The sequence below is a fragment of the Acidithiobacillus sp. HP-2 genome (assembly GCF_015100155.1).
Lineage (GTDB): Bacteria > Pseudomonadota > Gammaproteobacteria > Acidithiobacillales > Acidithiobacillaceae > Acidithiobacillus.
The window spans coordinates 1-115343 of sequence record NZ_JACKZA010000002.1; the positions used below are offsets into that span (position 1 = coordinate 1).

106 protein-coding genes, 3 tRNA genes and 4 pseudogenes (1 of these 113 running past the window's edge) are annotated in these 115343 nt (G+C 54.1%); 51 read left to right on the plus strand and 62 right to left on the minus strand.

Going from position 1 to position 115343, the window contains the following annotated elements; translation table 11 throughout:
* Positions 1–188 (plus strand): annotated as a pseudogene (locus H7F11_RS16620) (hypothetical protein); the annotation flags it as partial.
* 84 nt (positions 189–272) lie between these two features.
* Positions 273–764 (plus strand): annotated as a pseudogene (locus H7F11_RS01435) (transposase); the annotation flags it as partial.
* Between the two features lie 179 nt (positions 765–943).
* On the opposite strand, the gene H7F11_RS01440 reads toward H7F11_RS01435, so the two are convergent.
* Positions 944–1219, minus strand: a complete 276-nt coding sequence (locus H7F11_RS01440) for a glycine zipper domain-containing protein (protein ID WP_227485168.1) — start codon at positions 1217–1219, stop codon at positions 944–946.
* A gap of 601 nt (positions 1220–1820) precedes the next feature.
* On the opposite strand from H7F11_RS01440, the gene H7F11_RS01445 reads away from it, so the two are divergent.
* Both H7F11_RS01445 and H7F11_RS01450 read left to right on the plus strand, forming a co-directional pair.
* A complete protein-coding gene (locus tag H7F11_RS01445) occupies positions 1821–2030 on the plus strand; it encodes a hypothetical protein (protein WP_193650444.1) in 210 nt (69 codons plus the stop codon).
* A 591-nt stretch (positions 2031–2621) separates the two neighbouring features.
* A complete protein-coding gene (locus tag H7F11_RS01450) occupies positions 2622–3029 on the plus strand; it encodes a hypothetical protein (protein WP_193657986.1) in 408 nt (135 codons plus the stop codon).
* A 20-nt stretch (positions 3030–3049) separates the two neighbouring features.
* On the opposite strand, the gene H7F11_RS01455 is transcribed toward H7F11_RS01450, so the two are convergent.
* From H7F11_RS01455 to H7F11_RS01495, 9 genes are all read right to left on the minus strand, one after another.
* Positions 3050–6115, minus strand: a complete 3066-nt coding sequence (locus H7F11_RS01455) for an efflux RND transporter permease subunit (protein ID WP_193650446.1) — start codon at positions 6113–6115, stop codon at positions 3050–3052.
* Positions 6112–7113, minus strand: a complete 1002-nt coding sequence (locus H7F11_RS01460) for an efflux RND transporter periplasmic adaptor subunit (protein ID WP_193650447.1) — start codon at positions 7111–7113, stop codon at positions 6112–6114. The genes H7F11_RS01455 and H7F11_RS01460 overlap by 4 nt, the downstream gene beginning before the upstream one ends.
* Positions 7110–8369, minus strand: coding sequence for a TolC family protein (locus tag H7F11_RS01465; RefSeq protein WP_227485169.1), 1260 nt, complete (start codon positions 8367–8369; stop codon positions 7110–7112). Before H7F11_RS01465 ends, H7F11_RS01460 begins: the two co-directional genes overlap by 4 nt.
* 164 nt (positions 8370–8533) lie before the next feature.
* On the minus strand, positions 8534–8884 hold the full coding sequence (locus tag H7F11_RS01470; protein ID WP_193650577.1) for a YnfA family protein: 351 nt from the start codon (positions 8882–8884) through the stop codon (positions 8534–8536).
* Positions 8885–8950: 66 nt separating this feature from the next.
* Complete coding sequence (locus tag H7F11_RS01475; RefSeq protein WP_193650449.1) at positions 8951–9235, minus strand: hypothetical protein; 285 nt, start codon at positions 9233–9235, stop codon at positions 8951–8953.
* A 170-nt stretch (positions 9236–9405) separates the two neighbouring features.
* Positions 9406–9789 carry a hypothetical protein gene (locus H7F11_RS01480; protein WP_193650450.1) on the minus strand — a complete coding sequence of 128 codons (384 nt, stop codon included), beginning with the start codon at positions 9787–9789 and terminating at the stop codon, positions 9406–9408.
* A complete protein-coding gene (locus tag H7F11_RS01485) occupies positions 9782–10171 on the minus strand; it encodes a carboxymuconolactone decarboxylase family protein (RefSeq protein ID WP_193650451.1) in 390 nt (129 codons plus the stop codon). The genes H7F11_RS01480 and H7F11_RS01485 overlap by 8 nt, the downstream gene beginning before the upstream one ends.
* Positions 10168–10548, minus strand: coding sequence for a PadR family transcriptional regulator (locus tag H7F11_RS01490; RefSeq protein WP_031572420.1), 381 nt, complete (start codon positions 10546–10548; stop codon positions 10168–10170). The genes H7F11_RS01485 and H7F11_RS01490 overlap by 4 nt, the downstream gene beginning before the upstream one ends.
* Positions 10545–11207, minus strand: coding sequence for a class II aldolase/adducin family protein (locus tag H7F11_RS01495; protein ID WP_075323942.1), 663 nt, complete (start codon positions 11205–11207; stop codon positions 10545–10547). Before H7F11_RS01495 ends, H7F11_RS01490 begins: the two co-directional genes overlap by 4 nt.
* 254 nt (positions 11208–11461) lie before the next feature.
* Here H7F11_RS01495 and H7F11_RS16625 point away from each other — a divergent pair.
* The 6 genes and pseudogenes from H7F11_RS16625 to H7F11_RS01520 form a co-directional block, all read left to right on the plus strand.
* Positions 11462–11533, plus strand: a pseudogene (locus H7F11_RS16625) (ATP-binding protein); the annotation flags it as partial.
* A gap of 345 nt (positions 11534–11878) precedes the next feature.
* Positions 11879–14998, plus strand: coding sequence for an ankyrin repeat domain-containing protein (locus H7F11_RS01500; protein ID WP_193651290.1), 3120 nt, complete (start codon positions 11879–11881; stop codon positions 14996–14998).
* 250 nt (positions 14999–15248) lie between these two features.
* Positions 15249–15581 (plus strand): IS66 family insertion sequence element accessory protein TnpA, encoded by a 333-nt coding sequence (gene tnpA / locus H7F11_RS01505; protein WP_193650166.1) that lies wholly within the window; start codon positions 15249–15251, stop codon positions 15579–15581.
* Positions 15572–15919, plus strand: a complete 348-nt coding sequence (tnpB, locus tag H7F11_RS01510; RefSeq protein ID WP_193650165.1) for an IS66 family insertion sequence element accessory protein TnpB — start codon at positions 15572–15574, stop codon at positions 15917–15919. The genes tnpA and tnpB overlap by 10 nt, the downstream gene beginning before the upstream one ends.
* A gap of 49 nt (positions 15920–15968) precedes the next feature.
* Positions 15969–17606, plus strand: a complete 1638-nt coding sequence (gene tnpC, locus H7F11_RS01515; RefSeq protein ID WP_193650164.1) for an IS66 family transposase — start codon at positions 15969–15971, stop codon at positions 17604–17606.
* A 56-nt stretch (positions 17607–17662) separates the two neighbouring features.
* Entirely contained in the window at positions 17663–18097 is a 435-nt protein-coding gene (locus H7F11_RS01520; protein WP_227485171.1) for a hypothetical protein, read from the plus strand.
* 124 nt (positions 18098–18221) lie between these two features.
* Here H7F11_RS01520 and H7F11_RS01525 read toward each other — a convergent pair whose 3' ends face one another.
* Positions 18222–18359, minus strand: coding sequence for a hypothetical protein (locus tag H7F11_RS01525; protein WP_193650173.1), 138 nt, complete (start codon positions 18357–18359; stop codon positions 18222–18224).
* A 90-nt stretch (positions 18360–18449) separates the two neighbouring features.
* Positions 18450–19508 (minus strand): IS630 family transposase, encoded by a 1059-nt coding sequence (locus H7F11_RS01530; protein ID WP_193657988.1) that lies wholly within the window; start codon positions 19506–19508, stop codon positions 18450–18452.
* A gap of 611 nt (positions 19509–20119) precedes the next feature.
* Here H7F11_RS01530 and H7F11_RS01535 point away from each other — a divergent pair.
* The 4 genes from H7F11_RS01535 to H7F11_RS17170 all read left to right on the plus strand — a co-directional run bounded on the left by H7F11_RS01535 (position 20120) and on the right by H7F11_RS17170 (position 22711).
* A complete protein-coding gene (locus H7F11_RS01535; protein ID WP_193649684.1) occupies positions 20120–20686 on the plus strand; it encodes a hypothetical protein in 567 nt (188 codons plus the stop codon).
* A gap of 175 nt (positions 20687–20861) precedes the next feature.
* On the plus strand, positions 20862–21275 hold the full coding sequence (locus tag H7F11_RS01540) for a tetratricopeptide repeat protein (protein WP_193649683.1): 414 nt from the start codon (positions 20862–20864) through the stop codon (positions 21273–21275).
* A gap of 628 nt (positions 21276–21903) precedes the next feature.
* Entirely contained in the window at positions 21904–22350 is a 447-nt protein-coding gene (locus H7F11_RS01545) for an Hsp20/alpha crystallin family protein (RefSeq protein ID WP_024894748.1), read from the plus strand.
* Positions 22351–22618: 268 nt separating this feature from the next.
* A complete protein-coding gene (locus H7F11_RS17170; RefSeq protein ID WP_405055097.1) occupies positions 22619–22711 on the plus strand; it encodes a hypothetical protein in 93 nt (30 codons plus the stop codon).
* 224 nt (positions 22712–22935) lie between these two features.
* Here H7F11_RS17170 and H7F11_RS01555 read toward each other — a convergent pair whose 3' ends face one another.
* Both H7F11_RS01555 and H7F11_RS01560 read right to left on the minus strand, forming a co-directional pair.
* Positions 22936–23943: a phospholipase D-like domain-containing protein gene (locus tag H7F11_RS01555; protein ID WP_193649682.1), complete on the minus strand. Its 1008-nt coding sequence runs from the start codon at positions 23941–23943 to the stop codon at positions 22936–22938.
* Complete coding sequence (locus H7F11_RS01560; RefSeq protein ID WP_193649681.1) at positions 23943–24365, minus strand: PLDc N-terminal domain-containing protein; 423 nt, start codon at positions 24363–24365, stop codon at positions 23943–23945. Before H7F11_RS01560 ends, H7F11_RS01555 begins: the two co-directional genes overlap by 1 nt.
* An 843-nt stretch (positions 24366–25208) precedes the next feature.
* Between H7F11_RS01560 and H7F11_RS01570 the strand changes: the two are divergent.
* Positions 25209–25448 (plus strand): annotated as a pseudogene (locus H7F11_RS01570) (transposase); the annotation flags it as partial.
* Between the two features lie 377 nt (positions 25449–25825).
* Here H7F11_RS01570 and H7F11_RS01580 read toward each other — a convergent pair.
* From H7F11_RS01580 to H7F11_RS01680, 21 genes are all read right to left on the minus strand, one after another.
* A tRNA-Ser gene (locus H7F11_RS01580) sits at positions 25826–25917 on the minus strand.
* A 90-nt stretch (positions 25918–26007) separates the two neighbouring features.
* Positions 26008–26958, minus strand: coding sequence for a protein translocase subunit SecF (gene secF / locus H7F11_RS01585; RefSeq protein ID WP_010642068.1), 951 nt, complete (start codon positions 26956–26958; stop codon positions 26008–26010).
* Between the two features lie 9 nt (positions 26959–26967).
* Positions 26968–28752 carry a protein translocase subunit SecD gene (gene secD, locus H7F11_RS01590; protein ID WP_193649680.1) on the minus strand — a complete coding sequence of 595 codons (1785 nt, stop codon included), beginning with the start codon at positions 28750–28752 and terminating at the stop codon, positions 26968–26970.
* 9 nt (positions 28753–28761) lie between these two features.
* Entirely contained in the window at positions 28762–29097 is a 336-nt protein-coding gene (gene yajC / locus H7F11_RS01595) for a preprotein translocase subunit YajC (protein ID WP_193649679.1), read from the minus strand.
* Between the two features lie 41 nt (positions 29098–29138).
* A complete protein-coding gene (gene tgt / locus H7F11_RS01600; protein ID WP_193649678.1) occupies positions 29139–30254 on the minus strand; it encodes a tRNA guanosine(34) transglycosylase Tgt in 1116 nt (371 codons plus the stop codon).
* Complete coding sequence (queA, locus tag H7F11_RS01605) at positions 30254–31297, minus strand: tRNA preQ1(34) S-adenosylmethionine ribosyltransferase-isomerase QueA (RefSeq protein ID WP_193649677.1); 1044 nt, start codon at positions 31295–31297, stop codon at positions 30254–30256. Before queA ends, tgt begins: the two co-directional genes overlap by 1 nt.
* Positions 31298–31309: 12 nt before the next feature.
* A complete protein-coding gene (locus H7F11_RS01610; RefSeq protein ID WP_193649676.1) occupies positions 31310–32635 on the minus strand; it encodes a hemolysin family protein in 1326 nt (441 codons plus the stop codon).
* A 41-nt stretch (positions 32636–32676) separates the two neighbouring features.
* Positions 32677–33270, minus strand: coding sequence for a CBS domain-containing protein (locus H7F11_RS01615; RefSeq protein ID WP_193649675.1), 594 nt, complete (start codon positions 33268–33270; stop codon positions 32677–32679).
* Between the two features lie 63 nt (positions 33271–33333).
* Positions 33334–34551, minus strand: a complete 1218-nt coding sequence (locus H7F11_RS01620) for an O-succinylhomoserine sulfhydrylase (RefSeq protein ID WP_193649674.1) — start codon at positions 34549–34551, stop codon at positions 33334–33336.
* Complete coding sequence (purF, locus tag H7F11_RS01625) at positions 34548–35993, minus strand: amidophosphoribosyltransferase (RefSeq protein WP_193649673.1); 1446 nt, start codon at positions 35991–35993, stop codon at positions 34548–34550. The genes H7F11_RS01620 and purF overlap by 4 nt, the downstream gene beginning before the upstream one ends.
* Positions 35983–36501 (minus strand): CvpA family protein, encoded by a 519-nt coding sequence (locus H7F11_RS01630; RefSeq protein WP_193649672.1) that lies wholly within the window; start codon positions 36499–36501, stop codon positions 35983–35985. Before H7F11_RS01630 ends, purF begins: the two co-directional genes overlap by 11 nt.
* Entirely contained in the window at positions 36477–37769 is a 1293-nt protein-coding gene (locus H7F11_RS01635) for a bifunctional folylpolyglutamate synthase/dihydrofolate synthase (protein ID WP_193649671.1), read from the minus strand. The genes H7F11_RS01630 and H7F11_RS01635 overlap by 25 nt, the downstream gene beginning before the upstream one ends.
* 9 nt (positions 37770–37778) lie before the next feature.
* Complete coding sequence (accD, locus tag H7F11_RS01640) at positions 37779–38663, minus strand: acetyl-CoA carboxylase, carboxyltransferase subunit beta (RefSeq protein WP_193649670.1); 885 nt, start codon at positions 38661–38663, stop codon at positions 37779–37781.
* Complete coding sequence (gene trpA, locus H7F11_RS01645; protein ID WP_193649669.1) at positions 38660–39475, minus strand: tryptophan synthase subunit alpha; 816 nt, start codon at positions 39473–39475, stop codon at positions 38660–38662. Before trpA ends, accD begins: the two co-directional genes overlap by 4 nt.
* On the minus strand, positions 39472–40671 hold the full coding sequence (gene trpB, locus H7F11_RS01650; protein WP_193649668.1) for a tryptophan synthase subunit beta: 1200 nt from the start codon (positions 40669–40671) through the stop codon (positions 39472–39474). The genes trpA and trpB overlap by 4 nt, the downstream gene beginning before the upstream one ends.
* Positions 40672–40680: 9 nt before the next feature.
* The gene (locus H7F11_RS01655) at positions 40681–41292 is read right to left on the minus strand and encodes a phosphoribosylanthranilate isomerase (RefSeq protein WP_193649667.1); all 612 of its coding nucleotides are present in this window, start codon (positions 41290–41292) and stop codon (positions 40681–40683) included.
* A gap of 71 nt (positions 41293–41363) precedes the next feature.
* Positions 41364–42191: a tRNA pseudouridine(38-40) synthase TruA gene (truA, locus tag H7F11_RS01660; protein ID WP_193649666.1), complete on the minus strand. Its 828-nt coding sequence runs from the start codon at positions 42189–42191 to the stop codon at positions 41364–41366.
* 1 nt (position 42192) lies between these two features.
* The gene (locus H7F11_RS01665) at positions 42193–44547 is read right to left on the minus strand and encodes a FimV/HubP family polar landmark protein (protein ID WP_193649665.1); all 2355 of its coding nucleotides are present in this window, start codon (positions 44545–44547) and stop codon (positions 42193–42195) included.
* Between the two features lie 65 nt (positions 44548–44612).
* The gene (locus tag H7F11_RS01670) at positions 44613–45635 is read right to left on the minus strand and encodes an aspartate-semialdehyde dehydrogenase (protein ID WP_193649664.1); all 1023 of its coding nucleotides are present in this window, start codon (positions 45633–45635) and stop codon (positions 44613–44615) included.
* A gap of 13 nt (positions 45636–45648) precedes the next feature.
* Positions 45649–46719, minus strand: coding sequence for a 3-isopropylmalate dehydrogenase (gene leuB, locus H7F11_RS01675; RefSeq protein WP_193649663.1), 1071 nt, complete (start codon positions 46717–46719; stop codon positions 45649–45651).
* The gene (locus H7F11_RS01680) at positions 46716–47273 is read right to left on the minus strand and encodes a hypothetical protein (protein WP_193649662.1); all 558 of its coding nucleotides are present in this window, start codon (positions 47271–47273) and stop codon (positions 46716–46718) included. Before H7F11_RS01680 ends, leuB begins: the two co-directional genes overlap by 4 nt.
* Positions 47274–47351: 78 nt before the next feature.
* Between H7F11_RS01680 and mobA the strand changes: the two genes are divergently transcribed.
* The 3 genes from mobA to glp are packed head-to-tail and all read left to right on the plus strand — an operon-like array spanning position 47352 to position 49672.
* Positions 47352–47942: a molybdenum cofactor guanylyltransferase MobA gene (gene mobA / locus H7F11_RS01685; RefSeq protein WP_193649661.1), complete on the plus strand. Its 591-nt coding sequence runs from the start codon at positions 47352–47354 to the stop codon at positions 47940–47942.
* Complete coding sequence (mobB, locus tag H7F11_RS01690) at positions 47939–48433, plus strand: molybdopterin-guanine dinucleotide biosynthesis protein B (RefSeq protein WP_193649660.1); 495 nt, start codon at positions 47939–47941, stop codon at positions 48431–48433. The genes mobA and mobB overlap by 4 nt, the downstream gene beginning before the upstream one ends.
* On the plus strand, positions 48434–49672 hold the full coding sequence (gene glp / locus H7F11_RS01695) for a gephyrin-like molybdotransferase Glp (RefSeq protein ID WP_193649659.1): 1239 nt from the start codon (positions 48434–48436) through the stop codon (positions 49670–49672). It begins immediately after the preceding gene.
* A 20-nt stretch (positions 49673–49692) separates the two neighbouring features.
* Here the strand turns inward: glp and H7F11_RS01700 are convergent, their stop codons facing one another.
* Entirely contained in the window at positions 49693–50334 is a 642-nt protein-coding gene (locus H7F11_RS01700; protein WP_193649658.1) for a phospholipase D family protein, read from the minus strand.
* Positions 50335–50472: 138 nt separating this feature from the next.
* On the opposite strand from H7F11_RS01700, the gene H7F11_RS01705 reads away from it, so the two are divergent.
* Both H7F11_RS01705 and H7F11_RS01710 read left to right on the plus strand, forming a co-directional pair.
* Entirely contained in the window at positions 50473–51213 is a 741-nt protein-coding gene (locus H7F11_RS01705) for a HugZ family protein (protein ID WP_193649657.1), read from the plus strand.
* The gene (locus tag H7F11_RS01710; protein ID WP_193649656.1) at positions 51210–51875 is read left to right on the plus strand and encodes a thiopurine S-methyltransferase; all 666 of its coding nucleotides are present in this window, start codon (positions 51210–51212) and stop codon (positions 51873–51875) included. The genes H7F11_RS01705 and H7F11_RS01710 overlap by 4 nt, the downstream gene beginning before the upstream one ends.
* 34 nt (positions 51876–51909) lie before the next feature.
* On the opposite strand, the gene H7F11_RS01715 is transcribed toward H7F11_RS01710, so the two are convergent.
* Positions 51910–52854, minus strand: a complete 945-nt coding sequence (locus H7F11_RS01715; RefSeq protein WP_193649655.1) for a LysR family transcriptional regulator — start codon at positions 52852–52854, stop codon at positions 51910–51912.
* A gap of 109 nt (positions 52855–52963) precedes the next feature.
* Here H7F11_RS01715 and H7F11_RS01720 point away from each other — a divergent pair, with 109 nt between their 5' ends.
* From H7F11_RS01720 to H7F11_RS01765, 10 genes are all read left to right on the plus strand, one after another.
* On the plus strand, positions 52964–54505 hold the full coding sequence (locus H7F11_RS01720; RefSeq protein WP_193649654.1) for a DHA2 family efflux MFS transporter permease subunit: 1542 nt from the start codon (positions 52964–52966) through the stop codon (positions 54503–54505).
* Positions 54505–55935 (plus strand): efflux transporter outer membrane subunit, encoded by a 1431-nt coding sequence (locus H7F11_RS01725; RefSeq protein WP_193649653.1) that lies wholly within the window; start codon positions 54505–54507, stop codon positions 55933–55935. Before H7F11_RS01720 ends, H7F11_RS01725 begins: the two co-directional genes overlap by 1 nt.
* On the plus strand, positions 55932–57104 hold the full coding sequence (locus H7F11_RS01730; RefSeq protein WP_193649652.1) for an HlyD family secretion protein: 1173 nt from the start codon (positions 55932–55934) through the stop codon (positions 57102–57104). Before H7F11_RS01725 ends, H7F11_RS01730 begins: the two co-directional genes overlap by 4 nt.
* Positions 57105–57225: 121 nt before the next feature.
* Positions 57226–57687 (plus strand): globin domain-containing protein, encoded by a 462-nt coding sequence (locus H7F11_RS01735; RefSeq protein ID WP_024895366.1) that lies wholly within the window; start codon positions 57226–57228, stop codon positions 57685–57687.
* Between the two features lie 59 nt (positions 57688–57746).
* Complete coding sequence (locus tag H7F11_RS01740) at positions 57747–58727, plus strand: FAD-binding oxidoreductase (protein ID WP_193649651.1); 981 nt, start codon at positions 57747–57749, stop codon at positions 58725–58727.
* 20 nt (positions 58728–58747) lie between these two features.
* Positions 58748–58993 (plus strand): thioredoxin family protein, encoded by a 246-nt coding sequence (locus tag H7F11_RS01745; RefSeq protein WP_193649650.1) that lies wholly within the window; start codon positions 58748–58750, stop codon positions 58991–58993.
* Positions 58994–59078: 85 nt separating this feature from the next.
* Entirely contained in the window at positions 59079–59537 is a 459-nt protein-coding gene (locus H7F11_RS01750; protein ID WP_193649649.1) for a hemerythrin domain-containing protein, read from the plus strand.
* Positions 59534–59980 carry a glycine cleavage system protein H gene (locus H7F11_RS01755; protein WP_193649648.1) on the plus strand — a complete coding sequence of 149 codons (447 nt, stop codon included), beginning with the start codon at positions 59534–59536 and terminating at the stop codon, positions 59978–59980. Before H7F11_RS01750 ends, H7F11_RS01755 begins: the two co-directional genes overlap by 4 nt.
* Before the next feature lie 3 nt (positions 59981–59983).
* Positions 59984–60910: a DNA-3-methyladenine glycosylase family protein gene (locus H7F11_RS01760; protein ID WP_193649647.1), complete on the plus strand. Its 927-nt coding sequence runs from the start codon at positions 59984–59986 to the stop codon at positions 60908–60910.
* Positions 60907–61290, plus strand: coding sequence for a DUF488 domain-containing protein (locus H7F11_RS01765; protein WP_153940561.1), 384 nt, complete (start codon positions 60907–60909; stop codon positions 61288–61290). The genes H7F11_RS01760 and H7F11_RS01765 overlap by 4 nt, the downstream gene beginning before the upstream one ends.
* A gap of 33 nt (positions 61291–61323) precedes the next feature.
* Here the strand turns inward: H7F11_RS01765 and H7F11_RS01770 are convergent, their stop codons facing one another.
* A complete protein-coding gene (locus H7F11_RS01770; RefSeq protein WP_193649646.1) occupies positions 61324–62019 on the minus strand; it encodes a Crp/Fnr family transcriptional regulator in 696 nt (231 codons plus the stop codon).
* Between the two features lie 215 nt (positions 62020–62234).
* On the opposite strand from H7F11_RS01770, the gene H7F11_RS01775 reads away from it, so the two are divergent.
* The 13 genes from H7F11_RS01775 (at position 62235) to H7F11_RS01835 (ending at position 77282) form a co-directional block, all read left to right on the plus strand.
* Complete coding sequence (locus tag H7F11_RS01775) at positions 62235–63395, plus strand: CmpA/NrtA family ABC transporter substrate-binding protein (protein WP_193649645.1); 1161 nt, start codon at positions 62235–62237, stop codon at positions 63393–63395.
* Between the two features lie 136 nt (positions 63396–63531).
* A complete protein-coding gene (locus tag H7F11_RS01780; RefSeq protein WP_227485172.1) occupies positions 63532–65067 on the plus strand; it encodes an MFS transporter in 1536 nt (511 codons plus the stop codon).
* A gap of 120 nt (positions 65068–65187) precedes the next feature.
* Positions 65188–66432, plus strand: a complete 1245-nt coding sequence (locus tag H7F11_RS01785) for an alginate export family protein (protein ID WP_193649644.1) — start codon at positions 65188–65190, stop codon at positions 66430–66432.
* A 240-nt stretch (positions 66433–66672) separates the two neighbouring features.
* Positions 66673–69117, plus strand: a complete 2445-nt coding sequence (gene nirB / locus H7F11_RS01790) for a nitrite reductase large subunit NirB (RefSeq protein WP_193649643.1) — start codon at positions 66673–66675, stop codon at positions 69115–69117.
* Positions 69118–69127: 10 nt separating this feature from the next.
* Entirely contained in the window at positions 69128–69448 is a 321-nt protein-coding gene (gene nirD / locus H7F11_RS01795) for a nitrite reductase small subunit NirD (protein ID WP_193649642.1), read from the plus strand.
* Positions 69445–72231: a nitrate reductase gene (locus tag H7F11_RS01800; RefSeq protein WP_193649641.1), complete on the plus strand. Its 2787-nt coding sequence runs from the start codon at positions 69445–69447 to the stop codon at positions 72229–72231. Before nirD ends, H7F11_RS01800 begins: the two co-directional genes overlap by 4 nt.
* The gene (gene ybiB, locus H7F11_RS01805; protein WP_193649640.1) at positions 72228–73256 is read left to right on the plus strand and encodes a DNA-binding protein YbiB; all 1029 of its coding nucleotides are present in this window, start codon (positions 72228–72230) and stop codon (positions 73254–73256) included. Before H7F11_RS01800 ends, ybiB begins: the two co-directional genes overlap by 4 nt.
* Positions 73257–73270: 14 nt before the next feature.
* Positions 73271–74059 carry a uroporphyrinogen-III C-methyltransferase gene (cobA, locus tag H7F11_RS01810; RefSeq protein WP_193649639.1) on the plus strand — a complete coding sequence of 263 codons (789 nt, stop codon included), beginning with the start codon at positions 73271–73273 and terminating at the stop codon, positions 74057–74059.
* Positions 74060–74069: 10 nt separating this feature from the next.
* Complete coding sequence (locus tag H7F11_RS01815) at positions 74070–74426, plus strand: sirohydrochlorin chelatase (protein WP_193649638.1); 357 nt, start codon at positions 74070–74072, stop codon at positions 74424–74426.
* A gap of 4 nt (positions 74427–74430) precedes the next feature.
* Complete coding sequence (locus H7F11_RS01820; RefSeq protein WP_193649637.1) at positions 74431–75009, plus strand: ANTAR domain-containing response regulator; 579 nt, start codon at positions 74431–74433, stop codon at positions 75007–75009.
* Between the two features lie 143 nt (positions 75010–75152).
* Positions 75153–76217 (plus strand): DMT family transporter, encoded by a 1065-nt coding sequence (locus H7F11_RS01825; protein WP_193649636.1) that lies wholly within the window; start codon positions 75153–75155, stop codon positions 76215–76217.
* 197 nt (positions 76218–76414) lie between these two features.
* The gene (locus H7F11_RS01830; protein WP_319803331.1) at positions 76415–77005 is read left to right on the plus strand and encodes a Crp/Fnr family transcriptional regulator; all 591 of its coding nucleotides are present in this window, start codon (positions 76415–76417) and stop codon (positions 77003–77005) included.
* Between the two features lie 70 nt (positions 77006–77075).
* Positions 77076–77282 (plus strand): DUF2892 domain-containing protein, encoded by a 207-nt coding sequence (locus H7F11_RS01835; RefSeq protein WP_193649635.1) that lies wholly within the window; start codon positions 77076–77078, stop codon positions 77280–77282.
* A gap of 16 nt (positions 77283–77298) precedes the next feature.
* Here the strand turns inward: H7F11_RS01835 and H7F11_RS01840 are convergent, their stop codons facing one another.
* The 9 genes from H7F11_RS01840 to H7F11_RS01880 form a co-directional block, all read right to left on the minus strand.
* Entirely contained in the window at positions 77299–80343 is a 3045-nt protein-coding gene (locus H7F11_RS01840; RefSeq protein WP_193649634.1) for an efflux RND transporter permease subunit, read from the minus strand.
* The gene (locus tag H7F11_RS01845; RefSeq protein ID WP_193649633.1) at positions 80343–81383 is read right to left on the minus strand and encodes an efflux RND transporter periplasmic adaptor subunit; all 1041 of its coding nucleotides are present in this window, start codon (positions 81381–81383) and stop codon (positions 80343–80345) included. The genes H7F11_RS01840 and H7F11_RS01845 overlap by 1 nt, the downstream gene beginning before the upstream one ends.
* The gene (locus H7F11_RS01850) at positions 81380–82729 is read right to left on the minus strand and encodes a TolC family protein (protein WP_193649632.1); all 1350 of its coding nucleotides are present in this window, start codon (positions 82727–82729) and stop codon (positions 81380–81382) included. The genes H7F11_RS01845 and H7F11_RS01850 overlap by 4 nt, the downstream gene beginning before the upstream one ends.
* Positions 82730–82821: 92 nt before the next feature.
* Positions 82822–84129, minus strand: a complete 1308-nt coding sequence (locus H7F11_RS01855; RefSeq protein ID WP_193649631.1) for an ATP-binding protein — start codon at positions 84127–84129, stop codon at positions 82822–82824.
* A complete protein-coding gene (locus H7F11_RS01860; RefSeq protein ID WP_081576944.1) occupies positions 84126–84788 on the minus strand; it encodes a response regulator transcription factor in 663 nt (220 codons plus the stop codon). Before H7F11_RS01860 ends, H7F11_RS01855 begins: the two co-directional genes overlap by 4 nt.
* A 78-nt stretch (positions 84789–84866) precedes the next feature.
* Complete coding sequence (locus H7F11_RS01865; protein WP_065958093.1) at positions 84867–85178, minus strand: PepSY domain-containing protein; 312 nt, start codon at positions 85176–85178, stop codon at positions 84867–84869.
* Positions 85179–85269: 91 nt separating this feature from the next.
* Complete coding sequence (locus H7F11_RS01870) at positions 85270–85851, minus strand: cytochrome b/b6 domain-containing protein (protein ID WP_075323074.1); 582 nt, start codon at positions 85849–85851, stop codon at positions 85270–85272.
* Between the two features lie 104 nt (positions 85852–85955).
* Complete coding sequence (locus H7F11_RS01875) at positions 85956–87032, minus strand: YncE family protein (protein ID WP_193649630.1); 1077 nt, start codon at positions 87030–87032, stop codon at positions 85956–85958.
* Between the two features lie 81 nt (positions 87033–87113).
* The gene (locus H7F11_RS01880) at positions 87114–89456 is read right to left on the minus strand and encodes a TonB-dependent receptor (RefSeq protein ID WP_193649629.1); all 2343 of its coding nucleotides are present in this window, start codon (positions 89454–89456) and stop codon (positions 87114–87116) included.
* A gap of 315 nt (positions 89457–89771) precedes the next feature.
* On the opposite strand from H7F11_RS01880, the gene H7F11_RS01890 reads away from it, so the two are divergent.
* Entirely contained in the window at positions 89772–90596 is an 825-nt protein-coding gene (locus H7F11_RS01890; protein WP_193649628.1) for a winged helix-turn-helix domain-containing protein, read from the plus strand.
* Positions 90597–90679: 83 nt separating this feature from the next.
* The gene (locus H7F11_RS01895; RefSeq protein WP_227485173.1) at positions 90680–92305 is read left to right on the plus strand and encodes a multicopper oxidase family protein; all 1626 of its coding nucleotides are present in this window, start codon (positions 90680–90682) and stop codon (positions 92303–92305) included.
* A 10-nt stretch (positions 92306–92315) separates the two neighbouring features.
* On the opposite strand, the gene H7F11_RS01900 is transcribed toward H7F11_RS01895, so the two are convergent.
* Positions 92316–93257: a hypothetical protein gene (locus tag H7F11_RS01900; RefSeq protein WP_227485174.1), complete on the minus strand. Its 942-nt coding sequence runs from the start codon at positions 93255–93257 to the stop codon at positions 92316–92318.
* 190 nt (positions 93258–93447) lie between these two features.
* On the opposite strand from H7F11_RS01900, the gene H7F11_RS01905 reads away from it, so the two are divergent.
* The 5 genes from H7F11_RS01905 to H7F11_RS01925 all read left to right on the plus strand — a co-directional run bounded on the left by H7F11_RS01905 (position 93448) and on the right by H7F11_RS01925 (position 101094).
* Positions 93448–94122, plus strand: a complete 675-nt coding sequence (locus H7F11_RS01905) for a heavy metal response regulator transcription factor (protein ID WP_193649626.1) — start codon at positions 93448–93450, stop codon at positions 94120–94122.
* Entirely contained in the window at positions 94100–95542 is a 1443-nt protein-coding gene (locus H7F11_RS01910; protein WP_193649625.1) for a heavy metal sensor histidine kinase, read from the plus strand. Before H7F11_RS01905 ends, H7F11_RS01910 begins: the two co-directional genes overlap by 23 nt.
* 100 nt (positions 95543–95642) lie before the next feature.
* Positions 95643–96959: a TolC family protein gene (locus H7F11_RS01915; protein ID WP_193649624.1), complete on the plus strand. Its 1317-nt coding sequence runs from the start codon at positions 95643–95645 to the stop codon at positions 96957–96959.
* Positions 96960–96985: 26 nt separating this feature from the next.
* Positions 96986–98002: an efflux RND transporter periplasmic adaptor subunit gene (locus H7F11_RS01920; RefSeq protein ID WP_227485175.1), complete on the plus strand. Its 1017-nt coding sequence runs from the start codon at positions 96986–96988 to the stop codon at positions 98000–98002.
* On the plus strand, positions 97999–101094 hold the full coding sequence (locus tag H7F11_RS01925; protein WP_193649622.1) for an efflux RND transporter permease subunit: 3096 nt from the start codon (positions 97999–98001) through the stop codon (positions 101092–101094). The genes H7F11_RS01920 and H7F11_RS01925 overlap by 4 nt, the downstream gene beginning before the upstream one ends.
* Here H7F11_RS01925 and H7F11_RS01930 read toward each other — a convergent pair.
* The 7 genes from H7F11_RS01930 to H7F11_RS01960 all read right to left on the minus strand — a co-directional run bounded on the left by H7F11_RS01930 (position 101056) and on the right by H7F11_RS01960 (position 107250).
* Entirely contained in the window at positions 101056–101655 is a 600-nt protein-coding gene (locus H7F11_RS01930; RefSeq protein WP_227485176.1) for a YidH family protein, read from the minus strand. The genes H7F11_RS01925 and H7F11_RS01930 overlap by 39 nt on opposite strands.
* A 99-nt stretch (positions 101656–101754) precedes the next feature.
* Positions 101755–103383: an APC family permease gene (locus tag H7F11_RS01935; RefSeq protein WP_193649620.1), complete on the minus strand. Its 1629-nt coding sequence runs from the start codon at positions 103381–103383 to the stop codon at positions 101755–101757.
* A gap of 862 nt (positions 103384–104245) precedes the next feature.
* Positions 104246–104319, minus strand: a tRNA-Cys gene (locus H7F11_RS01940).
* A 39-nt stretch (positions 104320–104358) separates the two neighbouring features.
* Positions 104359–104433, minus strand: a tRNA-Gly gene (locus H7F11_RS01945).
* A gap of 21 nt (positions 104434–104454) precedes the next feature.
* The gene (gene pgsA / locus H7F11_RS01950; RefSeq protein ID WP_193649619.1) at positions 104455–105042 is read right to left on the minus strand and encodes a CDP-diacylglycerol--glycerol-3-phosphate 3-phosphatidyltransferase; all 588 of its coding nucleotides are present in this window, start codon (positions 105040–105042) and stop codon (positions 104455–104457) included.
* Positions 105043–105057: 15 nt separating this feature from the next.
* Positions 105058–106917 (minus strand): excinuclease ABC subunit UvrC, encoded by a 1860-nt coding sequence (gene uvrC, locus H7F11_RS01955; protein ID WP_193649618.1) that lies wholly within the window; start codon positions 106915–106917, stop codon positions 105058–105060.
* Positions 106918–106932: 15 nt separating this feature from the next.
* On the minus strand, positions 106933–107250 hold the full coding sequence (locus H7F11_RS01960; RefSeq protein WP_193649617.1) for a gamma-butyrobetaine hydroxylase-like domain-containing protein: 318 nt from the start codon (positions 107248–107250) through the stop codon (positions 106933–106935).
* Between the two features lie 91 nt (positions 107251–107341).
* On the opposite strand from H7F11_RS01960, the gene efp reads away from it, so the two are divergent.
* Positions 107342–107902 carry an elongation factor P gene (gene efp, locus H7F11_RS01965; protein WP_010642195.1) on the plus strand — a complete coding sequence of 187 codons (561 nt, stop codon included), beginning with the start codon at positions 107342–107344 and terminating at the stop codon, positions 107900–107902.
* Between the two features lie 40 nt (positions 107903–107942).
* Here efp and H7F11_RS01970 read toward each other — a convergent pair whose 3' ends face one another.
* The 7 genes from H7F11_RS01970 to H7F11_RS02000 all read right to left on the minus strand — a co-directional run.
* Positions 107943–108278: an FtsB family cell division protein gene (locus tag H7F11_RS01970; protein ID WP_193649616.1), complete on the minus strand. Its 336-nt coding sequence runs from the start codon at positions 108276–108278 to the stop codon at positions 107943–107945.
* 58 nt (positions 108279–108336) lie between these two features.
* Positions 108337–109617, minus strand: a complete 1281-nt coding sequence (gene eno, locus H7F11_RS01975; protein WP_024893882.1) for a phosphopyruvate hydratase — start codon at positions 109615–109617, stop codon at positions 108337–108339.
* Entirely contained in the window at positions 109614–110459 is an 846-nt protein-coding gene (gene kdsA / locus H7F11_RS01980) for a 3-deoxy-8-phosphooctulonate synthase (RefSeq protein ID WP_193649615.1), read from the minus strand. Before kdsA ends, eno begins: the two co-directional genes overlap by 4 nt.
* The gene (locus tag H7F11_RS01985) at positions 110456–112087 is read right to left on the minus strand and encodes a CTP synthase (RefSeq protein ID WP_193649614.1); all 1632 of its coding nucleotides are present in this window, start codon (positions 112085–112087) and stop codon (positions 110456–110458) included. Before H7F11_RS01985 ends, kdsA begins: the two co-directional genes overlap by 4 nt.
* A 152-nt stretch (positions 112088–112239) precedes the next feature.
* Positions 112240–113280, minus strand: coding sequence for an NAD(P)-dependent alcohol dehydrogenase (locus H7F11_RS01990; protein ID WP_227485177.1), 1041 nt, complete (start codon positions 113278–113280; stop codon positions 112240–112242).
* 31 nt (positions 113281–113311) lie between these two features.
* Entirely contained in the window at positions 113312–113983 is a 672-nt protein-coding gene (locus tag H7F11_RS01995; protein ID WP_193649613.1) for a cupin domain-containing protein, read from the minus strand.
* Between the two features lie 79 nt (positions 113984–114062).
* Positions 114063–115343, minus strand: partial view of an arsenic transporter gene (locus H7F11_RS02000; RefSeq protein WP_193649612.1) — the 3' portion only. It continues 27 nt past the right edge of the window; only the last 1281 of its 1308 coding nucleotides appear in the window; the start codon falls outside the window, past its right edge — the gene reads right to left on this strand; the stop codon is at positions 114063–114065.

A 115343-nucleotide genomic window follows, 5' to 3' on the forward strand; every position in this document is an offset into this window, starting at 1 on the left:
GGGTGATGCAGGGCCAGAATAGTCGGGGATGGTATGGGGTGGTGGCGCTTCGGCGCCTTGTCACTAGTCGAAAAGGTCGCTTTACATGGCGTAATCCCTCGGAAAATCCGTACATCATGCGCGACGAAATATGCCGTACCATCGAGTCGAGATATAAGGATGTCGCCTTTGCTATGAGCAACACTTGAACGGAGAGCCGGATGCGCTGAGAGGTGCAAGTCCGGTTCGGGGAGGAGAGGCGGGGAAATAGTTTCGACTACGCCCCGTCTCTTACTCTACTCCGGCTCCGCCATGGATTTGTCTATCTGGTGGCTATTATGGACTGGTACAGTCGTAAGGTGTTGAGCTGGAGGATCAGTAATACCATGGAGGCAGAGTTCTGTGTGGCCTGTCTGGAAGAGGCGCCACAACGCTATGGTGCGCCGGAGATCTTCAATACGGACCAAGGCAGCCAATTCACCGCTGAGGCGTTTACAGGCTTACTTCAGGCGCATGGTGTACAGTTCAGCATGGACGGTCGTGGCCGCGCCCTGGATAACATCTTCGTGGAGCGGCTTTGGCACAGTGTGAAGTACGAGGATATTTACCTGCGGGGCTATGGCCATGTACCGGAACTGATGGTTGGGCTGACTGCCTACTTTGAGTTTTACAATAGTCGCCGCCCGCATCAGTCTCTCGGCTATCTGACACCAGATCAGGTATACCTGACAGGACAAGGGGGCGGCGCCTGCATTGTGGACCGCTATCCAAAAGTCGCAGCATGACCATTACTCAGGGACGATTTGGGGCAGCGCCATTCTGCTGTAGGGGTAGAAACCAGACTAGCTTAAACTCTCGCTCTTTTTGTCTTGACTCATGGGTCCACCATACCTCATGCAACCTCCCTGGAAATAAGCGTGGTGCACTAAGACTCTAAGACTCTAAGACTCAGTGCAGTAACGGGTTAATTACCGTTCAGGCTGTTTTCTATTTGGGGGAGAGCAGCACCTACACCCGCTCCCACCGCACCACCCACTGCAGCACCGACGGCAGGATTGCCCGCAGCGACCGTTCCCAAAACCGCGCCACCAGCAGCGCCAATAGCACCGCCACTCAGAGCACGCTGGCCCGTTGGGCTCATGTTGGCACAACCGGCTAAAGCCACCACCACTGTCAAAAGTAAGATTGTCCGGACCCACGAAGCGGCAGGATTTGCAGTTTTTATATCCGTTCCAGACATCGTAACCTCCTGTTCAAGGATTTCTCTATCAGACAATAGTCCGTAGAAATTTGCTCATTCGAGATTATAGCCAACATCTAAGGCTTTCATCTGGCTATGATTCTCGTAGATCCAGGCTGTAAAAACCAAAGATGATGCGGACTGGTAGGCCATAAGGCGTCAACTGTACAGTCTTCCATAGTTTTCCATCCGCAAAATTGATCGTATCTGTCAGGCTTATGGATTGCGTTTGCGGTTCAAGAACCGCATCCCCGAAGTATCTGAACAGGCGTAACTCCCATGAGCCAAGCATTAGTCATTCTGCATGCAAGCCCTGATGAGGAAAATCCTCGCGCCGATACGGCCGTTCGTCCAACCGGTGCCATGTTGGCAGATAACAAAGACGTTCGCTTGTTTCTTGCCGGAAGAGATAATCCCCTTAACGACAGGAAGAATTGTTATTCCTCACTCTTGACCGCCACAAAGCGCATATCGGGCTGCTGTAGCGTTTCCCTGATATAGAAAACCCCGCCTTTAGTCGGTGTCTGGTCTGGAATATTTGTTGATAACTTCCTCATGACGCCCCATATTCATGGATGGTAAAAACACGGGAGAATAAGCTATGCCTATTTCAACTAGAAAAATCGCTGCAGTTACCTTGGGTATTTTGGCGCTCTCAGGCTGTGCTTATGGCCCTTACGGCCGATATGGACATTCAGGGTATAACCAGCCACCTCCACCCGGTCAGTACAACAACGGCTACGGCCATCCACCGCCACCGCCTCCTCCCGGCCAGGGGCCTGGTCAGTACAACAATGGTTACGGCAGGTAATCCACCGCCGTCCCTTCCATAAGCAAAATTCTGGGAACAAGTTCGGCTTCATCCAGTAAACCAACAAAAGAGGATTTGCTATGCCGCGTAAACCCATTGTACTCAGTATCGCCATAGGCCTTGCCGGATTAGGGGTTTTATCCCTCTCTACACCGGCGTCTGCTGCGCCGTTTGATCTCAGTGTCATGCTGGGCGATCTCGGGATCAATCTCGGTAACACGGGCTGGCCCCAGCAATACGGCTATTTTGAGCCGCCCTCAGCGTATACCAGCTATTACAGTCAGCCACTCTATGCGCAGTACATGATGTGGTACTACTACCCGCAGACATACTACCAGTATTATCCGACACCACCACCGCCCCTGCCGGCAGGAGCGCCCCCGCCTCCGCCTCCGCCGGCAGGAGCACCGCCGCCACCACTACCTGGCACTTATTTTAATTATCTGGGGGTGCAACCACCGCCACCGGCTCCGCCTGGCGCACCACAACCGCCTCCGCCTGGGCCTCCTCCCGGTGGACCGGGCTTTGGGCCTCCGGGGAGGCCACAACCAGGTCCACCACCCGGAAGACCAGGCCCTGGAGGACCTCAATTTGGTCCGAGAGGGGGGCCACCACAGGGTGGACCTGGAGGGCCTGGACCTCACCAAAGACCTATGGGTGGGCCAGGTTTCGGCCCACAACCAGGTCCTGACCATGGAGGGCCTCGGTTCCAGCCAGGACCAGCAGGAGGACCCCCGCAAGGGCCTCAATCTGGCCCGAGAGGAGGGCCGCCACAAGGGGGGCCTGGAGGACCTGGACCTCAACAGCCACCCCACCAAGGACCTATGGGTGGACCGCCTCCACCGGGTGGGCCAGGCGGACCGCCCCCTGGAGGGCCTGGCGCACCTTAACGGCCAAACAAAACGAGCCGCTTGTCATGGGGCTCGTTGTTTGGAACTGTTATTAATGCCCTCTATTAACAAGACAACAGATCCACGAGACATGGTGAATCTTTCTTAATAATCTTGCTGTTAGAATTGCTAATTGCTAATTTTTGGTCTTTTTGTCGTCCATGCGACATATAACACCGGGGCCAACCATAAGGTCATCACTGTTCCTAGTGCCAGTCCGCCCATGACCGAAATAGCCAGGGGTTGCAGTAGATCGGTTCCGCGCCCGATACCAATGGCGAGGGGCAGAAAGCCAAAGACATCGGCCAGCATCGTCATCAGGATGGGCCGCAGGCGCTGATGTGCAGCGAAGACCACGCTTGCTGGACGGGGATGATTCCCGTCCAGCTGCCGGGCACGGGCAAAGACCAAAATGACATTGTTTACGGCGATGGCAAAGACCAGCAAAATACCCAGAAATGCGGTGCTGTCCAGTGCTGTATGGGTAATCATCAACAAGATCAATGCGCCTGGTGCCGCCAGCGCTATGGAAAAAATAGCCACCGTCGCCGCTTTCTGGCTACCAAACTGAAAACCCAAAAGAATCAGCAGAATTAGCAATGCACCGATCAGAATGACCGTCATTTGCTGAAAACTTTTTTGTTGCTCGTGATAATAACCGCCGATATGGCTGGTTACTCCCGGCGGTAAGTGCGCATCAGCAATGATCTGGTTGGCTCTTGCTGCCGCTTGAGACAAACCTTCACCCGCTTTGGGACTGAGTTTGATGGCGGCATAGGGCACGAGATTTTGGTGGGTCACATAGGGTACCATGCCCAGCGGTTGCACGTGAGCAACTTGCGAGAGCGGAGCGAGTGTGCCATTGGGTAGGCGCAGTAACATCCCGCCAAAATTGGCTAGATTTCTACTTTTAGACCCCTCCACTTCCACCCGGATGGGTAAAATCTGCTCCCCGTGTAACAGAAATCCAGCTCGTCGACCCCAGTAGCGGGTCTTGATCTCGCTGGAAAGGGTTTGTGGTGTAAATTCCTCCATGTTGGCCAGCGCACTCGGATGGATAGCGAGTTCCGGTCCTGCGGATGGGGACTTGAGGACGATGGACTGGAAGTCATGACTGGCCTCCAGCGCATTGGTCAGATGCAGGCCGACTTTATGGAGGATAGCAGAACTGCTGCCAAAGAGTTTAATAACCAGTGGCGCGTGCGAACCAGACAAATTACCTAGCCGATTGATCATTACCTGCATAGTCTCTAAGGTTGTCAGATCTGGTGCGGCTTTTCGCAGTTTGTGACGCAGACTGCGCATCACCACTTCGGTGCTCTGTGTACGATGAGCTTTCAGTAATATGGTCAATGCCCCCTTATTCGGCGTCGCATACGCATTACCCAGGCCACGGCCCGCGACCAGATCAACCCGCTCCACATTCGGATTTTCCAGGGCGATGCGCATAAAGTCTCGACCAACGCGCATGGTTTCCCCAATGCCACTGCCCACCGGCGTACGATAAGGCACCACAAAGATTCCTTCATCCCAGTGGGGCAAGAAAGCCGTAGGCAACTGGGTGGCGCCGATCCCGGCTACGAGCGCCATCACCAGAACTACCGGTACCGCCAACCAGGGACGGCGCATGCCAGCCACGAGCAACCGTCCGTAATGACGGCGCAGCCAGCGTTCTCCAGGCAGGCGATGAAAATGTTTTGCACGCGTGGCAATCCACATGGCAAAAATGGGCGTAACGACAACGGCAATGATTTGTGAGGTCACGAGGGCTATGACAATCGCCATCGCCATCGACCGGAACAGCAAACCAATCGTGCCAGAAAGGAAAATCAACGGTAGGAAGATAATACAGGAGGTCAGGGTTGCCATGGTCATCAATGGCAGAATATCGCGTATGCGACGCAGAGCCTGTTCGCGACGCGTCTCGGCATCCCCTTCGAGCCCATGAATACCGCGCTCGACGATTACGATGGCATGATCAACCAGCGCCCCAATCGCTGCGGTGATCCCACCAAGCGTCATGATATTGATACCAAAACCCAAGGCGTGCAGGGCCAGCATAGTGGCCGCCACGGCCAGAGGTACTACGGCCAGGGTGGCAACAGCTCCGTCCCAGCGCCCCAGGAAAAGGAATACGATCAAGAAAGCAATGCCCGTCCCCAGACCAAGTGCGATCCAGACATCGCTCAAACTGGACTGGATGAGATGGCTCATTTTATAAATAGGAACGATATGCATATGTGCTGGCAACTGCGCCTCCAGCAACTGCATTCGTTTTTGCACGGCATTCGAGACATTCACCTGATTCGCGCCCTGTTGCGCCGAGATGTCCATGAGTAGCGCGTGGCGGTACCCAGCGACGGCGGCCTGTCGAATCAGTGGCGGTGGTCCGGTCTGAATGCTGCCGAGTGCCCCCAAGGCGATGGGTGCGTGCACCCCTGCGGCATTGGCGCGGCCTAATGGAAGGGTCACGTTGGCAAGATGGGCGGCGTCACTGGGGCGCGGCGTAGTCGCAAGAATAAATTGCTCATGAAACGCATTGAGTACCCCGGAGAAAAAGGGCCCCTGTTGAGCGCGCAGGGCGCTGACCACTTGAGCAGCGCTGAGATGATATTGCGCCAATTTTTGTGGATTCAGACGGATATGGACTTCGGGCCAGCCGCGCCCTGTGTCGTCCACATGGTAAACCCCCTGCACCGACAGAATTGCTGGACGAATGGAAAAGGCGAAAGTCGCCATCATGGCGGAGCTATCCAGGTGATTGGAGACCAGTGCATACTCAGACAGGGGGTAGATATTGGGCGTCATCAGCCGCACGCTCATTTTTGCTCCGACTGGGAGAACAATATGTGACAGTCGGGCCTGTAGCATCAGATAGGCAAGATCCGGATTGGTGTGGGGGCCAAAGTAGACATGCAGCTTGGTCAGGCCATTTCCTGTTTGAGAGCGCACCAACGTAACCCCTGGTTCGCCCTTGGCGGCTTCCTCCAAGGGCCGAGTCACTTGCAGCAGCATGAATTTGACCGGAAGATCGTTGGTATGTACCAGCACCGACACCTTGGGGAAGTCCACTGCTGGAAAGATGCTCTCTGGCATTTCCTGGAAGGCGATCCAACCGGCGGCCAAGAGCAAACCAATCAGGAGAAACACTGTATAACGCGTTTCCCACAAAAACCGTAGATAGCCCCGGATCATTTCTGAATCTCCAGCGGAGCGTGGCTATTCAGGCGGGTATTACCAGACATGACGACCCGTTCACCGACCTTGAGATCGCCGACTATTCGCGCAACACCATGTTCTGTATCCAATACCCTAATGGATACAGGCTGGGCATAACCGTGATGATCTACATAGACCACGGCATGAACACCGTGCATCACCACAGCAGCGACCGGTACAGCCACGGCCCGCTTTTTTGGGACTTGGAGATGTACGGAAATCCATTCTCCGGGTAGCAACCGTGCATTCGCAGGCAAATTGATCACAACAGAGACGAGGCCAGACTGGCGCGCGCTGCTTCCAATGCTGCGAATTCGCCCAATTCCCTGCCAGGGGCCTGCCTGCAGATGAACGGGTGACCCAACCGTCAGGTGAAAGGCAGTCTGCGGTGGGACGAGTGATTCTACCCAGGGCTGCCCACGACCGCTCAGTCTAGCGATGGGGGCTCCCGCTGTGACCACAGCCCCGGGGGCCACGAGATAATCAATGCTCCCTGCAAAAGGGGCCACGAGTGACTGATCCGATTGTTCAGCTTGAAGCGCGCGTGAGGTGGCGATGGCTTGTTGCAAGGCAACCCGACTGGAATCCACCGTAGCAACGGCAACAACGCCATCCCGCAGCAGGCGTTGGTTGCGCTGCAGAGCAATCCGGGCGTTGTCCGTCTGGGCCTTTGCAGCCTGAATGCGTGCCTGTAGACCTGGGGGATCAATGCGTGCAATCACCGTACCGGGCTGAAGCATCCCAGTAGGCTGAAATGGTCCTATGACTCGACCGGTCATAGGGGCTGTCAGGGTGACCTGTCCGACACTTTTGACCTGTCCCATGGCGGATATCTTTTGCGTCCATGTTGAGGCCTTCACAATCGCCACGGTAACCGGCACAGCCCAGGCCGAAGATATCGATAAAAAGGAAAGCAGCATCACCAGGTATCGCGCAGCATGGTGTGGTCGAATGCTTCGGGAGGATAGCGTCATGTGTGGGAAGTTTCCTTTTTTTCTGTAGGGTAGCGCCCCATATCAAGTTCCAATTGAGCGCGCGTCATTTGCACGGCAATTTGGGCACTGGCGAGGCGCAAGCGCGCTCGTACCCAACTGCCCTCTGCCTGGGCGAGATTCAGTGCATTAAAGGCACCCGCGAAATAGCCTTTTCGGGTCATGGTGTAGACGCTGAATGCTTCATGGGCTGTCGTGCGGGCATTATTCAATGTTTTTTCAGCCGCCTGGGCAGCGCCATAATCATGGGCAATTTGGCTGTCAATCTGCAGAATCAGCGCCTGGCGCGCGGAACGTAAGGCGGCTAACTGTTCTTGAGCAGCAGCGATTCGATCTTGATGTGCGCCAAATCCGAATATCGGCATACTGAGTGTCAATGCTCCCTGCCAGCCGAGATCTCCAGTCCGTGGTGCGGTGGCTGTGTCCACGCCATAAGCAGCACTGGCGTTGATAGTCGGTAATGTGGCACCACGCTGCACTTGAATCTGCGCGCGTGCTAAAGCGATTTGTCGATCCGCAACCTGTACCAACGGTTGCCTTTGCTTTGCCTGGGTATCCAGGTGAGATGGACTGGGCAATAGGCTCGCAAACTCTGGTCTATTGGACAACATGATCTTCCCATCTGCTGCGCGCCCTAACTGCAGATTCAGCAACCTTGTCGCAGCACGGGTCTCCGCTGCAGTCTGTTCTAATCCGGCGCGTGCTTTGTTACGCAGTATGGCAGATTGGGTCAGATCCAATTGTGATACGGCTCCGGCTTTATACGCTTTATGCGTATCCAGATAGAGTTTTTGGGCGACATTCAACGTGCTGCGCCATATGGTTGTCTGAGTTTGCAGCAAATTGAGCTGATAATAGGCATTGACGACCTGAGCCGCCACCCGCAGAAGGGTTGCCGTTTCTTGAGACCGGTTAATAGCGGATTGATCTTTTGCGGCCTTCGCTAGTGCATGCAGTTGCGGAGCATAAAGCGGGACTGAGACATGGATTTGTCCAATCACCTCGCGCGGAGCGTTGCCTGAAATGAATAGGGAGTGGCCATTCCGGCTATCGGACCAGATGCTACCTGCTGCAAGAGAAACCTGCGGCAAAAGCACGGCATGCGCCGCTTGGGAGAGATCTCGACCTGCTGCCGCAGTGTGTGCAGATTGAAAAACTTGCGGTTGCGTGCGCAGGGCTTCGGTAATCGCTGCGGGCAGCGTGAGGGAAACCCCATCTGCAAGTGCAATGCTTGGCAAAATACAAACTATGAGAGCCGTTAAATATAAGCGAACATGAAACATCGGCGAATGTTACTCCCAATCAGCTAGGCTGGTCCATTTGAGGCATATCGTTACGGTAATGAACAAGCGCGAATGGTCACGCGATCTCAAAACCCGTCTTGCAGGGCAGAAAAACGGTGCTAGCCTCTGGGCGCGAACATAATAACGGCCATCCCCGTCAGGGCAAGGAAACTGCCGATAACATCCCAGAAACTTGGGCGTATTCCCTCAACCACCCAAAGCCAGCCGATGGCCACTGCGATGTACACGCCGCCATACGCGGCGTAGGTACGCCCGGCGGCGGTCGGATGCAGGGTCAACAACCAGGCGAAGGCACCGAGCGAGATGGCTGCGGGCAACAGCAGCCAGAGCGGTTTGCCCTGTTTGATCACGAGCCAAGGTAGGTAACAGCCGACAATCTCAGCGAGCGCCGTAACAACAAACAGGAATAATATTCGCAGCAGCTTGAGCGCCACGCCCACATTTGTCATATTCGGTTCAGTTGCGAGCATGTTCAATCCTCTGCTTGGGCTCAAGATCGTATGTTTGGCCCATCTTTAGGCCGGTTCGGGTGCCAGGCCTGGCAAATGTCTGCGCAAAGGCCGCAGCGCGAGTATCATCAGCGCGCCAGCGCCGAGCAGTTTCATCCATTCCGGCAGCAATTCTTGAGTGACATGCAACTGTGCGACGATGTCAATATGCAGCGCAACAACGACATAATTGGTCAGCAGTCCAAACCCGATGGCGGATACGCTTATCCCAGCCAGATAGACGAACACAAATCGCCATCCGAACTCCTTACGCAATGGGCTGATGGTCGGCAGCAGACTGAAAGCGGTCATTCATTTTTCGATTCTGCAGTAATGCGGTAACTCACCTTAAACAGGCTGATTTATCACATTCCGATTTGCTATGCCCATCGTCTCCTCCTGACCTGGCAACAAGCTTAAACTACTTTCTCAAATCTGGGGTCCACTATAGTGCTTACCCTCGTTGCATGAAGGGCGCACCTTTAATTGCCTACGTAACCAAATTCTCCGCGCCATTGTCCATGTTTGATATCCAGACTCAGCCAGCGCGGCAGGAACGGTTCCACTCGCTTGATAGGGAAGGTTTGCAAATCGGGCACCGGTTGGTCGGATATCAGACAGGTCTTTGTGCCGACGGCGCGGAACCCGATCCGTACTTGCTGCTCGCCGCCATCAAGCAGGAGGGCGTCAGGATGTTCTGACTCCAGGAACAGCACCCGTTTGCGAATCATGCAACTGAACAGCAATTCAAGATGCACCAGTAGTGGTGTCTCACGTTGCGCTAGCGCGCTTCGAGCAGCAGCGGTCAGGCGCAGTTCGATTGTACCGGAGTGCGTGCTGGATTGCGCCGAGGTGACATCACCCATTGGTGTTGTCTCCTGTGGATTCCCACAGAGCCTCGCTGACCACTTGGACACCGAGGTTGTAAGCCGGCATACCGCCGACAATGGCTGCCGTTTCGCACACGCCGTGCAGATCAGGCGCGTCCGCGCCTGCCTGGATGGCGGCATGTGCGTGCATCAGGGCGGGTGCCTCACGGCCAAGCACCAGAAGCATGCCCAGGTGGACAAGCTGCTGGGTTTTGCGTTCAAGCGGATTGTGATGGATCAGCGTGTCCCGCAGGTGCTCAATGGCCTCGAGAGCAGCCTCACGGCCAGCTCTGCGTGCCAGATCGATTCTCAGGTGTACGCTATCGGGGATATATCCGAATAGCTCCTTGTAACGTGTCTCAACGGGAGTTTCATTCATCTAGCGGATTCCTTAAGTGTTCGTGTGTTGCGGACCGGCAGTGCATCGTAGCGTTGGATAAAAAGATCGAAGGCTTGGCGGCGGCGCGCAATGTCCTCGCGCCACTCTGCCAATTCGTCAAGACCCGCTGGGGTAATCTGGTAAACGCGGCGTGCCGCTCCAGAACCGACAGTGCTCCACTCCGAACGCAATGTGCCCCGTGCCTCCATCTCTCGCAGCAGTCGGTAGAGATTGCCGGCATCTACGGTGAGCCCTTCCGGCAGTAGTTCGTTGATGCTACGGTGAAGAGCGAGGCCATGCGCCGGCGCCTCCGCACAGAGGAGCAGCGCAAAGCTTGCCAAGTGTCGGCCTTGGCGATTCGATTCTTTGGGTCTCAAGACGCCTTCCGGAAACGTTGCATGCGTTCCGCCACTTCTTGATAAGCGGCATCAGGTAGGGCCTTTTCTCCGCCCAGCACGCGCGCATGCAATACCAGTTCTGCGGCCTCTTCCAATGCTGTCAGGCGGTTCAGTGCCACTTCAGGCGTCTCGCCCGTCACCAGTACGCCATGGTTGGCCAGCAGTACGGCTACCGTATCGGGCCTATCGAATGCCTCGAGTATGCCATTTACCGATGCGCTCGAACCGCGCGGTGCCCAAGCGACGACGGGCACATCAGTATGCATGCCTTGGCGAAGCATTGGTTCGTAAACTGCGGGCACGGGCTGCTGGGCGACGGCGAACGCGGTGCTGTGGGCCGGGTGGCAGTGAATGATCGCGCAGATGTCCGCACGATGCCGGTAAAGCCGGGTGTGCATCTCAATGATTTCTCGGTAATTGGCATCGAAATCAGACTGCAGGCCTTCTGCCGCGACCGGAAGCCAGGAGAGGTCCTTTTCACCCAGATTGGCGACCGACCCGCCACGGGTGATAAGCAGGCGGTCGTCCTGCCGCGCAGAAAGATTGGCGTGTGCTCCACGGAACAGCAGACCGCGCTCACGCAGCGCATTGGCGGTACGAATCAGTTCCTGTGCCAGATTTGGTGTGTTGTCAGACATATATCACCTCACAGTTAGATGTTTATTGTTGGTATATGTAAATAACATATACATGGAACAACAATACTCTTGGCCTTGAAGCAGTGCAAGCCATTTAGATCGTGAGGCGCAGCTGGCGGAGATGCGGCGCTTGTCGGTGGTATGAAGGTTGCCATAACTCGATTAGCGGCATGGGGATCTCTCTGCAAAAAGGTGCTGTTATTCAGCGCCATCAATTATCCACCTTGCAGCATCATAATTTTACCGCACCGTGATTCGGAGTCGCCAAAATGACCACGGCGCTTCTCGATCGGCTGACCCACCACTGCAATGTTCTGGAGACCTGAAAAGATTCATACCGGTTCAAAAAACGTCGCAGTCCCCCTTTAAAAGTGGTCAAAAATACACGCTTTTACCTAGTCATTTTTAACCACTGTTTGACATGCAGTTCGTTGAATGACAACAAAAAAACCCAAGGATGTTGCTGAAGATGGCGATAAAGGGAAGTTGTTGCGATAAAAATTCATCTGGGTAATGTGCCGTGGTATCGAGCAACAGATACCACAGCTGTACGACAGGGTTGCCTACCGTCATAATGGCCTGGCATAATCTCGGACCTTCTCGCGCCACCGCATTAGACGCCCCAGCCTAACTGTCGGTACCATGTATCGGTTCACCGCAGCGAGGAAACCATGAACCGCCCCCTACGCATTCTCACCTATACCGGATTTAGCGCCCACGGTGTGGAGCGCTCTTACGCCAAGGTGGCCGAAGCCCTGGCACAGGGGGATTTTCGTGCGGCGCAGGTCAAAAAACTGCAGCACGTCACCTATGGCAAACTCTACCGGGCACGCCTGAATGATGCTGACCGCCTGCTGTTCTCGCTGGTGCGTCACGAGGAGGAAACCGCCCTGCTGATGCTGGAGGTCATTCGTCAGCATAACTATGCGGGATCCCGCTTTTTGCGGGGTGCGGAAGTCCTCTCTGAAAAAATGCAGGATGCCGATCTGAATGAGGCCCGAAAGGACGCCGCGCAATTACGCTATCTGCCAGAATCCCGGACCGCCATTCATATCCTCGATAAACCGCTTTCTTTCGATGATACCCAGGCAGCGCTCTTTGCTGCGCCCGCACCTCTGATTCTGGTGGGTGGTGCAGGGAGTGGTAAAACCGCCCTTCTGCTGGAAAAGCTCAAGACCATTCCGGAGGACGTGCTCTACATTACCCACTCGGCCTATCTGGCTGAACATGCCAAGGAACTCTTTTACGCCCACGACTTCGTGCGGGAGGACCAGGAAGTGGCTTTCCTGTCCTATCGGGAGTATCTCGAAACCTGGCGTATTCCCAGCGGCCGTGAGGCGCAATGGCTTGATTTTGCCCAGTGGTTCGCTCGCATCCGCCAGAACTACAAAGGGATTGAGGCCCACCAGGCCTTTGAGGAAATTCGCGGGGTCATCGCGGCCCGGGCCGAAGGCATTATGGATGTGGCCACCTATCGGCAATTGGGCATCCGCCAGTCCATTTTTACCCCCGATCAGCGCGATCAAGTCTATGAACTGTTCGTCCGTTATCAGGACTGGCTGAGTCGTACCGGATTGTATGATCTGAATCTCGTGGCCCAGGCCTGGAAGCCTCTGGTGTCCCCCCGCTATGATTTTGTGGTCATTGACGAGGTACAGGATCTCACGCCTGTGCAACTGTCCCTCATCCTCGCAGCATTGCGCACACCGGGGGCCTTTGTGTTGGGCGGCGACGCCAACCAGATTGTCCACCCCAATTTTTTCTCCTGGGCGCAGATCAAAAGTCTTTTCTGGGCCGACCCACGTATGACCAGCGGGCAGGACCTGCAAGTGCTCACCCATAACTTTCGCAATGGCCGTAAAGTGACCGGGATGGCCAATCGTCTATTGGAGATCAAACAGCAGCGTTTTGGTTCTATTGATCGGGAAAGCAATTTTCTGGTGGACCCGGTAGGCGATAGCGCCGGACAGATCCGTTTGCTGGACGCAAAACCGTCAGCGTTGCAAGCCTTGAATCGGCAGATTTCCCAATCCACCCAATATGCGGTGCTGGTTCTCCGCGAAGAAGACAAGGCCGCAGCACGGGCGGTATTTTCCACGCCATTGCTTTTTTCAGTGCAGGAAGCCAAGGGGCTGGAATATCCGCACATCGTCCTGTATCGCTTTCTCTCGGATCACCGTGCACCTTTCGCTACGCTCTGTGATGGGGTCAGTAAAGCAGGACTGGGGGCAGAAACACTGACTTTTCGTCGTGCCAAGGATAAGGGAGACAAGTCCCTGGAGGTCTACAAGTTCTTTGTGAACGCGCTCTATGTGGCCATCACCAGAGCGGTGGAGAGTGTGATGCTGGTGGAATCAGATGACCAGCATCCGCTATTGGATTTGCTGGATATTCGCAGTAGCGGAGAAGAGGGCGTGCAGGTACAAGCCTCTTCCCGGGAAGACTGGCAAAAGGAAGCGCGCAAGCTGGAACTTCAGGGCAAAGCCGAACAGGCGGAAGCCATCCGTAGCCGTATCCTGCAAGACCAAATGCCACCCTGGCCGGTATTTAATGCGCGGGGCGTTGAGGAACTGACCCGGAAGATCTTCATCGATCAGGTCGTTGGGAACAAATGGCGGCAACAGTTATTTGAGTATGCCGCCTTCTATGATGCGCCCGAATTGAGTGAACGTCTGGCCGTGGAAGGACGTTTCAAACCTGCCGGACATTTTCTGGCCCAACGCCCCAGAATAGTCACCAATCGCTTGGCGGCTTACAGCCGTCGCCAGTTTCATGAGGTATGGGCAGATTGTGATCGTTATGGACTGGAACATCGCACGCCCATGAATCAGACCCCGCTGATGGCCGCCGCCCGGGCCGGAAATGTCCCCCTGGTGGAGGCCCTTTTGGAGAAGGGGGCGCGGCGTGATGCTACGGATCATCTGGGTCGCAATGCCGCCCATCTCGCCCTGCGTGAGGCCTTTACCCATCCAGAATTTGCCCATAATGCCTTACCGGCCCTCTGGACCGTTCTTGCACCCCTGAGTCTGGATTTGCGCATCGGGGATCGCCTGGTGCGTTTGGAGCGGCATCAAGCCGAGTATTTTCTGGTACAGAGCATCTGGGCGCTGATTCCCATTACCCCGGTGGAGGACCTTCTGATGCTGGGATTTAACCGGGAGGTCATTGAACATGCCTGGGAATTCCTGCCTGAAGCAGTACTGCCAACTTTTCGTAAAAAAAGAAACTACATTTCGGCCATTCTGGCCCGCAATGAAGTGCAGCGGGACTACGCTTATAACCGCCACCTTTTCTTGCGCGTGGCCTCTGGAGTGTATCTTTTGCAGCCTGACCTGTTTCTCCGCGATCCTGAGCAGGATGGGCAATGGCAGCATTGGACCCATGCCCATAACCTGCCTTTTCTGGAACAGCACTTCCCGATCGGCAAGGCGGTGCTCAACAGAGTGCTTACCATCGCTCAAGCTCCGCTGGATGACTCGCCCGCCTCCATGCGTCCGATAAAAAATCGGAAACCTACCAGGACCTCACGGGCCAACCCTGGCGGTGCCCCGCAAAAAACGATACCAGAAACCCGGGGTCGGAACATGACCAAGACATCCGAGGAAAAGGTCATGCAACGCCTCATCAAGATGGTCAATCAGGTGCAGGACGATGCGCATCCGCAGAAGACTTCAAGCAACACCCAACACGCTGGCACTCAAGCAAAAAGGAAGACAAAGAAACCAGCCTCCCCAGATTCAGAACAGTTGCCTCTCTTTGAAGATGGTGACGAAAATGGCGATTACGGCTAAAAGCTTTGCGATCCCAAGTTTTGATGTTATCAGCGTCATTCGCTTGCCATCTGCGGGCAGATGGCATAGCCACTGCATAATAGCCGAACTGTTAATCCTAAAAACAGCAGTTTCCCCTGCTGAAATGACCTTATCCATCTGATAGGATGAGGTTTTCCCTGTTGATGAAGGGTAAGCGTCTAAGCAACCCACCTTTCCAAATTTTCTGGACTGAGCAATCGTGATCTGCATTCAGCACGGAGGGATGGGGATGAAGAAAGCAGAGAAAGTCGCTTATTGGCGGCAACAAGTGGATGCCTTTCAGGCGAGCGGCCTTACGGTTAAGCATTATTGTGCGCAGACGGGGATCGCCGTTGCCACGCTGCATTACTGGCGCAAACGCTTTGCTGATTCTGAGAGTACGCCGTTGCTGGCCGCCGTGCCTGAAGGGTTTTTGCCGGTAACTCTGGCTGCACCGGTCAGGACGCCTGCTTCACCGGTAGAAATCTACCTGTTATCCGGTCGCAGCCTGAAGCTTGCAGCATCGGTAGATACCCACTGGCTCCAGACCCTGGTGCAGATTCTGGAAAGACCATGTGGCTAAGTTCGGGCAGCCGGATCTGGCTCGCCGCAGCGCCCGTGGATATGCGCCTGGGCTTTGATGGCCTGGCGGCCAAGGTGCAGGGGGTATTGGCTGCCGATCCTTTTTGCGGTCATGCTTTTGTCTTTCGCAACCGCCGGGGGGATCGTCTGAAATTGTTACTGTGGGATGGACTGGGCTTCTGGCTGGTGTATCGCCGTCTGGATCAGGGGCGACTCCATTGGCCCCGCGCTGATGCCGGCGCCCTGGAACTCTCTACTGCGCAGTGGGCGATGCTGGTAGAGGGGAGCCCGTGGACGCCGTTGCCGAGCCTGGAAAAATGCACACCAAAACTACTGTAAGTGACTGGAATTGCTTGTATAAAGACACCATTTCTGGTACTATTTTTCCATGATTTCAACGACTCCCGTACCTCTTCCCACCAGCCCGGACGCTTTGCGCGATCTGGTGTTGAGCCTGCTGCAACAACAGGAGGAACAAGAGGCAGAACGCACCCGGATCATCGCCCAACAGCAAGCGGCCATCGCCCTGCGCGATGAAACCATTGCCCGCCTGGAAAGCACCATCGCCAAACTGCAGCGCTGGCGATTCGGTCGCCGTTCGGAAAAACTCTCTCCCGACCAGATCAGTCTCTGGCAAGAAGCGCTGGATACCGAAATCGCGGCGATGGAAAGCCTCCTCGAAACCGTTCTGGAAGATAGCGCAGCCGTGACCGCTGGTCGTGCAGAGGGAGCAGCCGCCGACGCGCAGGCCGTAACGGTCCCTGCCCATCCCGTACGACGCCACCCCGGCCGCATGGCGATCCCCGCCCATCTGCCCCGGGTGGAAGTGCATCACGATCCCAAGACGTGCACGTGCGCGCAATGTGGGGGGCCACTCGAAACCATCGGAGAAGAGATCAGCGAAAAGCTGGATTATATCCCCGGACGCTTCCAGGTGATTCGCCACATCCGCCCCAAACTGGCCTGCCGCCCCTGCGGTACCCTTGAAAGTCCGGCATTACCGGCCCAGGTGATTGACAAGGGCTTGCCCACGGCGCGCATGGTGGCTCAGGTGATGACGGCGAAACATGTCGATCATCTGCCTTTGTACCGGCAGGAAACCCAGTACCAGCGAGCGGGCGTACCGATCTCACGCGCTACCCTCTGCAGTTGGCTGGGTCAGGGCGAGTACTGGATCAGCCTGCTCGCCGAAGCCTGCAAAATGGCCTTGCTGGAAGGAAAGATTCTGCACGCCGACGAGACGCCGCTGCCGGTCCTCAACCCCGGCAGCGGCAAGACGGACAAAGCTTATCTCTGGGTGTATCGCAGTCAGGCGGATGCCCCGCATCCCATCGTGATCTTTGATTACGCCCCGGACCGTAAGGGCATTCACCCGCAGCACTTTCTGGGCGACTGGCAAGGCATCCTCCAGACCGATGACTATGGGGGCTATGATGCCCTCTACCGCAAGGAACAAGTCACAGAAGCCGGATGCTGGGCACATGTCCGCCGCCACTTCTATGACGTGGAACAGCGCGGTCCCAGTCCGGTAGCCCAGAAGGCGTTGGCCTGGATCGCCAAACTCTACGCCATTGAGACGGAGATCAAGGCATCGCCACCGGATCAGAAAGTGGTCGCCCGGCAGCAGCGTGCTGGCCCCCTGCTGGAAGCCTTCCATATCTGGCTCACGGAAACCCAGATGCAGGTGGCACCGAAAAGTGGCATCGCTCAAGCCATCGGCTATGTGCTGAAGCGTTGGAAGGCGCTAACGCTCTACCTCGAAGAAGGTCAGCTCAGCATCGACAATAATCCGGTAGAGCGGGCGCTGCGGGGCGTGGCCATTGGTCGCAAGAATTTCTTGTTCGTGGGCAACGACGCTGGTGGTGAACGGGCCGCGTCCTTCTACAGCATCATCGAAACGTGCAAGCTTAACGGTATCGAGCCCTTCGCGTACCTCTGTGATGTCCTCGAAAAGCTCCCGACCTGGCCCAACAAAAAACTCCACGAACTCTTACCGTGGAACTGGAAAAAATCTGCATTAGCCTGATTGGCGCCAATCCGCAAGGGTGGGTTCGCTGAACGCTTACGATGAAGGTTCACCCGATGGGTGAAGCAGAAAAACACCCGCAGAAGGCTATTCCGGCGGCGGTGCAGACCATGATAGTTGACACCCTGGGCGGTCGTATTCAGGTATCCTGGGACCAGGAATCTGCGGCAACGCCCATGGGCCAGATGGTGTTTTTTGCCGCCTATCTGGAGACCACGGGTCTGTTTGACACTTGGGTGGAAGAAAGTCCCTTGCACTACACCAGCCCCAATGCCCCACAGAAACGGGACGTGCTGGGGACCTTGTTCCTCTCTATTCTGGCGGGTCACCGCCGCTATGCCCACGTCACGGCGTTACGCAGTGATGGCGTGAGTCCCAATATTCTGGGGATGGGCAAGATCGTCAGTGAAGACGCCCTACGCCGGGCGTTAGGCAAAATCCCCGAAGCCGAAGGGACGGAATGGATGCGTGTCAGCGACAATATTGAATGACATCGCTCGGCGCGGCACCGAAATTACCTACCCTCCGACCGTAAGTATACATGTCGCAGCGAACTCTATCCTCGTTCGTCGAGAACCGGCGCGGACGACATAAATCAAGACATCGCGTTCTCGTTCATACACCCACGAAGCCTACCCGAGCATTTACAGGATCGACATGACGAGCCGCGAAGATGAGCAGGCCCAACAAGAAACAAGGTAACGCTCCGAAAAGCAGTGCTGCCCATTGCCAGTCGCTTCCCGTACTAAGCATCGTGGTCGCGCACGCTCCTGAAATCACCGCACCAATTGGCCCCCCATTCTATTTCATTCTCCGGCGTAGACCGAGTCTCGATGGAGGTTATTAATCCGGCCTTAAAATACCCGACATAGCATAGCGGGCAGAAGGATGGCGAAAATAGCTGGCGACCTTTTGTGGCATTTGGCACAGACGATCCATGAAAGCCGTTGCCTTTGCCATTAAAGAGTTTTTGTCCGTGCTGACTGCACCTGTGCGCAGAGCAGTTTTGAAATTCCGATTCAGGTATTCGTCGGGGTTGGATTCTGGCGCGTAGGGCGGCAGAAAGACCAGTTCAATGCGGTCTTTTTTATCTGCCAGCCAAGCCGTTACCACTTTGGCATGATGCACCCGCAGATTATCGACGACCAGATAGATTTTCTGGGGCGCGTCCTGAATCAAGGCGGTGAGAAAAGTGATGAAACGCTCCGCATCAATGCTGCCTTCGACAATCTGGAAAGCGACTTTGCCCTGCGGAGAAATCGCCGAGATCATGGAGAGCGTGGTCCATCGGGCGGGAACCGCCAATACCGGCGTTTGTCCCCGAGGCGCATACCCGCGCACCCAATGGGCATCTTCCTTGACGGCCGTCTCGTCCCCCCAATAAATCACCGCTCCCTCTTGGGCCGCTTGCGCGCGCAGGCGGGGATAATCCTGTTCCAACCACTGACGGACTGCTTCTGGATTCTGCTCCAATGCCCTTTTGACAGGGCGTTGCGGAGTAAAGCCCCAACGTTTGAGATACTTACCCACCAGACGCTCCTGTAGATCCACCCCAAAATGGTCTCGAATCAGCGCGCGTATCGCCGGTCGCGTCCAGAGCGCAAAAGGCAACTTTATTTGCTGAGGGTTACCCTTGACGATCTGATCGCGTATCCAGGCCTCGGCGGCCAGGGTCAGTTTGCGACAGGCACCTACCGGCCGACCTCGGCGCTTCTCTCCCAGCCCTTTTTCTCCTTCTGTACGCGCCCGCGCCAACCAGCCTTTAATGGTCGTGGGATGTGCGCCAGATACCTTGGCCAACTCTTTCACGCTCATCCCGGATTGCTTGCGCAGACGAACCACCATCTGGCGAAGCATCTGCCTCCCTTCCATCGTCAAACTGCGCACGTCGATCCTTTCCATGCTCTATATATTATCACAGGATGTTCGGGTATTTACATGCCGTATTAATAAACCGAGCATCTCGCGCCAGAAATCCTTGTAAGCCTCACTGTGCAATTCGTGAATAAAATCCCTCCAGCTGGGCGTCAGGACTTTCTCCAGCGCTGGTCGATATTGCAGTGCGAGACGATCATGGCTTGCTTGCCCGTGCGCTCTTTTGTAACCCATTTGGGATTCAAAAAGAACGGGATCAGGAAGATCCTTGCAGAGTTGGTCAAACTTTTCCGGATAAAGAAAATCCGAAATACGGATCCATGGGTAAGGCTGCGTATGTCGAAATTCTTGGGATTGGGCACCCAGCCTGTCCATAACCGATTTGTTGATTACATCCATAAATGCTATCCGAAATGATCTGCTATTGCTCACCCGCCTAAGACCATTATATCGCTAGCAAATTCCAGGTGATTCTGCAGTGAAAGGCTTCAAACAAAACCGTGAACAATCATCGCCTCGTCAAGTTCGACCCCGACTGGCAGGGAACTTTCTGATAGGAACTCCGGTCTTTTCGGATGGAAGAACACTTCCATCCGATTGTTTTGGTCCCAGGGTTTTTTACAGCAAGGAGGATAGTCATGAAAAGAAACCCTCTCTCGAAAACAAAACGCCAGTGGCTTGCCTTGGCGAGCTTGCCCCTTCTCGGTGCGACTATGGCCTTACCCCTCGCCCATGCGGCGACAGCTTATGTTTCAGTGGATGGCCATTCGATTCCCGTTTCTGCGGAAAACAAAACTATTCATATTCCCGGTGGTGTCATCCAAATACAAACGGTCACTTGGGGGGCACAAGGTCATCCCGGACATTTGCAGGTGACTGCCAGCCATCTCTCTCCAGTACAGGCGCAAGCGCTGATCAATCGGAGTTTGTGGCAGATGCGCTCCATGCAGGTGGCAATGGATCGACAGATCGCTCAAATGAATCAGCTCATGCGGGTATCTTTTGGTCCTTTCATCGGTCCAGCCTTCAACTTCCCTGAACCGGTCATGATGACCCGATTGTTTTTGCCTGGAACGGAGATGAGGACGCCCATTCAGACATCCCATGTACTGGCAGCCCCCATAAATCCCTTGGCCAGTCACGAGATCCTGTCAGTACGCTGGAAGCATCCTGAGAAAATAGATCATCCTAAATTGCCTATTTGATAGCATTACGAGATATACCCCAAAGACCAGCTCGCGGTGTCTGAACACGAGCAGCAGATGATGTCGGCGAATACTCCAAGGACCTCTTGGAATCAGGCATCTGCCGTGAATTCGTTGCTGTTTTGACGGATTCAGCCCCACGTCACGGGGCATTTTCCTATACCAGGAAGGTGCTATGTCCACGCTCTTATGTCGCCAGTGCATTTGCTACGTTGCTTTTGGTCTCACCGTAATTCCCGTTGCAGCAACGGCTGGTGAGTTAGTGGTTCATCACGTCCCCGAATTTCGAGTGCATGTAACGGAGATGCCAAAATCAGTGGCAGGAATGTCTTTGAATAAACTTGTAAAATGGGCGCATGCTGGAGATTCTGCAGCAGAAAACGCCTTAGGTGTGCGCTACTTTTATGGGAGAGGGATTCCAAAAAACCAGCAAAAAGCAGATATCTGGTTTCGTAAGTCGGCAGAATCCGGAAACGCCAATGGGGCTTTTCATCTGGCCTTCGCCTACAACTTCGGCGAGGGTGTACCAACCAACACGCATAAAGCCGTTTATTGGTGGCAACAATCTGCAAAAGATCGCAAGAAATGAGCCAATTTTGTGCTCAAGCGTACCTTGAAGATCCTTGCGGTAGTTTTATTCGCGGCCTTCTGGGGATTCTGGATTGGTCATCAAGGCCACACCCATATAGAACGGCTTTTTGAGCCCAACAAGAGTCGCCCCCTCTTCGTTGGCACGCCATCAAACACACTCTCAACAATGCAAAAGACAAACAAAGCAATGTAAGCTCTCTAGAGCGAAAATGATCATGCATCCTGTAAATACTTCCACCTCAGGTAGTTGGGCAAAAAGGCTGCGTCTACCTCTTGTATGGGGCATCTATTCCATTACTTACAGCAGCATGTCAATGAAGTAAATTGGAGGTAACAAGACATCATCTTCTCATGATTGGTTCCTGAATATCCCCATTTTCTCCAGCATTTCACGACTCTTTTTAACACAGGCGCTTTCGGCTCCTGTGGCACACTTTCCCGGCTTTTATTGGCTTCAAGCATTTATCTAGAAAGCTATCGAGGCTTCTGGAGGAAACGGATTCCATTCGCTTAGATGCTATTGTGCAGCTCCTTGAAATTTTAGTGGAGCGTACCCATAAATCTTTCAGCCTGAGAGCAGGCTATGATTGTTAAAAGGTTATTGTCATAAGATGGAGGTATACACCATGGCTAAAGAAGTATCCCGTCCCACGGTTATGGATGTGCGTCCGACTGATCCACTGGAAGGCGTACTTGACACGTTTATGCCCGGATTCTTTTCCCCGGCATCTTTACGTAGACAATCCTATCCACAGGTTGCCAATATAGATGTTATTGACCGGGATGACGCCTTTATTCTCAAAGCTGAAATACCCGGTGTTGAAAAGAACGATCTGGATATCCAGGTGCATGGTAACCAAGTTTACCTTGGTGGTGTGAAACAAGAGGAGAAAACGGAAAAAGACGCGAACTATGTATATCGTGAACGGCATTACGGCGAGTTTTCCCGGACGATTCAACTTCCGGTGGATATCAATAGTGATCAGGTAAAGGCGACCTTTAAAGATGGTGTACTTGAATTGGTACTGCCAAAAACGGAATCCGCCAAGCGGAAGAGGATCACCATTTCCTGAGCGATCTGGAATGGCTTCTGGTTTACCGGAAGCCATTCCGACTTGTTTGTCTGCTGAGAAAGGAGATTCACATGGCTATACCAATGAGAGTATTCAGTACCGGAATTGATCCTGATGACTGAATCCCTCGCCGGTTTACGCAACAGCAACCCCGCCTATTTTCTGGCAACACGTGCCAGAAGGAACCAAAAGTCTGATAGGGATCGGACCCATTCGCCGGGAACGGATGGTTACCACCTGGGCAGACCAGAAAGTAATCAGGGAGATCATGCTGTTCCTGCATACCCATGGTGTTGGGACCGCCCGCGCTGTGCGGATTTTTAAAACTTATGGCATTGCTGCTGTTCGGATAATGTCATAAGAACCCTAAAGGCTGGCTCGGGACATACACGAAAGAGGCTTCAAAACGGCCGATACCATCGCCATCAAACGGGTATCGCACAAAATGCACCCATACGGATACGGGCAGGTATTTCCTATGCACTGATGATAGAAGCCGGGGGTGCTACCTGATATTCGGCCTGTGATGCATGGCGATAAGCCTAATAGTGGAAGGAGATGTTCATCTCATTGTAATAAACTGCATCATAAAAATGGGGAAAATATGCGTGTGCAACCATCAAATAGCCGATGGTGAAATGGCCGTTTCAAGTATTCGGCATAAGTAAACTGTGTTGCGGAATTTTGATGCGTGCGGAATAACGTATTTATTTTATTGACGAGCAGCGCATTATAGCATTCAACATCGAATTCAAAATTAAGCCGAAGACTGCGTTCATCCCAGTTACCAGAACCCATTAATAACCATTGATCATCCACTATCATCAGCTTAGAATGGTTAAAAGGTGGCGGACATAACCATAGGCGTGCGCCATGCTCAAGGATCTCGTTGATGGTTCCCATAGTGGCTGCTAGTAATATTTTACTGTTGTTTCTGGGGATAAAAATGTCCACTTCAACTTGGCGATTAATAGCATCACCAATCGCTGCAATCAACACCTCATCAGGGATGAAATATGGTGACATGATTTTGACCGATTTTTGGGCCACGTTCAGCGCGGTGAGATAGGAACCTCGCAAGCGTTCCTGCTGTTCATTCGGTCCAGCAGCAATGCCACGCGCCAGCACTCTACCTTCATGCGGGATTTCATCTTCCTCTAAAAACCATGGTTCGCCACGCAAAGTCTCCCCGGAGCTGTAAAGCCACTCGTTCACAAACACCGTTGACAGTTGCGCCACTATTGGTCCAGTAACCCGAAAATGCGTGTCCTGGTGCACCACTTCATCCGGGTTGGACGACCAATAATCGCGATGTATATTGAATCCTCCAGTAAATCCGATGCGACCATCTACAACACAGATCTTCCTGTGACTCCGTAAATTTAGGAAAATAAACTGGCGAGCCAACAATGGTGAGTTGAATAATGCAAAAGGAATGCCTGCATTACGGAGTGCATGAACTACAGATGGACGTGTAAGATGTGCCATCACTCCATCCAGTAGCACGCGAATTACAACGCCACGAGCGTGGGCTTGACGCAATTCAGAAATAAATTTCACTCCAATGCCATCAGCATGAAAAATATATGTCATTAGCACGATAGATTTTTTGAATAAGCAATAGCTTCTAACATGGCATTATAGGCCGTATTACCAGTAAATAATGGCTCAATCTCGTTTCCATCAATCAGGCTTTGTTCTGCAAGCCTATGAATAGATTTTGCTAGAGGAATGTAATACGAAGAGATTTCATGAAGATCTAGTTTGCCTTCGGTTACAATGAACTTTTCCAAAGTAGGATGGTTGTACCGGTGCAATCCCTTCCGCATTCCAACCGCTTTGCGTTTGACGCGATTGATCCCTAACATAAAATAAAAGAAAACCCCTAAATAGGGAGCCAGCCATATAATGACCAACCATAATGCAGCGGCCAATGGGTTACGCTTGTTCAGAACAACTTTTATTGAAGTAATTATGGAAAGCACAACATAAGTTAGCCATAGAAATATAAGCATATAAATATTTTCCTAACCATGGTTTCATTGGAGAAAGCTCCACCAGCAGACAATACCAGAAATATGTTTCTATAAATTTAAAATATTTCTCCTTATGCTCATTTGTAAACATTGAACATATTTTATAGTGGTTTTAGGTGGCGGTTCATCAGAGCGCAGTTACTCTCGGAAGGGCGGCGGAATTTCGCTCATAAAAATAATGAACTAATACAGGTAACAGATCAACTATTGCCTACTTAAAGTTTCCATATCGGATCAGTTTGAGCGAAAGATGTCGGCCCCGTCAACCCAAATTGGGTGCCCACCTCCGCTGAACTGACATTATTCATTCGATAGAATTTGGTTTTCTTCGCTGATGGAGGTTTACTTTACGGGTGAAACACAAAAATACCAGTAATATTCCTCTCGGAGACGCTAAAGACCATGATCGACATAAATGAGCGACTACGCCACTGAATATCGACGCACGAAGATTAAGCGACGCGGCAGGTAATTGCGGCTCCGCCTAACCACAACCACTTTTCAGTTTTACATTAACCTAGAAAATGCAGTTACGGCCCGCCAACGGCTGGAAAGGCCCCCGGGGGGGTCCATGGTTTTTGGGTAATTTGCGCGGTAATGTAGCTGACGAGAAGCGTCCAATGTGAGCGCCCAATGTACTGTTCCGCAGTCTGCCGAACCATCCGTAACCTTCTGCGAATATTCTCGATTCCGCGTTCTACCTTTTTATGTGCAGCATGCATGGGCGTCAGGTAAATCTGAGTCTAACCTGCATGTTTCGTGCTCCAGCATATGGCGGACAACAGCAACGGGGGCTGGTGATGGCTTCTTTGCGGATACCCGGGAGGCCGTAACCATCCTCTCTCTGAATGCCAGCAGCGGCGAAACCACAACATCGCCAAAGTACGGGCGCGGGTAGAACACGTCTTTGCAGACATGGAACAAATGGGTGGCAAGCGTATTCGGGCCATCGGCCAGATACGTGCAAGCTTCGCCGCGATGACCATGATGGTCGTGACCTACAACATCAAACGCCTAGCCTTTCTCGAAAAGGGGCCAATCAGGGCAGCAGTATGCCCGTAATTCAGAAAATCATGGAAATATGGCCATGAAAAATACCGCTTACTACAAAATCCGTAGGAAAATGTCCTGAATCCTGATTCTTGAAGCTAATATCCGTCAGGAAAGCAAGTTTTTCGAACCTCCCAATGGAGTCAACGGCAATTCCCCCAGGAATACCGGGATGAGTTGCCTATCGCTTCAACCGATGCTTCTGGGAGTCTGAGTTGCCATTGCGCCCGCTCAATGCCTGTATGGAACGCACGCCTGTCCGGCTGGATACTGAGAAAGATTAAGAGGGGTGTACGAAGAAGAATTTTTACCGGGTAAGAGCAAAGATAAGATAAATTAGCCTTAAGAAAACTATTTTTATTATAGATCAAATTGTTATATAATTGTTTTGGCGGAGAGGGTGGGATTCGAACCCACGTGGGGCTATTAACCCCCATCCGATTTCGAGTCGGCGCCGTTATGGCCACTTCGGTACCTCTCCGTGGAGGCATACATTAAGCTTTCGTGCAGTCTTCGGCAAGTCCTTGTATAAAAGGTTTCAGCCACTGCTTGCCAAGAGGTTCGGCCTGACTTATAACCGTGCGCCATCATTACGATCTTTGGAGCTGATGAACTGGCGTTTGAGAACATGCTCACGCTTCAGTCCCAGCCATAGGGCAATAGGACTGGCAACAAAAATGGAGGAATAGGTACCGACTACAACGCCAATCACCAGGGCGGTGGCAAAACCATGAATCACCGGTCCCCCGAACAGAAACAGGGAGAGAGCCACCATGAAGGTAATGAAACTGGTGATGACCGTTCTCGACAAGGTTTCATTAATGGCCACGTTAAAAACCTGCGCGACGTCGCCACTTCGGGAGGCGCGCAGATCTTCACGCATCCGGTCAAACACCACCACGGTATCATTCAGCGAGTAACCCATGATCACCAACAAAGCCGCAATAACTGTCAGTGAGAACTCTTCCTGGGTGATGGCAAAAAATCCTACTACCAGAATGGGGTCATGGAGCATGGCCAATACACCACCCACAGCAAAACGCCATTCAAAACGAAAACCGACATAAATCAAAATACCCAGGGTAACAATAATCAGGGCCATGATGCCCTTATTGCGCAGTTCCTTGCCGACTTCCGGGCCCACATATTCGGTGCGACGTAATTGCACGTCAGGATAAGCCGCCTGATTTTTCTGGAATACCTGAAGAATTTTGGTACCGACGGCGCTGCTTTCGCCCGGCTGGGTACGCAGACGAATCAACAGATCACGATCGCCACCAAAGGTTTGCACCACCACATTATGAAAACCGGCAGTAGTCAGGGTACCGCGCACTGCGCCTAAATCCGGGGTTTTGCTGAAGGCCAGCTCCACCAAAGTGCCGCCGGTAAAATCAATACTGTAGTTTAGCCCACGCACGAAAAATACGGCTACTGAGGCAACAATCAACAAGGCGGATATTCCGAGGAATATCCGGCGCCTCGACATGAAATCCACATGAGTACGGGCTTTGAACAATTCCATGATGCGGCCTCAGATATACAGTTTTTGAATGCGCCGCTTACCGAGGACGCGTTCGATAATACCGCGACTCATCATGGTCGCAGTAAACATGGAGGTAATGACCCCGATAGTCAGCACCAGGGCAAATCCCTTGATGGCACCGGTACCAAACTGGAAGAGCACCAGCGCGGCGATCAACACTGTAATATTGGAGTCCACAATGGTAGCAAAGGCTTTTTTGAACCCGGCATCAATGGCCGCACGGACACTCATGCCATGGCGCAGTTCTTCGCGGATGCGTTCAAACACCAGCACGTTTGCATCGACGGCAAGACCAATTTTCAGCACAATACCCGCAATACCCGGCAGGGTCAGGGTGCCGCCTATCAGGGAAAGCACGGCCAGAATGGCGAGAATATTGACGAGAATGGCCAGATCGGCAATCAGACCAAAAGCCCGATAGTAAATGGTCATGAAGGCCACCACGAAAATCATGCCGAACACCACCGCCATGACACCATCATGAATGGAATCCTGCCCCAGAGTAGGACCAACCGTGCGCTCCTCGGAAATGTGAACAGGCGCAGGTAAGGCGCCTGCCCGCAGTTCAATGGCGGCATTGCTGGCCGCTTTGAGATTGGCAAATCCGGTGATCTGGGCTCTGCCTCCCGTGATGGCTTCACGAATCACCGGTGCCGTAACCACCTTGTTATCGAGCAGAATGGCCATGCGCTTGCCCACATTTTTGCTGGTCAGATCGCCAAAAATCCGGGTACCGGCATTATTGAAACTGACGTTAATAATGGATTCGCCGTTATTGTTATCCACGCCAGCACTGGCATTGCTGAGATAACGACCCGTCAGCACCGTATCGGTGTACAGCACATAGGGTGAATTATGCAGGCCATAATACAGGGCGGTTCCCGGCGGAAGTTGGCCCTTGAGGGCATCTGCCATGTTGGCCTGATCATCCACCATCTTGAATTCCAGTTGTGCCGTGGAACCAATGATGGATTTGGCGCGCTGGGTATCCTGAACACCGGGAAGCTGTACGGCAATATGCTCAACGCCCTGGCGCTGAATCACCGGCTCAGATACGCCCAGTTCGTCAATACGGTTACGAATCACCACAATGGCCTGCTGCAAGGCATCGTCTTTCATTTTTTTGGCAGCGTCGGGCGTGATGGTGACGTCGATTATGCCCTTGGGTTGTACAGTGACAGCATAATCCGGGTATTGCCGGGCAATCACTTTTTGCGCTTCCACAGCCAAAGCCGGACTGGCCATTTCGATGGCAAGAGCATCAGGCCCGGTAGTATTCACAGCCAGATATTGCAGATCTTTATGGCGCAGAAAAGTACGCAGACTGCCGCTATCCTGCTCCAAAGCGTGCTTGATGACTGCATCGGTATCCACGCGCAGGAGCAAATATACGCCACCGCGCAAATCCAGTCCGAGGTTTACGGGCTTGCCGCCTATGGATTTCAGCCAGTCGGGCTCGGCGGACATTTGCGACAGAATCACCTGGGCGTTGGCCGGAAGCTTGTTCTGCAACAAAGTTTCGGCCAGTCCCTGGGCATTATCGTTGGGGAAAAAAAATGTGCTGCCCTGGGCATCACTACGGACGCTGCTCACCGGAATTTTGGCGTCCTGAAGCCAGCCTTGCAGGGTCGTTACGGGCGGAATGATCGTTCCGATCGGGGCGCGGACTTCCACGGCAGCATGCCAACCGTAAAAATTGGGCAGTGCATAAAGCAGCGCAGGTATGACAACCAGGAGAATGATCAGGTACTTCCACCACGGATAACGGGTCATGAACAGGCCTTAAAGTTTTTTCAGAGTCCCTTTGGGAAGCAACAGGGTGACCGCCGCCTTTTGGACTTTTACGATAACCCCTTCAGCGACTTCAATATGCAAATATTCATCGCCCAGTTGCATGACGCGTCCGGCGAGGCCGCCGAGGGTAATCACTTCATCCCCCTTGGAGATGGAAGCCATGAGCTGGCGTTGTTCCTTGGATTTTCTCATCTGCGGACGAATCATCATAAAATAGACAATTGCCCCGAAGACCAGAATATAGACAATCATGATCAGTCCAGAGTCTGAACCACCACCGGCTGCAGTTCCGGCATAGGCATTGGCAATCGGTGAAAAACTCATGATTCACTCCTGATCAGGTTTGAGGGCGCCCATTGTAGCCTTTAGGCGTCAATGAGGGAACTCGCGGCACGGCGTTGATAAAATTCCTTCCGGAAGGCCTCCAGACGGCCCTGGACAATGGCCTCGCGCAGCCCCGCCATGAGCTCCTGATAGTAATGGAGGTTATGTTGGGTATTCAGGCGCGCCCCCAATATTTCATGGCTACGCTGCAGATGCCGCAAATAAGCCCGGCTGTAATTGCGGCAGGTATAGCAACTGCATTCCGGATCAGGAGGAAGTGGATCTTTTTCGTAACTGGCGTTACGGAGCTTGAGAATGCCGTAGCGCGTAAACAGCCAGCCATTGCGGGCATTCCGGGTCGGCATGACACAATCAAACATATCCACGCCCCGGTACACCCCCTCTACCAGGTCTTCCGGCGTGCCCACACCCATCAGGTAGCGGGGTCGGTCGCCAGGCATCTGCGGCATGAGATTTTCCAGTACCTCCATCATCTCGGCCTTGCTTTCACCCACCGACAGACCACCCACGGCCAAGCCCGGAAAATCCAGTTTCTGCAAACCTTCCAGAGAACGCTGACGTAAATCGCCATACATTCCACCCTGGACAATGCCAAACAACTGACCCGGTCCCTGATAAGCCCGGCGGGAACGTGCCGCCCAGCGCAGGGAGAGCTCCATGCTGAACCGTGCTTCTTCGTAGGTCGCCGGATGCGGCGTACATTCGTCAAAAACCATCGCTATATCCGAACCCAGCACGGCCTGAATGTGCATGGACTCTTCCGGTCCCAGAAAAACCTTGTGACCATCCGTAGGCGCACGAAATTCCACACCCGCTTCACGGAGCTTGCGCAGCGCGCCGAGACTGAACACCTGAAAGCCACCAGAATCGGTCAGGATGGGACGGTCCCAGTGCATCATTTTATGGAGGCCGCCGAGGGCGGTGATGACTTCCAGTCCCGGACGCAGAAAAAGATGAAAGGTGTTACCGAGAATAATGTCCGCACCGATGGCTTTCAGTTCTTCCGGGGCCATGGCCTTGACGGTGCCATAGGTCCCTACCGGCATGAATGCCGGCGTTTGAATATCTCCCCGGGGCAAGTGGACAATACCGCGCCGGGCGGCACCATCCTTACCCAGACATTCAAAAATACCCATCAGGGCAAGCACCGCGAAAGCGCTGCAGGGGTAATGAACATGGCATCTCCATAACTGAAAAAACGATAGCGGGCGGCAACCGCATGCTGATAGGCGGCGAGCATACATTCAGTACCGGCAAAAGCACAAACCAGCATCAGCAGAGTTGACTCGGGCAAGTGGAAATTGGTCAGCAGCGCATCAATCACCTGAAATTTTTTGCCGGGATACAAAAACAGGCGGGTTTCACCCACGTAAGGACGCAAGGTGCCGTCCTGTCCAGCGGTTTCCAGTGCCCGGCAGGCTGTTGTCCCTACCGCAATCACCCGTCCGCCCCGGGCTTTGGTGGCCGTGATGGCTGCCACGGTTTCCGGGGAAACAATCAGGGTTTCGGCATGCATCTGATGTTCTTGCACCTGCTCGCTGCGGACCGGCAAAAAAGTCCCTGCCCCCACATGCAGGGTCACAAAACGGCGCTCCACGCCTCGGGCATCCAGGGCATCCAGTAAGGCCTTATCAAAATGCAGACCGGCCGTTGGTGCGGCAACTGCTCCCGGTTTATCGGCATAGACTGTCTGGTACCGTTCCTGATCACGGGCTTCGGGAGCACGGTGAATGTAGGGGGGCAAGGGCATGGTGCCCTCTGATTCCAGCACCGCCAACCAGGAAGCCCGGTGCAGACGCAGGCGGACATCCATCCCGTCTTTTTCCAGCACCTCCGCACGATCGCCCTGCGCCAGTTGTAACATCATGCCGGGTCGCAAGGCTTTGGAAGATTTGGCCAGAAACCAGCCTTCATCCTCTCCCAGCAGACGATCCAGCAACAACTCGACGGCACCACCCGTATCCTTGTGGGCATGCAGTCGGGCCGGTAGCACCCGGGTATCATTGAGAATCAGCAAGTCACCCGGATTGAGGTATTCTGGCAACGCACGAATCCAGCTATCCCGCCAGTGCCCAGAATTACCATCAATCACCAGCATCCGCGAGGCGCTGCGCTCTGACAGTGGCTCCTGGGCAATGAGTTCCGGGGGTAAATCGTAGGTGAAATCACTTTTCAGCATCTTGTCCCTTTTTCAGGAAAACCAGTCCGACGCATCATTCTCAGGATGCGGGATGACTTGCACCTGGGTAATACGCGGGCCTTTTTTGCGCAATACCAGAACATCAAAATCGGGAAACTCTACTCTTTCGCCTTCTTCCGGAACCCTGTCCAGTTGGCGCATGATCAGCCCACCGATGGTATCTGCTGCATCTTCGTCAATATCCCGATCCAGACAACGCTCCAGGGAATAGAGAGACAGACTTCCCGAACCCACCCAGCTACCATCCAGACGGCGCTGCCACTCCTTGCGCTGATGGCGGAATTCGTCGGGGATAACGCCGAGGAGACTTTCCAGAACATGATCCAGCGTCACAAAACCGGTGATTGTGCCGAGGTCATCCACCACCAGCGCAAAATGCGGGTGACCGGTACGGAAATGGCTGAGAAGGTCCATGGCAGGCATGGCTTTATTGACTGAGGGTAAGGGGCGTAAAAGGTTTTTGAGATCGCCCAGATTATCATGGCGCGCCATCTGCGCAAAAGCGTCTTTCACATGCAGCAGACCAATCACATGCTGGCGGTCGCCTTCGCAGACCGGGTAGCGGGTAAAACGATGGCGCAACATCATCGCCCGGGTTGCTTCGGAACTCTCCTCGCGCATCAGGCATATCATGTCTGCTGCGGGACGCATCAAATCGCCGGCCGTCAGTTCATTGAAGTCCAGCGTGCGGTCGAGAATATCACCGGTGCGCTGACCCAGGGTTCCCTGAGCCTGGCTGAGGGCAAGAATCATCGCCAGTTCATCCCGGGAATGCGGCGCATCGCCGGCATGCTGATCCAGACGCAGGGCAAACAGACGCAGCACAATGCGTGTTGCCCCGTTGAGAATAAAAATGGCGGGATACATCAGCCAATAGAAGGCGTAGAGCGGAGCGCCCGTCCACAGGGAAACAGCTTCGACTTTACGAATGGCCAGAGATTTGGGCACCAACTCACCAATCACAATAACCACGAATGAAACCAGGGCAAAGCCCACTGCCAGGGCGATGGAATGGAGCAGAGCCGGGTCTCGAACTCCGAAAAACCGGAACACCGGCTCCAGTAGATGCGCCATGGCGGGCTCACCAATCCAGCCTATTCCCAGAGAGGCAAACGTAATGCCCAATTGTGTGGCAGAAAGATAAGCATCCAGACGCGCATGCATCCGCACCAGAATTCGCCCACGCAGCCCATGTTCCTGGGCCAGCGTACGCGCATGGGTACTGCGCAGGCGGACCAGAGCAAATTCGGCCGCCACAAAAAATCCATTGAGAAAAATCAGGAGGGCTGCCAGTAGCAGCCCGTTTGCCTCAGTCACCGGGGCAGGCCCCCATCTGCAGCGTTTTGCTCGGAATGTGTTTAGTCATCACTGGCGATGAGTTGCTCCAAACCGGCAAAGCTTTGCACCACATCATTACTTTGCAGGGCTACACCCAGCTGCCGGGCAATCTGGCTGATAGAGAAAATTCCACGTATTTCAATGCCATGTGGCGTCTCTTCACGTACCAGAGCGTGCTGGCGGCCGGCCTTGCGCAGGGTGAGGACAATGTCTCCTACAGTGGAGCGTTCTACTTCGGGAAAATCCAGCACATCAATTTGTCCAAGGGGCACCATGATATTCTGGACCTTGATGTCATCACGGGCGACATGCTCTTCTGCAGCCAGCCGCACCGGCTTTTCACCCATGATGTCCCGGGCGGTAATCAGGCCGACCAGGGTCCCCAAATCATCCAGAACAAATAACAGGCGTACGCCCACATGAATCATGCGCTGCATGGCCTGATCAATAGTGGACTCCGGCTTCGTGGATGCGGCCGGGACGCGGCGCAGATCCGTCATGCTTTTCAGTGCGGAGTCTTCCGGCTTGAGACTCAAGGGCAAACCATTGTCAAACAGACAAATGCGGGTATCCGGCTCGAGGCCATAACGTTGTAAGGCACGGAATCTTGTCATCTCTTTTTCTCCGTAAGTTTAATGATAGGGAAACAACTCTCTGTAAATACAGCATAGCGCAAATCAGACAGTGCTATTTGCGGCCGCAAAACCCCTTTGCAAATCATCCCGCAGATCATCTACATGTTCCAGTCCGACACTGATGCGCAGCAAGCCGTCGCCAATACCTGCAGCAGCCCGGGCTTCGGGACTGACCCGGCTATGGGTCGTGCTGGCCGGGTGGGTGATGGTGGTTTTGGCGTCCCCAAGATTGGCAGTCAGGGAAAGCAGGCGCAGGCCATTGACGAAAGCCCAGGCTGCCGCCTGCCCACCTTTCAGATCAAAGGAGAGGATGGCACCTGGACGTTTTTGTTGCTGCGTGGCCAGGGCATATTGCGGATGCGTTTTCAGGCCTGGAAAATACACTTTTTCCACTTCCGGACGGCTCACCAGCCACTCAGCAATTTGCTGGGCGTTCTGACAATGCTTTTCCATGCGCAAAGCCAGAGTTTCCAGTCCTTTAAGCTGCACCCAGGCATTAAACGGACTCAGGCTGGGGCCGGCGGTGCGCACAAAATTGCGGGGTCCATTATTCAACAGGGCGTTACTGCCGCACACGGCACCACCCAGAGTCCGGCCCTGCCCGTCCAGATATTTGGTGGCAGAATGTAACACCAGATCGGCCCCAAACCGCAGAGGTTGCTGAAGTATCGGAGTACAGAAACAATTATCCACCACCAGCCAGGCGTCGTGTTGATGCGCCAGATCGGCCAAAGCCGCCATATCGCCAATTTCCGTCAGGGGATTGGAAGGGGTTTCCAGAAACAGCAAGCGGGTTTGCGGACGAATGGCGGCTTTCCAGGCCTCCAGATCCGCCAGGGGCACAAAGGTGGTTTCCACCCCGAAACGTCCGAGAATGGTGCTGAGAAACTGTACCGTCGTACCGAAAATGGAACGCGATGCGACAATATGATCGCCAGCCTTCAATAACCCCATGAAGGCCGTCATGCAGGCGGCCATTCCTGAAGCGGTCGCTACACAAGCCTCAGCACCTTCAAGAGCGGCCAGACGTTCTTCAAATGTGCGCACTGTCGGATTGGTAAAGCGCGCGTAAATATTCCCCGGGACTCGCCCGGCGAAACGCTCGGCCGCTTCTTCAGCGGAGTTGAATACAAAACTGGAAGTCGGGAAAATGGCTTCGCTGTGTTCCTGTTCCTGGGTTCGATGAATGCCCGAACGAATGGCGAGGGTTTCCGGACGCAATTGAGCAGTCCAATCCGCATCCTGATTTTCTGAACTCATTTCACCTCCTTGAGCAGGTGCAACTGACGGGAGCCATGACCTTCCGGGGTAGGCAACGGATAGTCGTCACTGAAACAGGCATCACAAAATCCCTGGGTGCGCGCACCCACCGCTTCGTACAGCGCTTCCAGACTGATATAGCCCAAGCTGTCCGCCCCGATGATTTTACGCACTTCCTCAATACTATGCTGGGCGGCAATCAATTGGGAGCGGTCCGGGGTATCAATGCCGTAATAACAGGGGCCCGTTGTCGGTGGTGAACTGACCAGAAAATGTACTTCACGCGCCCCGGCAGCGCGCACCAGATTGACGATTTTGGCACTGGTAGTGCCGCGCACAATCGAGTCATCTACCAGAATGACGCGTTTACCACGGAGAATATTGGGTTGGGCATTGAGTTTGACCTTGACGCCAAAATCGCGGCCACGCTGGGCGGGCTGGATAAACGTGCGACCGACATAATGATTACGGATCAGGCCCAGCTCAAAGGGAAGACCGGAAGCTTCTGCATAACCCATGGCCGCAGCGACACCCGAGTCCGGCACGGGTACCACCAAATCAGCCTCGCGCGGGTGCAGATGGGCAAGGGCCTTGCCAATCTGCTTACGCGCCGAATACACATGGGTGCCATCCAGCACACTATCAGGTCGCGCAAAATAAATGTATTCAAACACACACATTCTGCGTTCGGCAGGGGCAAAAGGCTTGCGGCTTTCAATGCCCTCCTTGGAAATAATGATGAGTTCGCCGGGCTCAATATCCCGGACAAATTCAGCACCCATCAAATCCAGGGCACAGGTTTCGGAAGCCAGCACAAACCCCCCGGAATCAACAAGACGACCAAGAACCAGGGGACGAAAACCCATGGGGTCGCGCACGCCGATCAGGCGGGTTTCGGTCAGGCAAACCAGGGAATAAGCACCCGAAACCTGTTTCAGTGCAGCAGCGAGACGGGTTCCAGGGTCGTCTCCGGGCACTCGCGCCAGCAGGTGGACGATGACTTCCGTGTCCATATCCGTGTGAAAAATAGCGCCTTCCTGTTCCAGACGAAGGCGTAATTCATCCGCATTGACCAGATTACCATTATGCCCGACAGCAAAAGCGCCATGCCGGTAATTGATAAAAATCGGCTGAGTATTCCTGAGCACAGAACCGCCCGCCGTGGAATAACGCACATGACCAATGGCCTGCTCGCCGGGCAGCTGGCTGATCTGTTCCAGACCAAACACATCCGCCACCCGTCCCATACCCCGCTGGACAAATAACTTGCCCTGATCTTCAGAAACAATACCGGCAGATTCCTGACCACGATGTTGCAGGGCGTAAAGCCCGAGATAAGTCAGATTGGCGGCTTCCGGATGCCCAAAAACGCCGATCACTCCACATTCATCATGGAAATGATCATCTTCTATCAATTGTTCTTCCCAACGTTCAGTGTGCAATTTTCTGCGACTCCAAATAGGACACGGCTGGCGCCGTCAACGATTGTGACCAGTGTTTTATGGGCTCCTGCGCCAGCCAGGAGTTTTTCCACCAGGACTCATGGGACAAATCCGAAGATTGTACCAATGTGACCAGAATGGCGATCAGCACCAAGCCCCGCAGGAATCCGAAAAAAGTGCCCAGAAACCGGTCGGTGGCTCCAAAGCCAATGCCGTATAATAACTTACGCACCACAAAAGCGCACAGGGTTCCAACTACCAGACAGCCAAAAAACAGGATAAAAGAAGCTAAGGGTACCCGCCATCCGACAGGAATATCATGGGACAACTGGGGCGCCAGCCAGCTCCCCCCCCAGGTCCAGGCTACATAAAATCCACCAACCCAGGCCGCCAATGAAAAAAATTCGCGAACCATGCCCCGAAACAGTCCCCACAGGGCGGATAATACGACCAGTCCGACGACGACAATATCCAGCCAGTAATTCACACGCTGGTACCATCCAGCCATTGCCGGGGCAACTGCTTGACCAGATGAAATGACCCAAAGCAGACAATCATATCATCGGCAGCCAAAACGGAACCAAGTGCATCAAGAGCGGTTTGCATGTTTTCCTCAATTTCCGCATGAGCAGCGCCCATTTCCCACAAACATTTCTGCAGACTGGCAGCACTGGCGGCACGTGGCGTATCGGTTATTTCCAGAACATGCCAGACTTCTACACGCCTGAGCAAGTTTTTCAGGGTACCTGCAACGTCTTTATCGGCGAGCATGGCCACTACGGCATGGCAGCGCCCGCCCTGGCCCTCCAACAGCGTTGCCAATTGTGCCACTGCCTGAGGATTGTGGGCGACATCAACAATCAGACGCGGACCGTTTTCTCCCCAAGGCCGTAACAGCTGTGCCCTGCCCGGTAAATCAGGCCGGATTGACCAATGGCTTAATGCCGCATCGGAAACAGGTAATTCTTTTTGCAAAAACCAGACGGCGGCCAGGGCGAGGGACAGATTCTGCCATTGTGCAGGAGCGGGCCAGAGCGGTTCAGGGATTGCCACGGTCTGACCAAATCCCCACCAACGGCGGGCCTGCGCATCAAAATGAAAATCCCGGCCGAGTAATTTTAATGGCACCTGATGTTGTGCTGCTGTTTCCAGCACCGAGGCGCAGGGATTTGCGGCATCCCCGTAGAGAGCTGGCACATTGGGCCGAAAAATTCCGGATTTTTCCCGACCGATGGACAGTCGATCCGGCCCCAGCCAGTCCTGATGATCCAGGTCTACCGTAGTCAGCACACTGCAGTCCGGATCAAAGGCGTTGACAGCGTCCAGTCGCCCACCCAGTCCGACCTCCAGTATGGCCAGATCCACCGGCGCCGCACAGAGAATTTTCACAGCCGCCAGGGTAGTGATTTCAAAAAAGGTCAGGGTAATGCTTCCGGCAACTGTCGCTATTTCATCCAGCGCAGCAACCCAGTCAGATGTCGGAGCAGATGTGCCATTCAGCCGCAGGCGTTCGTTGAAGGTCCAGATATGCGGACTGGTATAAGCGGCAACACGGTAACCGGCCTGTCGATAAAAAGTCTCCAGACAAGCCACCGTAGAACCCTTGCCATTGGTACCGGCCACGGTAATGACCGGCATCGGCAAACGCGCGGGCAAACCCAGCAAAGCCATGGCCGCCAGCATACGCTCCAGACCGAGGACAATCCGTTCCGGCGGGCCGGCCATGCGAATCACCTGATCACTGAGGGCATCCGTCAACACCCTGCTCTGCAGCACAATCAGCCCCTAGGGTTTGCTGCTGGACTGGGTCAGCATCCCCAGTATTTCACCGATCACCGTGCGCAACTGGCGGCGATCCACAATCTGATCAATAGCCCCGTGTTCCAGCAAATACTCCGAACGCTGAAACCCCACCGGCAGTTTCTCGCGGATCGTCTGTTCGATGACGCGCGGTCCGGCAAAACCAATGAGGGCCTTGGGCTCGGCAATCAGCACGTCGCCCAGGGTCGCCAGGCTGGCGGAAACGCCGCCCATGGTGGGGTCCGTCAGCACCGAAACAAAAGGAAGTCCGGCCTTGGCCAGGCGTTCAACAGCCGCCGAAGTCTTCGCCATCTGCATCAGTGACAACAGACCTTCCTGCATACGGGCACCACCACTGGCCGAAAAACAGACCAATGGGCAGCGATCTACCAGGGCAGTTTCCGCCGCCCGGGCAAAACGGGCACCGACCACCGAACCCATGCTCCCCCCCATGAATTCAAAAGCAAAAGCAGCAGCGACTACCGGACGTCCGTGCAGCAGGCCGCGCATGACCACCATAGCATCTTTTTCACCGGTCTTGGTCTGGGCTTCCTGCAAACGCTCTTTGTAGCGCTTCTGATCTTTGAAACGCAGGGGATCGACAGGGACATATTCCTTGGCAATTTCCAGGCGCGGCTCCGCATCCAGAAAAAAATCCAGACGCTGCCGGGCCGTAATGCGCTGATGATGGCCACAATTGGGACAGACAAACAGATTTTCTTCCAGCTCGGTACGATACAAAACCGTTTGGCAGGTGGGGCACTTGGACCAGAGCCCTTCGGGTACTGTGCGCTTGTTTTCCGTCGCTTGCGGCTGCGGATCGGGTTTTTTCTTGATTTTGGGGGGTAATACCCGGTCAAACCAGCTCATTGAACACTCCGGGGTTTTTGTACGGCACCCGCCAACTCGTGAATAAAATTTTTGGCGGTCAGAACGGCTGCCTGATCATCGCGACAATCGGCCAGTTGTTCCACCAGGGCACTGCCTACCACTACGGCATCCGCACCCTGGGCAACCCGTGCCACTGTCTCGGCATCACGAATTCCAAAACCGATGGCTACTGGTAACGCTAACTCCTGGCGCAATTCACCAACCCGTTTAAGGACCTCGGGCCAGTCAGACTGCGCAGCCCCGGTAATGCCCCGCAAGGAAACATAGTAAACAAAACCGCTGCCCAGTTCGCGGACCGTCTGCACCCGCGCCGCGCCACTGGTGGGAGCCAGCAGAAAAATGGGGTCCACACCACAGGCCTTGAGCAAGGCTGATTCCTCGCGGCCCTCTTCGGGGGTGAGATCGACAATGATAACCCCATCCACGCCAGCCCCTGCTGCCAACTCCGCAAAGGTGGCCATACCCATGGCTTCGAGCGGATTCAGATAACCCATGAGGATGACCGGCGTCTGTTGATTGCTGCGCCGGAATTCGCGGACCCATTCCAGGACCATCCGCAACTTGACGCCACGCCCGAGGGCGCGTTCACTGGCCCGCTGAATACTGGGTCCATCTGCCATGGGATCGGAAAAGGGCATGCCCAGCTCAATCGCATCCGCTCCGGATTCTGCCAGGGCATGCATGAGGGGCACAGTTGCCGTCAGGGAAGGATCGCCGGCGGTAATAAAGGGGATAAGGGCAGCCCGATTTTTCTGTTGCAACTGCGCAAACATGGCCGCTAGACGACTCATAAATGAATACCCTCCAGAGCCGCGACCGTGTGAATATCCTTGTCACCCCGGCCCGATAAATTGACGATAATGGTCTGATCTGAACGCATGCCGGGCGCGATGGCAAAGGCATGGGCCAGAGCGTGGGAGGACTCCAGGGCCGGAATGATGCCTTCCGTGCGGCACAGTTCGTGAAAGGCCTGCAAGGCTTCCTGATCCGTAGCTGACACATATTCAGCACGACCAATATCTTTCAGGTAGGCATGCTCCGGTCCTACACCCGGATAATCCAGCCCTGCCGAGATCGAGTGGGTTGGCAGAATCTGGCCGTCTTCATCTTCCATGAGATAGGTGCGATTACCATGCAACACCCCTGGACGCCCTGTCGTCAGTGGTGCGGCATGCTGGCCGGTACCCAGGCCCAGCCCCCCCGCCTCCACACCGATCAGACGCACCGACTGGTCATTGATGAACGGGTAAAACAGGCCGATGGCATTACTGCCACCACCCACACAGGCTACGCACACGTCCGGCAAGCGACCGGTCAGCTCCAGACACTGAGCCCGCGCTTCATCACCAATAACCCGATGGAAATCCCGGACCATGGCAGGGTAAGGATGGGGGCCTGCTACAGTACCAATAACATAAAACGTATTGTCCACATGGGTGACCCAGTCCCGCAGTGCTTCATTGAGCGCATCTTTCAGCGTGCGGGTGCCACTGCTTACGGCCGCCACCTGAGCACCCAGCAAACGCATCCGGAAAACATTGCTGGATTGCCGCTGAATATCTTCTTCACCCATATACACCAGACATTCCATACCGTAACGAGTGGCCACCGTCGCAGTAGCCACGCCATGTTGCCCTGCTCCCGTTTCCGCAATGACCCGCTTCTTGCCCATGCGCCGGGCCAATAATGCCTGTCCCACGGCATTATTGATTTTATGAGCGCCCGTATGATTCAGGTCTTCCCGTTTCAGATAAATCTGGGCACCACCCAGTCTGCGGGAGATGCGCTCGGCGTGGTACAGTGGGTTGGGACGCCCGACAAACTGCCGCAATTCACTGTGTAATTCCGCGCGAAACTCGGGATCGGCCTGAGCTTCCTGATAAGCCTGGTTTAATTCATCCAGTGCCGGAATCAGCGTTTCCGCCACAAAACGTCCGCCATAGGGTCCATAATGCCCCATTGCATCCGGCAGCTCGTAGTTGTCCATATTCTCTCCTCAAAACCCTTGCAGTTGGGCAATAAACTGCACCATTTTGTCATGATCCTTGATACCAGGCGACTGCTCTACCCCACTGCTGACATCCACCGCATAGGGGCAGGCCACGCGGATGGCTTCCTGCACATTGTCGGCACGCAAACCACCCGCCAGAATCAGGGGCTTGCCCAAGTCCGGCAGCTTCCACCAGGAAAAGCTCTGTCCGGAACCACCCCAGTGTCCAGCTACCGCACAATCCAGCAACAAACCCTGAGCGTCAAAATAATCATCGACCGGACGGCGCAAGTCTTCTTCTCCCGAGACACGCAAGACTTTCAGATAGGGACGGCCAAAACGCCGACAGAAATCGGAAGATTCATCACCATGAAACTGGAGAATATCCAGAGGACAGCTATCCAGCACCCGTTCAATGGCAGATGCCTCCGCATTGACAAATAAGCCGACCGAACTCACAAAAGGGGGCAATGCCTGAATGATCTCGCGGGCCTGGGGAAGCGTGACGGCACGCGGGCTTTTTTCATAAAACACCAGGCCAATGGCATCAGCGCCAACTCGTGCCGCCGCCAGAGCATCTCCCACATGCGTTATGCCACAAATTTTCGCCCGTATCATCGGCGCATTCTAACACTGCCTTCTGGATAAACCCACATCCATACCTATCACCGATGCTGGATGGCAGGCCTTCAAGTACCGGTCAGGAAACCGGGATCTACGTCATCTACCGGTAATGCGAATTCTTCGGGATAGCGTGGTGCCACAAAATAAAGACCGCCCGGCGGGGCGGTCACTCCCGCCTGGCACCGATCCCGGCTGGCGAGGACCTCTGCCGCCCATTGTGGAGACTGATCGCCACGACCAATGGCTATCAAAACGCCCGCAAGGTTACGCACCATATGGTGCAAAAATCCATTGGCTTCAGCATCAATGCTAATCAGGTCACCACGCTGGCTGACCGTCAGGCGATGTAAACTGCGGACGGGACTATTGGCCTGACAGGAGGAAGCCCGAAAAGCAGAAAAATCATGGGTACCCAGTAGCAAGTCCGCCGCCACCTGCATGGGTTCGATGGCTAGCGGGCTGTACACCCAGGCGGTATGCTGACGCCACAATGCCGATTTTTCCCGGCGATTCAAAATCACGTAGCGATAGCGTCTGGCCGTTGCGGAAAATCGGGCATGAAAATGCGCTGCCACCGGCTGCGCCCAGCGCACTGCCACCCCATCTGGAAGATAAGTATTGGTGGCCCGCAGCCAGGATTCCGCAGAACGCTGCACCGGCGCATCAAAATGAACCACCTGGCACAGCGCGTGCACGCCCGTATCGGTCCGCCCTGCCACGGTGACTGAAATAGCCGTTCTGGCCAGACGACTGAGAGCCTCCTCCAGAGACTGCTGCACACTGGCCTGGCCCAACTGACGCTGCCAGCCACAAAAACCGTTGCCGTCATATTCAACGCCCAAGGCCCAGCGTATGCCGGGCCTTGGGCGATTTACCAGAGCGACAGGAGACAAATTACAAGTCTTCGAGTATTTTCTGGGCTTCTTCGCGCTGAGCACTACTCCCTTCTCTGCTCACTTCTTCCAGAAGGTCGCGCGCCGATTCACTGTCTCCCATTTCAATATAGGCTTTCGCCAGATCCAGCTTGGTCCCGACAGCATCCCAATCTTCGTATGCAGGACTCGTTTCATCAACAATGTACGGTTTGGGCATTTCGCGAAGCACTTCAGGCTCGGGCTCGGGTTCTTTGGCAGGAACAGCTGGAGCTTGTTCTTCCTCAAAGGGCGACAGCCCGAAAGAGAATGGCAGCGTATCTTCCGCACTTGGGGCTTCGGCCTTGGGCGCTTCGGGAGCCGTGATGGGCTCATGACTTGCGGATTCCACCTCGTCAGCCGTTTGTTCAGCATGGAGATTATCTGCATCCATCAGCCGGAACTGTTCATCAATATCCTGCAACAGGCGGTCTTTTTCGTCGGCAGGAAATGATTCATCCGCAACGGCAGTGGACGCATTTTTTTCCTGTCCATGGGAAAAATCAAAATCCAGCATATCCGTTACATCTGCATGGGAAGCTGCCGACGCCTCATGGACAGGTTTAGTGGGCTCTTCTACGGGAGTCGGCTTGACGGCTTCGACCACCCCGGCTTCATCGCCTGCGACAAACAAGGCATTTCCGGGGAACAGGCGGGCGCCTTGAGCAGCCACTTCCTGCCAGGCGGCGTTATGAGGGCCAAAGCGGCCCCGCATCCGTTCCGCCAGATCCAGATAATCGCTACGACGATCCAGAGTGGCATACATATCCAGAAGCTTGACGTAAAGCTCCTTGCGTCTGGGATTTTCATCCAGCGCTTCATTCATCACCGTAATGGCCTGCTCGGATTTACCATAAGTCAGGTAGAGATCCGCCTGCTCAATGGGATCAATTTCCATCAGGTCGTCATGATATTCGACGGATGTTTGCCCAGGTGCCTGTTCATTAACAGGCACCGCCACCTCTATCGGCACTTCTTTGGGGACAGGGGACGTTGCGACCGGCATTGGCGTAGAAGTTACTGCAGGATTTATTACTGGCTCGTGGCCCACTTGATATGCAGCAGCGGCAGCCGGTGCAACAAACGGCGGCTCGGCAACCGGTTTTGATTTGGGACTATTCAGTGTGGACAGACGTTGGGATACTTCACTCTGACGTTTTTCCGATTCTTTTTGACGGCGCAGCATCCATATAAAGAGGATGAGAAGCAGCAGATTTCCTCCCAGGGAAATCAGCAGCGGGATGTTGTTGAATAAATTACTGTTGGCGCTATTGCGCGAGAGCGTAGCCAACTGGACACCCTGGTTGGCCAGTAAACGCTCTTCCGCGCTCAGACGCTGCCCCAGGCCCGTTACCTCACCTTTCAGCTTCTGATTTTCCGCCTGCAAGGCAAGGGTGTCTGCTGCCAGAGGCGAACGGGTAGCAGATGCCGTATCAGCACTGGCAGCCACTGCATTGGCAGGAGCACTGGACAGTACCAGATGATTAGCACTTTCGGTGGGACTTGTTGAAGCTTTTTGTGGCTGAGCTGTGGAAGTTGCAGCCTCAGAGGTTTGAGCAGCAGGAAGAGGAGCCGCACTTCCAGCTTGACTTTGCGTTGACAGCCAGGCTGCAGCCTGAGCTGAGGTCATTGCCTGCACCTGATTCACATTGGGCAAATTCAGCATGCTTCCCGCATACAAACAGGTCGGGTTGGCATTTTTGAAGGCCTGTGGATTAGCCTTGACTACTGCCGACATGACCTGATCCAGGGTAACTCCATTACTGTTGGTGATAGACCGCGCTATATCATACAGAGAGCTGTTTACCGGAACGGGGCCATAACGGTTCACCCGCGACCAACCATGGTACAGTCTGACAGGTGCGGGAGGCAGCACCACAGATTTGGTTGCTGGCACAATTGCTGACGGGACAAGCGGTGCCGGGCTGGATGCCAGGGGCATCGCTGCAGCGGCATTCGCAACACTGGCCGAGTATTCCCGTACTAACTGCCCCCCTGACCAGTTGAGCTGTACCAAAAACTGTAAATTTGGCTGACTCACGGGTAGAGGACTGGAAATCAGAATGGCAGGTTGACTCCCATGCCGCACCGTAAATTGCCAATGCTCAAGGGTTGGAGCCTGTGGCAGATTGATCATGGCAAACGCGCTGTCCGGGGCCAGACTGGCATTAAGACTGGATGCAGTTTGAGGGGTTACTGATTGGATGGGTATTTCGGCACGAAAGGGTTCTCCGGGGGCAGACAAGACCTGCAGGGATCCCAGCCCCAGTGCCTGAGCCAGGCCCGGCATGAGTAAGCCCATCCCGGCCATGGCCCACAACCAATTCTTTCTCTCCATTATTATTTCCTCATTTTCTGTAACGCAAGCGTATTGCAATGGGCCACTTTCAACCCGCAGTGTCCCTATAAATAGTCGCGAACCAACAACTCTGCAATCTGCACACTATTCAATGCCGCGCCCTTGCGGATATTATCGGATACCACCCAGAAATTAATGCCCTTATCATGAGAACAATCCCCACGAATACGCCCCACATAAGTGGTATCCTGGCCTGCTGCATCCAGAGCCGATGGCCATAAATTCTTCTCCTGATTATCCACCACCGTCACGCCCGGAGCTTTTTCCAGCAAGGCCCGCACGGCCTCCGGGGTAATCGGGTCACGGGTCACTACATTGACTGCCTCGGAATGACCGTAAAATACGGGCACCCGCACACAGGTTGCCGTCAGCGCGATGTCAGGAAGCTCCAGAATTTTTCGGGTTTCCCAGAGCATTTTCATTTCTTCCTTGGTGTATCCATTGTCCTGAAACACATCAATCTGAGGCAGACAGTTGAAGGAAATCCGCTTGGGGAAAATATCGCAGACCGCCTCTTCCTGGCGGAACAGGGCCATCGTCTGCTGTCCCAGTTCTTCAATGGCGCGCTTTCCCGCCCCACTGACCGCCTGATAGGTGGCCACAACCACGCGCTCAATGCCCACGGCATCGGCAATGGGTTTCAAAGCCAGCAACATCTGGATAGTGGAACAATTGGGATTGGCAATAATGCCCCGATTCACATGATCGGCAATACGCCAGGGATTGACTTCCGGGACCACCAGGGGAATATCGTCGTCATAACGGTACTGGGAGGTATTATCAATGACGACGCAGCCCGCTTCCGCCGCCAATGGCGCAAATTGGGCACTGACTTTGGCACCGGCAGAAAACAAGCCGATATCTACCTGGGACCAGTCAAAACTGGCCGCATCCTGCACCAGAACCTGCTTGCCCCGAAACGGCAGCCGTCCCCCTGCAGAGCGGCTACTGGCCAACAGGTAAAGCTGATCAACGGGAAACTTGCGCTGTTCCAGGATTTGCAGCATGACTTCGCCGACGGCACCCGTCGCCCCCAGTATGGCCACGTTATAATGAGATTTTTTCATGCTTCATTCATCCTCAGAGTTGCAACGCCTTGACCACCGCATGGCCCATGGCACGGGTTCCGACTACAGCTTCACCGGCTGCGGCAATATCGGCCGTACGCAGTCCCTCATCCAGAACTTTCTGAACCGCCTTTTCCACCCGTTGCGCCCATGCTTCGTTACCCAGAGAATGACGCAACATCATGGCCACAGACAAAATCGTGGCGAGCGGATTGGCTTTATCCTGCCCGGCAATATCCGGAGCAGAGCCATGAATGGGTTCATACATGCCCCGCCCCTCGCCCAGGGAAGCCGAAGGCAACATACCGATGGAGCCGGTCAGTTGACTGGCCTCATCCGACAGAATGTCACCAAACATATTCCCTGTGAGCAGCACATCAAACTGGGCAGGCGCACGAATCAGCTGCATCGCTGCATTGTCCACATACATGTGGGTTAACTGGACATCGGGATACTCCGCTGCCAATTCAGTCACCACTTCGCGCCACAGACGGGTGGTTTCGAGGACATTGGCCTTGTCTACCGAACATAACTGTTTACGGCGACCCTGTGCTGCCTTGAAGGCAACGTGGGCAATGCGCCGGATTTCGTCTTCGTCATATACCATGGTGTTGTAGGCACGACGCTTGCCGTCCACCAGCTCCGCAGCCCTGGGCTGACCAAAGTAAATATCACCCGTCAGCTCGCGCACCACCAGAATATCCACATCCCGCACCAGCTCCGGACGCAGTGGCGATGCACTCAATAACTGCGGGAAAATTTGTGCTGGCCGTAAATTGGCAAACAAATCCAGATTCTTGCGCAGGCGCAGCAAACCCTGCTCGGGACGCTTGGCCGGGGGCAGACCGTCCCAGCGCGGGCCACCGACAGCACCCAGAATGACCGCATCAGCAGCCATGGCCAACTGCAGGGAAGCTTCAGGCAAGGGGTCATCAGCCGCATCCAGGGCGGCACCACCGACCAATCCATCGGTACATTGCAAATTCAGGCCTGCAGCCTGGTCTACGGCATCCAGCACCATTCGCGCCGCGTCCACAATTTCGGGTCCAATCCCGTCACCCGGGAATATTGCTATTTTTTTCATGCCAGATCCTTTTTCATGACAATACGAATAATAAAGGGGTTTTCTGTTCCCGGACGCGGATTCTCGGGAATATGGGTAAAAGGGTAAGTACCAATACCCAAATCATAGGGATTGGCCTCGGCAATGGCGCATACCCGGGCATCGGCCCTGGCAGGATCACGGAGGGTAAATTGCAGCCCGGCGACGTCCTCGCGCTTGCGGGCTGCATCAATATACATGCGGCGGGTAATTTCACTGTGCAACACCTTGAAAAATTGCACGACGGTTTCCAGCTCTATGCCGAAACGGGACTGCAGCGCAGAACTTTCTTCCAGACGCCGGGCACTGGCCCGGGGCAAATCGCGCAAAAAATCACCATTACGCGCCGTGTTCAGCAGTAACTGGCGCAGCTCGGCATTTTCCGGGAGTTGGGCGAACCCATTATAATGCAAAATAAACAACGCCTCTGGCAGCGGCAATTCTGCGACGCGCTCCTGATTGGGAATACCAGCATCCACCACCACACCACGGGGGGGAGCAGTCGGTCCTGACTTGCCCCGCAACCAATCCCACATACCTGCTCCGGGTTTTACTTGTCTGAGAATTGTGGAAGGATAGCATAGGCTTTTATGACAGGGCAGCAGCCAAATATCATGCACATCCAGCAATCTGTTTCCCCACCGGCTTCCCTACCGCTTCCGATCACCGGATTGATTCTTGCCGGAGGCGCAGGACGGCGTATGGGCGGTGTCGATAAAGGCTGGGTCCTTTGGCAAAAGGCCCCGCTGATTAGTCATGCCATCCAGATCGTGCAGACAGACAGTGCAGAAATTCTGATCAGTGCCAACCGCCAGCTCGCAGATTATCGGGCCTTGGGCTACCCCGTCATTTCTGACCCCTGCGCCACTTTTGAAGGTCCACTCATGGGCCTGAGTGCCGGACTGGCCGCTGCCGGGCAGGATTGGGTGGCCAGTATTCCCGTGGACAGCCCACTCCTTCCCCACGATCTGTTGCGGCAGATGTGGCAGGCAAAAATGGACAAGGATCTGGTCGTGGTACGCAGCGACCAGCGCTGGTATGCGGTACTCGTCTTATGTCATCGCCGTCTTTTACCCCACCTGCAAGCTTATCTGGATCGAGGCGGACGGCGGGTTCAGGACTGGTTTCGTGACCTGGATTACGCCACCCTGCATCTGGATGAAGCGGTTCTGCGCAATTGTAACTCGCCCGAGGATCTGTCATGAAAGCGTTGGGCGTGATAGGATATAGCGGCAGCGGGAAGACTACCCTGCTCTGTGCCTTGATACCCCTGCTTCGCGCAGCGGATTTACGCATCGCCATGGTCAAATCCACGCATCATGACGTGGACTGGGATACTCCCGGAAAAGACAGTTATCGCCTGCGTGAGGCCGGTGCCGAAACAGTCATGCTCCAAGGCCCCAAACGCTGGTTCACAACCTGTCTGGCACCGGAAAAGGTCACTCTGGAAAGCATTGTTGACAACTTGCCTGCGCCTGCAGATTTGCTGTTGATTGAAGGGAACAAAGCTTTACCCATTCCGAAAATAGAGGTACACCGCCCGGCGCTGCAAAAACCTTTGCTGGCCACAGAAGATCCCCGGATTATTGCCGTAGCCAGCGATGCGACCTTAATCACCCACTGTGCAGTACTGGACATCAATACCCCTGAAAGCATTGCGCAATTTATTCACGACTGGATACACGAGGAACCCTAAATGGCTCACTGCTGTAGCGACAACGAACATGATCCCATGGCGAAAAGTGTTGAGGAAGCACGCGCTGCCATTCTTGCCAGCAGCCCGGCCCTGACCGATACCGAAGTTCTGCACCTCAGCGCTACACTGGGACGGGTTCTCGCTGAAGACCTACGCGCCCGGCAGCCGGTCCCCGCCTGGCCGAACTCGGCGATGGATGGTTACGCCCTGCGCAGCAGTGACGGCGAAAAACCCAGACAGCTCATCGGGCATTGTTTTGCCGGACATCCCTTCACGGGTGTAGTCGGGCCTGGTGAGTGCGTGCGCATCATGACCGGCGCCGTCTTGCCAGAAGGTGCGGACAGCGTCCTGATTCAGGAACTCGCGGACATTCAGGAGGAAAAAATTCTTCCCCGGCAGTGTCCGGCACCTGGCGCCAACATTCGTCAGGCCGGCGAAGATCTGCAGCCCGGCGTCGAGGCCCTCCCTGCCGGCACACTGCTCCGACCCGCCCAACTGGCCCTGCTCGCCAGTCTGGGCATTGCCGAGGTCAAGGTTTTTCGACGTCTGCGTGTAGCCTTTTTTTCAACGGGTGATGAACTGCGTCCACTGGGTAGCACGCTGGAGGCAGGGCAGATTTACGACAGTAACCGGTATGCCCTGCAAGGGATGCTCCAACGTCTCGGCTGTGAAGTTCTCGACCTTGGACGGATCCTGGATAACCCGGAGGATCTGGAAAAAACTCTGCAACAAGCCGCAGGCATGGCTGATTTAGTGATCAGTACCGGCGGCGTGTCGGTAGGCGATGCGGATTACATTGCCGAACTGCTGGGACGCATTGGTAGCATCAATTTCTGGAAAATGAACATGAAGCCCGGTCGCCCGCTGGCCTTTGGCCAACTGGGAGAAACTACCTTTTTTGGCCTACCCGGTAACCCGGTTTCCGCTATGGTGACTTTCTACCAGTTTGTGCGTCCCTGCATCCTCAAGCGGATGGGTAAAAGTGCCCCCTGGACACCCACCGTTCTTAAACTGCCTCTGGCCCAGGCACTCAAGAAAAAACCGGGGCGCACCGACTTTCAACGCGGCGTGCTGATTTCTGGAGAAAACGGTCTCCAGGTGGCGGGGGTCGGTCAACAGGCTTCGCATATCATGAGTGGACTCGCGCATGCGGACTGCCTGATTATTCTGGCTGCCGACGCCGAGGGTGCGCCAGCCGGAAGTATGGTGGATGTGCAATTGCTGGAGGGTTTGGTCTGAATTGGTCGTGACACCTGCCGTCAGTCCAGACCATGACGCGGCTGGTAGCGGGTGGAGTGGCTGAGATGAAAGCGGAAATTCTCGGCGTAAAGCTTTTGCAGTGCGGGATTTCCCCGAAAAATCAGCAGATTTTCGGCATTCACCTGTTCCGCCGCTTTGCTGAAGTTGAAACTGCCGGTGATGAGAGTGTCTGCATCAATGACCATCACCTTGTTGTGGGCAATGGCATGCTGATCGTCAATAAATACGGGCACGCCCTGATTGGCAAAAAAGTCTGCCACGGAATATTTCTGGGTGCGCTGGCTTTTGTCCAGCACCACCTGAACATCCAGCCCCCGCCGTGCCGCCTGCAAAACCGCCTTGGCAATAGGTGCGCTGGTAAAACTGTAGGCCTGCACCCAGACCCGCTGGTGTGCGCCGTCCACGGCGCGCACGATGGCGGCTGTTGCCCCTCCTGGCGGAGAAAAAGCCACTTCAATGCTCCCCAGCGCCGGAACAGTGACTGGCGAATGGGGCATGGTTGCTGTCGCCATGGACCACTGTTCCTTGCCCCAATGCTGGGCCTGTTGCCACAACGAAGCTGCCGCTGAAGCTGGCAATGAATTCAGAAAAAAAGCCAAAGGCAACAAAAGGTATAGCAGGGGCTTTTTCATCAAGGTCATGGGATTTACGCTCATCAGGTTTTTTAGTGAAGATAAATGGAATTGGGGAATTCGCCAAGTGGCAAATAATCGACAGATAAATAATCACTCTTTAGACTGCAGAGGTTGGGCTGAAAGCCCCCCGGTCCGGATAATCTCATGAAACCTATTGACCAAGCTGTTGCCATTGGCGCAGAAGCCAGGCGATTCGTACGCACCTACCATAATGGATCGCTCTGCACCCTCTCCAAAAAACTGGAAGGCTATCCTTTTGCCTCGGTCAGTCCTTTTGTGCTCGATGCTGCAGGTAATCCAGTCATTCTCATCTCCAATCTGGCCGAACACACCAAAAATATTGATGCCGATCCCCGGGTAAGCCTGCTGGTTTATCCCTGTGCTGACGATCCGCAAGCAGTGGGCCGGGTGACCTTGACGGGGCGCGCGGCCCGCTTGCCCGACAAAAATGGTTTTGGAGACCGCTATCTGCGCTATTTACCCCAGGCACATGATTACTTCGCCGCCCATGATTTTTATTTCTATCGGATTCAGGTCGAAAACATTCGTTATATTGGCGGCTTCGGCAAAATCCACTGGGTGCGGCCTGAACATTATGCACCTCCACCAACGGCGGCTCTGGTGGAAGCTGAAGCAGGGATTCTTGCCCATATGAACGCAGATCATCGTGACAATTTACGAGATTATTGTCGGTATCTGCATGCTTACGAGACTGTTGATGTAGAAATGGTAGGTATTGACTACGACGGTTTTGATGTTCGTGCCGATGGCAAATTGTTGCGCTTTGATTTTCCTGAGCCCATCACCGGCCCGCAAGAAGCCCGGACAGCGCTGGTCGCCATGGCCCGGCAGTGCCGTGAAGCGCAAAGACAGGAAACCAAATGAATCAGGCGTACTGGCGACAACGCTGGCAGGAACATCGCATCGGCTTCCATCGTCCGGATGTTCACCCACGACTGCCCGCCTTTTGGGATCGTCTGCAAGTCGCTCAAGAGGGTACGGTTTTCGTCCCGCTGTGTGGCAAGAGCCTGGACCTGCTGTGGCTGGTCGAGCAGGGCTATCGGGTGCGCGGCGTCGAACTCAGCCCTATTGCTGTCCAGGAGTTTTTTCAGGAACACAATCTGCATCCGCAAGTGGACAGCGTGGGTGCCTTGCAACGGTGGCAGGCGGGTCCTGTCGAAATCTTTTGCGGAGACTTTTTCGACCTCACCTGTGCAGAACTGAAGGATATTGCCGCCGTATACGATCGGGCTGCACTCATTGCCCTCCCCCCGGAATTGCGCCGCGCCTACACCGAAAAATTACGGGATATTCTTCCCCATCGGCCACCGATCCTGCTCATCACCCTCGATTATCCTCAGGAAACCCGGCAAGGCCCACCCTTTGCTGTACCAGAGACCGAAGTCTGCGCACTCTACCAACCCTCCTGGGCCGTACAGCACGTGTCCTCCATCGACTTGCGTGAGGAGGGATCCACGGATTCCAATCGCTTTGAGGAGCTGGTATTCGTGCTCCGTCGTGATGACGGTTCGTATTTTTCGGGCTGATTTGCTCTTGTAAACAGTACCTACGATTGGCCAGTTACGAGTGAATTTCAGCGTCTGGATTGATCACATATCGACCTATGGGCGGAAGCCCTACAGTGCCTGTTTCCAGAAATTCCAAAAAGGCACGTATGGTGTGGGACTGATAAGCTGGTTGTGGTCTGGCCATATATAAAGTCCACTGGATGCCACGCGGCGCAGGCAGACGCCGTGACTGTACGCGCCAGTCTTTTCGGCATAGCAAGGCGGCGGCTGTCACAAAACCGATGCCCAGTCCTGCATCTACGGCGGCGCCGACCGCCTCAACACCCGTCACCTCAATAGACTGCCTGGGCGTCAACTGGGCATCCCGAAAAACTTTTTCGACGGAGCGGCGGATTCCCGAACCCGATTCGCGCCAGATCAGAGGGTAGGCCATCAGATCTTCCAGATTCAGAACATCGCGTTGCAACAAAGCGTGTCCTTCCGGAAATATCGTCATGATTTCATCATCCAGCCAGGGGGTTACAGAGTAATAGGAAGGCAAGCCTTCCAGATCCAGACCACCTTCCAGAAAGAATAAATCCCAGTCAGACAACGCAATACTTTCCCAGTCAATAACCCCTCCGCGTAACTGAATTTCTACATCAGGAAATTGCTGCTGAAAAGCAACCAGGCGTTCCGGTAAAAAATAGTTGGCCACGGTATTGGTCGCTGCAATGCGCAAAACGCCGCTTTGCAGGCGTTGACGACGTAAGATCATGTCCTCGAATTCGTCAATGACTTCACGCATACGTTGGGCGGTAGTCAGGAGCGCTTCACCGGCGGGGGTCAGTTGAATGCCGCGACCATGACGCATCGTCAAAGGTTCTCCGACCATCTGGCTCAATTTCTGCAATCGTTCCGTAACGGCCGGCTGGCTGCGATGCAGTATTCGCGCTGCTGCACTGATCCCGCCACTTTTGGCCACGGTCAGAAAGGTTAATAAAAGTTCTGTGTCCATATATCGATATGCCCTATAGATTATATCTATATTACCAATTTGACCTATGTATTGATGCCCCGCATGATCGGCGCGTTTACTTCATCAGCATAGAAGCGGTTTCCCATTCATGGCTTTTTCACATCATGCACCGGCAGTTTCCCCACTCAGCACCAGCATGGCATTGCTGCTCAACCTGTTGATTGGGCTCGGACATTTTCTGGTACTGTTCAACACTGGCGCCTATCTGCCCATGATACCCCATGTTGCCGGCAGTTTGGGCGTCAACCCGGATTTTGCGGATTGGACCCAGGCAGATTTTTTTCTGGCCATGGCCCTGGCCTTTCCGACTTCTCCCTGGTTTTTGCAGCGTTGGGGGGAAATGCGGGTTGTGGCAGGTGCCTTTATGGCGTTCGCCCTGGCTTCGGCCATCTGCGCGCAAACCAGCCATTATGATGCTTTTCTCAGTGCCCGTATTGTTCAGGGATTTTCGGGGGGATTGACCATCCCGGTCTCCTTGCAGATTATCCTGCGCCATTATCAGGCACATCGCCGTAATATTGGCCTGGGGCTTTGGGGAGTTGCTGCCCTCACCCCGTTTACCCTGGGGCCGGTTATTGGTGGCTGGATCACCGACAGTATCGGTTGGCGCTGGCTGTTTTATATAAACATACCGATTGCCATCAGCGTGGCTGTCATTACTGCGATTCTGCTGTTCGGTAGAGAAATAGAACACTGCCATCCCCCCCTGGACTGGCCGGGACTGCTTTTTCTGCTGACTGCCCTGGTCGCCCTGGAGTCTGCACTTGATGCTGGAGAAATCATCAGTTGGTGGCGCTCCCAGACTATTATTCTACTCGGCAGCATCAGCCTGATCACTCTGATTTTTTTCGGGATTTGGGAATGGTATGGCAGGCACTCCTTACTTGAGCTCACGCTCCTGAAACGACGTAACTTCATGATCGGAAGTATGGTCCTGTTTTTCACCGCCCTGTTTTTTCAAGGCAGTATCGCCATTTATATTGTGGGATTTCAATTGGTCATGGGCTACAGCGCGTGGCTGGTCGGCCTGTTGATATTACCCATGGCGATTTTCTCGAAAATCAGTTTTATCTTGACCCAGCGCCTGCTCAATCATCTGGATGCACGTATCCTGGCTATTTTCTCCTTATTGGGATTTGCGGCCGCCAGTTTTTGGGTTTCCTCCTACAATCATTCGGCCTCTTTCAGCGAATTACTGTGGCCACAAGCTTTTGTAGGAATATTTCTGGGAAGTTTATTTCCATCCATCATCGCCATTGCCTTGTCCGGATTATCCGGCCCTGCCGAAATGCGTGGTACCGCCTTTTTGAATGTATTGCGGCTCTGTGGACAGGCTATGGGCATCCCCCTTATTGCCACACTTTTCGACCGGAGAATGATTCTGCATGCGCATTTTCTTGCCGAAGGTAATCGTCCGACGATTTATACACTCAATCCCTCGGTGAGCAATATCCGCACTGCCCACTACATTGCGCATCAGGCAGCCATGCTCGCCTTCAACGAAATATTTTATATAGCTGCATGGGGATTCCTGCTCGGCGCGGGTCTCATGCTGTTCAGCAAACGTGTGGTTTACGCAGAATCGGATATTCGGGTACGCCGCGCCATAGAAGAACTGGTGGATCTCTGATGAAAAAATCCATTCTTCTGCTGCTATTGTTGCTGCTTGCGGCCTGTGCGCGTCTGCCGGAGCATCTTCCCGGTGCGCATCTAGCCCATAGCCCTCAAATTCAACGGACCCTGGCACGGGCCGATCATCACTATGGGATCACGGCGGGTCCATGGCCTGCACAGCAGTGGTGGGAAGCGGCGCACATACCTGCTCTTGACCATCTGATTCAGGTAGCCCTTCGCAAAAACCCATCGCTGCAGCTTGCCAGTACCCGTATTCTGGCCGCCAAAGCCATGACTGCAGAGCAACAGGCCGCCCTCCTCCCACAAGTTTCGGCGGGAGCGGCCCTCACCCAGGAGCATTTTTCGCAGAATGGTTTGCACCTTCAGGCCAACGGCAAAAGCTTTACCTATACCGAAATTAACCCGCTGGAACTCCGTTATCATCTGGACTTGTGGGGGCGCGACAGTGATCAGGTTCGTGCAGCTTTGGGGCAAGTACGCGTTCATCAGGCGGATTATGCCGAGGCAAAATTACAGTTGGAGAAACAACTGGCTTGGCATTATTTTCTGCTGGCGGGCGAAACACGGCAACTGCATCTGGCGGAGCGTCTGGAAAACCTGCAAAAATCCTTGTTGCAACTGAAAAAAAAACGTTGGCAGGATGGTCTGAACAATGCCCGGCCGATGTATGCGCAGACAGAAACTTATGGCAGTGCGCGGCAGTCAGTCGCCCAACTGCGGTCAGCCATTGCGCAACAGCGCTATGTACTGGCCGCCTTGGCCGGGCATGGACCCGATTGGGGACGGAATATTGGCGTAGAACCGTTACCGGATTTCTCCACCATAAATATCCCCCGTCAATTACCTCTGCGTCTGATCATCCATCGTCCTGATATGGTCGCTGCACGCTGGGAAATAGAAGTCGCTGCGCAACAGGTCGGCGCTGCCCGTGCGGCTTTTTACCCTGATGTCAATATTGCCCTGTTTGCCGGTTGGAACAGTATTGATCTGGGTGATTTATTCAGCCCCGGAAATCTGGCTCATGCCATTGGTCCGGTGGTATCCCTGCCCATTTTCGAAGGCGGAAAGCTCCGTGCCCGTCTCAAAGCGCAAAATGCCTTTTATCTGGCAGCACAAGATCATTATTGCCACACCATTCTCAGCGCGGTGCGTGAAATTGCCGGGCATTTGGCCAGCTGGCAAAAATATCGTCAGCAAATACAGGAACAGACACGGATGACCAAGGCCGCCAGCCAGGATAGCGCACTGGCTACGGCCGCTTTTCAATCGGGTACCACCAATATGATAAGCGTTTATCGCAGCCGGATTCAGGAAATCAACCTGCAAAACCAGCAAATCACTTTGCAAATACAGAATGCACAATCCTGGGTGCTGCTCAATGTTGCCCTGGGGGGCGGATATACGGCGGAGAAAAAACCAGCATGAGTACAACACCATCCTCCTCTGCACCTGACAACGCCTCACCGGAAAAACAGCGGCGCAGGCTGTTGCTGCTGGTTGCCGTTATTGTGCTCATTGCTGCTGGATTGGGAATCCTCTGGTGGTTTTTGCGGGGCCAGTACTGGATTGAAACCAATGATGCTTACGTCACCGGCAACATTACGCCGGTAGATAGTTTGTCGGCAGGCATCGTCAAGCAGGTGCTGGTGGAGAATACGGAATATGTTCACGCCGGCCAGATTCTGGCAATCCTCCAGGGTTCGCAGACCCGACTGGCCATGGAACAGGCCGGTGCCCATCTGGCGGCAACAGTCAGACAGGTCCGCCAGGATTTTGCAAGGGTCCAGGCATTGCAACAGAGCGTTCAGGCCCAAATGGCTGAACTGCAAAAACTGGAAATGGATTTGAGCCGCTACCAACAGTCGCTGCCCAGCGGGGCGGTTTCCAGGATTCGCATTGAAAATACGCAAAATGAAATCATTTCCGCAGCAGCACAGGTTGCAGAAATTCAGGCAAAATTACGAGGGGCGCAAGCCATTGTCGCGGGCACCACGGTATCTGACAATCCCCTGGTTCGCCAGGCCGCTGCGGCTTTTGAAAAAGCCGACATCAACTGGCAACGGCGGCTCATCCGTGCCCCCATATCGGGTTACGTCGCGCAACGCTCTGCCTACCCCGGTTTAAAAGTGACTGCAGGCCAGCACCTGTTTTCGGTGGTGCCACTCAATGATTTGTGGGTGGTGGCCAACATCAAGGAAACGGCCATGCGCCATGTCCGCCCCGGACAGGCCGTTCAGTTGACCAGCTATTACTACGGCCATCAGGTGCGCTATCACGGCACCGTTCTGGGCTTACTTCCCGGTGCCGGCAGTGCATTCAGCATTTTGCCCCCCGAGAATGCCACCGGCAATTACATTCATATTGTGGAACGCGTGCCGGTACGTATTGCCCTACCTGCCAGGGAACTAGCGGAACACCCCTTGCGTCCGGGGCTTTCCATGATTGCAGAACTGCACTGGAAACCTGGACAAAAACATTCCGTACTCCAGCCCCTGACCACCACCCCGACCCAAGGTTATGAAAGCACGGTATATCGCACTGAACTGCTGCAGGCTCAACAGCGGGCGGAGGTCATCATTCGCCAGAATAGCTAAACCGGAACATTCGTAAACTTGACCGAAATCAAGGAAATTCCATTAACCAATCCTTATTCTCTAAAACACTGGCTGTGTTACGCAGCCTATCCACCAAATACACATATAGGAGTCATCCCTAATGAGCATCAATATTCAACTGATCCAGTCCAGTGGTGCAGCCGTGAAAGACCTGGGTGTTCCGGTTGCCGAGCACTTTTATGACTATATGTTTACGCATTTTCCAGAAGTCCGGAAAATGTTTCCGGGAGACATGACCGAACAACGTATACGGCTTTTTAATTCGGTCATTCTGATTGCGACCACTATCGACAATCTGGAAGTGTTGGTCCCCTATCTGAAAGAACTGGGCATTTCACACATCAAATATGATACGCGTCCGGAGCATTATCCCATCGTCGGTAAAAGCCTGCTCAACACCCTGAAACATTTTCTGGGCGCTGCATGGACCCAGGAAATGGCAGAATCCTGGATTGAGGCCTACAACCTCGCGTCCACGGTTTGTATTGAGGCAGCCTATGAGGCGATGGCTCCTTCCCGTTTTGTCCCGGTCACCATCGACGACGTTCCGCCTGCTGTGTGATTCAGACATACCGGTGGCGCAGGGATATTTCCGCTGCGCCACGCTGATGAGGTGACGCCATGGAATACGAAATTTGTCTGGAGCCCTCCGGTGTCCGCTTCAAGGCGGATGAAAGCCAGAATATTGTCGAAGCAGCAAAAGCCCATCATGTGGCCATTAAACATGGATGCGCCAGCGGTTCCTGCGGAGATTGCAAGGGCACCATCCTGTCCGGAGAAAGTGAGCAGGGACCCTTCATGCCCCTGCTTTTATTGCCAACCGAGCGCGCTGCGGGCATGGCCATTTTGTGCAAGCTTTATCCGCGCAGCAATCTGCGGCTGCAGGCTGAAGTGATTTCCGGGGACGTCTGGAATACTGAAATTGTGGGGTTGAGCAAACTGGCCTGGAATGTGCTGGAACTGCGCTTACGGCCGGAAAAACCCTATCCATACCGAAGCGGGCAATATGCACGGATGGCCGTGCCGGGGCAGGAAAATCAATGGCGTTCTTACTCCATGGCCACCCCTCCGCAGGACTGGGGCGAGTTGGTTTTTCATATTCGTGAACTTCCGGGTGGTCTGTTCAGTCGCTGGCTTTTTTACCGGGCACAGCCCGGCGAAGTAATCACGCTCGGACCGCCACAAGGGGACTTCGCTCTCCAGGATAATACGCGGCCCCTGCTCTGTATTGCCGCAGGAACAGGATTGGCACCTATTGAAGCCATCATTCAGGAAAGTATGCACATTGGGCAAACCCGCCCGATTCATCTTTTTTACGGCGCCAAAAAACAGCGGGATTTTTATCATCTGGAAACCCTGCAGCAATGGGCCGGACAGTATGCCCATTTCACTTTTACACCCACCATTTCCGATGGCGAAGATACGCAGTGGAAAGGTGCCCGCCGTCTTCTGCCCACGGTGGCAGCCAACGGCCACTGGCAGGATCATGAAGTGTATCTGTGTGGCGGACCCAGCATGATAGAAGCGGCCATCGATCTCCTGCGTTCTCACGGCGTGCCTCATGCGCACATACATTTCGATTCTTTTGCACCCAACGGTTAGCGCGATTGGAGGAGATGAAGATGAAAGTACAAATTCTGGTCTCGAAATGGTGCCCGGTTTGCCCGCGGGCTGAAGCAGTATGGAAACAAGCTGCGGAAAAGGTGCCGATGGAACTGCAGGTACTGGATGTGGCGGATCGCGAAGGGCGCGAAATCGTCAGCAATCTGCGCATTAAAACGGTCCCGGCCATTGTCGTGGACGGTGCCCTGAAGACAGTGGGCGCACAGCCTCTGGGCGAAGTGCTGAAAATGCTCGGTGCCCAATGAATACAACCTACTGAATGCGCCTGAACAAAGCTTCGGCCACGTTCATGTCCCGTAGAAACACACCACAACCTTTTTGGAGAATGTCATGACACCCATAGATCAGATCATGCAACAGGACCATGAACGCCTGGATCAACTTTTGGAGCAAAGTGCCCAGGCTGTCCGCCAAGGCGCATGGCAGGAAGCTGCGCAGTTCCTGGAAGCCTTCCGCCACGGCATTGTTGATGGTCATATGGTCGTGGAAGAAGGCACCTTATTCCCTGCCTTCGAGCTCCAGGAAGGCAGCGAAGATCATCCTCTGACCGCGCTACTCCGCAAGGGGCATCAGGATCTGCGAGTGTTTTTTGAAGAAATGGCGGAGGCCATTGCAGACCGGGACGCCGAAACCTTTGACGATCTGCTGAGTACCGTACAAACCATTCTCAAACAACACGATGCCAAGGAAGAAACCGAACTTTATCCCTATCTGGCTGCAGCATTGGCGGATCAGGGTGAAGCTGCGGGAAAGCGTATTCTCGACTTTGAGGCGGAGGCCACATCATGAGTGAATATAATGGTTGCGAACTGCCTGAAGACCTGTTTTATGATCTCGATTATGCCTGGGTGCGCCCGGAAGAGGACGGTACGCTGACTATTGGCGTTACGGACCCCGCGCAGACCATGTCGGGCCGCCTGCAAAAAGCCCGTATTAAAAAAATCGGAACGCATCTGGAGGCCGGACGGCATGTGGCTACGCTGGAAAGTGGCAAGTGGGCAGGCGGCGTACCCGTGCCCTTTGCCGGTGAAGTCATTGCCCGCAACGAGCAATTGTTGGAAGACCCGCACCTGATCAATATTGATCCTTACAAAGACGCCTGGATTGCCCGCGTCAAACCGGATGATCCCCAGCATGCCCTGGACAATGTGAAAACCGGCAGCGAGGCAATTGAAGCACTGGAGGCCTGGATCAAACGGTATGGGGTGCAGTGCATGCGCTGTTCGGAATAGTTCATGAACCAGGCCGCAAGCCGATTTACGCTCAGCCCGCCCGCGCCCTTTCGCCTGGACCTGACCGTCTGGGTGCTCCGTCGTCAGGCCCATAATCAGATCGATGACTGGGATGGCGAAATCTATCGGCGGGCCTGGCAATATGTAGGAAACAGACTGGAGGTCCGGCTTTGGCAAACTCAGGCAGGCAGGACGCCACTGCTGGAAGGAGAAGTCCGGGGGAACTGCGTTGATGCGTCAAGCGTCGCGTGGGTCAGCAGGCAGCTTACCTGGATGCTGGGTCTGGACCAGGATCTTCGCCCCTTCTACGCGATGGCCGCCAGGGACTGGCGGCTGGCAGCTCTGGCGGATCGCTTTCAGGGATTCAGGCCGCCACGTTTTTCCTCCCTCTTCGAAGCGCTGAGTAATGCCATTGCCTGCCAGCAATTGAGCCTGCATGTCGGCATTCTCCTGCTCAACCGCATGGCAAGGCTGTGCAGAAACGATCCCGAAGCAACGGACTTGTTTGTGCCTTTCCCGAACCCTTCCACCTTACTGCAGCAGGAAGCAGCCAGCCTGCGCAGCCTGGGATTCAGCATCCAGAAGGCGGAGTTCTTGCACGGAATTGCAGAAACCGCTGCGGCAGGCCAGTTGGCGCGTGAAAACTGGCAAGACCTGAGCAATTCTGAAGCCGCACAGCGCCTGCATCAGTTGCGCGGTATCGGCCGTTGGTCTACAGAATATATGTTACTGCGCGGGCTGGGGCGTCTGGACGTGTTCCCCGGTGATGATGTAGGTGCCCGCAAGGCTTTGTATCAGTGGCTGGAAGAAAAGTCTGCTCCGGACTATATGCAGGTAGCCAAAAGGTTGCAGCCTTGGCAACCCTATGCCGGCATGCTGTATTTTCTTCTGCTCTTAAACCGCCTGGAGAAGGAGGGACATCAATCATGACATCCCATTCGCCGTTACGATCTCAGCCCCCTGAGATCATTACCTGGCGCGTCTATGAGCGCCCCCTGCCGGCAGGCTACCACGTGCTCGCTGAACGTCTCTGGCCGCGCGGGGTGCGCAAGGAGGATCTTCCCCTGGACAACTGGCCCAAGGAACTCACACCCAGCACCGCTTTGCGTCAGTGGTTTGGGCATGTAGAAGATCGCTGGACCGAGTTTCGTGAGCGTTATCTGAACGAACTCGCCGAACACCAGGAAGAAGCCTGTCGTTTACTGGATAATGCGGAAGGTCGGCCGGTCATTCTGCTCTATGCCGCCCACGATAAAATCCATAATGGTGCCGTGGTACTTCGGGAGTTTTTGCTATCACAGTCCTGTTGATCCCGACACCATCACGACCGACTATTTCAAACGTTATTTCGTATGACCGGCAGCCCAACACTGCAGGGCACGTGGATCGGGAATATCCAGAACGCGGCGGTTGACTGTAATCAGCCCGGCTTTGCGCATACGCAATAGCAAGCGGGACAGGGTTTCCGGGGTCAAGCCCAGACGGGCAGCCACTGCTGATTTTTTGGCGGGAAGCTCCACAACGGCTGCAGCATCCAGAGCCGGACACAAATCCAGCAGATAACTCACCAGACGCTGCTCTGCCGACTCGACACTGAGCTGGCGGAGCTCCTTGACCAGAAAATGCAAGCGCATACTCAGTCGCGCCAGCATCTGCCGCATCAACTGAGGTCTTTGTTCCAGAATCTCCAGAAACAAGGCGAGGGGTATTTCCAGAACCGTTGTGGAACCTTCCGCAGCAGCCGTTACTGGATAACGTCCCCCCAGAAAGGCAACCGCTTCGGCAAACAGATCATTTTCCTGAATAATTTCAACAATTTTTTCCTGACCAGTGGTGGCGGCGGCAATCAGATGAATACGACCGGAAAGAACCAGATAAAAGGCATTTGCCGTCGCCTTTTCGACAAACAGAATATCGCCCGATCCCAAATGGACTGTTTTGCTGTGCTTCAGCAAGGAATCCAGCAACGCTTCTGGCCAGGCCGAAAAAAGCGATGTTTCGCGCAGGTGTGAAGATACATTGTCCGCGATGGCTTCCATCAAAATATGCGCTCACTGGAGAAAGAGGCAGGATAGTCACCGCCGGACAGCACCGCAAGCACAGAAATACCCTGGCAAGCATGATCCACCCTCACTGGACCAAAAGTTGGCCCATGAATTGCTTTATGAAATGGCAGTCTGGACAATGAAGTCCTCGCGCACCCACTATGGGGCGCGAGGTTTTTTTGTAATGGGGTCGGGTAGTGGGAGGAAAAATGAGCGGTGAAAATCTCAATATCGGTTTTGTTGCACTGACAGATAGCGCGCCCTTGATTGTGGCGCGTGAGTTGGGTTTTTTTGCGGCTGAGGGACTCGCTGTCACCCTGCAAAAGGAGCCTTCCTGGGCCAGCTTGCGCGATCACCTGCTCTTTGGGGATCTGGTGGCTGCCCATGCCCTGGCGCCACTACCAATGGCCGCAACGCTGGGAATTGCTTCCCCGAAAATACCGGTGAGCACTGCGCTGACACTTTCCCTGAACGGGAATGCCATTACGGTCAGCAATGGTTTACACCAATGGCTCCGCGATACCGGATTTACAGGAGCGGAGCCTGCCATCGCCACCGCCCAGGCATTGCGCCGCATTATCGAGACAGAACCTGCCAAAAAATTGCGTTTTGCCGTCGTTTCTCCCGTATCCAACCATCATTATCAACTGAGGCACTGGCTGTGTGCTGCCGGTATTGATCCGGATCAGGATATTCAGATTACCGTGGTTCCACCCCGCCATATGGTTGCCGCGTTGCGCGCAGGAGAAATAGATGGTTATTGCGTAGGAGAGCCTTGGGGAAGTCTGGCGGCTGCAGAAAACGTCGGTATTCCGATTATCGGCAGTTACGCACTCTGGAACAACCTGATGGAAAAGGTATTGGCCGTACGGAATGACTGGTCACAGCGCGAACCTGACTTACATCTGGCGATGATTCGCGCCATCCTGACTGCCAGTCTATGGCTGGATAACCCTCAACACCGCCTGGAAGCCGCGCCCTGGGTTGCCAACGCCATTGGTGTTTCCCGTGAAGTTGTGGCCATGGCATTAACGGGTAATGTCCCCGGTCTGGCTCAACAGGAAGATTTTCATGTATTTGCGCGTTACTCGGCCAATTTTCCCTGGCATTCCCATGCCTTGTGGCTGGCTCGCCAAATGCAGACGGCGGGTCAATGGCCTCAAGGCGTGGACAGCGAGACATTGATTCCACAGGTATATCGTTGCGATATCTATCGGCAGGCGGCAAAGGCGCTGCGCCTTCCCGTTCCCAATACGGATTTTGTCGACTGGGGAAATCACGCCCAATCCTGGCAGGTTCAGAGCGATGATGGGCATCCCATTATCATGGGACCCAACCTGATTTTTGATGGGAGCACCATCACCCGCTGAGCGGCGATGCACCATCATTGGGCCCCTTCTCGGGGAATATGCACCAGCCTTGTACACCCATCACCCGCAGAATGCCCAGCAAAATCCCCGTGCACTGCCTAAAAATAACGATTCAGAGTAACTTCGCAATCATGGCATGGAAAATGCTCTAGCCAACTCAGCACTGTTCACCGATGAACAGCGTTTTGGGACGAAGGCGTTCCTGGCTCATGCGGGCCGGGAACGCCTTTTTCTTTGGCTTTTATCCGCTTTAGAGGGACGCTCCATGAAAGAACTTTTAACCATGCTCCGAAGTGGAAACTGGCGCGCTTTGGTCGCCAGCTTTCTCTATTTCGACACGGGCTTTACTGTCTGGTTGCTGTATGGCCCGCTGGCCCCCTACATGATTCACTCCTTGCATCTGAGCGATGCGAAACAAGGCTTTTTAGTCGCAGTACCCATCCTCTCTGCGGCAATTTTACGCGTGGGCATGGGCAACCTTTACCAAAGCATGAATGGTCGCTGGCTGGCGCTGGGTGGTGTCGCACTATCCGCTATTCCGCCCCTTTTTCTGCTGCTTTATCCGGGTGTACCCGGTTACTCACTGCTCATCGTGCTCGGTGTGCTACTGGGTGTTGGCGGAGCCAGTTTTGCGGTTGCCCTGCCCATGGCCGGAAGTAATTATCCTGCCAAAGTGCAGGGAACCGTATTGGGCATAGCTGCTGCTGGAAACATTGGAGCGGTACTGGATGGTTTTCTCTTTCCACCCCTGGCCGCCCATTTTGGCTGGGCGCACGCAACTGCTGCCGCCCTGCCCTTGCTGGCTCTGGCCGGTGTGAGCCTGTTTTTCTGGGGCAAGGATAGCGCCCCCAAAAGCGGTCGGGTAAAACCCGCATTACTGGGCTTTGTGGTAACTCTGGCAGGTTTGGCAGTTCTGGCTGTAGCAACACCCATGGGTTGGTTGGGATTGCAGGGTAAAGCCGCTCTATTGATGCTACCCGTATACGGCGTATTGCTGACAGGGATTTTTCTCCCGCAACGCTATCGACTGACCCTCCGCGAACGCGATACCTGGGTGATTATTCTGATATACGCCATCACCTTCGGCGGCTTTGTCGGCATGTCTGCCTATGTCAGCCTGCTCATGGTTACTCTATACCATTTGCCCAAAGTGGACGCTGGCATGCTGATGGCACTGTTTGCTTTTACCGGAGCCATGTTGCGACCTTTGGGCGGTATGATTGCTGACCGGATCTCGGGTGCTGCTGCACTACGCTGGTTTTTAGGTGGTATCGCGCTGATGGATATGGTGTTTGCAACCTGGACCCCGCCTCTGGATCTGGCCATTGGCTTCTTACTGATTCTGTATGCCTGCTTCGGTCTGGGAAATGGTGCCACGTTTCAACTGGTTCCCCTGCGCTGGCCTGAAAAAACCGGCATCATGACCGGTATTATTGGTGCTGCAGGTGGAATAGGCGGCTTTTATCTGCCCGTTATTCTGGGCATCACCAAGCAGGAAACCGGCACCTATCACCTGGGCTTTGCCTTCTTCGCCGTACTGACGAGCATCGCACTGGGGCTGGTACTTGTCCTGCGCCAGCAGTGGTTAAGCTGGTCTCATCATGGAACGATGGCTGTAGCCATGGAGGAAACGCCCTCAGCTTTATCCGAAGCCAGCGCCGTTACTGACTGAGTTTTCACTAAAGTCCCCCATCACAACTTGCGGTTCTTCCAGATGCGTTTGCTGACGCATCGGGAGTTCTGCGCTCTTTATCAATGATTTCATGGCTAAATTTATTCTGGAGACCCAATCATGCCTTCTCTGAAAAAAACTGCTGCGTATCTCGCCGTTATGAACGCTCTACTAATCACTTTGGCAGGAACTTGGGCCAATGCAGACACTCTGAGCGATGCCATTACCCAGGGACAGGTTCATCTGGATTTTCGTCCTCGTTATGAATTCATGTCGCAGGCCGGGAAAAAAGATGCAAATGCCTTTACCGTACAGACGCTGCTGGGCATCAGCAGTAAACCCATTGCCGGTTTCAGTGCTGATCTGCAATTCATCAACGTAGCGGGCATCATCAACCAGTACAACAGCTTACGTAATGGCAAAACGGCGTATTCGGTTATTCCCGATCCGGATGAAAGCAACGTCAATCAGGCCTATCTGCAATATGCCGGCATTCCCGGATGGAAATTGCGTGCGGGTCGGCAGGTAATCAATCTGGATGATGAACGTTTTGTAGGTGCTGTGGGTTTCCGCCAGACCCCCCAGACTTTTGATTCCGTATCCATCTCCGGAAAACCGATGAAGGATCTATCCATTTATGGTGCCTATATATGGCGCATCAAGAATATACTGAATGAAAATGTACCCTCACAAACCATACTCAGCGAAATCAGTTGGTCACCGTCTTCATTCATTCATGCTCAGGGCTTTGGCTATTGGTATGGCAACCAGGCACATAGTGCCATACCCGGTGCCGCCGCCTGTTTTTTGTCGGGAAACGCCCAGGTCTGCAACAGCCAGACGCTGGGACTGCGGGTCGGGGGAGTTATACCCCTCACCCATACACTGAAACTGCCCTACGATCTGAGTTATGCCCGCCAGCTACCCTATGACGGCGGCAGTGCGGCTATCAATGCCTCCTACTATCACCTGAGTGCCGGACTGGCACTGCCATCCGTTGCGCTCCATGCCAATTACATGGTGATGGGGGCCAACCATCAGGGAAGCTACGGCTTTCAGACCCCATTGGCTACCAAGCATGCCTTTAACGGTTGGGCAGAGGTATTTCTTACCACCCCCCCAAAGGGGCTGCGTAGCCTTTACTTTACGGCTACTGGAAAAATCATGAAAACCCAACTGATGACTACCTATTACGATTTTCAGGCTGATCATGGCGCTGCCCATTATGGGAATGAGCTGGATCTATCCGTAACCCATGGTTTTTCCAGACATTGGAGTGCCGGGGTGCAATATGCGGACTACCGGCGGAGCAGCTATGGGGTCAATACCGAAGGAGCCTGGGTGTTTGTCAATGCAAAATTCTAGTCAGGCAGCGGGAGCAATTGCACTAATTTGGTGCGGTTGCACCAGGCCTTGCACTGATTTCTGACAATCTGATCGGGGCATAAAATTTAACATTTTGTTTTTATTAAGATCATCACCAGGCACATCTATTGCTTAATAAGTTTCGAAGCGATTCGCGAGGATCGCCGGTATGCAAAACGGCAAAGGCGTCGTCAGCAATTCAGCTGACTGACGCCTTTTTTCTATTTTGGGAGCCCAGCAATGCACATTACAGTTCCACGAAAACCCCGTCTGGTCGTTGTCGGCAATGGCATGGCAGGCATCCGTGCGGTCGAAGAACTTTTGAAAATGGCACCGGATCTTTATGAGATCAGCGTATTCGGTGCCGAACCCCATCCCAACTACAACCGGATTCTCCTGACTCCAGTGCTGGCCGGAGAAATGACTCTGGAAGAAACCATCCTCAATCCTCTGGAGTGGTATGCCGAGCATGGAATCCAGTTATTTACCGGTAATCCAGTGACACGCATTGATCGGGTCAAACGCCAGGTTATTACCGCCGATGGCAAAGCGACCCCCTATGATCGTTTACTGCTGGCAACCGGCGCAGCCGCTGCCATGGCGCCCGTACCGGGAAATCATTTGCCGGGCGTTCTGAGTTATCGGGATATGGCGGATGTGGAAGCACTGACCAAAAGCAGCGCGCTCGGCGGTCAGGCCGTGGTCATCGGTGGCGGCCTGTTGGGACTGGAAGTTGCCCATGGTCTGCGGGCCAGGGGAATGGGGGTCACGGTCATTCATCGTCGCGCCTGGCCTTTGGACAAGCAACTGGATCAACGGGGTGGTGTTCTTTTGCAAAAAGCCATGGAAGCCCGGGGCGTCCGGTTTTTGCTGGGTAAGGAAACCGCAGAAATTCTCGGCACGACGCATGTCACCGGACTGCGTTTCAGCGATGGCACGGAAATTCCGGCGGATGTGCTGGTCATGACCATTGGCATCAAACCACGCATCGAACTGGCCCAGGCTGCAGGCTTACAGTGTGAAACCGGCATTCTGGTCAATGACACCCTGCAAACCTACGACCCACGCATTTATGCCGTGGGAGAGTGCGTCCAGCATCGCGGTCAGACCTATGGTCTGGTAGCTCCCCTGTTTGAGCAGGCCAAGGTAGCCGCCAATCATCTGGCAGAATATGGACGGATGCGCTATCAGGGTTCCGTCACCAGCACCAAGCTCAAGGTTACCGGCATCGAACTGTTTTCTGCAGGGAATTTCACGGGCGGAGAAGATTGCGAAGAAGTCACACTGCTGGACGGCAGCCAAGGGGTTTACAAAAAAGTCATCCTCCAGGAAAACAGGGTGGTGGGTGGCCTGCTCTACGGCGATACCAGCATCGGTCCGTGGCTGTTTCAACTCATGCGTGACGGCACCGACGTATCGGCCTTTCGGGATAATATTGTTTTTGGTGAAACCCATCTGGGGGATGCCGGTCATTCCGGAGAAAATCAGGCGGCGCGCCTGCCGGACAACGCCGAAATCTGTGGCTGCAATGGCGTGGCCAAAGGCAGCATTGTCAAAGCTATCCGCGAACAGGGATTGTTTACTCTGGACGATGTACGCAAATGTACCAAGGCCAGCGCTTCCTGCGGTTCCTGTACCGGTTTGGTGGAGCAGTTATTGTCCAGCACCCTCGGCGGATTTTATGACAGCACCCCGAAGAAAAAGGCCCTGTGTGGCTGTACTGAGCTCAGTCATCAGGAAGTTCGTGATGCCATCGTCAAGGAAAAGCTCCTCTCGGTTCGCCAGGTCTTTGCTTATCTGGAATGGCGCCACCCCGCCGGCTGCGCCACCTGCCGTCCGGCCGTCAATTACTATGTGCGGACCGCCTGGCCCATGGAAGGTCTGGACGATCCGCAATCCCGCTTCATCAATGAACGGGCCCATGCCAATATTCAGAAAGACGGCACCTATTCGGTCATTCCCCGCATTTATGGAGGGGTCACCAGTCCTGCGGAACTGAAACGTATTGCGGAAGTCGCCGAGCGCCATCACGTCCCCATGGTGAAATTTACCGGCGGACAGCGTCTCGATCTGCTTGGGGTAAAAAAAGAGGATCTGCCCAAAATCTGGGCGGAGCTGGATATGCCTTCGGGTCATGCTTACGGAAAAGCTTTACGTACCGTCAAATCCTGTGTGGGTAGCGAATTTTGCCGTTTTGGTGTGCAGGATAGTACCCGCCTTGCCATTGAACTGGAAAAAAATCTTGAACGCATGTGGGCACCCCATAAGGTCAAGCTCGCCGCATCTGGCTGTCCACGTAACTGCGCCGAGAGCACCATCAAGGACGTGGGGATTATTGGCGTGGATTCGGGCTGGGAAATCTATGTGGGAGGGAATGGCGGCATGAAAGTGCGCGCTGCTGATCTGCTTTGCAAGGTAAAAACCCACGAGGAAGTTCTGGAAATGGCCAAGGCATTTTTGCAGATGTATCGGGAAGATGCCCAATATCTGGAGCGCACCGCGCCCTGGGTAGAACGGATCGGACTGGAAAAGATCAAGGCCACCATAGTCGACGACGCCAACACCCGAAAAACCCTGGCAGAACGCATGGATTTTGCCCTGTCTCAGGAAAAGGATCCCTGGAAGGAAGCTGTATCCGGCCGGCTGGATATTCACGCAGCCCCCATACGCCGTATTCCGGCCTGAGGAGAACAACATGGAATGGATGGCATTAGGTACTCTTGAAGAAATTCCTGCTCGGGGTGGTCGTTATGTAGAGACACCATTGGGAGAAATTGCGGTTCTGCGCAATGAAAATGATGAAGTTTTCGCGGTCAGCAACCAATGTCCCCATCGCGGCGGGCCTCTCTCCGAAGGGTTTGTTTCCGGCAAACTCGTTTTTTGCCCTTTACACAACTGGCAAATTGATCTGGAAAAGGGCGAAGCCGTAGCACCGGATTCCGGCTGTGTCAAAAGATTTCCCATCCGTATGGAGGGCGGGCAGATCTGGCTGGGCTTGCAGGAAATCACCCCATGAGCCTGCTTCGCACCCAACAATCCGTCCCCTTGCAACGTCTGGAGAGCAAATCCGTTTGCCCTTACTGTGGAACCGGCTGTGGCGTCATCATCGAACATGATGGTCAACAGATTACCGGGGTACGCGGCGATCCCGATCATCCAGCCAATTATGGTCAGCTTTGCAGTAAAGGCAGCACCCTGCATCTGAGTTGTCATGGCAGTGATCGGGCCAGTGAACCACTTCGGCGTGACCGGGCCAGTGGCGACTGGACAGCGCTCAACTGGACTGCGGCACTCACCCAAATGGCGGAGAGCTGGGCGGAAATCATCCACCGGCAGGGACCCCAGGCCGTAGCCCTCTATGTTTCCGGGCAACTCCCCACAGAAGACTATTATGTGGCCAACAAACTGGCCAAAGGCTTTATTGGCACCAATCATATTGATACCAATTCCCGCCTGTGTATGGCTTCCGCTGTCACCGGTTACAAACGCAGCCTGGGGATGGATTCCGTCCCCTGTGCCTATGAAGATCTGGAAGAAACGGATTGTCTGTTTATTGTCGGTGCCAATGTGGCCTATGCCCACCCCATTCTGTTTCGGCGCATTGAAGCCGCCAAACTGCGCCGCCCGGAACTCAAAATTATCGTTGCGGATCCACGTCGCACCCCCACGGCATCCATCGCTGACATTTTTTTACCCCTGCAACCCGGTACGGATGTCGCGCTCTTCCACGGCATGCTCCATATCCTGATCTGGGAAGATCTCATTGATCGGGAATATATCGCAACCCATACCGAAGGCTGGGAAGAACTCAAGGTACGGGTTCAGAATTATACCCCGCAGCGGGTCGCCGAAATCTGTCATATTTCCGAAGCGGAACTCCGCGCTGCTGCCCAGGCTTTTGGAGAATCACCCAGCGTCCTTTCCCTTTGGTGTCAGGGGCTCAACCAGTCCAGTCACGGCACCGACAAAAATAGCAGCCTCATCAATTTGCATCTGGCGACCGGGCAAATTGGCCGTCCCGGAGCCGGGCCTTTCAGTCTCACCGGACAACCCAACGCCATGGGTGGCCGGGAAACCGGAGGCATGCCCGCCCTGCTTCCCGGTCATCGGGAAGTGGCCAATCCCGGGCACCGTTCTGAAATAGCTGCCCTTTGGGAGATTTCCAACATTCATCCCCAACCCGGATATACGGCGGTCCCCCTGTTTCAGGCAGTAGAACGGGGCGAAATTGAAAGTATCTGGATCAGCTGTACCAATCCGGTATTGTCCATGCCCGATCAACAGCAGGTTCAAAGAGCGCTTGACCGGGCCCGGCTGGTCGTTTTGCAGGACAGTTACCTCGGCACCGAAACCGCCGACTACAGTGATCTGCTCCTCCCCGCAGCCAGCTGGGGAGAACGGGAAGCGCTGGTCACCAATTCCGAACGGTGCATCAGTCATCTGCAAAAAGCCGTACCCGCTCCTGGAGAAGCGCGTCCCGACTGGATGATTTATCGGGATTTTGCTTTTGCCCTGGGAGCAGCTTTGGATCAACTCCAGCATCCCCTCCCCGATCATCACGATAGCAGTTGGCATGACCGGGCAAAGCGTCTGTTCGATTTTCCGGACTCTGCCAGTATTTTCCGCGAATATCAGCGCTGCACCCGGGGGCGGGATCTGGACATCAGCGGTCTGGACTTTGCACTTCTGGACAGTCAGGGACCACAGCAATGGCCCTTCCCGACTGGAGCCAGGAGCGGGCAAAAACGCCTTTACAGTGATGGTGTTTTCCCTACTCCCAGTGGTCGTGCCCGGTTTCATGCGCCAGAATTTCAGGGGGTCGCCGAAGAAATTGATGCCCGTTATCCCCTCCGGCTGACTACCGGCCGCTTGCGCGATCAATGGCACTCCATGAGTCGTACCGGCAAAATCCCCGCACTGTTTGCCAGCGACGAGGAGGCTTTTCTGGAAATACATCCGGAAGATGCGCAACGCCTGAAACTCAAAAACGAGGATCTGGCCCGGGTCATCAGTCGACGTGGCGAAAATGTATTTCGCGTGCGCATTCAAAAAGACCTGCAGCCAGGGCTGGTTTTTGCCCCCATGCATTTTGGCCGGCGCTTTGCACCTGCTGCCCTCTGCAACCAGCTCACTTTGCCCGCCATTGATCCCGTTTCCGGGGAGCCCGAGTTCAAACACACTGCGGTTCGCATAGAACCGGCCATTTTCCCCTGGCAGGGCACGCTCCTGCGCCTGCACAGCGACGAAGCGCATTTTCAGGCCGCACAGCGTATTGCCAGACACTTTCCTTATGCCAGCCTGAGCCGAATACGTCAGGATCAACGCGAAGGTTTCATTTTACGTCTAGCCGGAGAAAAAGCTCCGGCCATACGGGATATTCATGCCTGGGATCAGGCGCTCGGCATGGATGGTCTGGAAGTGCTGGATTATGACGATGCCCGCCGCCATGTGCGCAAACGCCTCTGTATGCAGGGCAGGCAACTGCTGGCTGTGCGCCTGTTTGGTGAAGACGGAACCCGCGACTGGCTCCGCGAACTGATGCTGAGTGGCACCGATGTCGATGCTTACCGTCATGCCCTTTTTGCGCCCAAAGTGCCTGCTGATATGGCCGCGTGGACACGCTCACGGGGTATTTGTGCCTGCACGGGCGTCAATGAAGAACAACTGCGGCACAGTATTGCGGCGGGCAACATCACCTTGAGCCAAATCGCCCAGGATTGCGGTGCCGGAGGTGAATGTGGTTCCTGCAAACCGGAAATCATGGCGATGATTCGCATCGTCCATCAGGAGGCATCATGACGGTGAAATTGAATATGACCAGCCTCATCGGCCGTGTCGCCCGAGGCCGTGAACATGCAGAAGACCTGGACTATGCAGAAGCCAAAAAACTGTTTACGGACTGGCTGCACGGCGATTTACCGGAACTGGCCATGGGTGCCCTATGGACGGCCTACCGCATCAAGGGCGAAAGCGTCGAGGAATTACGCGCTTTTGCCCATGCTCTGGAAGAAAATATCGAATCCATCGCTTTCCAGCACAGCTGCCGGCCGGTCATTTTCCCCAGTTACAACGGCACCCGGCGTGGGGCCAATCTCTTGCCGCTGCTGGCTATGACCCTTACGCGTTGTGGCGTACCGGTGCTGATACACGGATTCTCTGCGCAGCACGACGCCCATGATCTCCTCTGGGCCGATCATGATCCATCCGGGCGGGTATACAGTGCCGACATTCTCCGTGAATTTGGACTGGCCAGCGCGGAAAACAGCCAGCAGGCCAACACCCTTCTGCATCTTCAGGGTCTCAGTTACCTGCCGGTGGATGCCCTTCATCCCGGTCTGGGCAAAATGCTGGCCTTGCGACAACAGCTCGGGGTGCGCTCCAGCGTACATACTGTCGTCAAGCTTTTTAATCCCTTCCAGAACCCCGCCGTACATTGTGCCGGCGTCACCCATCCGCCCTATTTGCTGCGCCTGCAGGAATATTTCCAGCGGGAACAAAGTACGGCACTCATTTTGCGGGGAAGCGAAGGAGAATGTTTTGCCAACCCCAAACGCCGTCCGGATCTGCAAGTTTGTCGGCAGGGTGAACCTGCTCTCTGGATGGAAAAAGACACGCAGCCCTTGCAACACATTCCTGCACTGCCCGAAAACCCGGGTATCTCGGCTACCTGTCGCCATATGGAAGCCGTCCTGAATGGACACTTGCCGCTGCCTTCGCCTCTGGTCGATCAGGCATCGTGCCTGCTTTGCCTGAGTGGGCGCTGCGCGGACTTGGACAGTGCGCGTCACCATCTTGCCCATCACTTTTCCCGTTACGCAGCCTGAACTGGAGCCTTCCCATGCAAACCTGCACAACCCCATTTCCTGTTTCCATTGTCGGTGCCGGCCCCGGCGACCCGGAACTCCTCACCCTCAAAGCCGCACGGCGCATTGCGGCTGCTGATATCATTTTTTATGATGCCCTCGCCAATCCCGGTTTACTCGACATGGCACCAGCTGGGTGTAAAAAAGTGGAAGTGGGCAAACGCGGCGGGCAGGACTCCACCCCGCAGATACGCATTCACGAACACCTGATCCGCTCGGCCCAACAAGGCTTGAGGGTAGTCCGTCTGAAAGGAGGAGATCCATTTCTCTTTGGGCGTGGAGGCGAAGAATGTCTGGCTCTGCGTGCCGCTCATATCGATTACGAAATCATCCCCGGCATCAGCAGCGGAATGGCAGCAGCGGCTTATGCCGGCGTACCGCTCACCCATCGTCATCGCAGTCAGTCGGTCATTTTCCTGACGGGGCACGAAGCCAGAGGAAGCCATCCTCCAGACTGGTCACGCTATGCCAAGGCGGCAGACACCCTGGTCATTTACATGGGCATCGAACGCATATCCGATATCTGTCAGGGTCTGATGGCTGGCGGTCTGGCTGCTGAAACGCCCTGTCTTGCCGTACAATGGGCGACCATCACGCAAAAACAGGTACAGGCGCCCTTGCAACAATTCAGTACAGCCATCCAGGCAGCAGAGCTAGGCAGTCCGGCGATTCTCATTATTGGTTCCGTCGTGGAATTGGCCGATATTTGTGCGTGGTTTCCCGGTGAAGCCGTTTTACCTGCACAACGCTTGCAACATCCATAAGGAAAAGCGCATGACCGAAGTGCAATTTCTGCTGGCACATGGTTCCCGCAACCCCCAGTGGCGAAAACCTTTTGAGCAGATCGCCGAAAAATTACAGTCAGCCCATCCGGAGCGACAGATTGTTCTGTGTTATCTGGAGATGTGGGAGCCATCTCTGGAGCAGGCCCTGCACTCAGCCTATGCATCGAGTTTACGCCACTTTCGCATATCCCCCTTGTTCTGGAGCAGCGGTCGTCATTTACAGGAGGATCTGCCTGCACTTCTTGAGCAGGTGCAGGTAACATTACCCGATTGCTTCATCCAGGTAGAAGGACCCATCGGCGAATCGGAAATCATCATCCAGGCCGCTCTGCAAGCGCTACAATGAGCCCATGCATCGCATCGTCCTGATCGACAATAATGTGGAGCGTGCAGAAATCCTCCGCGAAGCCCTCGCCAGCGAAGGGCAGATCGTCGTGGATATTTTTGGCTGGTCAGCACTTTCCTGGCAACGTCTGGAAAACCTGCAACCCGATGTCATCATCGCTGAAGCGGGCAGTCCTGAACGGGACGTGCTCGAACACATCGTCTTCCTCAGCGAAACCCTGGAACTACCGGTCGTGGTGCTGGGCGCCCCTGAAGATGAAGACACCATGCGGCGGGCTATTCGTGCCGGGGTGGCCGCCTATGTTGCCCATGGCATTTCCGCCCAGGATATTGCCCCCATTCTCAAAGTGGCGGCGCTCCGCTATGCCGAATATCGGCAATTGCGCAAAGAACTCAAAGACACCCAAAATGCCCTCTCCGAGCGCAAGCAAATTGAAAAAGCCAAGGGCATCCTCATGCGCGACCTGCAGATTGACGAAGCCGAAGCCTACCGGCGCATGCGGCGGCTCGCCATGGACAAAGGAAAAAAACTGGGAGAAATTGCCGAAATGATCATTACGGTGGGCGAAGCAGGCAGTTCCTGATCTCCTGGCCGGCCTCCACCAGATCATACTTCAATCCAACCCGCCATTAATCACGGCAAATTATCCATCTTGCCTGCAATAACGATGCTCTTTATGATTCCTGACTCCTTCCAGGGTTACGCCATGACTTTGCAGATGATTCCATGAATATTATCCAGAAGCTGATTCGCCCCGGAATCCCGGCAGCGATTTTCTCCGCCCTGCTTTTTGGTGCCAGCACCCCTCTGGCCAAAATTCTCCTGGCGACGGTCAGCCCCTGGATGCTCGCGGCCCTGCTTTATCTGGGTTCCGGCCTGGGGCTCAGCGTGTATCGGCTGCTGCGCCACAGTCCGCGCGTCCATTTATCGCGTACAGACACCTTCTGGTTTGGAGCCTCCGTACTGGCAGGAGGCATCATCGCACCCGTGCTGTTCATGTTCGGACTGCGGGGTGCGGCAGCATCCAATGCCTCCTTGCTGCTCAATGCCGAATCCGTATTCACCACGCTGCTGGCCTGGTGGGTGTTCAAGGAAAACTTTGATCGTCGGATTGCCTGGGGCATGTTCGCCATTGTGCTCGGCATGGTGCTGCTCAGCTGGCCCGGTGCCGGAACACTGCAATTTCATATCCAACAGTTGTGGCCAGCAGCGGCCATCATTGCCGCCTGCTTTGCCTGGGGCGTAGACAATAATCTGACCCGGAAAGTCTCCCTGACGGATTCCAGCTGGATTGCCGCCAACAAAGGTTGGGTTTCAGGTAGCGTCAATCTGCTACTCGCCTTATGGCTGGGCAGCGCAATACCGGCTCTACCGGATGCCATTGCTGCCATGGTTCTGGGATTTTTTGCTTACGGGGTCAGCCTCGCCCTGTTTGTGGTTGGCTTACGCCATCTGGGCAGCGCCCGCACGGGAGCCTATTTTTCAAGCGCTCCCTTCTTTGGGGCCATTCTCAGCGTCATCATCCTGGGCACTCCGGTCACCCCGCTACTACTGATCGCGGCAGCACTGATGGCCTGGGGCATCTGGATGCATCTGGATGAACGCCACGATCATGTCCATTCCCATGAGGCCATGGATCATGCCCACATGCATACCCACGATGCCCATCACCAACACGCCCACGCTTTTCCGGTTGCTCCAGGAACCCGTCATGAGCATCCGCATCATCACGAGCCCCTCACCCACAGCCACCCTCATGTGCCGGACATGCATCATTTACACAAGCACTGAATCCAGCCGGCAAGGGACATTTTTCAGGAGGCTATAAAGGCGCCACCCGAAACATTTCAAAGAAAATATCTACTGTAGTAGCATCATGACTCCCTTTCACACGGACGGGCATTATCCTGAACGACTGGATCAGCCATTTTACTTCACTCACTGCAGCGCCAGACAATGAAAAGGCGTTATTCAACAAGGCTCGTCCAGTGCAATGGGGGTCGGATCAAATCATTTTTCACGCCGGTACCCCCTGCAGCCAATATTTGTTGGTGCTGGAAGGCCAGATCCGGGTGCAACAGATTTCTGCAGGCGGGCGCGAAATCGTCCTGTACCGCATTGGCCCTGGTGAATCCTGCATTCTCACGACCGCTTGTCTGTTCAGTCATCGCCCCTATCCCGCCATGGGTATTACCGAAACAGCCGTGAAGGCGATCAGCCTGCCCAAATTGGTTTTTGATCAACTCATTGGCCAATCCGGCCTTTTTCGGGAATTCGTGTTCAATGCCTACGGAAATCGCTTGACCGATTTGCTCACCCTGGTCGAAGAAGTCGTCTTCACCCGTCTGGATATTCGCCTCGCCCGAAAACTTCTGGACCTGGGAAAACATGCCCAGATTATCCAGATTACCCATCAGACATTGGCTACCGAGCTGGGATCGGCCCGCGAAGTCATCAGCCGTGCCCTCAAAGAATTTGCATTGCGGGGATGGATCCGGCGAGGGTCAGGCCAAATTGAAATTATCCAGATGCAGGGATTGCAGCAATTGGCAAACTCGGAATCTGTTTCGTCCCGGTGAGAAAGTCACAGACATCTCCCTGCGAGTTGCCTACGATGAAAATCTCTGCTGACTTAACAAGGAGTCCAAAATGTCTGTCTCTACCCTGTTCAACGAAGGAATGGCCGACCGGCTGATTCGGATCATCGTCGGAATTATTGTCATTGCACTGGTTTTTGTCGGACCGAAAACCCCCTGGGGATGGCTGGGGCTCGTACCCTTGATCACCGGTTTGGTCGGTTGGTGTCCTGCCTACACACTCTTCGGCATCAGGACCTGCCCGCTCCGCAAATCCTGAGAGGAAAAAATCCGGATCAGTGTATAACGCGCACTGATCCCTTTTTAGAAAGCCTTTCCAGCCACGCGTAAATTCCAGGCATCACCAGCAGTACCAGAGGAATTTCAGCCAGCAATCCGGAAATAATGGCGATGGCCAAAGGTGCCTGCATTTGTGCCCCGGCACCCATCCCCAAGGCCAGCGGCATGAGGGCCAAAATGGCGATAATGGCCGTCATCAGCACCGGCCGTAGCCGCGCCTTACCAGCCCGAACCAGTTCATGGGACTCCGCGGACTGCGCTTCCGCAAAAAAGAAAATCGCCGTTTCCGTGACAATGCCAACAATCATGGTCATCCCGATCATGGCGGTAATATTACGCTCGGTGCCGGTCAGCCACAGACCAACAAACACACTGCCCAAAGCCAGAAGCGCCGTAGCGAGAATACTCAGGACCACGGTAAAACGCTCGTAGAGAAACAGCAGCAATACCGTCACCAGCAGAATGGCCGCCAGCAGCACCAGCGCCAGTTCGCGCATGGACTGTTGTTGTTCGCGATACAATCCGCCATATTGCAGGTAGACCCCTCGGGGTAACTGCAGGTGGGCCAGACGGACCTTCACCTCGCCCATCACCGTACTCATCGCCCGCCCCTCAATGCGGGCTGTCACTGCCACCATGGGTTTGAGGTTTTCGGAGTTCAGTTCCGCCTGCCCGGACTGCATACGAATTTCGGCCACCTGCCCCAGGGTCAGATAATGCCCATCGGGGGCGATTATGGGGAGTTGTCGCAGGCGGTGAATTTCACTCCAGAGTGCATGGGGAGCGCGGACGCGGACCCCGATCATTTCCTGGCCTTGGGGTATTCGACTGACCACACGGCCCTCCATCAAGGTTTGCAACTGGCTGCTGACCTGACCGGGAGTCATTCCCGCCAGGGCCGCCTTCACCGGATCCACATGAATATCAACGGCGTCACCGGCAATGACAATCCCATCAAAAACCTCGACAACACCCGGCACCTGCCGGATTTGTCCAGCCACTTGCCGGGCCAGTTTTTGCAGCGTGTGGGGATCCGCACCGAAGAGCTTGATTTCGACCGGCTGAGGGACGGCGGTTAAATCTCCGATAAGATCTTCCATCAGTTGCCCCGTTTGCACCCGCAACCCCGGAACCTGATTATGAACCTGCGCACGAACGCCCTGCATCACCTGCCAGATGGTGTGCTGTCGCTGCGCCTTGAGGCGGATGAAAAAGTCTCCGGTGTTCGCTTCGGTGATGCCTCCGCCCAACTGCAGACCCGTGCGCCGTGAATAACTGGCCACATCCCGATTCTGGGCGAGAATCTGCTGTACCTGATCCAGCAGTCGATCCGTTTCCGCCAGAGAAGTACCGGGAGCAGCGGTATAATCCAGCACGAAGCCCCCCTCGTCCATCGCGGGCATGAAACCACTGCCCACCTGGGTGTAGGACCATCCTCCCAACAGCAGAAAGGCCAGCACAATCAAAGATAAAAACAATGGTCGCCGCAACAGTTTTTCCAGATAGTGCCCATACATGCGGCTGAACCAGGCCAAAAAACGGCCCTGATGTTCGGCCTGCTCGGCATCCCGGGGTCTCAGGAGCAGATCGGCGAGGAGGGGCACCGCCAGATAAGCCACCAGAAAGGACACCAGCAGGGCCGCTGCAATGGAAATGGCCAATGCCTGAAAAAAAGCACCGGTAACCCCGGATAAAAAGGCCAGCGGTATAAAAATGATGATGGTTGCTGCCGATGAGCCCGCCAGGGGTTTACTCATTTCCAGGGCAGAATGCAGCACGGACACCGGCTTACCTTCACCGGGGTTCTCGGTAATGCGGCGCATGATGTGTTCGAGCATGACCACGGCATCATCTACCACCAGGCCCACAGCTGCCGCCATGCCCCCCAGCGTCATGATGTTAAAGCTCTGGTGCAACACATAAAGAATCAGCACGCTGGCGAGGAGCACACTGGGCAGCACGATGGCCACAATGAAGGTCAGCCGCAAGTTCCGCAAAAAAACCAGCAATACCAGAGCCGCCAAAGCTGCGCCGATAAAAATGGCATCCCGCACACTGGATGCAGCGGCGGTAATCAACTGACTCTGATCGTACCAGGTACTCAGCTTTATCCCTGCCGGAATGCTCTTGGCATCCTTGCGCAGCAGAGTCCGGATATCCTGATCAATGGCCACCGTATTGGCACCCATCTGTTGCTTGATATTGACCAGCACGGCATTTTTGCCATTGGCCGTTACTGTGGTCCACTGGGGTGCGGTTCCTACCCGGACCTCGGCAACATCGGCCAGGTCCACGACCCCGGCCGTACCGGTCTTCAGCACAATATGACGGATATCCTGCACATTTTTCAGGGGGCTTTCACTCAGAATCTGATAGAGGCGGTAGTGACGTTGCAAACGACCCACGGCGGTAATAACATTGCCATTACTCAGTGCCTGCTCCACCGCCGTCAGACGCAGCCCATAACTCTGCAGACGCATGGGATCCACCAGCACCTGATATTCCTCACGCGCCCCGCCCTGCACTTCGACCTGTGCCACACCGTGGATAGCCAGCAGCAGCGGCCGCAGGTCATATTCGGCATAGCGCCGCAGGGCAACCGGATCCAGACGATCCGATGTCAGCGACAGACCCAGCACCGGAAACACAGTCGGATCCATGCGCCGCGCCGTAAACCGGGTGTCTGGCGGCAAAGCGGGCAATACCTTGTTGACTGCCGATTCCGCCTGCAACAAAGCTTCGGTCATATTGCTGCCCCAGGCAAACTGCACAGATACATCGGCGGCACCACGCGCCGTGGCAGAACGAATGCGCTCGACACCGGGAACCGCCCGTAATGCCTGTTCCAACGGCCGGGTGACCGCAATTTCCGTCTGTTGAATGGGCATGTTCCCGGAATTTACCGAGACTTCGATCCGTGGGAAAACCACATTGGGAAACAGGGCCACCGGCATTTTCATGGCGGCCATCAGACCCGCCAGGACCAACACCAGCAACAGGAAAAGCATGGAACGCCGATGCTGCAGTAACCAGGCACCCATCAGGATTTCCCTTCTATCCGCAAGGCCATGCCGTTTTTCAGCTCATAGTTGCCGAGACTGACCACCGAATCCCCCGCGCTCAGCCCTTGGTTGACCGCAATCCAGCCATCCTGCTGCCAACCCGTTTTCACCCAGCGTTTTTGGGCTTTGCCCGCCACATCCACGAAACAATAGGATTTACCGCCCTGCTGAAGAACCGCACTTTCCGGAACCGCCACAGCCTTTTGTCGATGCAGAATAATTTCCGCCTGCAGCATGGCACCCGGCATCAAATCGGGACTTGCAGGCAAAGGCACCACCACCTGGGCCAGTCGCGTTTGCGGATCAATCTGACTATAAATCTGCCGGATTTTTCCCTGCACCGCTGCCTGCCCTCCATATACCGGGAGCAGCTGCACGGAATCTCCCACCTGTATGCGCGCCAAATCTGCCGGCTCTACCCCCAACAACACCCGCAGGGCATTAGCCGTACTCAAACTGAGCAAAGGCTGACCAGCGGGGACGAGGTCGCCCTGATGGACATGTACGATAGTTACCACCCCGTTGATGGGCGCAGAGACCTGTCCTTTTTGCAGTTGCTGCAGCCGCAACTGGATATCCTGCAAGGCGGCCCGCGCCCGGGCCAGCGATTGATCGGCCGCCTGCAGTTGGCTATTGGTCGCCAGTTGGCGCTGGCGCAGGCTTGCCACCCGTTGCTGGTCGGCAATGGCGAATTTCAGGGCAATTTCCGCCTGTTTCCGTTGCAGTTGATCGCTGACCGAAGTCTGTATCTGCAGCAAAGGTTGTCCTTGCCTGACCCTCTGTCCGGCAGCCACCAACACCTGATTGACCAGGGTTTCGGCTGGCAGCACGATGGTCCTGCCATCTTCCGGCGCAAACTCTACGGTACCGTAGACCCGCAGCTGATCGGCCATGGACATCATGCGCGCTGGCGTAACTTTTACCAGAGCGGAAACCTCTGCCCCGGCAGATCCCGCAAACAGCAAGCACAGGCAGCATCCCCAGGCCAGAATTTTTCCGCCCGAAAACCGTGTTCTCATTTCTGACTCTCCCAATCGGCATAAGGTACTCCAACCGCCATTTCCAGAGCGGCCTGCCGGGCGGCATAGGATTCCTGCAGCGCCAGTAATTGCAGACGCTTCGCCAGGGACTGGCTACGTATGGTTTCATAATCCAGCAAGGGCACGTCATGTTCGGTAGCCGCCTTGCGTAAGCGGTTTTCGGCTTTCTCCAGTTCCGGAACCTGTTGCTGCAGGGGCAGGATTTCCTGGGCCAGACGGTGGAGGTCCGTCACCAGACGGTAAATGTCAGCGCGGGTCTGAAACAAACGGGCGGCATAGGCTGCCCGCAGTTGAGTACGGGTAGCCTCGCTTTCGGCAATGGCCCCACGATTCCGGTTCCAGAGGGGAATATCCAGGGTCAAACTCGGGCTGTAGCTTTGTATATTGGAAGTATCCGCAGCCTTTCCGAAACCGATGGTGAAACCCGGATATTGACCCAGAATGGCCCGCCGTACCTGGGCTTCCTGCGCCTGATAACCGGCCCGCAGGGCCACCAGATCCAAGCGGTGCTGGTCGGCCAATTTCACTAATGACGCCGCATCGGGCATGCGTTTCCTAAGCTGCGGGGGCTTTATGTTGAGCGTCATTTTCGGGGGCAAACCAATAGCCTGGTTGAGCTTCTGGCGGGTATCCGTGACTTGTCGACCTAAGGCCAAAGCCCGATCCTGACTATCCAGCCAGGCAATTTGCCGCAGTGAAGCGGTAGTGATGGTGCTATCCCCCAGACGCAAATTTTCAGCAGCGGCTTGATACAATTTCCCGGTGGTCCTGGCCGCTGCTGCCGCGACTGCTTCCTGCGCCTGCAGATAATAAAGCTGACGGGCAAGTACGCGCGTATTACCGGCTTGCATCCACTCCTGCCAGGCGACTTGATATTGCACGGATTTCTGCTGGGCGCGGGCAATATCCAGATTGGCTGAGCGGGTAAACAGACTGGCGAGGCTCCAACTCAAACCCATGCTATAGGCATTGTAATAACCGGCTGCGACATTGCTGGGCAAGTCCGCACTGAGTGACAGTTGGGGATCGGGAAGCAGACCGGCCGCGAAAACCTGGGCCTGGGCGACCCCCAGATTGGCCCGCATGGCTCGCAACTGTGGGTTGAGCAACACCGCAATGGTTCCAAGATCCTTCCCGGAAAATGGTCCCTGCAAATCCATTGACTGGACATGGGGATGCATGCGCGCCAGTGCCGCTGCCATTTTCTGATGCAGATCCTGCCCAGAGGACAGATGCTCAGGCAAAGGCACTGCCTGATAATGCGCACATCCAGTCAGCAGTAACAACAGGCTCGCCGTGCAGGCGAACCATAATCGTAATGCCATAAATCCAATGCTCCCTGAAGGTTGAGGGCTCGTAATCGGGGTGTCTGTTAGCCACCCTTCAGTCAGTATGTCATGATGGAATTAGGTGAAACTTAGCCAGCTTTTTGACGGTAGATGAAATGCAACCCGGCGTGATCGGTTCGTGCTTGCAGAATAATTTCCCCGTCCATTTGTTCGGCAATACTGCGCACGATGCTCAGGCCCAAACCACTGCCGTCTCCTGCTGAACCGGGAAGCCGGTAAAAAGGATCAAATACGCGCTCCAAGGCCTCGGGCGGAATCCCCGGACCACTGTCCAGCACTTCCAGCAGTACATCATTCCCTTCGCTGCGCACCCGCACGGTCACTTCGGAATGGTCCGGGCTGTAGCGCAGGGCGTTATCCACAGCGTTGCGCAACAGGCTGTAAAAGGCAGCAAAACTACCCTGCACGCGCAAAGCTTGTTCGGCATCCATGCCAAAATCTATTTTTTTCAGCTCCGCCAGAGGATAAAGATCTTCCACAACCTGACGGGCTACGGCGGTCAGATCAACCGGTTCTATCGTGGAAACGACACTCTGCTGCCTGGCAAAACCCAGCAACTGATCCAACAAATGACGGGTCCGTTCCAAACCATCCTGTAGAGGCAACAAACGTTTTCGACTTTCCTCAAGAGAATCCGCCCGCTGCAGATTTTGCACCTGGAGTGACAAGGCCGTTAGAGGCGTGCGTAATTCATGGGCGGCATCGGCAATAAAACGCCGCTCCTTAGCCAACAACTGCCGAATCCTTTCCAGCAGGCGATTCAGGGATTGTATAAACGGGACAATCTCCTCGGGTACCTGTTCCACAGAAAGCGGCGTGGGTCGGTCGGAATTCTGCTGATCCACGGCCTCGGCCAAGGCATGGATCGGAGCCAGACTGCGGCGGACAATAATCCGTGCAAATATCACCAACAACGGAATCAGAATCAACAAGGGCAACAGGGTCAAACGCGCGCTGGCAAACGCTGCATCACTGCGCAGATCGGTAGATTGTGCCACGGCCAGCGCCTTATCTGGTCCCAGTCGCCGTACAAAAACCCGCCAGTCCTGATCTTTGACAGCAACCGTATGAAATCCCTGTGATAATTGCGGGGGGAGTGGCAAAGGAGTATCCAGCTTCCTACAATTTGATAAACATAGCGGTTCAACGACAATACGTGCGTCTGGATCAATATCCACATGTCGTTGATCATAGCGGTAAGCATTCTGCCAGACCTGAGGAGGGACCAGTGCAACAATCTGCTGCAAGGAAGCATCCTGATATTCCTGGGCTTCATTCAGGGATAAAAAGAAAGCGGCCAAACCGGCCAGCAAACCTGTACAGATAATGGCAATGCTCAGGCCGATGGACAATTGCCGCTGCAAGGATTTTTTCATAATGGACGCGAAACCATCCAGCCCGCACCACGCACGTTTTTGATGACCTCCGCACCGAGTTTCTTGCGCAAAGCATGTATCAGGAAATCAATGCTGTTACTTTCTATTTCTTCGCCCCACCCATAGAGCCGTTCTTCCAGTTGTGCCCGGCTCAGTATCGCACCGGGGCGTAATAATAAAGCCTGCAGCAAGGCGAACTCCCGACGGCTCAGCAGCACACTGACTTCGCCAAGCTGCGCGATATGGGTACTTAAATCAAGCTGCAGGGATCCGCTGCTGAGCACCGGCGACCCCTGTCCACCCTGACGACGGATAATGGCACGCAAGCGCGCCAACAATTCATCCATGGCAAAAGGTTTGACCAGATAATCATCCGCCCCCAGGTCCAAACCCTCTATCCGGTCTGATAAGGCATCCCGGGCAGATATAATAATAATCGGCAGATCACTACCCATTGCCCGCACCCGCTGCAGCACCGTACAACCATCCAGTTTGGGCAAGCCCAAATCCAGAAGAATGGCCTGATATTCCTGATTGGCAATGGCTTGCAGGGCCGTTTCACCATCACGCGTCCAATCCACAGCATAAGCGGCATCCCGCAGCGCAACAGAGATGGCTTCACCTATCATTCGGTCGTCTTCGACCAGAAGAATACGCATTTTGAGTGTCACCCCCCACAAACACAGACAAAACCCGCTCAAAAGAGCGGGTCAGCACCGATTAAAAACTATAAGGCCTTAATCCGCATGGTCACCCTCAACGGAGTTCTCCAGAATGGCACCGGTCATGGCATCAACACCGACTTCATGACTGACATGCCCTTTTTTGATCACGAAAGAATATCGTAAGCCACTGCCGCCTTTTTCTTTCTCCAGCTCCTGATCGGTGATGTTACCGGGATAAGTCCGTAAAGCCGTAGCGCGTGCCTGGGCAATACTGATCTTCGCTTTTCCAGCCAATTCCTGGCCGGTAAAAGCATAAGCACCAAAAGCAGACAGCAATAACACCCCGCCCACAATACCGCCCACCAGCCGTATAGATATCTTCATGATTTTGCTCCTGTTACCTGCGTTAAATGATGGATGGATCCCATTGACCCCTTCCGTTTACGCACTATACCGCTCCGGTATTAGCCCAAAATTAGGGAATAAATATTCGCAAAATCCGTGGGGTACGCAATGCATGCAGCAGAGCCATGGCAATATGACCCCACCAGTAAGCCCATACCAGATTGGCAATCAGGGAATGGATGGCATGGGGAATGCCATAAGCATCGCCGGGCTTGACGCCGCCAGCCGCATAAATCATCACAAACATCACCACCCCCGAAGCCCCCATGGTGGAAATGGCCAGAAGACCCAAACCATGGACCAGGCCCGGTAATCCGCCACGCATACCCGCCGGGGGGAAAATACCGCGTGTCGCACCCTGAATATCTTTGCCAATACGCTGCAGATAAACCCCATGATAGGGAAACAGATGGGCACGTAATTGAGCGTTCCCGGCAACAACCAGCCAGAACAGGATGATCACCAGGGTACTGGCCATCCCCACCCACATATGGGATACAAACAGAAAGTGCCGAAACGCTGAAATACCTACATGTTTCCAGATGGCTTTCATGTCCAGCTCGCTCATCAACTGAAAGGTGATGAACAGCGCCAAAAAAATATGCAGCCACTTGACACTGCGTGGCCAGGGTAAGCTATCTGATCCGTGCATCGATGAAACCCTTTTTATAAAATGTCCGGTTGCTTGGTTAAAAAACGACCTGCTTATGGCAAGTCGTGAATTATAGCTATGAGTAGCAACCGGAAGTCTATCCCTCAATCATGGACAGGCTGATACACATAAACCGCATGCGCCTCGCCCACATAAACAAAAATCTTGTGGTTACCAGGGTCTACCGCTCCAGTATGGGTCTTGCCATAACCGGTAGAGACAAAAGTAACCGGCTTCATGGTTCGGGCATTGTAGACATTGAAGCCTTTGGCATTACTTTCAAAGGCATAAACCAAATGATAGGCCGGATCATAGGCAACCTGATCAATACCGGCTCGCGCAGGCAACTGCTTGAGCACTTTCAAATTGCCCGCATTAAAGACAAAAATCCGGGAACCCGTAGTGCCCACCCAAAGTGTATGGTTTTCCGGATCAACAATTTGTCCCTTGGTATCAGGATGATGCTTTGTCGCTGAGACCAGAAAGTAAGGAGCAACATTGGTCTTGTCTTCAATTTGCCCGTTCAGAAAATTGATTTTTTCTTCCCAGGAATCATCCGGCATGTACAACAAATGCCGGGCACCGAGCAACACACCCAGATCAGGACCATGACCAGTTTCCGGATACAAGGAAATTTTCCCGACAAATTTGGGTGCTTTTCCCAGGGTATACACATCAATCCAGTTACTGTCATCCATGGCCACATAAAGACGTCCCAATTTCTGGTCCACCCAGATGCCATCAGCACCAGAACCTACCGTATCAAAGACATTAACCACCTTCCAGTCAGCCTTATTGACAACAAAAATTCTGGACTTTTTTTCAGGTACAGTATTATTGCCCGCGCCCGCCGAATGCTCCAGTTTATTGGATGTCCAATAAACGTATTGATGGTCAAAAGCCATACCATATGGACGGACAAGACCGTCACGAACCACCTTGACGAGTGCGTTCGTATCCGCATTGATGACCACGCCACCGGCATCGGTCTTTCCCATGGATACATAAATACAATGATTTGAAGGATCATAACTGACTGCATCGCCACCTTGATCCGTGGTCGGCAATGGAATAACTTTGATCAGTTTGAATGTGCTTGTTCCGGCATTGGCAACCCCCAAAAATAGCAAAAAAATGGTCATTACCGAAAGCACATATCTGGCTAGTGCGGTTTTTTTCATATGAATGGTTTCCCTGAAATTATTCCGTAAAAGATCACTAAAAGAGGATGGATAAATTTCCATCCCCGCTGTGCAGAGGTTTTAGAAATCAGCAGAAATACTTCCATAGACGGTAAACGGGGCTCCGGGGAGAGCCAGCACCTGTCCTTGCGAATTTCCACCGAGCAAACCACCGGAAGTAACGTATTCAAACGGATTATAATGATTGTTGGTCACATTCAGCATATCCAGGTTGAGCTTCACGTCTTTCAGCAGAGGTACCGACCCACGCGTAGAAATGACACTTTCCAATCCGAGGTTCAGCGTGTCATAGGCAGGTATTTTCTGACTGCTGGGCATAACAGTATTGTTATTCCACATGTTCTGGGCACCAGTATAGGTGTACCAGATGCTGGGCGACATCAGGATACCATCCAGAAAATAGCGATATTTGGCACCAATATTAAACGTACTTTCAGGAACATTGGATACCGGCAAGCCCTGATAACTGACGCCACCCGTCGTATAGTGTGCAAAAGTGGCTTTCTCGAAATTCAGGTTGGCAAAAACATGCACATTATAGAGGGGATCATCTTCCAGAGCGATGTTTACACCCTGGTAAATGGAGTCACCATCAGCGTCCCCCAGATAATTTCCATTAGCATCATAGGCAGCAACAAACTGGTTGCTGAAATGCAGATGATAAAAACTGAACATGGCGAAGAAATGGTGCAGATAATCCGCATCATTAAAATGCAATTTTATGCCGGCATTATAATCCGCACTATGTTCAAGGTTATACACCGGCCGGATACTCTGGTAGAGACCACCACCACCGCCAACCTGCGGTTCTTTGTAGGCCTGGGCATAACTTGCAAATACCGCCAACCACTGCAGCGGCTTCCAGTTGAAATCCACCGAGGGTTCCACTTTGGTAAAGCTTTTATTGGAAGCAGGCAGCTTGCCCTGATTGGTGCCTGTTGCTCCGGGTATATCTGCCCCCTGCGTATATTGGGTCTGATAATTGATAAAGCGCACCCCCGGAGTAATATGCAGATTATGCATGGGGCTGATGCGATCCTGCACAAATGCCGCCAGGTCCGTCTGGCTAAAAATATCATTCCGATAGGAATGATTGGGAAGCGCAAGAGAACCACCATCCGCCGGATTATAAAAAGCGTTTTTGGTATTATATTGGCTGTTCAGAAAGAAGCCGCCGAAGCTGACATCATTGTAGGGAAGCTTGGCGGAAATCCATAGCTTGTCCCCGTACACGCTGTCATGAGGATTATTGTATTCATAGAGATTGCTGGGATTACTCAAGCCGTAATTATTATAATGCTGATGCAAGCGATGGCCGTAGCGATACCAGATCATATTGTGCAAAGCAAAGGTTTTATCCAGCTTCTGATTCAGCTTGCTGTAAATCAACCAGGTCGTGTTGCTGTCATCCTTGTTCCAGATATCAAAGGGAATGGACGAATAAAACCCGGTAGTTTTCTGGCTATATAATGGTCCCGTTGCGGCACCGGTATAAGTAACGCCGGCAATAGGGTTGACCGGAACCGGAACCGGACGGTATCCGGACCCCTTGGCCAGGTAGGCCCCCAATGAAAAATTCCCATCCGTATAGGTTTTTTTGGTTTTCAGAAACCAGGCATAATTGTAACTGGGATTCGCGAATCCATCGGGGCTTTGCCGGTAACTGTTACTGGATCCTGCACCACCCGCCATAATGGTTGACCACCCGTCTATGCTGCCGGTGCGGACATTGAACACAATATTCTTGGAATTATAGCTTCCGTAGGTCATCTTGATACTGGCGCCCGGCTGTGCCGTTGGCTGCAAAGGGACAAAGGCGATTTGGCCGCCAATGTTGTTATACCAGCGGTTCACCGGATTACCCGGCCCGTAGGTGATACCGATCCCCTGTAAAATTCCCGTTTGTGGGACTTGCGGACTTTCCCAAAGACCAGTGGATGGATTGACCATGGGAACGCCATCAAAAGTCACCGAGAGGTTACCGGCATCTATGACACTCCCGCCAAAACCACCCCAGCCCTGACTGATTCCATTGACACTGATGGATGTTTTGGTGGAGCCGGTATTTCCGTATCCCGTCACATTTACGCCCGGTGCATAGGCTAATGCCTGAGCACTGCCGCCCACCGGTCCTGCAGCTGCAATTTGTTGTTTACCCAATACCTTTATGGACTGACCGGAGTCGAAACGGTGTTTCTGGGTTAATGAATGTACCCCTCTGCTACCCAGAAAGGATTGAGAAGCAGCGGCCGCATTGACCTCTCCCACATTCACCGCTGCGTTGTCCTGACTGCTTACCGTGGCAGCAGTGATGGTATCTGCCATGACACTGGTAGCCGTCAACAACACACCACCAGCCACGAGGGCCAGCACCAAAGGACGTAATGATACGGATTTACTCATGATTTTGTTTCTCCCTGTTTTATGTAGGCGTTAAGGACTGAGTCAGCCCCTGGTTTTGCAGCCGCACAATCTATCAGGGGAATATGTCAAAAAGATGACAATTTGATGACGATATTATGACCATTTTCATCATGCACACCCGGAAGAACACCTTAAAAAATGCCCTTATCATGGCAGATGGTTCCCGCATCTTTTCAGAAGCAAGCCGGGGAGAGCAGATTGTCATAATAATGTCACATTACCAAGCTACCATGTATGCATTCAAAAAGTGTGCACTCACCGACTGGTTTATCTGAACATTGCAGGAAAATACACATGTTTTTTCATTCTATAATCCCCTTTATTTCCGTTCATCTGCACTGGATTGTGGTGGAAGGACTGGCCTGGCTACATATGCCCACAGCAAAAAGAATGTTCAAAAGTGATCCGGATATTGTCGTGTTATCCCCGCAAAGAGATCACCATGAATCCAGACTGTTGCAAAGCATAAATCTTCATACCGCTTATATAGTTCAGACGGTAACATCCGCTCTGGATTGCGAAAAACTGCTGAATCATTCAAACAGACCCGTCCTCATCACCAATGGCTGGAATGATGAAATCAGGGAGTTACTGCTGGTCTTGCAAAAAAATTATGGATCCGATCTGCCATTTTTGGTCATGGCCGAGGCGCACGATGTGCTCCTGGGCAGTCTTGCCGAAGATGCCATTCACTCCGGAGCCCAGACTTTTATTCCCTGGAGCCTGGGTACGGCGCCCCTCCTGGCCTATCTGCACAGGTTGCTGGAACCGGTTCCATCATCAGACTGCAGCGCAGCAGAGCGGATCAAATCCACGCACATATCGATCAATCATAAGGCGCGGATAGTCAATATCGATGATCAGAAAATATATCTCCCCAGCAATTTGTACGCCCTCTTCTGCTGCATGGTCCAGAATCCCGGCGAAGCATTGTCTTATCAGCAACTTACACAAGCGCTGAAAAATGGCAGAAAAGTATTTATTGCCCCTAACACGCTGGTCGTAAAGGTATATCGGCTCAGACGCCTGTTTGAACATACCGGTTTACATCACTGGATGGAAACCGTTCCGGGATTCGGGTATCGCTATAGCGGCCCCAAAATACACATCATGGATTAGCAAGATCGGCAGAGTGTTGACCCTCAAGCCAACTCCAATGTTATGGTTCCACGGTCAATCATACCCACCAGGGAACTCCTGCCATGACCAAACCCGCCAGCGCCGAACCATCCTCTGCGTCTCACATTTCCCGACGTCAGTTTCTGACTTATGGTGCCGGCACTGCAGCGCTCCTTTCTTTGCCGTCTGTCGTGGCCATGAATATGAGTGGCATGAATATGGCCGGGGTTCACAGCAAATCCTCGCCATTACCCAAGCCGGTGTTTTCCGGCGCACTACCCATTCCGCCGGTATATATGGGAGTCATGGGGCGCGACAAGGTTCGGGAATTTCACTTGCACATGGCGGATGGTCATTCCGTTTTGAGTGATGGTCTCAAAACGGCCACCTGGGGTTATAACGGCGCTGTTTTAGGACCTGCCCTGCGCATCCCCCGAGGACAGCCGCTGCGGCTGTATGTGCACAATCATCTTGATCAGAGCACGACCACCCACTGGCATGGCGCGCACGTGCCCGGAACCATGGATGGTGGTCCGCAAAGCCTCATCCTGCCTGGAAAAACATGGACCTACGGCTATACGATTGATCAGCCCGAAGCCACTCTCTGGTATCATCCTCACCCTGCCGGCAGAACCGGACCGCATGTATACGGGGGGCTGGCGGGTCTGTATCTGGTGGAGGACGGCACCGATCGGCGACTGGGTCTCCCCCACCATTGGGGGATAGATGACATTCCGGTTATCGTCCAGGACCGCCTGCTCGATGCGCAGGGCAAACTGGTTTATATGCCTCAGGCCATGGACGTCATGGGGATGAAGGGCAACCGCTTTCTCATCAATGGTCGCGAATCTCCCGTCCTGCATGTTCCGGCACAGTGGGTCAGATTACGCCTGCTCAATGCCTCCAATGCCCGCCTTTACAATTTTGCCCTGAGTGGAGATCGGGCGTTTTATGTCATTGCCAGCGATGCCGGCTATCTCGAAGCGACGGTGAAGGTGCAGAGATTACTTCTGGCACCTGCAGAACGCGCCGAAATCCTCCTCGATTTGCGCTCACTTGCAGGGAATACATTGGCGTTACGCAGCGATTCTGCGGCGGTGGTTCCCGAATTGAGCCTGCATCCCATGGACAGTGACCATTTTGATCGCAGCAATTTTGATCTACTGGAAATGCATGTCGGTTCTGCCACAGGCTCAGCAGGACGCTTGCCTGATCACCTGGTAGCCATCCCCACCCTGCAGGCGGATGCGCCGTCGCGCCGTTTCGAGCTCAGGGGCATGCCTATGGACAAAATGTCTCTCGCCCAAAGGGCTCTGCAGACCGCTCTGCATAACGGTCCGGCGCACATGTCTATGGGGGTCGGTCGCCAACCGCTGTTTTCCATCAACAATCAGTACATGGACATGCAGGTCATCAATCAGCGTCTGCGTCTGGGAAGCACGGAAATCTGGGAGGTCTTCAACGATGCGGAGATGGCCCACACTTTTCATGTTCATGGCACCTCATTCCAGATTCTGTCCCGCAATGGCAAGGCGCCCCCTGCTTATGAAACAGGCTGGAAAGACACCTTGCTGATCCGTCGTACTGAAACCATACGTTTTATCGCCCACTATGGACAGCCCGCCCCCGACGACTTCCCATATATGTACCATTGCCACATGCTGGAGCATGAGGACAATGGCATGATGGGGCAGTTTACCGTGAGCTGATCAGGCGGCTTCACGCATCGCCGTCGCCCATGCGCTGGGCACGGGGAGTGAAATATACCCAGGCCGCCAGGAACAGGAAGGCGATGATGTAAATGTTGGTGGTACCCAGCACATCGCCTTTATTGGCCGTACTGCCGGGCAGATAAGGCGCTCCCCAGCCCTCCGCCGTCGTCCATACCCCGAAACTGTAGGCAATACCCACAGGAATAATCCAGCGCATACCCCGTCCGATGAGCAGGAAAAAAGCAATGATACTTTCCATGATGGCGGCGACATAGCCGAAGAGCACCGGCCCTGCCAGATTGATCACGGCAATCACCAAGGAAATGTAGGCAGCAATCCAGGCGGGCTCTCCCGGAAGTGCCTGCTGCAGATAAGTCACGGCATTGTGTAGAAAATAGGGTTGCCACTTCCAGAATGCATCAAAAGCCCAAAGCAGCCCAAAGAGAATACGGGCAGTGTGCATGGCCGGGGCATACAAAGGCTTATGCGGGCTCTTGCTCAAACTCAGACCTTCCCAACTTCGGGACCAGATCACATAAACAAAACACAGCGCATAAATGATCGCCGTGCCCGGATCTGTGGCCCCTTGGGTATAGGGTCCGCCAAAACCACCCACCGTACTCCAGAGCCAGAGGTTGTACAGCACCCCTACCCCGGCCAGAAAAGGCAAGCCCAGCCCGGTAATCAGGGAAACCGCAAGAATGGCATCCAGCCCTACTGTTCCATAAGCCACAACATTTGGCCCTATGTGCTGAACGAGATTAGCCATCCAATGTCCATACTGGCTGATCCAGGCAGGCTGTCCACTCACCCAGTCCGCGTCAAAGCTCCCCAGAAAGTGGGCTGTATAGGCTGGATTAAACTGTAACCAGGTGTTGATCAGCCAGATCAGGCCGAAAATGATACGTACAAGGCCAAAAGCCAATCGGCGTTTATGTTCCATGGACATTGAGGATTTCATAGCATCTCGGAATAGGACCATTAAAAGAGGATTCATTGTATGCATATTCTCCAAAAGGTCAAAAAATGACTTATTATGAAATATCCGGCTTTCCGCTCTTATCCGCAGGAAAGTTGTTAAGAGGATTAATACAGCGTATTTTCCCAACATTATGTTTGACTGATTTCGGCTTTCTCCCATGAAAATTCTGGTTATTGAAGATGAAGCTAAAACGGCTGCCTTTCTCAAAAAAGGATTCAGTGAGCTGGGTCATGTAGCGGATCTTGCCGATAATGGTGTAGATGGCCAACATCTTGCCGAAACAGGCGAATATGAGGTGATAGTCCTCGATCTGATGCTACCCCGGCGAGACGGCTGGTGGGTTCTCCAGGAAATCCGCAAACGGCATCCTGATCAGGCCGTCATTCTGCTGACCGCTCTGGATGCCGTAGCCCAACGCGTGGAGGGCTTGCGCCTGGGAGCGGACGACTACCTGGTGAAACCCTTTGCTTTTTCGGAATTGCTGGCCAGGATTCAAAGCATTCTGCGGCGTAGTCATGTGCGTATGGAAGAGACCATTCATTACGCCGATCTGGAACTGGACCTGCTCCGCCACAAAATCTGGCGTGCCGCCACGCCCATAAACCTGGCCCCTCAGGAATTCCGCCTGCTGGCCTACCTCATGCGCTTTCCCGGCGAAGTGCTGACCCGCACCCGCATTGCCGAGCAGGTCTGGGATATGCATTTTGAAAGTGATAGTAATGTTGTGGACGTTGCCATTCGCCGCCTGCGCCGAAAAGTGGACGACTCCTTTCCGGACAAATTGATCCATACTTTACGAGGGGTTGGCTATGTTCTTGAACTACGCCATTAAAATCTTAAAGCGTCCGGGGCGCTCCATGGCGGTCCGGCTCACCCTCTGGTATGCTCTGTTGAGCACCATCCTGATTGCGGTAGCGGGTGCTGCCCTGTACTGGATTCTGGCTGAACAACTGCGTGCGGCCGACAGCCAGATTCTCATCAGTAAAATCCATGCCATACATACGGCCATGCGCAACAGCACCGATCACTTTTCCGAACTGATTCATGAAATACAGATGGAGTCCAATACCATTCGCGGGGTATACATCTGGGTAAGCCGGTCACAGGAGGGCATTATTGCCCGGGGTCGCAGTGATAATCCCCTCCTCGACAGCAACAAGCCCTTTGACCGCAAACCCAAGACTTTCGAGCCCCAACAATGGCACTGGAAAGTTAAAAAGCATGAACATTTTCAAGTGATGGCGCAACGCTTTGCAGGCCAGCCAGCCAGTATCATTTATGTGGCTATCCGCACCAGCGAACGTGAACACTTTCTGGCTTTTTATCGTTACGCGCTCGCACTATCCATTGTTTTGGCGTTATTCATCGCGATACTGGCTGGATATTTGATTGCCTGGCGTGGCTTGCGGCCCGTCCATCAGTTGGCCAGCCTGGTGGACGAACTGAGCGCCAGCCAGTTGCATCGGCGCATTGCTGGAGATAACTGGCCCAGTGAACTCGCCACATTGGCCGAAAATTTTGACCAGTTGATGGAAAGGCTGGAAGACTCCTTTGCTAGGATTTCCCGCTTCTCGGCAGACATTGCCCATGAGTTGCGCACGCCCATCCATATTTTACGCGGTGAGGGCGAACTGGCGCTTTCCAGAACCCGGAGTGTTCCGGAATACCAGGCCTGTATCGCCTCCGCCATGGATGAATATGAACGCTTGTCGCGCATGATAGATGCCCTTTTGTTTCTGGCCCGGGCAGAACAGGATCATAACGCACTGGATAAGCAGCAGCTGGACATTCATCAGGAAATGGCTTCTCTTTGCAGTTTTTATCAGGCAATGGCGGATGAACAGCAGGTTACCCTGCACAATAATGCTCAGGGATCCATCACTGCAAATTCTGATCTCCTGCGCCGCGCTGTCAGTAATCTGCTGAGTAATGCCCTGCGCCACACGCCAGCAGGTGGCAGCATCCGGATTTATTGTGAACAGTCCCGCGAGCAGGTCCAACTGATTGTTAGCGATACCGGATCGGGCATCGCCGATGCAGATATTGACCGGGTATTTGACCGTTTTTACAGCGCAGATGCTGCACGCATGCGGCGTGGACAGGGAACGGGGCTGGGACTGGCCATTGTACAATCCATCGTGCATCTGCATGGGGGTAAGATCCGCTTAAAAAGCGTTGCCGGAAAAGGGACGACGGCCATTTTATCTTTCCCGATAATTTCTAAGGATAACAATGGTGACAACATAAGATGACGATTTGGTCATCTTGCGGTCATCTTCTGGACATGCAGCTAATGTCATAATAAAAAAACCGTCCCCATTCATAAATACATTTTACAGATAGTCGAGAAAAATGCTTTTTCAATTTATACCGGATAATCGTCAGTCTGCTGCCAAAAATTGGCTACTGGCTTTAAGCTTGGGCTGCATATCGATTGGCGCCCATGCGGCCCCTCTGACGCTCAACCAGGCTATTAACAGCGCCCTGCATAATCAGGCGACCGTTCAGGCAAGCCGGCGCCAACTGGAAGCGCAACAAGATCTCAGTCGCAGTGCCGAAGCCCGACTGCTACCCGCGCTTTCCCTGAATGCGGCCACCATCTGGACCCAGTCCCGCGCCGGCCAGCCCGTTTTTGTCAGTGCCAATGGCGCACGGGAAATGCTGGGGCAAATCCGTTTGAATGTTCCCATTTATGCGCCGCAAACCCGTGCACTCAGCAAACTGGGCAAAGATCAGGTCACCATTGAACGCTTTCATCTGCAGCAAACCCGCCTGGCAGTGGCGGCACAAGTGAGTATGACCTATTACCGGCTGGCTCTGAGTAATAATATGATCGCCATCTGGCGACGCGCCCTCGTTGCTGCCACGCAAGTATTTCAAGCCACCCGGGATGGTTATGCCGCCGGTACCCGTTCCCGCCTGGCGCTGAAGCAGGCACAACTGAACCTGTTGCGCATCCAGAGCAAGCTGAAACAAACCCTGGCCCAAAGTGTGGCCATACGCCAGGTTCTGGCCTTGCAAACCGGGCTTGGAGGCCATTTACCACCACTGGCAAAAGTCAGCGGCCCACTCAAGCCGTTACCGGATTTATCCAAATTCCAGAGTCGGGCCATGCAGGCACAACCCTTGCTTCGGGCGGCTGATGCGCAAATTCAGGCGGCACACGCCCAATTGCAATTCCATCAAAGTGCCCGCTTACCGGTATTCAGTGCCAACGCCGCTTACGGAGTCGATACTGCGACCATACCGCATAGTGCGCAGTTAGGTTGGCAAGCCGGCCTCAGCCTGCAGATGCCCATTTTTGGCTTTGGTCGCAACCGCGATCAGATTGCGGCAGCCCGGGAACAGGTTGCGGCATTGCAGTCAGCTAAATCGGCTCTGCAAATGCAGATACGCAGCCGTCTGGAACAGGACGCCGGGGCCGCCCGGGCGGCCAGCATTGCCCTGAAAAATGCCGGAGAAATCGAGTACAGTGCTCAGGCGGTGTACGACATGACCCGCAAGGGCTATCTTGCCGGTGCCGAGAGCGCATTAGCCTTGCAACAAGCTGAAGATGCCTGGGTTCAGGCTCAGTTGCAGGCTACCAACGCGATGATTCGCGCCCGTTTAAGTCGCACGCAACTGATGCTGGACAGCGGTATCCTGCCGGGACAGCGTGCATCCTCATGACAATCCACTCAAGGAAGCTTGACGGCATGCAATTTTTACCGAATTTTTACCGGGCATCGCTACCTTACTGCTTCAGCATTTTTTCAGGCGTTCTGCTCCTCTTGAGCGTTCATAACGCCTGGGGAGCTGCCATATCCGTGCGGGCGGCTCCGGTCAGGGTAAGTGCTGCCATTCAGCAAAGCGCCCTGCTGGCCCGGGTTGAAAGTAATGGTGCCGCCACTTTGACAGCACCTGTTACCGGACGCGTCCTCGGTCCGCTGCTCCCCGATGGGCCTGTAAAAACCGGAGCCATTGTCGCCAGAATCGCGTCACCCGGGCTGCAGAGCAGCATCCAGACTGCCCAAAAACAGATCGCCTTTTCTCAAGGTCAGTATTTGCGCGATCAGAAATTGTATCATGATGGCGTCATTGCCCAACAAATTGTCGCAACCAGTCGTTTGACGCTGGCAGAGGCGCAATCTCATCTGCGCATTTTACAGGCGCAGGCCGCTCAACAAATCCTCAGCGCGCCCTTTGCAGGCAGCCTGCATTATCTGGTTCCGGCAGGGGCTGTGGTCAATTTCGGAACCGCCATTGCGACCCTGGATGGTCGCGGAAAACCCTGGGCACAGGCCTATGTCACCCCCTCCCTCGCCCGCAACTTACGCCCCGGAAGCACCGTCGTTCTGCACGGTGCAGACTGGCACGGCCTGGGACAGATCCGTTCCATAGGACAAAGCGCCCGCCATCTGGGACTGGTGTCCGTCTATATTGATCTGCCGGCACAAAGCCGGGCGTTGCCCGGCGAATGGCTGCAGGCAGAAGTACAACAGGTTCAAGGCCGAGCCTTCCAGATTCCTGCCGCCGCTGTGGTAATGCATGCCGCACAGATCGAAGTGTTTGTCATCCGCAAGGGCAAGGCCATGGCTGTTCCCGTACATATTGTTGCCCGTCAGGCCGGGCAAAGTTGGGTACAGGGCGCTCTGCGAACCGGCGATCAGGTCATCGTCAGCGCCAATGATCGTTTGCTCAGTGGCACCCCGGTACAAGAGCAACAACCATGAGGACGTATCTGCATTTTCTCTGGAACAATCGCTTCAGCATCTTACTCAGCGCCTTATTATTGCTGGGTGCAGGCTGGTTTGCCCTGCAGAATCTCCCGGAAAGTGTCTTTCCGAATGTCAATTTTCCAAGAGTGGCGGTCCTCGTCAATGACGGCAGTCTGCCCGTCAAGTTCATGGAAGTGGAGGTAACCAAGCCACTCGAAGCACTGACAAAAGGTCAGCCAGGGGTACGGCTGGTCCGCTCGCAAACCGGTAACGGCCTGAGCAAGCTCAATATTTATTTCGAACCAGGAACCAACCCGCAAACCGCATATCTGATGCTCCAGGCACGCCTGGCGCAATACCGCCTGCCCGCCGGTGCGCAACTGCGGGTGATCCGCATGGCACCCTATACCTATCCATTTGCTGAATATGCTCTGGTGTCCAATCAGCAGAGCAGTTCGGCAATGATGCCCACTTTTGCCTTCAAGATACGACCGGCTCTGCTGTCTATTCCCGGGGTCTATCAGGTACAGGGCACCGGTCGCGGCTGGCCGCAGGTGCATGTGGACCTGGATCCGGCACGGTTAGCGCAGCATCACCTCAGTGCCCAGCAGGTCATCGATGCCTTGCAATCCGCCCAAGGTCCATTTTTTTCCGGGGTTCTGCACGCCTATCATCAGCAGTTGATTCTGGCGACGACAGCGCGGCCTGAAAACGACCAGACCTTGGCTGCCTTGACCCTGCCACTGGGCCCAACCGATGCTTCCGGTGCCCGCACTCCGCTGGCCTTGGGCGCCCTGGGTCAGGTGCATACCGGGCCGCCCCCGCTGCTGAGTGAAGCAGCCGTACCCGGTTATCAGCACGCCCTGATCATTGACGTACTTGCACAGTCGGGTGCCAATGACGTCACCGTCGCCCAGGCCGTGCAAACACGTCTGAACAATCTGCGCAAACATCTCCCCCCGGGCGTCCATCTGGTACCCATTTATGATCTCAGTCACCTGATCAGTCACAGCCTGCGCGATGTCTGGATTGCCCTGGGACTCGGCAGCCTGATTGCCTGGCTGGTCGTATTGGCCTTTTTAGGACGTTTGGACGGAGCGCTGGCGACTTTGGCCGTAGTCCCTCTGGCCCTGGCTGCCACTTTTCTGGTTCTGCATATGCTCGGATATGGCCTGAATATCATGACCCTGGGGGGTATAACCGCAGCCATCGGTGCTTTGGTGGACCATGCCATCGTCGTGGTCGAACGTGGTCTCCATGGCCTGCAGGGTAAAGCCTCGCAGCGTCGCCAGTTGGCGTTGCGCCGCAGCGCCGACATCTTACCATTGATGACTCTCGCCACCCTTACCTCCTGTCTGGTATTTCTGCCCCTGCTCTTCTTGTCCGGCACCCTGGGGCTGCTGTTCCGCCATATGGCATTGGCCATCGTCATTGCCCTCCTGGCATCACAACTGGTGGCCTTGCTGGTCACACCGATTCTGACAGCATGGCTCGCCGGTCGCGTAACCTCACCTTCCCGCCGTTTGCATCAGGCGGAGCGCTGGGTGCGCCGGCACTACAGTCAATGGCTCATCGCCGGGATGCGCCGCCCTTATTGGGCCATTTTACCCGTCGCCATACTGGCAGGGGCCGCCGGACTGGCACTCACGGTCCTGCCGACCGCTTTTCTCCCGCACTGGGATGAAGGCATTATTTCTGTACCCTATCGCACCCAGGTGGGCAGCAGCGTTGCCGAAACCACCCGGATCGGCCGCGCTTTCATGCAGGCGGCACTGCACAATCCCAACGTACAGCGGGCGTCCCTCATGGTCGGTCGTGGTTTCGAGTTCCGTCATGCACCCGCCAACAAAGGTGCCATCACCATTGTCCTCAAACCGGATCATCACGACAGCACCGAAACCGTAATGGCAGAACTGCGCAAACAATACCGCAGCATGGCCCCCAATCTGATCGGACTGTCTTTGCATCAGACCATGATTGTCCGTCTGGGAAACCTCTCGGGCGCACACGCCCCCCTGGTAGTTTATCTGTTCGGCTCCGATTCCAGCGTTTTGCGTGGTGAAGGCGCACGGCTGGCTGCCGCCCTGAAAAACAGTCATGATTTTGCATCAGTCAACTTCAAGTCCCCATCGGCTGGGCCTGAGCTGGAAATCACCCCCACGCCCATGGCCGCACTTTATGGCATTACCCCGCCGGGTATTGCTGATCAGCTCAAGGCCCGTTTCTGGGGAAGACAAGCGGGTTTTTTGCTGCATGGCGAACAAATACTGCCGATTCGCGTTAAACTGCTGGGGCAGCCCCAGACCCCGCAGACCTTGTCCGCGCTGCCTATTCAACTACCTGATGGAAGCATGACGGCTCTTTCCAGCATTGCCTCCCTGCACATTCAAGGTGCCATTCCCTTTGTGACACATCAGAATCTGGTGCCTGATGCCTACATGTGGTTACAACCAAAGCCCGGAGAAGGCCTGGCCCAAGCTGCCCGTCAAGCCAATAAAGTCATCACCCAAATGCACTTGCCCGGGAACATTACCCCGGTACTGGGTGGTTACTATCGACAACAGCGGCAAAGCTTTCAGCAGATGGCGCTGATTCTGGCCGGTGCACTGGGTTTACTGCTGATCCTGCTGGGATTTCAGTTCAGCAGTCAACGCGCCGCCGTGGCGGCGCTTCTTTCCATCGCCTTGGCCGCACCCGGCTCCCTGCTTTTGTTATGGATTTGCGGATTGGAACTCGACAGTACGGCTTTTCTGGGCGTGTTGCTGGTATTTGCTATTGCCGTCAACAATGTCATTCTGATTTTTGCACGTGCGCGCCAAATTGGGGGCACCTATCCCCGCCCGGCTTTGGTGGCTTTTGCTGCGCGACAGCGCCTGCGCCCCATCCTCATGACCATGCTCGCGGATGTTTTCGGTTTTTTACCTCTGGCCATTGGCATTGGTCATGGCACGGATTTACTGAAGCCTCTGGCTATTGCGGTCATGGGTGGGTTGCTGCTCTCGATATTCATGTCCTTGTGGTTGGCACCCGTACTGTATGGCGCTTTGATGTCCAGCGGCCAGATTGACTCAAATCGAAAGTTTGATCAGCAAATAACTCAGCAATGACAAACAGACCAACAAGGACGAACCATAAAACAAATATAATTTGTGATGGGAATGATAGGCACCATGTTCCACCTGGTAAACAGTCAGCAGAAATCCACCAAGCCCGACAGCAATATTGATAATCCCCAATACCAGGAAAATAATGCTCATTCCTGAGAAGCTCGCATGCAACGTAATCACCCGGTGCATCATCAGCGCCAGCTTGGTTAGAAAAAAATCGAACTTTTCCATCACAAAACCGAAAATTACAATGCTGATCCCGGTTCTGATCCAGGAAAGAAAAGTGCGCTCCGCCGAAAAATAAATACGTGGATCCTGAATTTCTTTGGCAGTGACCGGGGCACCACGATTGATATAGCGCAGATCACGCACAAAAAAATAAAAAACCATAAATAACAAGATCAGCACTGGCCAGGTCAAAAGCTTATACAAGTCCTGAAAAAAAGGAATCAGCCCATAAAAATGTAAAGCAGCCAGTAACAAGATCATTTTTTTAGAAAGAATACCTGTACCAAAAGCTATAAAAAGAAATTTCAAGTAAGACAGGTAAGTTCTTTCCATGCTCAGGTAAAGCCTGGGCTCACGCACAGTGGGCAGGTGCTTTAGCAGAAGCATATTATCCGGCGAGCCTTTGGATTATGGTCATGATTCCATTCTTATCTAGGGAGCAGCTGGAGGCACCTTATTGCCAAACTGACGCATATATACGCGCATGGTTTTATCCGCTACTGACTCACGAATAGCCAGATAAAATACACTGATAGCCAAAACCGCCAAGGCCCCCATACTGGGGAAAAATGCCAAATAACCCAGACCACCCAGATCTCTAGGACCAATCCAACTGATAACCCACATCCCTATAAAGTATGGGAAGATCCACCACATGTATTGCCAGCCCATTTCTGCCCAGCGGCCTTTTCGGAATATCCCGGTAAGGGCATAAATAGTCAATAACACAAATAAGGTAATAAAAATAAAGTTCAACGTGCGCAAACCTGACCAGTAAACAATCCAGGTGGATACCACAAAGGCGATAGGGGCCAGCACCGGTGCCCCCCACAAACGAAATGGACGCTCAAGATTGGGCATGGCCTTACGAATCTGAATCAGGGCAATGGGTCCGATAGCATAGGAAAGCACCGTCATGGAGGCAATATATCCGACCATTTTCTGCCAGGACGGGAAAGGCAGAAAAAATATAATGCCAACCAGGAACAAGAGAATAAGTGTCACCCAGGGAACACCATGGCGATTGATCTTGTTCAGCCACATGGGTGCTGCACCAGTTTCAGCCGTAGCCAAGGTAACCCGCGCCGCAGTGGTCGTGTAAATCAGCCCGGTGCCTGCGGGCGAAATAAAAGCATCCACATACAGTAAGGTCGCCAACCAGCCGATGCCCACCGCCGCTGCCAAGGCCGCAAAGGGGCCATTTACCCCCTGGAAATGCAAATGTACCCATCCATCTTTGGCAATATCCGCAGGATTCACCGCAGCAAGAAAAGCAACCTGAACGGCGATATAGACTGCCGAAGCAATCAGCACCGAACCAATAACCGCGATAGGCACATCCCGCTTGGGATTTTTACTTTCTCCGGCCAAATCTATGGCATGACGAAAACCCAGCAAACTGAATATGACCCCACCGCTGGCAATGGCGATGAACATGCCATGCACATCACTCAGGGTATTGTCGGCGCGCATGTGAAAGTTTCCGGGATGCCAGGCCACCGCAATCAACATCACCGCCGTTAATAAAGGAATGCCAATTTTCCACCAGGTCGCCGCATTATTGATCCTGAGTACCCAGCCAATCACCATGAAATTGGTGATTACAAACAAACCGAGCATGATCACGGCGATCAAAAACCCGAAACTACTCAGCAAATCCGTATGCGGCTGCAACAGACCCGGATAATAGTTATTGGCATAGGTTAATACAGCCGTCACTTCCAGCGGGGCGATGGAGGCGTAGGAAAGAAATAAAATCCAGCTCCACATATGTCCGACAATAGGTCCATTGCCGACATGCGCCAGATGGACGACTGCTCCGGCACGCGGAATCATGGGTGCCAACTCGGCAAACACCAGGGCCAGCAAAAGAATGGCCGCCGCTCCCAGAATCCAGGACCCGATGGCCAACGGGCCAGCCATTTTTGCCGTGAACAAAGGCCCGAATAACCAGCCAGAACCTATGGATGCACCTACACAGGCCAATATCAGACCAACGAGTCCGCCTTCACGTTTTAGAGCATTTTTTTGAGAAGTGTCGGATTTCCTGGACACAGGCATGTGCGAAACCTCCTGATTAACAAAACATGAAAAAACGTTTAAGCTGGACAAATAATATTTATTTTTATAATAAACAAATATTGAATATTTCTATATATCTCATATTTATATAAAAATGTCAATTTTTATTAATGCAACAACATGAGAAACGTTATAATTTATTATTTATATCATAAAGTTATCCATCAACAAGAGATTGGATATGATGGATGGAACAAATAAAATAGAGATCAAAACACATCTGATTACAACAGATATAACGCATAAAATGCCTTACACATGAATTTTAAAACTGCATTCAAAATTGGCTAGTTATGAGTGAATTTCAGCGCTTAGATTGATTCAACGGGATAAACAGAATAAAGTCACCGCAAACATAACTACGCTGACGCGTTGATGCATAATCATTGCTTAACACTATTGGAACCTTCGAGAGTAGGTACATCATACTCATTATGCAGTCATTCTTGCCAGAGCCCGTCTACCATCGCTCAAGCCTATCATGGCAATGCCTTTTTTCTTTTCCAGTTTCCGTCGCCATACCGCGCCCTGAGACCCGCCAACTCCCGAATGCCTGAACCATCAGCGATGGCCTCAATATACTGGATGGGTCCAATTATTTTCAATCAAACCTCTTCGCCATATTTTCTGCCCTCAACTGATTGTACCGCCTCAACTTCTGAAATTTCTTGCGGCCTTAGTGGCGGCGACTTCCGTTGGATTAGAGCCATTCTCGAACAAGTGGTGGTGGTTTCTTGTGGATCTACCAGCGTTCCAGTTGGCTTACCAAGCCTAACTCAGCAAAGAGCCGCATAAATGCAGCGTTTATTTGACAGGTGCAGGAGAATTTTTTTAATTTATTTGGAGGCTGGGCCCGGAATCGAACCGAGGTACGCGGCTTTGCAGGCCGCTGCATGACCACTCTGCCACCCAGCCTTAAAAGAAAAGGGAAAGCGTAAAACTTTCCCTTGATATTGGAGCGGGAAACGAGGCTCGAACTCGCGACCCCAACCTTGGCAAGGTTGTGCTCTACCACTGAGCTATTCCCGCATGGGCGCAAAGATAAAGGTATCACCCATCCTTGTCAAGATCAGCGCCAGAGGCCATCAAACTGGGCCAGGCAGCTTGCAGGTAACCGAGCATACTCCACAAAGTCATGATGGCGGCAACAACCAAAAGCCCGATTCCGATAATGCGGGCTGACACGCCCCACAACGCTTCGCGATATACCAGAAATAAAATGGCCAGCATCTGGGTAGTCGCCTTGGCCTTCCCCAGCCAGGACACCGCCACCTTTTTGCGCTCACCAAGTTCCGCCATCCATTCCCGCAAGGCAGACACGGTAATCTCCCGGCCCACGATCACACTGATGAGGATCCCGGCCAGCACTGGCGGCATTTCTTGCGAAGAGGCAATAAGTATCAGGGCGGTCACCACCATGATCTTGTCGGCCACCGGATCAAGAAAGGTACCGAATGGTGAAACACCCTGATAGCGTCGCGCCAGATAACCATCTGCCCAGTCGGTAATGGCGGCAATGGCAAAAACAGCCGTTGCTGCATAGGTTCTTGCTTCGCCCCCCCAATAAAACAGGGCAACAAATATAGGCACCAGCAGAATGCGGAGAATGGTCAGATAATTGGGTAAACGCTTTATCACAGTCCGCTAGCTTCCTTAATGAAAATGATCATAAATGCGTTGGGCCAATTCCTGATGAATTCCCTCCACTCGTTGCAAGTCGTCCAGACCCGCATCGCGAATGCCCTTCAGCCCACCAAAAGCACGCAGCAACGCCATGCGGCGTTTGGCACCAATGCCCGTGATGCTATCCAGATCTGACTCCTGACGGTTTTTGCTGCGTCGCGCACGATGACCGGTAATGGCAAAGCGATGCGCTTCATCCCTGATTTCCTGAATAACCAACAAGGCAGGGTCATCGGGCGGCAACTGCCGTGCCATCGGCCAACCGGGCACATGCAACAGTTCCATTCCGGGTCGGCGGGTTGTCCCCTTGGATACGCCGCAAAGCTGAATCTCATCAATTTCCAGCATCGCCAGTGCCGCCTCGGCACGTGCCAACTGCCCTGGTCCGCCATCTATAAGAACAATCTCCGGCAACGCCATTCCTTCTTTTTGCAGACGCCCATAGCGCCGATAGACCGCCTGCTCAATCGCCGCGTAATCATCGCCACCAGTCACATCACGTATGTTGAAACGGCGATAGGCTTCCTTCATCGCCCCATCTTCACCGAAAACCACGCAGGAAGCCACTGCCGCCTCACCCCGGGTATGACTGATATCAAAACATTCCACTCTCTGCGGCAACTCAGGAAGCTCAAAAAACTCCTGCAGCAACAACATTCTCCGCCGCCCCGCACGAGCGTTATGGGTACGCTGACGCAATGCCCCCACGGCATTGGTATGTGCCATAGCCATCCAGCGTTTGCGGGGCCCCCGCTGCGGCACATCCATAACCACTTTATGCCCGGACTGGGTCATCAAGGCTTCCGTCACTGCAGCGCCGTTGCGAGGCAATATATTGATCAAAAGATTCCCCGGAACATCCTTGTTATTATAGAACTGCATGAGAAAACCTGCCATGACATCCGGCCCGCGCAGGTCTTCAGTATGCTGAGGAAACAAGGCCCTGCCACCCAGTTGGCGACCATTGCGGATAAAGCTGACAAAAATGACCCATTGTCCATTTTCCTGGACCAGGGCAATCACATCAAAATCGCCACCACCCGCTTGCGCCACATATTGGCGCTCCTGAATTTTGGACAGGGCGGCAATCTGATCACGACGTCGGGCTGCTTCTTCAAAATTCAACTGTTCCGCCGCCTGTTGCATCCTTTCACCCAGATTGCGAATGGCCTCGGCACTCCTGCCCTCCAGAAAACGGACGGCATCATTCACGTCCCGTGCGTAGTCTTCAGGGAGAATATGCCCCACGCAGGGGCCACTACAGCGTTGAATCTGGTATTGCAGGCAGGCGCGACTGCGATTACGAAACGTAGGTTCTTCACAAGTCCGCAGACGAAAGGCCTTTTGCAGCAGCACCATACTTTCACGTAATGCCGTCACCGCCGGGTAGGGACCGAAATAATGCCCCTTTTTCTTTTGTGCGCCACGGTGCAGACTCATTTGCGGGAAAGACACGCCGGTCTCAATCAATAAATACGGATAACTTTTGTCATCGCGCAGCAATATATTATAGGGAGGATGGTGGCGCTTGATGAGATTCGCCTCAAGCACAAGGGCCTCTGTTTCCGTATGGGTGACGAGCACTTCGACCTGTTGCACCTGCGCCAGCATAGCGAGGGTTTTGGGACTATGCCGCTGTTTCTGAAAGTACGAACTCACGCGGCGTTTCAGATTGCGCGCCTTACCGACATAAAGCAGGCGTCGGCCGACGCCGTACATCTGATAAATGCCGGGCTGACTGGTCAGCGTACGCAAAAACTCCCGAAGATCGAAAGGTGCATCAGATTCCAGCACCTGATTGGCAGAGTTTTCAGAGGGTTCTTGCGTCATCACGTCAAAGGGGTTTTATACTGTCCCGGCCTGCTGCACGTCCAGACGACGCAGATATTCCCAGGTAAAAATCCCGGTGCTGTGGCCATCGCTGAAATGAATTTGAATGGCATAATTTCCAACCGGCAGCACATCGACAATACTCACGTCTTCCTTGCCGGTGATCACCCGGGCTTCATCCGGGGTATGACCCTTGCATTCCGCACAGGGACATTCCACCCGCAAATATTCAAAACTGAGCGCACTGGTATGACCATCTGCCCAGTCAATTTCCATCTTCCGACTGATCATCAAGGGGCGAATTTCCAGGGGCTGGGTGTGCGTGTCAGACATGAGAAACCTCTTAAAGGAGCGGACTGGTCAGCATTAAGCCTCTAGGGTACAATTCACGCCCTCTAAAGGGAATGCCCACAAGGATGATGGTATGAAGATTTCGGCCTTTGATATTCGCCCCGGCAACATTCTGGAACATGAAAAAGGGCTCTGGCGTGTACTCAAAACGGATTTTGTGAAGCCTGGCAAAGGCGGGGCCTTCGTTCAGGTCGAAATGAAAAACATCGAAACAGGAACCAAATCCAATACCCGTTTCCGCTCGGGTGAAACCATGGAAAAAGCCGTTGTGGAAGCCCGAACCATGCAATATTTGTATGCCGATAGCACCGGTTATGTATTCATGGATAACGAAAGCTTTGAACAATCCATTCTCAGCGAAGATCTGCTGGAAGGTCAGACCGGGTATTTATTGCCCAATACGGAAATTCAAGTCAATTTGCATAATGATCGCCCCATTGGGGTGGAATTACCTTCGGTGGTCGTTCTTGAAGTGACCGAGGCTGATCCGGCCATCAAAGGACAGACGGCAACAGGCTCCTACAAGTCGGCACGTATGGAAACGGGTATTACGGTCATGGTGCCCCAGTTTGTGAATTCTGGAGAGAAAATCCGGGTAAATACTACTGATGGAACCTATATAGACCGGGCCTGAATGACAAAACCGCCTGACCAAAACGGGATAGGCGGTTTGTTCAGGATTTTTCCGTTGCCGGAATCACCCAGACAAAAATTTCGCCTTTACTGACCATTCCCAAATGGCGGCGCGCCAGCTCTTCTACGGCACGATCTCCGCTTTGCAGGCTGACCACTTTGGCTTCCAGATGATCATTGCGGGTTTCCAGTTTTTTTAAAACCACTTCTTTGCTCTCCAGTTTGTGATGTAATTCACCCACATTTAACCAGCTACCCGTTCCAAACCACAGCGGGAATTGCAAAGCACACAAAGCGGCGAGCAACATGAAATCAACCAGGCGCATTTCTGATTTTGCCGTATTCACTTTGGCTTTGAACTGCGCCCAATCAAACATATCGAAATAATCTCCGGGAAATGCAAGCGCCTTAGCAAACGCTCTATAATATTACCTTTTAGTCGAGATTATAAAAAGTTGCAAGTCCAGGATAACGTGCGACCTCACCCAATTCTTCTTCAATACGCAAAAGACGATTATATTTGGCCACCCGATCGGTGCGTGACAAAGAACCGGTTTTAATTTGTCCACAACCCGTGGCCACTGCCACATCCGCCAGGGTCGTATCCTCGGTTTCACCCGAACGATGCGACACAATGGCGGTATAACAATGGGTTTTTGCCATTTCAATGGCTGCCAGAGTTTCTGATAACGTCCCGATCTGATTGAGTTTAATCAAAATACTATTGCCCACACCGCGCTCAATACCTTCACGCAGAATGGCGGTGTTTGTCACAAAAATATCATCGCCCACCAGTTGCAGACGGTCGCCCAAACGATCTGTCAGGGTAATCCAGCCTTCCCAGTCATTCTGGTCCATACCGTCTTCAATGCTGATCAAGGGATAACGATCAGCCAGCGCAGCCAGATAATCCACAAATTCCGCACTGCTTAAATCACGTTTTTCGCTGGCCAGATGATAACGGCCATCCCGATAAAATTCGCTGGAGGCCACATCCATACCCAGCCAGATGTCCTTACCCGGTTGATAACCGGCCTGGGTAATGGCATCCATCAGCAGTTCCAGAGCCGCTTCGTTGGAAGGAAGGTTCGGGGCGAAACCCCCTTCATCGCCTACTGTTGTCGCCAATCCTTTCTTCTGCAAGACCCCTTTCAGACTGTGAAACACTTCCACACCCATCTGCAAGGCTTCCGAAAACGATTCCGCACCCGCAGGAATCAGCATGAATTCCTGCATATCCACATCATTATCGGCATGGGCACCACCGTTAATGACATTCATCATGGGTACCGGCAACTGCACCGGACCCAGGCCACCAATATAGCGATAAAGCGGCTGTCCGGCGGCGTGAGCGGCGGCATGGGCAGCGGCCAAGGAAACGCTCAAAATGGCGTTGGCACCCAGACGGGACTTGTTTTCAGTACCATCCAGGGCGCACATAGCAGCATCCAGATGCTCCTGGTCTTCCGCTTCCATCCCCAACAGGGCATCCTGAATTTCACCATTAACATGCTCTACCGCCTTGCGTACGCCCTTGCCACCATAACGTGAGCCACCGTCCCGCAATTCCATGGCCTCCCGCTCACCCGTCGATGCGCCACTGGGGACAATGGCGCGCCCCATGGCCCCATTTTCCAGATGAACTTCGGCTTCTACAGTAGGATTACCACGTGAATCCAGTACTTCACGACCTTGAATGCGGACAATGGCGTTCATATTAAATCCTCAGGATGATTTTCAGGAAAATCTTGGGCTTTGACCAACTGGTCAATGTGTTGAAGGGTGCGCAGCAGGCTTTCCAGCCGACCCAGTGGCCAGGCATTGGGACCATCGGACAGGGCTTCGGCAGGGCGCGGATGGGTTTCCATAAACAGACCGGACACCCCCGCAGCTACGGCGGATCTGGCCAGTACCGGCACAAACTCCCGCTGTCCGCCGGAACGATCCCCCTGCCCTCCCGGCAGCTGCACGGAATGCGTGGCATCAAAAACAACCGGGCAGCCAGTCTGGCGCATCACGGCCAGGGAGCGCATATCCGAAACCAGGTTATTGTATCCGAAAGAAGCGCCCCGTTCGCAGACCATAATCCGGGCATTACCCGTCGCCTTGGCTTTTGCGGCAACATGAAGCATGTCCCAGGGTGCCAGAAACTGGCCTTTTTTAATATTGACCGGCTTTCCGGCTGCAGCCACGGCCTGAATAAAGTCGGTCTGACGGCATAAAAAAGCAGGAGTCTGGAGGACATCCACAACCTCGGCAACCGCTTTCACATGCTCTTTTTCATGAACATCAGTAATGACGGGTACGCCCAACTCCCGGCGCACTTTTTCGAGAATCCGCAGACCTTCATCCATGCCGGGGCCGCGAAAACTGCTGCCCGAAGAACGATTCGCCTTGTCATAAGAACTTTTGTAAATAAAGGGAATATTCAGGCGATGACAGATGTCCCGGAGTGTTTCCGCCGTCTGCAAGGCCAGCTTTTCACTTTCTATGGCACAAGGGCCCGCAATCAGGAAGAAAGGACGATCCAGCCCGACCTCAAAACCGCAGAGATTCATGCCCGTTTCTCCCGCTGGGTAACAGCCGCCGCCATGAAGGCATCAAAAAGCGGATGGCCCTGACGCGGGTTACTGGTAAATTCAGGGTGAAACTGACAACCCAGAAACCAGGGATGATCCCGCAATTCCACCACCTCGACCAAAGCACTATCCGCTGAAAAGCCGGTATACTGCAGGCCAGCCGCCGCCAAAGGCGCCCGATAGCGGTTATTGAATTCAAAACGGTGGCGGTGGCGCTCATAAATGGCGGTTTGGGCATAGGCTTTAGCGACCAGACTGTCCGGCTGCAAAGAACATTCCTGCTCACCGAGACGCATGGTCCCCCCCAAATTACCGCCCTCTTCCCGATAAGCCGTATTACCTTCGGAGTCAGACCATTCGGTCATCAGGGTAATCACCGGATCCGGCGTTTCCGGGTCCAGCTCGGAACTGTTGGCATTGGCCAGCCCGGCACAATGGCGGGCAAATTCAACTACAGCCAACTGCATTCCCAGACAAATTCCCAGATAGGGCACTTTATTTTCCCGGGCATAACGAATTGCGGTAATTTTCCCCTCTGTACCACGCCCGCCAAATCCACCAGGTACCAGTATCGCATCGGCTTCAGCCAGCATGCCCGTACCCAGGGATTCAATATCTTCGGCATCCACATAGAGAAAATGCACCTTGCGCCGGGCACGCAATCCCGCATGTAACAGGGCTTCCGCCAGCGACTTGTAAGACTCGGTCAGCCCCACATACTTACCGACCAAGGCAATGACAATATCCCCTTCGGGATTTTCCAGGGCATGGATAATCCCCTGCCACGCGCCGAGATCCGGCGCCGGTGCCTGCAGGCCCAGGTCCTGCAATACCAGATCATCCAGGCCCTGATCATGGAAAAGTAACGGCAGACGGTAAATACTGTCTGTATCAATGGCTGAAATAACGGCTTTTTCAGTGAGATTGGAAAACAGGGCGATTTTGGCGCGATGATCTTCCGGGATCGGGCGGTCTGCCCGACACAACAGAACATCGGGCTGAATACCAATAGCGCGCAGCTCGCGCACCGAATGCTGGGTCGGCTTGGTTTTCATTTCACCAGCCGAGGGCAGATAAGGGACCAGGGTCAGGTGCATGAACAGGGTATTGCCGCGCCCTTCTTCCACGGCCATCTGGCGGATGGCTTCCAGGAACGGTTGAGATTCAATGTCACCCACTGTTCCACCGATTTCCACCAAAGCCACATCCGCATCACTGGCACCAATACGAATCCGGCGTTTAATTTCGTCGGTCACATGGGGAATAACCTGCACGGTGCGGCCCAGATAATCACCACGACGTTCTTTTTCAATCACTGTCTGATAGACCAGACCGGTCGTGAAATTGTTGCGCTTGGTCATGCGGGTCGAAATGAAACGCTCGTAGTGACCGAGATCCAGATCAGTTTCCGCACCGTCTGCGGTGACAAACACTTCGCCATGCTGAAAAGGACTCATGGTACCCGGATCTACGTTAATATACGGGTCCAGCTTCATCATGGTTACTTTGAGCCCGCGTGCCTCCAGCAACGCAGCAAGAGCCGCGCCGGCGGCACCCTTGCCCAACGAAGAAACCACACCACCAGTAACGAAAATGTATTTGCTCATAGGTCTCGACGTGCACGCGCTTGATGCTGTGCATGGTAGCCAATTCGGACCTAAGGCACAACGCGAACAATAAACAGGAAGGGAGAAACAGGAGGGTCTGGTAACCGGGCCCGCTGTAGCAGACCCGATAGGTACATTTTTCGGACCCCTTGTTACAGGGTAGCCATATCAATGACAAAACGGTATTTAACGTCGCTTTTCAGCATCCGTTCATAGGCCGTGTTGATGTAGTCCATGGGAATCATTTCAATATCCGAACCAATTCCGTGTTCTGCACAGAAATCGAGCATTTCCTGGGTTTCCCGAATACCACCGATGAGCGAGCCCGCCAGCTGACGACGTTTGAATATCAGGTTAAAAACTTCCGGAGAAGGATGTGGCTCGGCGGGAACACCCACCAGCGTCATGGTGCCATCCCGCTTCAACAGGCTCAGGAAGGCATCCAGATTGTGGGAAGCTGCCACCGTATTGAGGATAAAATCAAAACTGTTGGCCTGCTCAGCCATCTGTTTGGGATCCGTGGAAATACAGACCGCATCCGCGCCCAGTCGTTTACCATCTTCGATTTTACCGAGCGAGGTCGTAAATAAAACGACATGAGCCCCCATCGCATGGGCCAGTTTGACGCCCATATGACCCAATCCACCCAAGCCAACAATGCCCACTTTTTTACCCGGCCCAACCTGCCAATGACGTAACGGCGAGTAAGTGGTGATGCCCGCACAAAGCAAGGGGGCCACACTGGCCAGATTTTTCTCGTCATGGCGGACTTTCAGTACAAAAGACTCCTTGACGACCACACTTTGGGAATAACCCCCAAACGTATTCTCTCCGCCAAATACCGGACCATTATACGTTCCGGTAAAACCATTCTCGCAATATTGTTCTTCACCCTCATCACAGGAGCTGCAATGCCCGCAACTGTCCACCATACAACCAACGCCTGCAAAATCACCTACTTTGAAATTTTTGACCTGATCACCGACAGCTACCACCCTGCCGACAATTTCATGACCAGGCACTGAGGGATAAATGGTGTTTTTCCACTCATTACGGGCTGTGTGCAAATCAGAATGGCAGACACCGCAGTAAAGAATCTCAATTTTGACATCATCCGGACCAGGCTGACGTCTTTCAATCTCATGCGGGGCTAAAGGGCTGGTAGATGATTGGGCTGCATAGGCTTTCGTCATAATATCTCCTTGAATCACTTATCGTGTGTACTTAACTGCCATCTGCCGACAAAGGCAGATGGCCCGTCTTGACCAGAATCAGGCAACCTTCCTTGCTGAAAGGCTGGTGGGTACTCCAATGGGGACTCCGCATCCAGGTTCCGGCGGGGTATTCGCCGTACTCATCGGCAAATGTTCCTTCCAAGACCAGTATTTCTTCACCACCATAATGACGATGTGCCTGAAAATAAGTTTCCGGCTGCCAGCGTACCAGCGCGGTATGCTCTCCCTCAAAGTCAGCCAGGGGGAGTACCGTGAGACCATCTACCAGACCGGATGACCAACGCGCCTGAGCCAGGTTGACACGTACCGGCTGCAGATCCCGGGGATTGAAGTGGCGCAACTTCACAAAGAGGATGCAGCCCTCATCTGAATAAGGGGCATGGGCAGAACCAGGAGGATTACGCAGATAAGTCCCGGGACCATGAATTCCTGTCTCATCGGAAAACGTCCCCGTCAGAACAAAAATTTCTTCACCCAGAGGGTGTTGGTGTTCTGGAAAATGGGCACCGGGAACATAACGCACCACGGAAGTCGCACGGGCTGCTTCCTCCCCGTCCCGCTCCAGCAAACGACGCTGAACGCCCTCTGCCGGAGAACCCTGCCAGGGTAAGTCCGGGGTGTAAATGACCACCGTTTTGGACCAATCGGTATTGAGCTGCATCACTATCTCCTGTTATTACATACCGTCTGGTTGGTATAAATTTTAGGAAATAGCGACCCAAACGTCAAGTCGCGGAGGCTTAGACCAGGGGCAACCACCAGGCCAGCATCAACAGGGTCATAATCAACACGGGTGGAGTGATGAGCAGACCGGTTTTCATATATTGACCCCAACCTACGGTTACGCCCTTACGACTGAGCACATGCAACCAGAGCAAGGTAGCCAGACTGCCGATGGGGGTAAACTTCGGCCCCAGATCGCAACCGATGATGTTGGCATAAATCATTATCTCCCGGAGCATGGGATCTGCTGTGACCGGGAGATGATGAATAGCCAGCGCACCCACCAGCACTGCAGGCATATTGTTCATGATGGAAGACAGCAGTGCGGCCATGAAGCCGGTGCCCAGAGCCGCCACTACGGGGCCATGGCTGGCAAAATCATGGAGCGCTATGGTGACATAATGGGTCAGTCCGGCATTGCGTAAACCATAAACCACCAGGTACATGCCCAGACTGAACACCACAATGGCCCAGGGAGCGCCGCGCAGCACCTTGCGCACCGGAATTTGTGCATCGCGCCCCCCCTGCAACCAGCGACCAGCCAAAGCCAACATGATCAAGGCCCCGGTTCCGGTGACTACCGACACGGGTACATTCCAGTGCGCCGTCACAAAATAGGCTACCAACAATAAGATAAGCACCGGAAAACTGGCACGAAATACCAGATGATCTTTAATGACCGTCGCCGGATCCGGCAAATGCGCCGTAGGATAGCTGCCCGGCACACTACGCCGGAAATACAGCCAGAGAACCGCCAGAGTGGAAAGCAATGCCACTATATCAACGGGCACCATGACGATCGCATATTGTGAAAAGGTAATATTAAAGTAGTTGGCGCTGACAATGTTCACCAGGTTGGAAATCATCAGCGGTAAGCTGGTGGTATCGGCGACAAAGCCAGTAGCAATAATAAAAGCAAAAGTCGCTGTGGGAGAAAAATCCAGACGGAGCAAAATGGCCATCACAATGGGCGTCAACAAAAGAGCGGCGCCATCATTGGCAAAAACCGCAGCAATACAGGCACCCAACAAGACAATCAGTACAAAGAGCAAGCGACCGCGTCCCCCGCCCCAACGCGCCACATGCAGGGCTGCCCAGTGGAAAAATCCGGCCTCGTCCAGAATCAGGGAAATGATAATCAGGGCTACAAAGGTAAAGGTGGCATCCCAGACAATATGCCAGACAATAGGAATATCGCTCCAGGTAATGACGCCCGTTGCCAGGGCAACGACCGCCCCGCCCATGGCGCTCCAGCCTATGCTCAGGCCTTTGGGTTGCCAGATGACCAAAATCAGGGT

Excerpts from the sequence above, each read along its gene's own strand:
- H7F11_RS01440 (WP_227485168.1), bottom strand. The coding sequence starts at position 1,219 with ATGTCTGGAACGGATATAAAAACTGCAAATCCTGCCGCTTCGTGGGTC.
- H7F11_RS01445 (WP_193650444.1), top strand. The coding sequence starts at position 1,821 with ATGCCTATTTCAACTAGAAAAATCGCTGCAGTTACCTTGGGTATTTTG.
- H7F11_RS01455 (WP_193650446.1), bottom strand. The coding sequence starts at position 6,115 with ATGATCCGGGGCTATCTACGGTTTTTGTGGGAAACGCGTTATACAGTG.
- H7F11_RS01460 (WP_193650447.1), bottom strand. The coding sequence starts at position 7,113 with ATGACGCTATCCTCCCGAAGCATTCGACCACACCATGCTGCGCGATAC.
- H7F11_RS01470 (WP_193650577.1), bottom strand. The coding sequence starts at position 8,884 with ATGACAAATGTGGGCGTGGCGCTCAAGCTGCTGCGAATATTATTCCTG.
- H7F11_RS01475 (WP_193650449.1), bottom strand. The coding sequence starts at position 9,235 with ATGACCGCTTTCAGTCTGCTGCCGACCATCAGCCCATTGCGTAAGGAG.
- H7F11_RS01480 (WP_193650450.1), bottom strand. The coding sequence starts at position 9,789 with ATGGGTGATGTCACCTCGGCGCAATCCAGCACGCACTCCGGTACAATC.
- H7F11_RS01485 (WP_193650451.1), bottom strand. The coding sequence starts at position 10,171 with ATGAATGAAACTCCCGTTGAGACACGTTACAAGGAGCTATTCGGATAT.
- H7F11_RS01495 (WP_075323942.1), bottom strand. The coding sequence starts at position 11,207 with ATGTCTGACAACACACCAAATCTGGCACAGGAACTGATTCGTACCGCC.
- H7F11_RS01500 (WP_193651290.1), top strand. The coding sequence starts at position 11,879 with ATGAACCGCCCCCTACGCATTCTCACCTATACCGGATTTAGCGCCCAC.
- tnpA (WP_193650166.1), top strand. The coding sequence starts at position 15,249 with ATGAAGAAAGCAGAGAAAGTCGCTTATTGGCGGCAACAAGTGGATGCC.
- tnpB (WP_193650165.1), top strand. The coding sequence starts at position 15,572 with ATGTGGCTAAGTTCGGGCAGCCGGATCTGGCTCGCCGCAGCGCCCGTG.
- tnpC (WP_193650164.1), top strand. The coding sequence starts at position 15,969 with ATGATTTCAACGACTCCCGTACCTCTTCCCACCAGCCCGGACGCTTTG.
- H7F11_RS01520 (WP_227485171.1), top strand. The coding sequence starts at position 17,663 with ATGGGTGAAGCAGAAAAACACCCGCAGAAGGCTATTCCGGCGGCGGTG.
- H7F11_RS01525 (WP_193650173.1), bottom strand. The coding sequence starts at position 18,359 with ATGCTTAGTACGGGAAGCGACTGGCAATGGGCAGCACTGCTTTTCGGA.
- H7F11_RS01530 (WP_193657988.1), bottom strand. The coding sequence starts at position 19,508 with ATGGAAAGGATCGACGTGCGCAGTTTGACGATGGAAGGGAGGCAGATG.
- H7F11_RS01535 (WP_193649684.1), top strand. The coding sequence starts at position 20,120 with ATGAAAAGAAACCCTCTCTCGAAAACAAAACGCCAGTGGCTTGCCTTG.
- H7F11_RS01540 (WP_193649683.1), top strand. The coding sequence starts at position 20,862 with ATGTCCACGCTCTTATGTCGCCAGTGCATTTGCTACGTTGCTTTTGGT.
- H7F11_RS01545 (WP_024894748.1), top strand. The coding sequence starts at position 21,904 with ATGGCTAAAGAAGTATCCCGTCCCACGGTTATGGATGTGCGTCCGACT.
- H7F11_RS17170 (WP_405055097.1), top strand. The coding sequence starts at position 22,619 with ATGCTGTTCCTGCATACCCATGGTGTTGGGACCGCCCGCGCTGTGCGG.
- H7F11_RS01555 (WP_193649682.1), bottom strand. The coding sequence starts at position 23,943 with ATGACATATATTTTTCATGCTGATGGCATTGGAGTGAAATTTATTTCT.
- H7F11_RS01560 (WP_193649681.1), bottom strand. The coding sequence starts at position 24,365 with ATGCTTATATTTCTATGGCTAACTTATGTTGTGCTTTCCATAATTACT.
- secF (WP_010642068.1), bottom strand. The coding sequence starts at position 26,958 with ATGGAATTGTTCAAAGCCCGTACTCATGTGGATTTCATGTCGAGGCGC.
- secD (WP_193649680.1), bottom strand. The coding sequence starts at position 28,752 with ATGACCCGTTATCCGTGGTGGAAGTACCTGATCATTCTCCTGGTTGTC.
- yajC (WP_193649679.1), bottom strand. The coding sequence starts at position 29,097 with ATGAGTTTTTCACCGATTGCCAATGCCTATGCCGGAACTGCAGCCGGT.
- tgt (WP_193649678.1), bottom strand. The coding sequence starts at position 30,254 with ATGGGTATTTTTGAATGTCTGGGTAAGGATGGTGCCGCCCGGCGCGGT.
- queA (WP_193649677.1), bottom strand. The coding sequence starts at position 31,297 with ATGCTGAAAAGTGATTTCACCTACGATTTACCCCCGGAACTCATTGCC.
- H7F11_RS01615 (WP_193649675.1), bottom strand. The coding sequence starts at position 33,270 with ATGACAAGATTCCGTGCCTTACAACGTTATGGCCTCGAGCCGGATACC.
- H7F11_RS01620 (WP_193649674.1), bottom strand. The coding sequence starts at position 34,551 with ATGAGTTCAGAAAATCAGGATGCGGATTGGACTGCTCAATTGCGTCCG.
- H7F11_RS01630 (WP_193649672.1), bottom strand. The coding sequence starts at position 36,501 with ATGGCTGGATGGTACCAGCGTGTGAATTACTGGCTGGATATTGTCGTC.
- accD (WP_193649670.1), bottom strand. The coding sequence starts at position 38,663 with ATGAGCTGGTTTGACCGGGTATTACCCCCCAAAATCAAGAAAAAACCC.
- trpA (WP_193649669.1), bottom strand. The coding sequence starts at position 39,475 with ATGAGTCGTCTAGCGGCCATGTTTGCGCAGTTGCAACAGAAAAATCGG.
- trpB (WP_193649668.1), bottom strand. The coding sequence starts at position 40,671 with ATGGACAACTACGAGCTGCCGGATGCAATGGGGCATTATGGACCCTAT.
- H7F11_RS01655 (WP_193649667.1), bottom strand. The coding sequence starts at position 41,292 with ATGATACGGGCGAAAATTTGTGGCATAACGCATGTGGGAGATGCTCTG.
- H7F11_RS01665 (WP_193649665.1), bottom strand. The coding sequence starts at position 44,547 with ATGGAGAGAAAGAATTGGTTGTGGGCCATGGCCGGGATGGGCTTACTC.
- H7F11_RS01670 (WP_193649664.1), bottom strand. The coding sequence starts at position 45,635 with ATGAAAAAATCTCATTATAACGTGGCCATACTGGGGGCGACGGGTGCC.
- leuB (WP_193649663.1), bottom strand. The coding sequence starts at position 46,719 with ATGAAAAAAATAGCAATATTCCCGGGTGACGGGATTGGACCCGAAATT.
- H7F11_RS01680 (WP_193649662.1), bottom strand. The coding sequence starts at position 47,273 with ATGTGGGATTGGTTGCGGGGCAAGTCAGGACCGACTGCTCCCCCCCGT.
- mobA (WP_193649661.1), top strand. The coding sequence starts at position 47,352 with ATGCACATCCAGCAATCTGTTTCCCCACCGGCTTCCCTACCGCTTCCG.
- mobB (WP_193649660.1), top strand. The coding sequence starts at position 47,939 with ATGAAAGCGTTGGGCGTGATAGGATATAGCGGCAGCGGGAAGACTACC.
- glp (WP_193649659.1), top strand. The coding sequence starts at position 48,434 with ATGGCTCACTGCTGTAGCGACAACGAACATGATCCCATGGCGAAAAGT.
- H7F11_RS01700 (WP_193649658.1), bottom strand. The coding sequence starts at position 50,334 with ATGACCTTGATGAAAAAGCCCCTGCTATACCTTTTGTTGCCTTTGGCT.
- H7F11_RS01705 (WP_193649657.1), top strand. The coding sequence starts at position 50,473 with ATGAAACCTATTGACCAAGCTGTTGCCATTGGCGCAGAAGCCAGGCGA.
- H7F11_RS01710 (WP_193649656.1), top strand. The coding sequence starts at position 51,210 with ATGAATCAGGCGTACTGGCGACAACGCTGGCAGGAACATCGCATCGGC.
- H7F11_RS01715 (WP_193649655.1), bottom strand. The coding sequence starts at position 52,854 with ATGGACACAGAACTTTTATTAACCTTTCTGACCGTGGCCAAAAGTGGC.
- H7F11_RS01720 (WP_193649654.1), top strand. The coding sequence starts at position 52,964 with ATGGCTTTTTCACATCATGCACCGGCAGTTTCCCCACTCAGCACCAGC.
- H7F11_RS01725 (WP_193649653.1), top strand. The coding sequence starts at position 54,505 with ATGAAAAAATCCATTCTTCTGCTGCTATTGTTGCTGCTTGCGGCCTGT.
- H7F11_RS01730 (WP_193649652.1), top strand. The coding sequence starts at position 55,932 with ATGAGTACAACACCATCCTCCTCTGCACCTGACAACGCCTCACCGGAA.
- H7F11_RS01735 (WP_024895366.1), top strand. The coding sequence starts at position 57,226 with ATGAGCATCAATATTCAACTGATCCAGTCCAGTGGTGCAGCCGTGAAA.
- H7F11_RS01740 (WP_193649651.1), top strand. The coding sequence starts at position 57,747 with ATGGAATACGAAATTTGTCTGGAGCCCTCCGGTGTCCGCTTCAAGGCG.
- H7F11_RS01745 (WP_193649650.1), top strand. The coding sequence starts at position 58,748 with ATGAAAGTACAAATTCTGGTCTCGAAATGGTGCCCGGTTTGCCCGCGG.
- H7F11_RS01750 (WP_193649649.1), top strand. The coding sequence starts at position 59,079 with ATGACACCCATAGATCAGATCATGCAACAGGACCATGAACGCCTGGAT.
- H7F11_RS01755 (WP_193649648.1), top strand. The coding sequence starts at position 59,534 with ATGAGTGAATATAATGGTTGCGAACTGCCTGAAGACCTGTTTTATGAT.
- H7F11_RS01760 (WP_193649647.1), top strand. The coding sequence starts at position 59,984 with ATGAACCAGGCCGCAAGCCGATTTACGCTCAGCCCGCCCGCGCCCTTT.
- H7F11_RS01765 (WP_153940561.1), top strand. The coding sequence starts at position 60,907 with ATGACATCCCATTCGCCGTTACGATCTCAGCCCCCTGAGATCATTACC.
- H7F11_RS01770 (WP_193649646.1), bottom strand. The coding sequence starts at position 62,019 with ATGGAAGCCATCGCGGACAATGTATCTTCACACCTGCGCGAAACATCG.
- H7F11_RS01775 (WP_193649645.1), top strand. The coding sequence starts at position 62,235 with ATGAGCGGTGAAAATCTCAATATCGGTTTTGTTGCACTGACAGATAGC.
- H7F11_RS01780 (WP_227485172.1), top strand. The coding sequence starts at position 63,532 with ATGGAAAATGCTCTAGCCAACTCAGCACTGTTCACCGATGAACAGCGT.
- H7F11_RS01785 (WP_193649644.1), top strand. The coding sequence starts at position 65,188 with ATGCCTTCTCTGAAAAAAACTGCTGCGTATCTCGCCGTTATGAACGCT.
- nirB (WP_193649643.1), top strand. The coding sequence starts at position 66,673 with ATGCACATTACAGTTCCACGAAAACCCCGTCTGGTCGTTGTCGGCAAT.
- nirD (WP_193649642.1), top strand. The coding sequence starts at position 69,128 with ATGGAATGGATGGCATTAGGTACTCTTGAAGAAATTCCTGCTCGGGGT.
- H7F11_RS01800 (WP_193649641.1), top strand. The coding sequence starts at position 69,445 with ATGAGCCTGCTTCGCACCCAACAATCCGTCCCCTTGCAACGTCTGGAG.
- ybiB (WP_193649640.1), top strand. The coding sequence starts at position 72,228 with ATGACGGTGAAATTGAATATGACCAGCCTCATCGGCCGTGTCGCCCGA.
- cobA (WP_193649639.1), top strand. The coding sequence starts at position 73,271 with ATGCAAACCTGCACAACCCCATTTCCTGTTTCCATTGTCGGTGCCGGC.
- H7F11_RS01815 (WP_193649638.1), top strand. The coding sequence starts at position 74,070 with ATGACCGAAGTGCAATTTCTGCTGGCACATGGTTCCCGCAACCCCCAG.
- H7F11_RS01820 (WP_193649637.1), top strand. The coding sequence starts at position 74,431 with ATGCATCGCATCGTCCTGATCGACAATAATGTGGAGCGTGCAGAAATC.
- H7F11_RS01825 (WP_193649636.1), top strand. The coding sequence starts at position 75,153 with ATGAATATTATCCAGAAGCTGATTCGCCCCGGAATCCCGGCAGCGATT.
- H7F11_RS01835 (WP_193649635.1), top strand. The coding sequence starts at position 77,076 with ATGTCTGTCTCTACCCTGTTCAACGAAGGAATGGCCGACCGGCTGATT.
- H7F11_RS01840 (WP_193649634.1), bottom strand. The coding sequence starts at position 80,343 with ATGGGTGCCTGGTTACTGCAGCATCGGCGTTCCATGCTTTTCCTGTTG.
- H7F11_RS01845 (WP_193649633.1), bottom strand. The coding sequence starts at position 81,383 with ATGAGAACACGGTTTTCGGGCGGAAAAATTCTGGCCTGGGGATGCTGC.
- H7F11_RS01850 (WP_193649632.1), bottom strand. The coding sequence starts at position 82,729 with ATGGCATTACGATTATGGTTCGCCTGCACGGCGAGCCTGTTGTTACTG.
- H7F11_RS01855 (WP_193649631.1), bottom strand. The coding sequence starts at position 84,129 with ATGAAAAAATCCTTGCAGCGGCAATTGTCCATCGGCCTGAGCATTGCC.
- H7F11_RS01860 (WP_081576944.1), bottom strand. The coding sequence starts at position 84,788 with ATGCGTATTCTTCTGGTCGAAGACGACCGAATGATAGGTGAAGCCATC.
- H7F11_RS01865 (WP_065958093.1), bottom strand. The coding sequence starts at position 85,178 with ATGAAGATATCTATACGGCTGGTGGGCGGTATTGTGGGCGGGGTGTTA.
- H7F11_RS01870 (WP_075323074.1), bottom strand. The coding sequence starts at position 85,851 with ATGCACGGATCAGATAGCTTACCCTGGCCACGCAGTGTCAAGTGGCTG.
- H7F11_RS01875 (WP_193649630.1), bottom strand. The coding sequence starts at position 87,032 with ATGAAAAAAACCGCACTAGCCAGATATGTGCTTTCGGTAATGACCATT.
- H7F11_RS01880 (WP_193649629.1), bottom strand. The coding sequence starts at position 89,456 with ATGAGTAAATCCGTATCATTACGTCCTTTGGTGCTGGCCCTCGTGGCT.
- H7F11_RS01890 (WP_193649628.1), top strand. The coding sequence starts at position 89,772 with ATGTTTTTTCATTCTATAATCCCCTTTATTTCCGTTCATCTGCACTGG.
- H7F11_RS01895 (WP_227485173.1), top strand. The coding sequence starts at position 90,680 with ATGACCAAACCCGCCAGCGCCGAACCATCCTCTGCGTCTCACATTTCC.
- H7F11_RS01900 (WP_227485174.1), bottom strand. The coding sequence starts at position 93,257 with ATGTCCATGGAACATAAACGCCGATTGGCTTTTGGCCTTGTACGTATC.
- H7F11_RS01905 (WP_193649626.1), top strand. The coding sequence starts at position 93,448 with ATGAAAATTCTGGTTATTGAAGATGAAGCTAAAACGGCTGCCTTTCTC.
- H7F11_RS01910 (WP_193649625.1), top strand. The coding sequence starts at position 94,100 with ATGTTCTTGAACTACGCCATTAAAATCTTAAAGCGTCCGGGGCGCTCC.
- H7F11_RS01915 (WP_193649624.1), top strand. The coding sequence starts at position 95,643 with ATGCTTTTTCAATTTATACCGGATAATCGTCAGTCTGCTGCCAAAAAT.
- H7F11_RS01920 (WP_227485175.1), top strand. The coding sequence starts at position 96,986 with ATGCAATTTTTACCGAATTTTTACCGGGCATCGCTACCTTACTGCTTC.
- H7F11_RS01925 (WP_193649622.1), top strand. The coding sequence starts at position 97,999 with ATGAGGACGTATCTGCATTTTCTCTGGAACAATCGCTTCAGCATCTTA.
- H7F11_RS01930 (WP_227485176.1), bottom strand. The coding sequence starts at position 101,655 with ATGGAAAGAACTTACCTGTCTTACTTGAAATTTCTTTTTATAGCTTTT.
- H7F11_RS01935 (WP_193649620.1), bottom strand. The coding sequence starts at position 103,383 with ATGCCTGTGTCCAGGAAATCCGACACTTCTCAAAAAAATGCTCTAAAA.
- uvrC (WP_193649618.1), bottom strand. The coding sequence starts at position 106,917 with ATGACGCAAGAACCCTCTGAAAACTCTGCCAATCAGGTGCTGGAATCT.
- H7F11_RS01960 (WP_193649617.1), bottom strand. The coding sequence starts at position 107,250 with ATGTCTGACACGCACACCCAGCCCCTGGAAATTCGCCCCTTGATGATC.
- efp (WP_010642195.1), top strand. The coding sequence starts at position 107,342 with ATGAAGATTTCGGCCTTTGATATTCGCCCCGGCAACATTCTGGAACAT.
- H7F11_RS01970 (WP_193649616.1), bottom strand. The coding sequence starts at position 108,278 with ATGTTTGATTGGGCGCAGTTCAAAGCCAAAGTGAATACGGCAAAATCA.
- eno (WP_024893882.1), bottom strand. The coding sequence starts at position 109,617 with ATGAACGCCATTGTCCGCATTCAAGGTCGTGAAGTACTGGATTCACGT.
- kdsA (WP_193649615.1), bottom strand. The coding sequence starts at position 110,459 with ATGAATCTCTGCGGTTTTGAGGTCGGGCTGGATCGTCCTTTCTTCCTG.
- H7F11_RS01985 (WP_193649614.1), bottom strand. The coding sequence starts at position 112,087 with ATGAGCAAATACATTTTCGTTACTGGTGGTGTGGTTTCTTCGTTGGGC.
- H7F11_RS01990 (WP_227485177.1), bottom strand. The coding sequence starts at position 113,280 with ATGACGAAAGCCTATGCAGCCCAATCATCTACCAGCCCTTTAGCCCCG.
- H7F11_RS01995 (WP_193649613.1), bottom strand. The coding sequence starts at position 113,983 with ATGCAGCTCAATACCGATTGGTCCAAAACGGTGGTCATTTACACCCCG.